Below are 115,343 nucleotides of genomic sequence, written 5' to 3'. Positions count from 1 at the left end.
GCTTGGAAACCAAAATGTATTTGATATTGAAGTACAAGCCAATAAAAGATTTATACAATTAGTTAAGAATTACAAAATTGATGAACAAATATGGACACCTTTAAAAGAACTTTCATTTCCAATAAATTTAGACATAGATACATTAAATGATTTTGTAAATAACAAAAAATTGCCTGAAAATTTAATGATATTGTTTAAATAAAAATATGAGTTTGACAATAGCCCCCGCTGGTGTGAGCGTCTCGCTCGAGCCAATAAATAGAATAAACCACAACTCTTGCATATTTGCAGGGGTTGTTTATAAAGAAGGTTCTATTAATTATTTTCTATCCAGTATAATTATCTAAATTTACCAGGAAAAATTACCCAAAACTCCAAAGTATTATATTTACAGAGCAGATGGAGTAAAAGTAAAAAAGATTTTCGGTACAGAAACAACCGATTATCTGGATGGTTTCCAGTATGAAAACTCTATATTGAAATTCTTCACAACTGCAGAAGGATATTTTAATGTTGAGACTGGAAAATATGTGTACAACTATACGGATCATCTTGGAAATATAAGACTCGAACTGATAATAGGATCAGGAGATTGAGCTCACGAGTTGAAAAGACAGCATCTGATATTTATGCTTCTGGAAGTGCACCATCGGCAGTGGTGGGAGCAGAACTAAATGGACAAACAGTGATTGGAATTAGTGCCGACGCTCCGACTGAAATTGCACCAAAATTACAAGATGTAGTGGAAATGCTAGGTGGGGCTGGAACAAGAAATATCAATAAAACATCAGTAGCATGTTGTGCAGAATTTCATGTTGGGAATGAATTGCTACTAAAAAATCCACAGGCCTTTTCATCGCAAATTAATTTTACAAATGCAATACGACCTAGAACAGGAAAAGTTGTTCAAATGTGTGGTAATTGCAAAGCAACTTTTGGAAAATAAATATTTTTTTTTATGTGTACAGAAATAGAGCAACAAGCATTAGACATCGATTGGTTTTTTACAGATGGTAAATATATTGGTTTTGTTGCATCTGGTGGAGGGAAACTGCCTGAAACGGTTGCCAATTCATCAGTAAACAATGAAAAATTAGTATCATATTTTAGAGGGTTATCCAAAACATCTGATGCTATAGTTAATCCTTCATTAGAAGATTTATTAACTAAGATATTTGGAAGTGGCGTTGATGAAAGATATTTAAGAGACTTTATTTATTTTACTCAAAGAGGTCTCTATTCTTTTGATAAGACTTACTTAAATGATTTCATAGATAATCAGTATCATTTGGTTGCTACTCCGATAAAACCCTTAGAAATAAGTGATTTACCTTCGGATATTTTAGATCTTTTGATACAAATCAAAATTGAAGACACTATACATTTGATAAGCGATTTGGATACTAGTAAAATAATATAACCAAATATTCCCCCGCTGCGCAAAGTCTCTAGACTTTGAGCTTATAAATAAACCTACCAATAAATAAAAACCCTTGCAAATATGTCAAGGGTTGTTTATAAATAAGGTTCTATTAATTATTTTATATCTAATATAATTATCTAAATTTACTAGGAAAAATTACCCAAAACTCCAAAGTAACCGATAATATTTACAGAGCAGGATGGAGTAAAAATGAAAAAGGTCTTTGACACAAAAACTACAGATTATCTGGATGGTTTCCAATATGAAAACTCTACATTGAAATTCTTCCCAACCTCAGAAGGGAATAAGTGTACAATTACACCGATCATCTTGGAAATGTTAGGCTAAGCTATGCTAAAAGTGGAGCAGGAACAGAGATTATTGAAGAGAGTAATTATTATCCTTTTGGATTGAAGCATGAAGGATATAATGTTTTGTCGGGAAATCCGGCATATAACTACAAGTACAATGGTAAGGAGCTTCAGGAAACAGGAATGTATGATTATGGAGCTAGATTCTATATGCCGGATACAGGGCGTTTTGGAACAGTAGATCCAAGAAGTCAATATACTCATGAAGCTTATAGTTATGTTTGGAATAATCCAATAATGTTTACAGACCCAACAGGAGAAAGTGGAGAGATGCTAGACTGGATTAAAGATGGGAATGGTGGCTATAAATGGGATCCAAATGTTACAGGTCCAGGAAATACACCTGATGGTTGGACATATGTAGGAAAAACAGGAAGTTACAGGATAGATGGAGCTACTGTACAACTTTTAGATAACGGATTAAAATTTACAGATCTTGATGATATTGCGGTTAGTGGTTCACAATATAAACCTGTATTAGCAGCAGCAACATATACTGCTTCAGAAGGTATAGGATTGTTCCTCTTCTTAGCAGTTGCTACAAAGATTGTTATTGATGATCTTTTTAGCAGACCTCTTCCAACTCTTCAAGGAATACAGATTGATCCCATGATGCATTCTCCTCAGACACTGAACTCTGATGCTGAATCTGATAAAGATGTTAACGGATAGGATGTTCCAAAAGAACAGAATGAAGATGGAAATAAAAAACCTAGAAAAACGGAAAGAATGCAGGCAAAAAAAAATAAGTCTTCTTCTGATTCGGAATATGGAGGTGGTGCAGAGCATACAAGTAATGCAAGAGGTTCATCAAAGAATGTGCATGAAAAAGGGAGGTCTCGAAATTCAAAAGATAAAGGAGGTGAAAAAGCGGATTCTCGGAGATATAGAACACAGGATTCGAAAAAAAGAAAATAATTATAATCATTAATATGAGAGAGTTTATAAATAGAGTTGTTTCAATTACTTTAAGAAATAAAACATATTTTCAAGGTGTATTAATTAATTTATCTGATGATTGGTGCTATTTAAAATATATTCCTGTTGACTATATAGTAGATGGTTTTGTTTTAATAAATCGAAGATATATAGCAAATATTGAAATGACAGATGATGACATATTCACAGAGAATATACTAAAGTTAAAAGGAATAATTTCTGAAAAAAATGTGAAGTTAGACATTAATAATAATGTGAATCTATTATTAGATTTACGATCTAAAATAGAAATTATTAAAATAGAACTAAAAGATCATCATAAAGCTTACATAGGTAAAATTAATATTATCAGAGAACATTCAGTTAAAATTCATCTATTTAGCCCCAATGCTACTTGGTTAGAGTTAGAGACATTCCTATATAAAGAAATACGGGCAATTTATTTTGACGATGATTATATTAATTCTTTAAAATTAATATTACCTTCTATCATTTAACCCCGCTTGCGCGAGCGTCTCGCTCGTGTCCACAAATAACGAAACCTCCGCAACAGCGGAGGTTTTGATTTATTTTGTCTTAAGAAGCTCTATTGATATATATAATGATCATCAAAAGTTAATAAACAATTGTCTTTGTAAATTGTATAAAATGAACGGGTTATGTTTTTTTTTGTATTCCAAAAATCTGTATATTAGTACTACCAAATTAAAGCGTAATCCGAAAAGCATACAGAGTAGGAGAAAAATCAAAAAAATAGAACTATGAAAAACCTAAGAAAACTTTCAAAAAGAGAATTGAAAAAAGTTCAGGGAGGGATCCCAATGTGTCTTGCAGGGTACTTCTGGTGCTCACTGGAAAGAAAATGTATCCCTATTGGATCACCATGCGGACTTATTATCGATTAACCAATTAAAAAATAGTAAAAACAGGCTGTCTCAGAAATGGACAGCTTTTTTATGTGCTCTCACCAATTGACCTAGGAATTAGCAGCGTTAAGAAAATTTGCATGGAATCCGTTAAAGAATTTCCACTGTCTGAGCATGGGACTTGTTCAGAACCGAAGCAGAACCGGATGATCCATGCGGGTTTGGAAATTTTAGGATTCCAATCAAATTTTTAGCGGATGATTCCCGTCTTGAACTTTTGTATACTTTTGCTTCAAGGTAAAAGTATAAATGAAACTATAAAAATCATCAAAATATAGTTGAAAAATCATCAGAACAGGATTTTCATCTCTCACTGAAAATCCGTATTTTTGTGCATCTAAAAAGTAAAAGAACGAATGAATTCCTACAAAAATCCATTGGAAGAACGCTACTCCAGTGAAGAAATGTTATTTAACTTCTCACACAATAACAAATTCCAGAATTGGAGAAAGCTTTGGATAGCTCTTGCTGAGATTGAAAAAGACCTTGGTCTTGATATCACAGACGAGCAGATTGCAGAATTAAAAGCAAATGCTGAAAATATTGATTATGTAAAAGCAGCAGAGTACGAGAAAAAATTCCGTCATGACGTAATGGCTCACGTTCACGCATATGGTGATGTGGCGCCTTCGGCAAAAGGGATTATCCACCTTGGAGCAACTTCAGCTTTTGTAGGAGACAATACAGATTTAATTCAAATCCGTGACGGACTTTTAATATTAAAGAAAAAGTTGGTAAACGTGATGAAAAATCTTTCGGATTTTGCAATTCAGTATAAAGACCTTCCAACTTTAGGATTCACCCACTTCCAGCCGGCTCAGTTGACAACCGTAGGAAAAAGAGCAACACTTTGGTTACAGAGTCTGGTTCTTGACATCGAAGAATTGGATTTCTTCCTTGAAACCCTTCGTTTCAGAGGAGTAAAAGGAACTACAGGAACTGCTGCCAGCTTCCTTGAGCTTTTCAACGGAGATTATTCTAAAGTAAAACACTTAGATAAGGAACTTTCAAAAAGATTCGGTTTCGAAAAAGTGTTCGGAGTTTCCGGACAGACTTATGATAGAAAAATTGATGCAAAAGTTGTGGCTTTATTAGGAAATATTGCACAATCTGCACACAAATTCACAAACGATTTGCGTTTACTTCAAAACCTTAAGGAAATTGAAGAGCCATTCGAGAAAAACCAGATTGGTTCGTCGGCAATGGCCTACAAGCGTAACCCGATGAGAAGTGAAAGAATCGGAGCATTGGCAAAATATGTAATGTCTCTTACAACAAGTTCCGCAATGGTAGCTTCCACACAATGGTTTGAAAGAACGTTGGATGACTCTGCAAACAAAAGATTAACCATTCCTCAGGCGTTTTTAGCTGTTGATGCTATTCTATTAATCTGGAATAACATTATGAACGGAATCGTTGTTTATCCAAACAGAATCAACAAACATATAATGGAAGAGCTTCCTTTCATGGCTACAGAATATATCATCATGGAAGAAGTGAAAGCTGGTGGTGACCGTCAGGAAATTCACGAAGTAATCAGAGTTCATTCTATGGAAGCTTCCAAGAAAGTGAAAGAAGAAGGAAAAGAAAACGATCTTATCGAAAGAATCTTAAACGATGATTCTTTAAAATTAGACAAATCAAAACTGAAAGAAGTTTTAGATCCTAAGAACTTTATTGGTTTTGCACCTATTCAGACGGAGGAATTCATCAAAAATGAAGTACAGCCGATTATAGACCAAAACAAAGACTTAATAGGATTGGAAGCTGATCTTAAAGTATAAAACAATATGCAGTCTTTTCGGCTGCATATTTTATTTCCCGCTCCATTATATGAAAAAACTACTGGTAACCGCTTTATTGATTCCAATTATTTCTTTTTCTCAGAGTAAGGAGGAGCTGCATTATTTTAAATCCAAAGATTCTTTAGTTGGAGTAAAAGATAAAGCCGGAAAAATAATTGTTCCTGCAGAATTCAAAGTCTTCTCATACCTTAAAGATGGAGATCCGGTAGAAGGAGCAACCATTCTTTTTGATGGCAGTAAAGAAGGTGAAAAAACAGAGAAAAATGCATGGGGATATGTGTATGACAAAAATGGAAAATTTCTGTACCAGCCTTTCCTTTATGACAATGGAGCAGATTACTTCTCCGAAGGTTTAAGAAGACTGGTTAAAAATGGTAAAGTAGGATTTGCAGACCGAAATGGAAAAATTGTCATTGAAGCTGAGCATGATTTTGCATTCCCCTTCAATTACGGTTATGCCGCATTTTGTGATGGCTGCGACTGGGAAAAAACAAATGACGAGCACAGATCCATTGTAGGAGGAAAATGGGGAGTGATGGATGTCAAAGGGCAGACTGTTCAGCCACTCGCAAAACCTAATAAAGAGGATGTTGAAATAAACGGGAAATATTATCCTAACCCATTTCAATATAATGAAAAAGAGAAAAATATCCTTCAGTTTTTTCAAAAGCAGAAGAAAAAACTTTCAGATCTTTATTATGTAAATTTTTATGAAAAATTATCTGAAAAGGAAAAGAATCTGTTTTTTGAAATCGTAGAGAGGCCAAAAGAAAATTTTCCGTATTATCAGGTGAATACTTATAATGACAGAAAGAAAGATTTGGATATGCTTTACCGCTTCAAGTTCCTGGTTTCAGAAGATGGCAAAACATTTTATGCCATTGAGGATTTTAATGAAAAGAAGATTCCTTTTGAACAGTGGCTTCAGGAAGAAATAAAAAATGCAGAAGACTTTCAGAAAGAGCATCCGGATAACCCCAATAAGTTTATAAACAAATAAGATAAAATTGGAAATTTCATTGTTCAATAGTAAAGAAGATAGAACTTATTCCTTTAAATTTGTACAGAATAAAGATAGGAAGTAAATTTCCAAAACATCAGGATTTAAAGAATGAAACTTTAAGTTCAATAAAGTAAAAAGAAAAATAAATCTAATATTAAAAATCTGACATCTAATGTCTAATAACAAAAGAATTTTCGTAGAAAAAAGAGGAATTTTCGATGTTGAAAGTCCAAAAATTTTTGATGAAGTAAAAGCGGTGGTTCCGGCAGTTCAAAGTGTAAAAGTATACAATGTGTACGATATTTTTAACCTGAATGACGGAGAATTTGAAAAAGTAGTAAACAATACTTTCGTAGACCCTGTTACTGATATTTTGCATACAGAAAACCCTGCAAAAACTATTCATTTCGGAATGGAATTTTTACCAGGCCAGTATGATCAGAGAGCAGATTCTGCGCAGCAGTGTATCGCGTTGCTGACTGAAAATGAAAAGTCAAAAGTAAGAAGTGGGAAATTAATTGAATTTGAAGGAGTTTCCGAAACAGATTTGGTGAAAATCAAAGACCTTCTGATCAACAAAGTGGAATCTCAGGAAAAAGACCTGTCAATTCTGGATATTCCAGCTGAAGAAACACCGTCAAAAGTAATCATCCACGAAAATTTTATCAATTTTAATGATACAGAACTTGAAAGTTTTTACAACAATCATGGTTTTGCATTAGGTTTGGATGACCTGAAATTCATTCAGGAATATTTCAAAACTGAAGAAAGAAATCCTACGGAAACAGAACTAAAAGTATTAGACACCTATTGGAGTGACCACTGCCGCCACACCACTTTCGAAACACAGTTGTCAGACATTCAGTTTGAAGGTCAGTTCAAACACACATTGGAAACGATTTTCAATGATTATATCGAAAAAAGAAAATTCTTAGGCCGTGAGCTGAAGCCCATTTCATTAATGGATCTGGCTACAGTGTGCGGAAAATATTTCCACAAAACAGGCAATCTGGATAACCTTGTTATTTCTGATGAAATCAATGCCTGTACCATCCAGATCGAAGCAGAATACGACGGTAAAAAAGAACCCTGGTATTTATTATTCAAAAACGAAACGCACAACCACCCAACAGAAATTGAACCTTTTGGAGGAGCATCCACTTGTTTGGGAGGAGCTATCAGAGACCCATTATCCGGAAGATCTTTCGTTTTTCAGGCGATGAGATTAACGGGTGCTGCAGACGTTTTGGAATCTGTTGACAAAACATTACCAGGCAAATTACCCCAGAAAACCATTACAAAGCAGGCTGCCAACGGATATTCATCTTACGGTAACCAGATTGGTCTTGCCACTACGATGGTTTCTGAAATCTATGATGAAGGCTATAAAGCCAAAAGAATGGAGGTTGGTTTCGTTACCGGAGCTGTTCCTGTAGATTGGGTAAGACGTGAGAAACCGGAAAACGGTGATTCAATCATTATCTTAGGGGGAGCAACAGGCCGGGACGGAGTAGGAGGAGCAAGCGGAAGCTCAAAAGAACAGGACGAAACCTCTATCCACACCATGAGCTCTGAAGTTCAGAAAGGAAATGCCGTAGAAGAACGTAAAATTCAGAGACTGTTCAGAAATCCTGAAGTAACGAAGCTGATCAAAAAATCAAATGACTTCGGAGCAGGCGGAGTTTCTGTAGCCATTGGTGAAATTGCAGACTCTTTGGAAGTAAACCTTGATGTATTACCATTAAAATATGAAGGATTAAACGGAACCGAGCTGGCTATTTCTGAATCGCAGGAAAGAATGGCGGTGGTAGTAGATCCTCAGGATAAAGAAAAATTCATCAGATTCTGTGAAGCTGAAAACATTGTTGCTGTGGAAGTAGCAAAAGTGACAGATTCAGGAAGAATGCAGATGTTCTGGAAAGGAGATAAAATTGTTGACCTTTCAAGAGCTTTCTTAGATACCAACGGATGTTCAAAATCTCAGGAAGTGAAAATCACTCACCTTGAAGAAGTAAAAGAAGAAACAAAAGCGTTCACAGAAGAAAACTTCCTGAACATCTTAAAAGATAAAAATGTAGCTTCCCAGAAAGGATTGCTTGAAATGTTTGACTCTTCAATCGGTGCGACTACGGTTGCAATGCCTTTAGGAGGAAAATATCAGCAGACCCTGATGGAAGGAAGTGTGCAGACCCTGCCAGTTTTAGGAGCAAAAGATATTAAAACAGTTTCTCTGGCAAGCTGGGGATTCGATGCTGAAATTTCAAAACAAAACTCACTATTAGGATCATCGTATGCCGTAGTAGAGAGCGTTGCGAAAATTGTAGCAATGGGAGGTGATTATAAAAATATCAGACTGAGCTTTCAGGAATATTTCGAAAAATTGGGACAGAACCCTGAAAAATGGGGAAAACCTTTGGCTTCACTTTTAGGGGCTTACGACGCTCAGATCAATTTGGGTCTTGCAGCCATCGGTGGGAAAGATTCTATGAGCGGAACGTATCAGGATCTGAACGTCCCTCCAACCCTAATTTCTTTTGCATGTGCTAACGGAGACAAAGAAAATATCATTTCTCCTGAATTGAAAAGCGCCGGAAACAGATTATATTTCTTCAATCATACCGCTCAGGAAAGCGGACTTCCAAACTATAATGCTCTAAAAGAAGTTTTTGAATTCATTTTTGAAAACATCAAAGCAGGAAAAATTGTGTCTGTGAAAACAGTGAAAGAAGGAGGTCTTGCAGTAGCGTTAGCAAAAATGAGCTTCGGAAACAGATTAGGAGCAGAGATCAATGCTGATGAAAATGTATTATTAGCGAAAAATATCGGAAGCTTAGTTATCGAGGCGAAAGAAGAATTAAGCACAGCTGCCCTTCAGTTGATCGGAGAAGTAAAAGACTCTGGAACCTTAAAAATTAACGGTATTGAATCAGACATTACAGACCTTGTAGCGGCCAATACTAATACATTTGAAAATCTTTTCCCGACTGTAGAAAAAGAAAAGATCACGGTTGAAATTGATGCAAAACATAACTCGGTCAACCCAAGAAATATCGTCATTAAAAAACACGGAATCGCACAGCCGAAAGTATTTGCTCCGGTATTCCCGGGAACCAACTGTGAATATGACACGCTGAATGCATTCCAGAAAGAAGGTGCTGTAGTAAGCAGCTTGCCTTTAATCAATATCAATCACCAGTTACTCGATGAAAGCATTGATGCATGGGTGGAAGAGATCAGAACATCTCAGATCCTGGCATTCTCAGGAGGTTTCTCTGCAGGTGATGAGCCGGATGGTTCTGCAAAGTTCATTGTAAACGTTCTGAAAAACGAGAAAATGAAAAATGCAGTTCACGAATTATTAGACAGAGACGGAATGATTATCGGAATCTGCAACGGATTCCAGGCGCTGGTGAAATCGGGACTTTTACCTTACGGAAGAATCAAAGATCTGGATGAGAATTCTCCAACATTAGCTCACAACGCCATCAGAAGACACATCTCCCAAATGGTAACAGTGCAGGTAGTAAATGACGAAAGCCCTTGGTTAAAAGGAATGAAAGGACAGACTTTCACTATTCCGATTTCCCACGGTGAAGGACGTTTCATGGCTTCAGAAGATGAAATCAGGAAATTATATGAAAACGGACAGATTGCCACTCAATACATTGATCTTGATGGAAACATTGCCCACGGAATGCCATTCAACCCGAATAACTCATTATTCGGAATCGAAGGAATTACCAGCCCATGTGGAAAGATCTATGGAAGAATGGGACACCCGGAACGATTTGCTGAAGGTCTCATGAAGAATATACCAACCGCGAATTATCACAACATATTCAAAAACGGTGTTGAATACTTCAAATAACAATACAAGAAAAGTGATCGTCATTCATGGCGGTCATTTTTCGTCTTTAGGAGGTTTCTACGAAGAAGCTTCCAGCGTTCTGATGAAGAATACAGACTGGAAAGTAGGAACATTGGATGGATTTAATGACATTCTTTATGGTGGTTTTGGAATCATTGAAGGAAAAGAAGAATTTGAGATCATCTGGAAAGAATCACAGAAGTCAAAAGAAGACTTAGGTTTTAAAGCTACCCGCGAATTCTACGAAAATAAAATCAGACAGGGAAAACCTTTTAACATAGAATTAATTCAGCAAAAATTAGATGAATTAACCGATGGAAAAGGACAGACACTTTTTGAAATTCTGGTGGAAATTATAGAATCACATCCAAATATTACGCTGAGACTGGAATGATGAGTAAGGAGTAATGTATAATGAGCGGAAATTTTGTAGTGTTGGCATTTCCAGCTAGCTTCATCAAATCAACCTGGTGATTCCTTCTTTGCTTACTTTGATCAATATGCTGCCAATAAGACCTATGCGTTAAAAAAGAGAAAATATTATTAACCATGAATAATATAGATTCTAAGGAAAGTTAAGATCCAAAAAACCTTAATGGTTCAAATAATTTAGGTTATATCCGCTTCATCAAATTAACTTGTTGATTCATCTTAGCTCCCTTAAAAATAGTACAAAAAAATAATAAAACTTTGCGTTAAAACTTTCCATAAATTCAGCTATTTTATATTCCTTAAACAATTTTTTCTTAATACTTTTACTTAATCAAAACAGGAAATAACAAAACTGAATGAAGAAAATTATTTACGGGCTGTTCTTCGGTGACAGCATTACTTACGGAGAATATGACGGCGTTTTCGGCGGTTGGGTAGATATTCTGAAAAGATATGCCCTGCAGAAATTTCATGAAGGAAATGGAGATGAGCTCATTCTGTTCAATCTGGGCATAGGAGGAGAAACTACAGAAGGATTACTGAAAAGAATGCCGCACGAATTAAATGCAAGAAATTCCGCAGACGGAAATATTGTTTTCTTAAGTTACGGAGCCAATGATCTTGCTGTAAAAGATGGAGTACAGATCGTAAATCCTGAGAAATTCAGGAATAATATGAAAGAAGCTGTTAAACAGGCAAAACGGTTTTCCAGCGAGATTTATCTTGTAAGCATTCTTCCTTTCTCTCAAAAGATAGATGGAGTAGTGGTAAGCTCCGGGAAGAAGAGAGTTAATGAAGATGTAGTGAACTATAATGAGATTCTGAAAAATATAGCAGCGGAAGATGCACTGGGATATATTGATTTTTATTCTGCATTTTTAGAAGATAAAGAAGTTTTATTATCTGCAGACGGCGTACATCCCAATGAAAAAGGTTATGGAATGATGGCCGAAATTGCAATCCCAATCATTGAAAAATATGTATAATGCTTAGACTATTTTCTTATGGAACCCTTCAGAAAGAACAGGTTCAAATGGAAACTTTCGGAAGACTTTTACAAGGTGAAAAAGACATTTTATCAGGTTACAAATTAAGTATGCTTGAAATTACAGATCCGGAAGTACTGCGTAAAAGCGGTCAGAAATACCATCCTGTACTGAAATTCTCAGGAAATAATGATGATCAGGTAGAAGGAGTACTTTTTGAAGTAACAGAAGCAGAAATCCTTCAGGCTGACGAATATGAAGTAGATGATTACAAAAGAATTGAAACTGTTTTTAAATCCGGAAAGAAAGGGTTTATCTATGTCGGAAAATAGTCATTGCAAGCCAGGCGAAGCAATCTCACTATCTCAGATAAAATATCAACGGTCTCATTGTCATTTCAGGCAAAGCAAGGAATCTACTATAATTGGTTTATTAAACATACTGAAACTCCTACGAAGTGACAAAATTAGTTGATATTTTCATCGCTGTAAAATAAAAAATAAAATATTTCTAGCCTTCCAAAACTTTTGAACTGAAGACGTGACATTCCCCTCCTCTGGAGGGGTGGCGAAAATTCAAAGAATTTTTGACGGGGTGGTCTGATCCTACAAAAACAAGAGTTTTACGGTCTCCATAAACCTTACCACATATTTCCCATACACCAGAATCCCAACAATTACCGCTGCAATCACCGTCAGCACAACTGCACCTGCAGCAATATCTTTGATAAAGCCAATTCTTTTATCAAAATCAGGCTGTACAATGTCGCAGATCTTTTCAACAGCAGTATTGAAAATTTCCGCACTTAAAACGGCAAAGGAAGCCATAAGAACCAACGCTGCATCGCTGTAATGTAATCTGAAGTAAAAAATAAAGAAGAGATTGATCAAAAATGCAAGAAGCTCAATCTGGAAATTTCTTTCCGCTTTTATCATCATGAAAACACCACGGAAAGCATTGAGAAAACTTTTATGGATAGGAGGTTTCTGCATGATTTACAAACTTTTTTCGCAAATATAGGTTTTGTAATTGATAAAAAAATGAATCTTTGCAGAAATCAAAGCATAATGTCAAGGCTCAAAACAAATTAAGGATATTTGTGAAAAACTCCTCGATATTATTCTTTTCTTTGTTGTATCTATTTATTATATTTGTAGAAACTTATTTTATAAATCTATGAAATTTATTATTTCAAGTGGTGAACTGCAGAAGGCTTTGCAAACTGTAAGTGGCGTAATATCAAGCTCTCAATCGAGACCGATTTTAGAAAACTATCTTTTTGAATTAGACGGAAATAATGTTACCATTACAGCATCTGACGGCGAGACAACTCTTGTTACTTCCCTGGAAGTGAAGTCTGATGACACAGGTAAATTTGCTGTTCCTGCTAAAATTTTTCAGGATTTTATCAAGACCTATGGTGAACAGCCTTTGACATTTGTTGTAAAAGACAATGCCGAGGGTACCGGAAGCCAGCTTGAGATTTTAGATGAAAAAGATAATTTCGCAGTAGCATTAGATAATGCTGATGACTATCCGGAGTTACCGGAATTCGATGCTTCGCAAAGCGTAACGATGCCGGCAGGAGTATTGTCTGAAGCTTTGACAAACACGCTTTTTGCTACAAGTAACGACTCCCTTCGTCCGGTAATGACAGGCGTTCTTTTCCAGTTTGGAGAAAATGAAACCAATTTCGTTTCCACAGACTCCCACAGATTGGTGGTGTACAAAAGAGCAGATCTTATGAATGCTGAACCAATGGAGTTTATCATGCCTAAAAAGCCCCTGAACATTTTTAAAAATATCCTGGCAAGTTCCAATGAAGACGTTACCATCGACTTCAATGAGAATATGGCTAAGTTTACTTTTGGTAAGCATATCTGGATCTGTAGACTGATTGACGGGAAATATCCGAATTATACAGCGGTAATCCCAAAAGAAAATCCAAATGTATTGACAATCAACAGGAATCTGTTATTAGGAGCGATCAAAAGAGCTTCGATCATGTCTAATAAATCGACCAATCAGGTAAGATTTAAGCTTTCCGGAAATATTCTTCACCTTCATGCAGAAGATACTGAATATGCAAACAAAGCAGACATGCAGATCCCTTGTGATTATAACGGAGAAGATATCAATATCGGATTCAGTTCTAAATTCTTAACAGAAATGCTGACAATTCTTGGATCTGACGATATCACTATGAAAATGTCTCAGCCTAACAGACCGGGAATCATTGAACCACTTGACGGTCTTGAAGAAAATGAAAATATCTTAATGTTATCAATGCCGGTTATCGGATTGTAATAGTAAAATAACAAATAATATAAAGCCGGAATTTTCCGGCTTTTTTGTAATTCTACCATCCGACCCACAGTTGTAAATATCTGAAATCGACTTAGGAATCAGGAGCGTTAAGAAAAATTTTAATGTGATCCGTCAAAAAATTTCCGTTGTCTGAGCATGGAGGAAATTTAGAACCGAAGAACAGCCAAATGATCCATGCGAGTTTGGAAATTTTAGGAGTCATTCAAATTTTTAGCGGATGATTCCCGTCTTGAACTTTTGTATACTTTTGCTTCAAGGCAAAAGTATAATAAGAGAAAGGTGTATTCAAAAGAACATTAAATAAATAGTATTATTTGTGATCATTAGCGTCATTCTTGTTTAAAAATAGCTAATCATGAAAATAAAAATCCAGTCTTATCCTACCTCAGGTTTTCCATCAGAATTCACTACAGAAAACTACAGTGTGATTCTTTGGAAAGGGTCTGGTATTTTCTCTGTGGATGATATTAATTATTCTTACAACGGGTATAATATTCTGTTTCTTTCTCCCTGTCAGAAGGCGAAACTGGTTTCGGAAACGGAGGAAAATATGTATGTACTTTTATTTCATGGAGATTATTATTGTATCGAATATCATAAAGAGGAAGTTGCCTGCAACGGACTTCTCTTCAATAATATTTATCTGAATCCGGGAGTTGAGCTTTCGGAAGAGAACTACCACTATATATTGGAGCTCTTTAATCATATTCAAAAAGAAGAATCTGAGAAACATCCGTTCTCGGAATCGATTATCAAAACTTATATCCAGCTTATTCTGGCCATTGGAAGCAAGCAGAAAAGCAGTATTGAAAACAGTGTGGTTTCTCATGAGAAACTTCCCAATAAAAATGCAGCTGAATTTCAGAAACTGCTGGAATCTCATTTTAAAAAAGAAAAAGAACTGTCATTTTACAGCGATAAACTGAGCATCGCTAATAATACATTAAGCAAAGCGGTAAAGAAGGAATTTGCCAAAACACCTACTCAGCTTATCAATGAAAGAATTATCCTGGAAGCGAAAAAGCTGTTGCATTTAACCTACAGATCGGTAAAGGAGATTGCTTCTGAACTTGGATTTGCGGACGAATTTTACTTCAGCAGGTATTTCAAAAAATCCGTTGGTTGCTCTCCTAAAAATTACAGAGAAAAAGTTGGGATATCCGTAGTGGCGAAAATGTCCATGTAATGTCCTTAAATATCTATGTTGGCACTGTAGGCATGTGAATACCTTTGAAAAAAATAAATCACATGAAAAACAACAGACTTTACCAACAGCTCTTACAATTGGATGCTTACTTTTTTAATTTTCTCAGAATTTCAATTTTCATTGTTATGGCCTGGATCGGCGGCTTGAAGGCATTTCAGTATGAAGCCGACGGAATAGTCCCTTTCGTAGCGAACAGCCCGCTGATGAGCTTCTTCTACAAAAATGCTGATCACACAGTACGTAACGAAGATAAAAAGCTGGTCGCGGAATACACGCTGTACAAAAATCCGGAAGGAAAAGTTATTCAGAAAAACATCGGCTGGCAAAAAGAAAACGGGACTTATACCTTTGCCTATGGCCTGGGAGCAATGATTGTTGCAATAGGGCTTTTAACCCTCTCGGGAATCTGGCTTCCTAAAACGGGAGCTTTAGGAGGTGCTTTAACTTTTTTAATGTCACTGGTTACCCTGTCATTTCTGATCACCACTCCGGAAGTATATGTACCCAATCTGGGCGGGGATTATGCCACCCCTCAATATGGGTTTCCCTATTTATCGGGAGCAGGGAGATTAGTCCTGAAAGATATTATCATGATGGCCGGAGGGCTGGTGTTATTTTCGGATAGCCTTAAGAAAGTATTGAGATCATCCGGTCAGTAGATTTTCTGATCTGACGCATAAGATTAACGAAAATTTATTATCTTAAAGTGGCTTCTAAATTTCTCTATTTCTCAAAAAAACACGACATTTGTAGCTCGAAAAACTGCACCGGAATACGGCGTAAGATTTCAAATAAAAGTTTCAAATGAGAGCAGATGAAACCTTTGGACTCATCAGACGAATTAAATAAGTAGATAGATAAACAAATGAAAATATCAAACAACTGGCTGAAAGACTTTGTAAAAACGGAATCAAAAACTGAAAGAATCGGTGAATTCCTTACAGATATTGGTCTTGAGGTTGAAGGGATAGATAAATTTGAAAGTGTAAGAGGCAGCCTGGAAGGAATTGTTGTAGGTAAAGTGCTTACCTGCGAAAAACATCCTAATGCTGACAAACTGAAGAAGACAACTGTAGACGTAGGAAACGGAAAAGTACTGAACATTGTTTGCGGTGCTCCTAATGTAGAAGCAGGACAAACCGTTCCTGTAGCCGTTGTCGGAACTAAAATCTATGACAAAACCGGAAACTTTTTTGAAATCAAAGAAGCAAAAATCAGGGGAGAGGTTTCCCAGGGAATGATCTGTGCTGAAGATGAACTTGGTCTTAGCGATGATCATGGAGGTATTATGGTGCTGGATGAAGCCCAATATGAAGTAGGAAAAAACTTTGCAGATTATTTTGAGCTTACTACTGACGAAGTATTTGAAATAGGGTTAACACCAAACAGAACAGACGCGATGTCTCACTATGGTGTTGCCAGAGATTTACACGCCTATCTTTCTACCAATCAATTGAAGTCACAATTTAATAAAGTGGCTTCTGAGGCATTGAATGGTGAGGGAACTCATGATTTCAAACTGGAAATTGAAGACGCAGAATTGTGTCCGAGATATATCGGAGCTGTGATTGAAAACGTAAAAGTAGCAGAATCACCTTCATGGTTAAAAGACAGATTAAAAGCGATCGGATTAAGCCCGATTAACAACGTTGTAGATATTACCAATTATATTCTTCACGGATACGGACAGCCGCTTCACGCATTTGATGCCGATAAAATTGCAGATAAAAAAGTAAAAGTAGGAGTCGTAAAACCGGGAACGAAATTTACTACCTTAGATGGTGTGGAAAGAACATTGAATGGTTCTGAAATCATGATCAAAGACGGTAAAGATAACCCAATGTGTATTGCCGGAGTATTCGGTGGTGAGAAATCCGGGGTATCTGATACAACTAAAACGATATTCCTTGAAAGTGCTTATTTCAATCCGATTGCGGTAAGAAAAGGAGCTAAAGCGCATAGCCTGAATACTGATGCATCTTTCAGATTTGAGAGGGGAGTAGACCCGAACCTTACCAGAACAGCAATCACCCACGCTATTAAAATGATTCAGGAAATTGCAGAAGGAAAATTAGCAGGAGAGTTACTGGAAGAATATCCTAAAAAAATAGAAGATAACTATGTGATCCTAAGATTCTCTAAAATTGAGCAGATTTTAGGAACAAAAATTCACAGAGAAAAAGTAAAAGAAATCTTAAAAGCACTGGAGATTCAGGTTTTGAATGAAATTCCTAATGGTTTTGAAATTTCAGTTCCTGCCTACAGAGCAGATGTAACAAGAGAAATTGACGTAATTGAAGAGATCTTAAGAATCTACGGATATAATAAGATTGACGCTCCACAAAAGATTTCGTTTACACCTGTTAAGCTAAGCGCCAACGATCAGGATGAGCTGGAAAACAGCTGGGCAAGAACTTTACAGGGACTTGGTTTCAATGAAGTAATGAACAATTCTTTAACTTCTGTAAAAGATGAAACAGATGCCGTAAAACTATTGAACCCTTTAAGCGGTGATCTTGCTTTCATGAGAAAGTCTCTATTGGAAGGACTTCTTCAGAACACCGTATACAATATCAACAGAAAAAACCAGGACATCAAATTCTTCGAACTAGGAAAAATTTATCACAAAAAAGATAAATATGAAGAAAGAAAACAACTGGCATTATTGGTTTCAGGAAGAGATGTCGCAGAAAACTGGCTTCAGCCGAAATCTGCAGTAAGTTTCTATAATCTTAAAGCATATGTAAAAGTTTTATTGGAAAGACTTGCAGTAGATTATAAAGAAGTTGCGCTATCTGACGAAAGATTTTCTGATGCACTGGCATACGAGGCTGAAGGTAAAACTTTAGTAAGAATAGGAAAAGTAGCGCCTGCTTTGTTAAAAGAATTTGATATCGATCAGGAATGCTTCTATGCAGAAATTGAACTGGAATATGCTCAGGAACTGCGTTCTAAAAATGAATTGAAATTCAAGGACATTCCGAAATTCAACAAAATCAGACGAGACTTGGCTTTATTGATTGATAAAACGGTAAACTATCAGGATTTATATCAGACTGCTAAGAAAAACAAATCGCCATTCATTAAGAATATCAATCTGTTTGATGTGTATGAGGGTAAAAATCTTCCTGAAGGTAAAAAGTCTTACGCAATGAGCTTCGAGCTGTTGAATGAAGAAAAGACGCTGGAAGAAAAAGAGATTACAGAAGTAATGGATTCTCTGATTAAATCTTTCCAGAAAGAATTCAACGCAGAGTTGAGATCTTAATAGTTGAAAAATATATTTCACAATAAAAAGGAACGGACTTGAAAAAGTCCGTTTTTTGTTTTTAAAGGTTTTAATAAAAATATATTAATATGTTTCGGCTAAAGCCCAATGAGTTTTTGTTGATAGAAAAAGGGCTCCCTTCGATTAAGCTCAGGATTATAGCCCGTTCCTATTGAATTGCATTATTGATATTAGTGAAAATATTAGTGTCATTAGTGTTTAAAATGGAAAGTTTTGTATACAAACAACCTATCCACTCGTAGGAGTCTCGGCATATTTTATAAGCCAATTAGTGTATAGATTCCTTGCTTTGCCCGGAATAACAAAAACACTGTAAAATTTTATCAAAGATAAAATCTTTGCGCCTAAAGCTTCAGCCTGTTAACAAATTTGCGTCTTTGCGTTTCCCAACCCTAATCAGGACAATCAAAAATGCATTTATTATTAAAAATGCAAACTGAAAAATATTCAAAATATCAAGTGTTAAATAATAATAAAATTCGCTGCAGCCCGTTTAGATAATATAATTTCCGTAAATTTGGGTTAATTCAAAAAGTTAAAAATGAAAAATCTTTTTTTAAGTATATGTGCTGCTGCAGTTTTGGCTTCATGTGGATCCATGACAAGCGCATCCGCGTCTAAAGTAGGAAAAGCTCAGCCTGCACTTGCTAATACAAAGTGGACATTAGCTGAAACAGTAAAAGGTAAAGTTCCAACATTGAATATTGAAGGAGAAAAGATCACTGGAAATGCAGGATGTAACAACTATTTCGGAACGGCTACCATAGACCCGTCTAATGGTGGTTTTATAGCAGGGCAAATGGGATCTACAAAAATGATGTGCAACAACATCAGTGTAGAGCAGAACTTTATGGATATGATGGGAAAAGCAAATAAATATGTGATTACCGGAAATACTTTAGAATTGTACAAAGACAATCTTTTGCTATTGAAATTTACAAAATCAGAATAAAAAACAAAAGGAACTCAATGGAGTTCCTTTTTTATGCTTAGAGTGTTATTAATCTTCCTCTTCTTCGTCGTACTTAGCCAACTCTTCGTCGCACCATTTGAATGCTGCTTCTACTACTTTAGTAGCCTCGTCTGCCATTGTTTCTTCATCATCACCTTCAAGATCATCTAACCACTCAACTTCTTCTTCCTCAACGTTTAAGATAAATCTTGGATATTCTGTGTGAACTACGAATAGATCCTCTGGAAATTCCGAATTATCTGCTAATAAAAACTTTGGTAATTTCATTTTTTTAATGTTTTAACTTTCTCAAAGATAAATAAAATTATTGACTTAAAATTACTTCAAAAACATTTTTGAAACTTTTTCCGCTTTTTTGCTTTCAGAGTAATCATAAAAACCTTCCCCTGATTTTACCCCCAGTTTTCCGGCTGTCACCATATTTACAAGCAATGGGTTCGGAGCGTATTTAGGATTCTTAAAACCGTCATACATTACATTCAGGATCGCAAGACATACATCAAGACCAATAAAGTCTGCCAGCTGAAGAGGACCCATCGGATGAGCCATTCCCAATTTCATGACCGTATCAATTTCTTCTACACCAGCCACTCCGTTATAAAGCGTTTCGATAGATTCGTTGATCATTGGCATCAAAATTCTGTTAGCGACAAATCCCGGATAGTCATTCACTTCTACAGGAACTTTTCCTAAAGTTTTGCTCATTTCATAAATCACATCAAAAGTCTCCTTAGATGTAGAATATCCCTTAATGATTTCTACCAGCTTCATAATAGGAACCGGATTCATGAAGTGCATACCGATCACTTTATCAGCTCTTTTGGTAGCCGCAGCAATTTTGGTGATGGATATAGATGAAGTATTGGTGGCAAGAATACAGTTGGCAGGAGCCAGCTCATCCATCTGACCGAAGATCTTCAGTTTAAGATCCTGATTTTCAGTGGCGGCTTCTACAATAAGGTCTGCAGTACCTACAGCATCGTTCAGTGCAGTAAAAGTAGTGATGTTGCCTAATGTTTCAGCTTTTTGCTCCTCAGTAAGATTTCCTTTTGCAATGATTCTGTCAAGATTGGTAGTAATGGTTTTTAAACCTTTGTCCAAAGCTTCCTGGGATACATCTACAAGATTTACTTTAAAACCGCTCTGCGCGAAAGTATGTGCAATACCATTCCCCATGGTTCCCGCTCCGATAACGACAATGTTTTTGATCATTTTCCTTTATTTTTTATAGATAGTTAGATTTTTTACGTCTGAAAGTTCAGATTGTGTAACAACAGCAGTTGAATCAAAGAAAACGTTGCCTACATTTTGGCTTTTCTTACTGTTGTTCTGATTAGAAACAGTAGCCGTCAGTCCCCTTATAAGTCGTTTTTTTTGATTCTTTGTAAGAAAATCTGTGCCCACATATAAAGTATATTCTCCCTCTCTGCCTCTTCCTTTCTGCATCAGGATTTCCATGCTTTTTATCTGACTTTTATTCTTAAACTCTTTCAGAAAACTCATCACAGGTTTATCCGATGCGGGACCACAGCATACACTTCCATAGCTTATCTGTAAATAATTTTGATTCTTTTGAGAATAAAAGAATGCGAACGCAAATAATGCCGATGTTACTATTAATTTTTTCATATTAAATCGCTTTAAAAATAAGCTTAAAATTTTATTTATTAAAATATTCCCAGACTTCCTTTGAAATATCCGAAATCATTCTGCAGTTCACTGTATCCGTTTCCGTTGAGTTACTGACAAATACAGCTAATGCATAATGTCTGCCATTCGGTAAAGTAACGATTCCGATTTCGTTTTCTGCGCCTGTTAACCCTGCACTATTCTTGCCGGAAGCTCCCGTTTTTCTCGCCACCGGAGTGTTTTCAGGAAGCTGTTCCACCATTTTATTCAATCCCGTTGAAGTAGACTGCATTACTTTCATCAGATAATCGGTAGATTTTTTAGATAATAATTTGCCGTCATAGAATTTTTTGAGAACATCCGCTGCTGATCTTGTGGTGCTGTAATTTTCGTACTGAACATTCCAGTCCTTATGCATGGCTTCCTCATTATATTTAATCTGAAAACCCTTTACGCCTTTAGAGTCCATGAATTTTTGTACCGTCTGGGTGCCTCCCAGTAATCTCAGAAGAATGTCGCATCCATTATTATCACTTTTGGCAACCGTATATTCTATCACCTCACTCAGAGGAATTTCTACCTCTTTTCCGGCGTATTGATCGCGAAGCGGCGACCATGTATTCTCCAGCAGGTTGGAGTGATCCAGTTTTATTTTCTGATCCAGAGAAAGTTTTCCTTTGTCTGCTGCATCAAGAACCGCCGCAGCAATGTGAAATTTAAATACACTTTGCATAGGAAGCTTTTTGTCTGCATTTTTATCATATGTAAAACCATTTTCAAAACCTAAGACAGAAACGGCCACCGTTGCTTTTTTATTCTTAAGAATTGAATTGATTTTCTGTTCCAGTCGGGAAGTCTGCGCCCATGTAAATGCCGAAATCAGAAGAAAAAAGAATGCTGTTTTTTTCATAATAATAAAATTAAAAAAAGCGCTATTCCCAAGACAGGAAGAGCGCTGCAATTTAAGATTATTTTGTTGTATTTTATACGGTTGAAATTTTATGACTCTATATATTTTTTAAGAATTTCTTCATACATAATGCCCTGTATCTTTCCTCCTTTTTCTGAAGCCCAGTCCATAGCCAGTTCTGCCATGACCTGATTGGTACTGGTAAGAATTACGCCTGCCTTTTCCATTCTTCTCAAAGCCGTTTCATCCGCAAGCGTGGTAGGCGAACCGCCTGCGTCCACTACTACCTGTACTTGGTAACCGTCTTCTAATGCGCTCATAGCCGGGTAAACAATACATACGTCATTGGTAAGACCTGCCATGATAAGACGCTTTTTTCCTGTCTTTTCAACAGCTTCTTTGAAAGGCTGATACAGCCAAGCATCTACCACCCCCGGTCTTTTTATTCTTTTCAGATAATCTTCCGGAGCAATTTTTTGCAGATCTTCAAGAAGCAGGCCCTGGAAATGATCTTCCTGGCTGGAAGTCAGTACAAGAGGCATGTTGGTCTCTACAGCTGTACGGGCCAATGCGCGTGTATTTTTAATGATCTCTTCGTGATCAATGTTGCGTGCTAATTTTATGGTGCCTACCTGATGGTCAATAAGTAAAATAGCACTGTCTTCTGTGGAAAATCTTTTATGGTTCATAATTTAAATGTTTGTGAAGCAAAATTGAGCAGAAAAGTTTACTTTTGAAATAAGTTTACTTTTTGTATATTAGTTTACTTTTGTATAGTTATTGATGAATAAAGGAATATCATGAAAAATAAAATACAGATTCAGCCGGTGATGGATGCGTTGGAAATCATCGGGGGAAAATGGAAGTTTCCGATCCTGTACAGTCTTTGTGGAGGAAAGAAAAGATTTAAAGACTTATTGGAGGATATTGGTAAAATCACTCCGAAAATGCTGAGCGCAGAGCTTAAAAGTCTGGAATGCAATGGTCTTGTTTCAAGAAAAGCAATTGCTACTGTTCCTGTTACTGTTGAATATGAAATTACAGAGTACGGAAAAACGCTGGAACCCGTTCTCCGTCATATTCAGAAATGGGGAATGGATCACAGGAAGAAAGTGATTAATAATTTGAAATAATAAAAAACTCCTTTTTATTAGCTAAAAAGGAGTTTTGTGACATATAATGGCTATCTGAGTTCAAGATAATTCAGATTGGCACCACCGTTTTCAAAAACAATTCTGATTTTATTTTCTCCTTTCTGAAGACTGAGATTTTTTACTGAAGCCGTTTTCCAGCTTTCATTTCCGCCGGTAGAAGGCAGTGATGCCGTTGCCAAAACTTTTCCGGAAGCCGTTTCAATTCTTACTTTAGAATCAGCTGCTGCTGAGTATCTGATGTCAAACGTATAATTTTTATCGTTTTTTGACTGAACGGTATACTGAAGCCATTCGCCGGTTTCTGTTTTTCCTACATAATACTGATTGGTAACCTTGTCATTACATTGATAGATATCAACTCCGTCATTTCTCATTTGCTGCCCGGAATTCCATTCTGATCTTTTAGCCGGATCACTTACCCAGAGATTGATAAAATCCTTGTCCAGATACGCAGATCCCATTCTTCCCAAATCATATTCCGAACCAAATATTCTTCCCGGAGCCTGATGATTTCTGAATGGTTTGGTGGAAGCATCTGTAATCTGTCTGAACATCGCATCAATCACATCTCTTTTAATTTCCGTGTTGTTCAGCTTGTAATTGTCAGCAATCTGCATCAATGCTTTTTTTGCATATTCTTTAGAAGGCTTTTCCCCTCCGTTCTTCCAGTATTCTAATAATTTTTCATATTCAGGCGTTATTTTTACATTGGTTATACCTGCAATATTATCAATCTTTTTCATCGGCCAGAATGCATACCCGATATTATGCTTGCCTAAAAGCTGAATCAGCTCAGTAAACCAAACATTGGAATTTTCACCAGTTTCTCCGAGCCAGATCGGCATATTGTGCTTTTCTCTGAGATCCAGTGCAAATTTCAGCGTCTGATCATCATTGTAATTCCAGTATTTATGAAAGCTGAAAGCCATATTGTTATCCCAGATTGTCGGTAATCCGTTATAGTTATTTCCCCAGCCATTTCCTTCAATGAAGATAATATGCTTTTTGTCAACCTCCCTGATGGCAGCTGTTATATCCTTTTGAAGCTTCCAAAGCGGAGCATTAGACATTTCATCCGTACCATTTGGGTTTTGGCCTGTAAAATTGATGTTAGGTTCATTAATCAGGTCATAACCGCCTATCCATGGATTGTCTTTATATCTTTCAGCCAGCTTTTTCCAAAGGGCTACAGTCTTTCTCTGATTCTCTTCGCTCGCCCAAAGCGAAGGTTTGGACTTGTCATTGTCGGAGATGTTGGCATCATTTCCCTGTCCTCCCGGAGCAGCATGAAGATCAAGGATCAGATATATTTTATTGTCTGTACACCATTGAAGAAGATCATCAGTCATTTTGAAACCCTCATCCAGCCAGGTATCTTTTCCTTTTACCGGTTCTTTTTCAATAGGAAGGGTGTAGAGGTTGTAGTGCATCGGAAGCCTTATAGAATTAAAACCTGCTCTCGCCAAAAAGTCGATATCCTGTTTTGTAATTCCGTTTTTTAGATAAGCCTTATAAAATTCATTCATTCCGTCTTCACCAATCACTTCTGCAATTTTCTCCTTAATCTTATATTGAGGACCTGCAAAATCAGCAGTTTTCAGCATGTATCCTTCCTGCAGCATCCAACCGCCAAGGCCAAGACCTTTCAGCTGAATATTTTCACCTTTATCATTAACGATTTTCTGTCCTGAAGTCTTCAGTAATTGTGATGTCCCAAATTGAGACAATAAAACTGCGGATAATAAAATGGCTCTTTTCATAGTACTTTCAATGATTTAAAATAATAGGGAAATATTAGAAATTATAATGAATAGTGACATCAGAACATAAATCTGCATTCAGTTCGCTGATAGTGTCGGATATCCATATATGTAAAACAAAATCTTTCAATATTGTATTGAATTATTCTCCAAATATATTGTTTTTTTAGTTTGAAATTGTTTTTTTATTGATAAATAAGTAATTATTAATGAAAAGTTTTTATTTCATCATAAGATTTAGATATAACCCAGGAACTGGCAGAATATCTGATACCGCTTTAAAAAACCAACATTTAATAGATTCAATCTTTATTCACTTCATATCACGTGTAGTTTAAAATGAAACTTTGCATTTATAAAATAAAAAATGCTGCCTTATAACCATTTTTCTGATTATAAGATAGCATTGTATCTGTTGTTGTTTTAAAAAATTCGGGTATGTCTAGCTAATCAGCTTCATAATTTCTAATGCCACTTTCAAAGCTTCAGTTCCGTCTTCTAGAGAAACCTCTACATTTTTATCACCAGTGATGGCATCTGCAAAAGAATTCAGTTCGTCCAGGATAGCATTGTTAGGCTGAATATTCGGATATTCGAACAAAATCTGATTCTTTTCTCCTTCCGCATTTTCAATAATCATATCGAATGGAGTCGGATTTTCGGGAGCATCTTTCATTCTGATTACCTCAGCTTTTTTCTCCAGGAAATCAACAGAAATGTAAGCGTCTTTCTGGAAGAATCTGCTCTTTCTCATGGCCTTCATAGAAATTCTGGAAGTGGTAAGGTTGGCTACACATCCGTTTTCAAACTCTATTCTTGCATTCGCAATATCCGGAGTTTTACTGACTACACATACACCGCTTGCATGGATGTTTTTTACTTTGGACTTCGCAATACTTAATAAAATATCAAGATCGTGAATCATAAGATCCAAAACTACCGACACATCTGTACCTCTTGGATTAAACTCTGCCAGTCTGTGAATTTCAATAAACATCGGAGTACTGATGTATTCCTTCGTAGCAATAAATGCAGGATTGTATCTTTCAACATGTCCTACCTGTGCTTTGATTCCCTTTTCCTGGCATAAACGAAGAATTTCTTCTGCCTGCTCAAGGGTTTGGGTTACCGGTTTTTCAATAAAGAAATGAAGACCTTTTTCAATCGCTTTCAACGCATAATCATAATGATAAACTGTCGGAGTAACAATGTCAAGCATATCAATCTGCTCAAGCAATTCATCAAAATTTTCAAAATAGGGATACCCGAATTCGGCCTCTAGTTTCTTTCCGTTTTCAACGTCTTTGTCATGGAAACCTACAAAATCATATCGATCAGACTGATTAAGGAGCTTTAAATGTATTTTTCCCAAGTGTCCGGCACCTACCAAACCTGCTTTTAACATAGCTGTATAAAATTTTTGTAAAGATAGTGAATGTACATGTATAAAATACATGACTTTTCACTTGAAGATGCACGAGATGACGGGGATACATAAAATCATGGTTTCATTAAATAAATTGCAGTAAATTCACGCTCTAAAAATATTGATGAAAAGAATAGTTTCAATTATACTCTTTTTTGGACTGATTACCTCCGGATGCTTAGGAGATAGTCCTTATGATCCTCAGGCTAAATGTGGAACACCCACAAATCTGACATTTGAAAAAGGAAGTAACACGTTTTCCTGGAACATGAACACCATGGGCGAAGGGTATTATGAAGTGCAGTACGGAGAACCTGGCTTTTCTTTAGGAAACGGAACCACAGTGGTTACCTACAAAAACTCCTATAGCCTCCCGCTCTATCAGAATAACAAATATGATCTTTACGTAAGAAAGAATTGTGGTACAGCCAATGGACGCAGCAATTGGGCGGGACCTGTTACTGTTTTGGCAAGTAGTACTACAACTTGTGTAGAGCCAGCGTATGCAACGTACACCAAAACAACTTCCTCCGCACTTTCTTCTACCTTTGATGCTGCCGTGTCCTGGGAAAATGATGGAATTTCTGCATATGAAACTGTTTTAACCACAAGCTCTGCGCCGCCGGCAAGCGGAGAATTAACTGTCGCGGGACAGAAAGCGGTCTATATAGGATTAAGTAAAACAGTGAATTACAATTTTTTTGTGAGAAAAAGATGTGCAGACAACACCTATAGCCCGTTTTATGGGCCATATCCTATAAAATGGAATTAAGAAATAAAGCAAAGCAGTCATTTTCAGGATTGCTGTGTTTTTGTGGATAATTCTTTGCCCCGATTTCGGAAATCTAATTTCTATTTTCTTATTTTTGTCAAATGCAGGATTCGTTTGTACATAAAGGAAAAAGAAAGATTTTAGTAGATTACCTTCGAAACAGAATTGGAATTTCAGACGAAAATGTACTTTCGGCGATGAGTGAAGTTCCAAGACACCTTTTTATCGAAAGTATTTTTGAAGATTTTGCCTATGAAGACAGGGCATTCCCGATTCTGGCGCACCAGACTATTTCCCATCCTTCTACCGTAGCAGAACAATCTGAGCTGCTGAAGGTAAAACCAGGAGAAAAAGTATTGGAAATTGGTACCGGATGCGGTTATCAGACCGCTGTTTTATTAGCCATGAAAGCCCATGTATATACAGTGGAAAGACAAAAAGATCTTTTTGATTTTTCAAAAAAGAAACTCAGAGAACTTCATTTGTATCCTAAATTTCAAAGCTTCGGAGATGGGTTTGCCGGGCTTCCTACATTTGCCCCTTTTGATAAAATTATTGTAACCTGCGGAGCATCCACCTTGCCGACAGAACTTTTAAAACAGCTGAATATCGGAGGAATAATGGTGATTCCGCTGGGACCAACAGATGAGCAGGTGCTTTACAGATTTACTAAAGTAGGACCTACAGAATTTGAAAAAGAAGAATTCGGAGCTTATAAATTTGTTCCGATGCTTGGAAATACCAATCAATAGAACGGAATTGCCAGACTAACTGGTCTCAAACACCAGCACCTTGAAAAATTGATCTTATCAATAAGAACAGACTTTAGTCCGTTTTTTTTGAATAAAAATTCATCTGGATATATCCAAAATTTAAAATTTTAACTCCACTTCGGAACGAAAATTGATAGAATTAAAGTCCCTCGATCTTAAAATTTTTCATCAAAAGAAAAACATAATAGATGCTGAAGAAAACATTCAGATGAAAAGAAATAAATTTTTAATATTAAAGTTCAGTAACCTTACTTTTTTCAAGTGAGGTTTTTTTATTTACAATCATCAAATTACAATATAATGAAAGTCTTTATTTCTAAAAGAATTCCCGAAACAGGAATTAAAATGCTGGAAGAAGCAGGTCTGGAACTGATATTTCCGGAAAAAGAAAATCTTTCCTACGAAGATTGGCTGCACTACTGTCAGAATACAGATGCCATTCTGAGTGTAGGCGGAGCGTTCAACTATGATAAAAGTTTTTTTGATGCCTGTCCGAATGTCAAGGCCATTGCCCTGTATTCCGTTGGATTTGATCATGTGGATGTAAAAGAAGCTGTAAAAAGAAACATTCCGGTAGGAAATACGCCTGATGTGTTAAGCAGGGCAACTTCGGATGTAGCATTTTTACTCATGCAGTCGGTGGCAAGAAGAGCAAGCTATAATTTTCAGAAGGTAAAAAATGATGACTGGGGTGCATTTGATCCTTTACATGCTTTAGGACAGGAGCTGTACGGAAAAACGCTGGGGATTTTCGGGCTGGGACGTATCGGTTTTGAAATGGCAGAAAAATCCAAAAAAGCTTTTGGAATGAATATCATTTATCACAACCGTCATCAAAATCCAGAAGCAGAAAAGCAGTTAGAGGCAGCCTATGTTTCTTTCGAGGACCTTATCAAGAACTCAGATGTTTTGAGTGTGCATGCCAACTTTACTCCGGAGCAGAAAGAATTATTCAATAACTCCGTATTTGAAAAGATGAAACCGAACGCCATCTTTATCAATACCGCCAGGGGAGGTTTTCATAATCAGAAAGACCTCTGTCAGGCACTCGTTGACAGGAAAATCTGGGGAGCAGGTCTGGATGTTACCAATCCGGAACCTATGGCTGCAGATGATCCTATTCTTGAGCTTTCCAGTGTTTGTGTTCTTCCGCATATAGGATCAGCAACGGTTGAAGCCCGCAACGGTATGGCGAGAATTGCGGCAGAAAATATCATCGCTTTTTCGAAAAACGAAAAAATGCCGCACTGTGCAAATCCGGAAGTTTATTCTCATCATTCATCCTAAGTTGGAATTATTTTTGTTCTGATCATAGAAACCAAAAATCTTAATAATATGGCACCAGAGAAAAATATTAATGAACAAAATAAGAAGTTAGAACAGATGGATTACAATCCCAGCGAGGATATCTTTAAAAGAGAAAAACACATTTCGCTGGACGGAGACGGAAATCCTATCCTGAATGAAGATCTCGATGATGATAAAATGGATAAAGGCTTAGACATTCCAGGAGCTGATGACGATGATGAAATGGAAGAAATAGGAGCAGAAGATGAAGAAAACAACTACTGGAGTCTCAGCGATAATGAAGATGACCATGAAGAAGAAAACGATGATGTTTTAACGTAAACTTTAACGATACAAAAACCAGCCTTGCTGAATTTCAGTAAGGTTTTTTTATGTTGAATACCCACAGCTAGTCGTAAGAGCAATTCCCCTCTTTTGGAGGGGTGTATTCAAAAATTAAAGAATTTTTGAAGACGGGGTGGTTCCATAGTGCAGCACAATAAAATTCTCCAATTCCTTCATTACAATACTCAGATTATTCTTTAGATCAAAATCACTGATTCTGAAAACCGATAGTCCTAAAGATTCAAGATATTCCTCTCTTATCCCGTCATAAACCTGTTTTTCATCATGGCTTGAACCATCTATTTCTATAATTAATCCCAAGGCTTTCACATAAAAATCAACGATATAATTTCCAATAATCCTTTGTCTGTCAAAATCAATGGTATAGAATTTTTTCGCACGGACTTTCTTCCAGAATATCACTTCCCCCAAAATCCGGGCTTTACGTTTTTCTTTTAATAAGACCTTTAAATAGGGATTGTAGGGTAGGTTCTCAACGAAATTCCTGCGGATCGGAATTCCGTTGATGACGGTAAGGATTTCTTTCATGATTGTGCTATTTTTTAACCACCCCGTCTTCCAAAGTTTTTAACTTTGAAATCCACCCCTCCAAAGGAGGGGAATTCAGGCGTGTCATTTCAAATATAATATTTAATATCAATGGCCGCTGATTTACAGATTTAATAATTTAGCTTGAATCTTAAACCCTCAGTCATTCTTTCCTTTCCCCACTTGCCTATATTTCCTATTTTGAATATCTTTAAGACTTCAAACATTGTTTAAAACATAGACCTTTACATAGCAATATGACATTTCAAGAACAGATACAGCAGGGGATTCCCAGTCAGCTGCCAAAACCTAAACCATACGAGACCAACATCAACCATGCTCCGAAGCGTAAAGAAATTTTAGGGGAAGAAGAGAAAAAACTGGCATTGAAGAATGCTTTACGTTATTTTGAACCCCGGTTTCATGCAGAACTGATCCCTGAATTTAAGCAGGAACTGGAAGAGTACGGAAGAATTTATATGTATCGTTTTCGTCCGGATTATGAAATGAAGGCAAGACCTATCACAGACTATCCCGGAAAATCTGAGCAGGCAAAAGCCATTATGCTGATGATTCAGAATAACCTTGATTATGCAGTGGCACAGCACCCGCATGAGCTGATTACTTATGGTGGAAATGGCGCTGTATTTTCCAACTGGGCACAGTATCTGCTGACGATGAAGTATCTTTCTGAAATGAGCAACGAGCAGACATTGGTGATGTATTCGGGTCATCCGATGGGGCTGTTTCCGTCTCATAAAGATGCACCGAGAGTGGTTGTAACCAACGGAATGATGATCCCGAACTATTCGAAACCGGATGACTGGGAAAAATTCAATGCGTTGGGCGTTACACAATACGGCCAGATGACGGCGGGAAGTTATATGTATATCGGGCCTCAGGGGATTGTTCACGGAACAACGATTACGGTATTAAATGCATTCAGAAAAATAAAAAAAGAACCCAAAGGCGGACTTTTTGTAACATCCGGATTGGGCGGAATGAGCGGAGCTCAGCCCAAAGCAGGAAACATTGCAGGCTGCGTTACCGTATGTGCAGAAGTGAATCCGAAAATTACAAAGATCCGTCATGATCAGAAATGGGTAAATGAAATTCATGAAAATCTTGACGAGCTGGTAAAAAGAGTAAAAGAAGCGCAGGCCCGCAAAGAAACGGTGTCTTTGGCTTACCTTGGGAATATTGTTGAAGTTTGGGAAAAGTTTGATCAGGAAAACTTAAGAATAGATATCGGTTCAGATCAGACATCTCTTCACAATCCGTGGGCGGGAGGTTACTATCCGGCGGGGCAAAGCTTTGAAGAATCTAATACCATGATGGCAGAAAACCCTGAATTATTCAAAGAAAAAGTTCAGGAAACATTAAGAAGACATGCTGCTGCCATCAACAGGCATACAGAAAAAGGAACCTACTTCTTTGATTACGGAAATGCCTTCCTGCTGGAAGCTTCCAGAGCCGGAGCAGATGTAATGGCAGAAAACCCTACATTAGGAAGAGAATTCAAATATCCTAGTTACGTGCAGGATATTATGGGACCTATGTGTTTCGATTATGGCTTCGGGCCGTTCCGTTGGGTATGCTCCAGCGGAAATCCGGAAGATCTTCAGAAAACCGATGATATTGCCTGCGCAGTACTGGAAGAAATGGTGAAAAACTCTCCGGAAGAAATCCAGCAGCAGATGAGAGACAACATCCAGTGGATCAAAGGGGCACAGGAAAACAAGCTGGTAGTAGGATCTCAGGCCAGAATCCTGTATGCAGATGCAGAAGGAAGAATGAAAATTGCAGAAGCCTTCAACAAAGCTATTAAAAATGGAGAAATCGGGCCTGTAGTATTGGGAAGAGATCATCATGATGTGTCGGGGACAGATTCCCCTTACAGAGAAACTTCCAATATCTATGACGGATCAAGATTTACCGCAGATATGGCCATTCATAATGTAATTGGAGACAGTTTCCGCGGAGCTACCTGGGTGTCTATTCACAATGGTGGTGGAGTAGGCTGGGGAGAAGTGATTAACGGAGGTTTCGGAATGCTTCTTGATGGAAGCGATGATGCCGACAGAAGACTGAAATCTATGCTTTTCTGGGACGTGAACAACGGAATCTCAAGAAGAAGCTGGGCAAGAAACGAAGGCGCTGTTTTCGCCATTAAAAGAGCCATGGAAGCAGAACCGAATCTAAAGGTAACCCTTCCCAACCTTGTAGATGAAAATTTATTATAATTCATAAAATTCAGCATTGGCAGCGATCAATAAAAAACTGTTTTCACACCTTAACGTAGAGGATAGTGATCCTGTATGGGAGAAGTTTGCTGAGGTTGAATTTCCTAAGAAAAATATATTTCCGGACAACAAAGCCTATCTTGTAGAAGATGGGCTTGTCCGTAAGTATTATATCAGCAGCACCTCAGATATTGATACCGAAATCTCTGCAGAATTCTACTTCCCCGGTGATATTTTTACCGTAGAAGAAAAAAGCTCAGATGCCGTTTATGAATCCATCTGCAGCGGACTGGCATGGGAAATCACCCTGGATGAGGTGAAAAACCTGTTTGCTGTAAATCCGCACTGCAGGTTCGTGCAAAACTATTATCTCAGCAGAAAGCTGCATGCAGCCATGAAGAGAGAAATGCTCCTGCTGAAAAATACTCCGCAGGATCTCTATGAATACCTGCTGAAGAACAAACCTCATTATATTCAAAATATTCCTCTGAAATATCTTGCCTCTTATATTGGTATCACGCCTATCTCTTTAAGCAGAATCAGAAAAAGAATTTTGTAAGATGTTGGAAATTTGAAGATAATAAAAGAACTTACTAATATTATCTTGCTGAGTTTTTTTAACGCAAAGTTTCAATTTTAAATCCACATTATTAGTGAGTAAAGGATGAATCGATTTTCAATCGATTTGATGAAGCGTGCTCTTGCCATTAGCTTAGACAACGGCTCTGCCGCCTTCTTTGCCCCCTTAGAATCTGCCGTTAATCAATAAAAACTTTGCGTTTATAAAATCCTTACTGTTAATTCAAAGAAAAGGTAATAGAAACTGTAGAGAAATAATCAACTTCCATCTTCACTCTTCACTCTTCCAGCTCCCATCCTCAAAATGGTGTCATTAATTATCTTTTGTTTATTGTCTGGCCTTCCGTAAGTCTATTCCTTTGCTGAAAAAAGAATATGGAAATACAAAAACTCAACTGGGCAGGCATCCGCCTTACTACGCATCACAAAACCATCCTGATAGACGCCGTAGAAGACTTCTCCTACTATAAGCCCGTTTTGGGAGATGCTGTAGATGCTCTCTTAGAATTCTCAGACCATATACAGGCAGATTATATCCTGTTTACCCATCTTCATCTTGATCATTTTGATAAAGGAGTCATCCGTAAATGCTTAAAGAAAGACGGAAAACTAATTGTATACAAAGGATTGGAATCCATTGTAAAAAAACTGATACAGGATATAGAAATCATTGTGCTGGATCTTGATGAAACCTTCACCGAAAACAATATCACCTTCAAACCCGTATTTGCGATGGATGGAGTGGGAGAAATACAGTCTTCCTGGATTGTAGATGATGGAAAGACCAAAATCTTTCATGGGGGAGATACCATCTGGCACAACCAATTCTGGAAGCTTGGAAAAGAAAACCCCAATATAGATTACGCCTTCTTACCCGTAAATGGAGTAGTAGTAAATTTTGAGATCATTGGATTAGAATACAGCCCAGTTCCCGCTTCTCTCAATCTGAAAGAAGCATTTGCTGCAGCCCGTCTTCTGCACGCCAAAAAGCTGGTACCCATCCATTATGGGTTGTTTGCACATTATAAATGCTATATTCCGAAGGTGTTTGATGAGCAGGATCTGAAAAATATTTCAGCAGAAACAGGACAGGCGTATATGATTTTGAAGGATGGAGCGGTGATAGTAGAATCTTAGCATCAATAGAAACGGGCTTTAGCCCGTTTTCTTTTGTGCGTAATATAATTGGCTTTAGCCGAAATTTAAAATTAAGTTTTGGCTAAAGCCTTTGGTATTTTTTCTTTTTTATATCGGGCTAAAGCCCGATGCTATTGATGATGTTGTTTTGCTTGATAATTGATCCTATATTTTATATGCTATTGATTTTTAGCTTAATAAAAGCTCTCATCATAGGATTTGTAAATCTGTAACGTGAATGTAGCCCTTTGCCAATTTTTTGTAAAATATCACCTCTTTCTGGGTTACATAATTGTTTTAGATTATATGAAAGTGAATTTCCATTTACTTTTTTGTGGCTAATAACATTGTATAACTCAACAATTTTTGTTCTCTCGAAACAATTGTATTTATCCAAAGGAGACAGAGCGCAGGCATATAAGATTAACATCCATTTATCTGATGTTGAATTGTTTATGGTGGCAATTCTAAATGATGATTTTAGATTCTCGTTTGTGTTTTCGATTCCTTTTCTAATAGCAATAGTGAGATAGGCTTCTCCAAAATCTTTTTTTTCATTTTCAATAAGTTCTCTTGCTCCGTATTTACATAATAAGTGTATATAATGTGGAAAGCCCGATGAAAATTCAATTATTTTATTTTTTACCGTATCAGATATTGTTAATTCAAGTTTGGTTAATCCCTTTATAATAATTTCAGCAGATTCTTTATCTGACATTCTAGGTATTTTAATTTGTTTTAAACACCTTTCTAAACTGGGGTGACTCCCTATTAGTTCAACAATGTCATCTGCTATTCCAACAATTACGATTGTAGTATTAATATTGTTGTCAGAAAATGCTTTAATTAAATCGGCAAAGTCAGATTTAGTTTTGTAATCTTCAATATTATCAAACTCGTCAAATATAAATAAGAATCTATTTGGAAAGGAATTTAAACATTTTATAATATCATTATTAAAATATGGAGAGTTAATATCCAACGTGTGGCCAAAATTAATAAGTTCTTTTTTTATTTCTGGTTTAAATCCAAGTCCTGTAATTGTTTTAGAAAATTGAATTTCATTAAATGCTTGCTTCCAGAGAGTATGGAAAGTGTCTTTTTTATTGCAAGTAATTTTAATTGGATAAACATTTGTTAATGATTCGGAAATAATATTTGCGAAAGATGTTTTCCCAACACCACGTTCACCATATACAATTGCATGTTGTCCATCCTCATTAATTACATCACATATTTTATCAATTTGTGTTATTCTACCAGAAAAAAAATCAGATTTTTTTATAGGGGAAGAAGGTGAGAATACTTTGTTTAAGAGTGGAAATTTTTCATTCATTTTATATATTTTTTAATATAACTTCCAAATATAATGAACACTAAGTTTAAAACCTTACGGTTTCCCGTAACCCAAAACTTCCCACCCCAAAAACACCTTCGTTTGTAACCTCCCAACCCCTCCGGAAGTCTAAAACAATGGTGAAACAAACCTCCCAAGTCCTCCGATTATTAAAAACAAGCACGTTTGAAACTTCCCAAGAACTTGTGAAGTCTCCTGCAGGTTGGGGGCAAGCTCCCAAGTTGTTGGGAGGTTTGTTGCAAGTATAGTTGTAACCCAACAACTTTTTTCTATATTTGAGCGTTAATTTATTAATCCCAAAAAACACAAAAAAATGAAAATTGCCCTCACACAGCTGAGCACTAAAGATCTTGCGACTTTAGCTCAGAGAATTCTTTCTAATGCCCAATCCGGAAAATATTCTGTTATCGACAATCATCCTCTTGTAGGCGCTTTGGCATCTTCCTATACGGAATACGATAAGGTGTATACAAAGCAGGTCTACAGCGGAAAAGGAAAAGACGTAGCCACTGCCGATCACGAAAGAGATACGGCATATGCCAATCTGAAATCTTTCCTGAACGGCTATCGTAAACTGCCTTCTGCAGTCAACTATCAGCAGGCAGAGGACCTCTACCGAGTATTCAAAACTTTTGGGCTGAACCTGGACAGGCTGAGTTATTCTTCACAAACCGCTCAGATGAAGAAGCTTATAGAAACATTAGAAACTACAGAAAACAAACAGAAGATCACACTTCTTTTTCTAGATGTGGCCTTTGCAGAGATGAAAGCTAAACAGGATGCTTTTGAGATTGTGTTTGCAGAGCAGGCGGGAGCTAATGCCGATCTTCGTCAGATGACAAGTGCCAGTGCTATCCGCAAAGACCTGGAGAAAACATTGAAAAATTATCTTAATCTTCTCACAGCAATGAAGTCGGTTCCCGGCTGGGAGATACTATACAGTGATACCAATGAGATGGTGAAAGCTGCTAAAAACTCTTCGTTGGAAAGAGAAAACGGTGATAATAATATAGCTAAGCAGTAAGAACCTAACTTTTCATAGAGAGTAAGCCACAAGCTTGTCACTCCGTAGAAGTCTCTATTATACTTATAAACCTACTACAAAACTCAGCATATAGCTGAGTTTTATTATTTTGAACGATTACGTTGAAAACTATATTATTTCTTTTTAAGAGCATTGAGTTCCTCCTGTAATCTCTGGTTTTCTTTCTTCAGAATTTCTATATAATCTCTTTGGCTTTCAAGAAGGAACTCAGGGATATTACAATAATAATTTCCACTTACTGTTCCAATTTCATTGTTGCTTAAGGTTCCAATATTATTACTATTGGTGTTATTTTCAAAATTATTGATCTGTTTACCATCTTCTTCTTCATAGATTTCTTCCACAGGAACTTCCAGGAAACGGGCAATTTTTTCCCATTCTTCTTTTCTTATGGCAACATCTCCGCTTTCTTTTCTGCTGTAGTTGGATACATCTGTAGCAATATAATCAGCCACTTGTTGCTGTGTGAAGCCTTTTCTTTTTCTTGCGTTACGTAGTTTTTCTTTTTGCATGACCCGTATTTTCTACAAATATGCAAAATTTTTGTTGGAGAATGACGAAGGTGCAGCTTTTTTTGACGTAAGGGCAAGAATATTTAATGACATTGTTTTTTGAAGCACGCAAAGGCGCAAGTTTTTTTAAGTGACGTATTATTTTTAAGGCGCGAGAAAATCAAAGATTTTCAGCAAGTGAAGAGGCGTTATCAATTTTATCGGAGATAAAATCTTGCGCCTTATAGAGTAGGTTTTTACTATTATTTTGCGCCTTCGCGTTTTCTTAACTACTCAACTACAAAACAAAAACTCAGCTGTATGCTGAGTTTTATTATTTTGAACGATTACGTTGAAAACTAAATTATTTCTTTTTAAGAGCATTGAGTTCCTCCTGTAATCTCTGGTTTTCTTTTTTCAGAATTTCTATATAATCTCTTTGGTTTTCCAGAAGAAACTCTGGTACATTACAGTAGTAATTCCCCTGAATATTATTTCCAAAACCACTACTGGACGTAATATTTTCAAAATTATTGATCTGTTTACCATCTTCTTCTTCATAGATTTCTTCCACAGGAACTTCCAGGAAACGGGCAATTTTTTCCCATTCTTCTTTTCTTATGGCAACATCTCCGCTTTCTTTTCTGCTGTAGTTGGATACATCTGTAGCAATATAATCAGCTACTTGCTGCTGTGTGAAGCCTTTTCTTTTTCTTGCGTTACGTAGTTTTTCTTTTTGCATGACCCGTATTTTCTACAAATATGCAAAATTTTTGTTGGAGAATGACGAAGGTGCAACTTTTTTTGAAGTAAGGGCAAGAATATTTAATGACATTTTTTTTTTTTGAATAACGCAAAGGCGCAAGTTTTTTTTAGGTGACGTATTATTTTTAAGGCGCAAGAAAATCAAAGATTTTCAGCAAGTGAAGCGTTATCAATTTATATTTATTTTATATATATTATATATTCCAACCTTTTTCCAACACTGTGCATCTTTATAAGAAAAGATATCCTATGAAAATAACCATACCCAAACCTTGTCATGAAAACTGGAACGCCATGACACCTGATGAGAAAGGAAGATTTTGCTCGGTCTGTTCCAAAACGGTTAGAGATTTCAGAACAGCTTCGGATGATGAGATTAGAAAGGTTTTTAGTAATTCTTCGCAGGAAATATGTGGAGTTTTTTACCCATCGCAGCTTAATAGGGAGCTGCATTATTCTTATATCAATTCCCTTTTTGTGAAGTTTGCCGTAGGTTTTATGTTGACAACAGGAGGTATCATAAGTATCAATGCACAGGAATGTGCCACCAAAAGTAATGTTATCACTATGGAGAAAGGAATGCCATTGGGAAAGGTAATTAGTTCTCCTCCAGTAATTCAAAACACTGCTGACAACCATACTTACACGATAGGAGGAGCTCCTTCAAGCAAAGCAATGGTATATAAGCCACTCTATGTAATTGATGGAAAAATCAGTGATTATGAAAAAGTAAAAACTCTGGATCCTAATCAGATAAAAACAATAAATGTACTGAAGGGAGCTGCTGCATCTGCAAAATACGGTGAAAAGGCCAGAGATGGAGTAGTTGTGATTACTACTAAAAAGAAAAAAATATGAAATAAATTAAGGTTCTTTATTCTCCCACAGATTTTCACTGATCTCACAGATCTTTATTTTCATCAGTGAGAAAACATTGAGATTGCTTCACCTTCGGTTCGTAATGACAGTGGTATTGTGAAATTTTATCGGAGATAAAATCTTTGCGCCTTATAGAGAATGTTTTTACTATTATTTTGGGCTTTTGCGTTTTCCAACACCAATAAAAAACTCAGCAATTCGCTGAGTTTTATTTTTTAAGCCATTTATTATTTCACAGCGGCAATAGCTGCTTCATAATTCGGTTCCTGAGAAATATCAGGCACCTGCTCTTCATAGATAATCTTTCCTGAAGGGTCTATCACCACAACGGCTCTGCTCAGAAGCCCTTTCATGGCAGAATCTATCAGTTCCACACCATAATTCCATCCGAAATCTGAACGGAAGTCTGAAAGCATCACTACATTTTTGATCCCTTCGGCACCGCAGAATCTTTTCTGTGCAAATGGCAGATCTTTAGAAATACAAAGTACTACCGTATTGGGCAGACTTCCTGCCTCCTCATTAAAATGATGTACAGATGCAGAGCATACTCCGGTATCCACACTTGGGAAGATATTCAGGATCACATATTTTCCTTTATAGGAATCCAGTGTCTGATCATTCATATTCACATCGGTAAGGGTAAATTTGGGAGCCGGTTTATTGAGTGCCGGCAGTTTGGCGTACGTATGAACTTCTTTTCCGCCCATTAAAACAGTATTGATGGCTTTAGATTTTTGAGCAAAGCCCACTGCAGAAAAGAATAGCAGGGTGCTGCAAACTAATTTTGAAAACATGAAATTTATTTTTAAGCTAAATTATTCATTTTTCAGGAGCTGAGATTAATTTTAATTCAAATAGATCAAATCTATTGTCAGAATCTTTTTTTCAAGATATTTTAACTCTACCTTTATCTTACAAAACATGGTTGTTTCAAAGGTGTCATTCTGACGAAAGTCAAATAATTTACATTTTGAAACAATCTCAAACTTATCACATAAAAAAAATAGAAAGATTTATGAGTTCAGAAAATACAGCATCATTTCATCACATTTTTAAGGCAGAAAACGAAATTCCGGAAGAGTATAAAGTTCCGGTCATCCACCAGAGAACGTATCTTCTGAATGGAGAACTGGTAGAGTGGAAGGGAGACGTCACCGAAATTTACTCTCCTGTATGCATCCCTACAGAAAACGGATTGGAAAGAAAGCTTTTGGGCAGCATCCCGAATATTGGTCCGGATGAGGCGATGGAAGTTCTGGAAGCCTGTGTAAAAGCCTATGATAACGGGCTGGGCGAGTGGCCTACCATGTCTGTAGAAGGTAGGATTAAATGCATGCAGAAATTCGTGTATCTGATGATTCAGCAAAGAGACCTGATCATCAAACTGCTGATGTGGGAAATTGGAAAAACGCTGGCAGATTCTACCAAAGAATTTGACCGTACCGTAGATTATATCAACCAGACTATTGATGCACTGAAGGATCTGGACAGGGAGTCTTCCCGCTTTCAGCAGGCAGAGGGAACCATTGCGCAGATCAGAAGAGCTCCGCTTGGCGTGGTTTTAAGTATGGGACCGTTCAATTATCCTCTGAATGAGATTTTTACAACATTGATTCCAGCTTTGATTATGGGAAATACCATTCTGTTTAAACTTCCAAAGCATGGTGTGCTGGCTCATTATCCTTTACTAAATGCCTTTAAAGAAGCATTCCCGAAAGGAACTGTGAATACATTGTACGGAAAAGGATCCGAAATTATCACCCCGATCATGGAAAGCGGAAAAGTGAATGTGCTCGCTTTCATTGGATCCAGCAAGGTAGCCAACGGACTGAAAAAACTGCACCCGAAGGTAAACCGCTTAAGGGCTATTTTGAGTCTGGATGCCAAAAATGCAGCTATTGTTACCAAAAACGCCAATCTGGATGTGGCGGTGAGCGAATGTATTCTGGGAGCTTTGTCTTTCAACGGACAGCGATGTACAGCACTTAAGCTGATATTTGTTCAGAAAGAAGTAGCTTTAGCGTTTACGGAAAAACTAAGTGCTGCAGTGTCTGCGTTAAAAGGCGGACTGCCATGGGAAAAAGATGTAAAAGTAACACCACTTCCGGAAGTGAATAAGCCGGGTTATCTGAAAGAATGCATAGATGATGCCTTACAGAAAGGTGCCGCAGTATTGAATAAGGACGGAGGATATACAGACGCATCATTTGTGTTTCCGGCCGTTGTTTATCCTGTAAACAGTGATATGAAGCTGTATCATGAGGAGCAGTTTGGTCCGGTAATTCCTGTAGTTCCGTTTGAAGATATCGAAGAGCCGATAGAATATCAGGTGAATGCTTCGCATGGGATGCAGGTAAGTATTTTCAGTGAAGATCCTCAGGAGGTAGCCCAGCTGATTGATCCGTTTGTGAATCTTGTAAGCCGTGTAAATATCAACTGCCAGGCGCAGCGAGGTCCGGATGTATTTCCTTTTACAGGCAGAAAAGACAGTGCAGAGGGTACGCTTTCTGTTTTTGATGCACTGCGTTCATTCTCGATCCGTTCTCTGGTGGCTGCAAAGCTTACGGATTCCAACAAAGAACTGCTGAATACCATTGTAAGGGAACATGATTCCAACTTTTTAAGTACTGATTATATTTTTTGATTCAGACTGGTACCGAATTTAACATAAATAAAAATCCTCAATAAACTGCTTGGTTTTTTGAGGATTTTTTTAACTTAATACCGGAAATTATAGTTTGTGTTATAATAGGATGATGTTTTTTATAAAAATCATCTAAGGATCAGTGTGTAAATCATGTCTTCACCGGAAAAAGAATTTTTAGAGAAAATTGAAAAGCACAAAGGGGTGGTTTTCAAGATCTCTAAAATGTATATGGATAATAAGGACGATCAGAATGACCTCTATCAGGAGATCATTTACCAGGCCTGGAAATCATACGGTGATTTTCAAAAGAGAAGTGATTTCTCCACATGGCTGTACAGAACTGCACTGAATACGGCCATTGTATTCCTGAGAAGTGAAAAAAAACGTAGTTTTATACAGAATCAAAATGTAGACAGGCTGAATGCCAGGCAGGAACCTTATAATGATACGGATGATATGAATATGAAGCGGATGTATGAAGCTATTCATCAGTTGAGCCCCATAGACAAAGCTCTTATCTTTTTCTTTTTGGAAGGGTTTTCTGGTAAAGAAATTGCTGTTCAGCTCGGAATTACGGAAGTGAACACGAGGGTGAAGCTGAAAAGGGCAAAGGAAAAACTGAAAGACATCATTACCCGGCTGGAAAAAGATTCGAATTAACTGATACAACAATGGAGCTAAAAAACATTAAGGAACTTTGGAATAAAGATACAGGACAGGAATCCCCTGAAATTTCTCTGGAAAAACAGAAGGAAATACATTCTCCGTTGGAAATGCTGAAAGTGAATATGCAGACTGAATTCTGGCTGATGATCTTTACGCTTCCATTACTTTTAACAGGCTTTCCGTTTGCCTCTCAGGATTCTAATATTAAAACGATTTCGTTATTTGTTACCATTCTTACCGTTGCTATTATTGTTTACTTTTATTCCCGATTTCTGAAATTATACAGGCTTCTCCGTAAGAACAGCATCAATACGAATTATGATCTGTTTACGCTTAAAACGCAGCTTCTGATCTCTAAAGAAATTTATATTTCCTATTATATCTCTTATATTCCTCTTGGGTTTCTTCTTTCTCTGATCCAGATCAATTTTCATTTTGATATGGAATATAATCTGGCAATTTTCGGCGTAAGTGTTCTGATTACGCTGCTGCTGATTGCTTTTATTATCAGGTACTGGATCTATTATATGTACGGCCGGTATATTGATGATGTAGTGCGTGTGGTAGACGAACTGAACGGGCTTGAAGTAAGCCCGGTAATTGAAAAGAGAAAAACATGGTTTGAGCGCTCTCAGAAGTTTTTGATGAATAGAATGGGAATTAAAGGAAACATCCTGAATACGGTTATCTGGTTTGTATCCATGTATTTTGTGATCATTGCATTTCTGTCTGCTGTCCTTCTGATAATCATTGTTGCAGGAGCCAAGCTTGGTTTTCTGGATATCGGATCTTTGCAGAGGGCTTTAAATAAACTGAATTAGCATTATCTTATTTTCTGTAAAATTTCTATCTTTAAAAAATTGAGTTGTAAAAAAATATCAGATGGATGATTTTAAAAACCAGGTGTATTCTATAGAAGAATTCCTGGAGCTTGTAAAGACCAAGCAGGACAGGAAAGCTTCTTTTGACCCGGAATATAATTACGCGGTCTATTCTTCAACCGATGCATTTAAACCTGAAATGAAAATTTTTGTTGGTGATCCGTTGGATATTGGTGAAAGTGATCATGAAGTCTTGCCTGATTTTGTTTTTCACAACAAGCTTAATTATTTGTGCTCTGATGAGAATATTCAGGATGTGGTGGATCTTGCTTTCAGACAGCGCGCTGACGTTACTTCTTCCCAACTTATAGAAGCACTGAACCATTATCTTGAAAAAGATGATTTCTTAGATTTAAATTAATAAAAGAATTTACTACCAATATAAGCCTGATATGAAAAAATATCAGGTTTTTCTATTTTTTGATGTAACATATTTACTTTTTTCCTACTAACTGTTCACATCAGACAAGATAATTTTTGTAAAAGTCTTGAAGATAAGATTCGATATAAATGATTTCGGAAAAAAGACGATTCTGAGAAAATAGTACCATTAAAAACACATAATGAGGCCTGGCAGTGTATTTCTGCCGGGTTTTTTTTATTTCTTTGTAAAAATACTGTAACAATTTTTTTAAACGAAAACTAACTCTATAGAGTAAAATCCTATGATCTCATCAGAACAAGAGTTTATACGTCAAATTGAACAGCATAAAGGAATCATCTTTAAGATTTCTAAAATGTACATGACTGAAAAAGAGGATCGTGATGATCTTTTTCAGGAGATCACCTATCAGCTCTGGAAAGCATTCCCCGGTTTCAGAGGTGAAAGCGAATTTTCTACATGGCTATACAGAATTGCTCTGAATACCGCCATTATTTTCCTGAAGTCCGAAAAGCGCAGAAACTTTATTGCCAATGAAGATTTTTCTAACCAGATTATTGTTCAGGAAGATTATGACTACCGTAAAGAAGAACGCCTTGGAGCAATGTATAACGCAATTCATCTGCTTAATCCTATTGATAAAGCTTTTATCTTCTACTATCTTGAAGATTTTTCTGGAAAACAGATTGCAGAGCAGATGGGAATTTCTGAAGTGAATGCCAGGGTTAAAATGAACCGGGCAAAAAATAAACTTAAAGATATCTTAAGCCAAATAAAAATTAACCAACATTAAAAATCCGCAACCCGATGAATATAGACGAATTCAAAAATACATGGAATGAAGATATTGTGGAGGAAACTCCTGAAATAAGCCTTGAGCAGAGAAATAAACTGAATCTTCCCCTCGAAAAAATACGCAAAAACATGCGGGTGGAATTCTGGTGGATGATAGGAATCTTTGTTTTTGCCTTTCTGGTGTGCTCTGTATGCAGACCTTTCAAGCTTCAACTGTACATAACGGTTTTGATTGCATCCATGCTGATTGTTACCGTTTTCTTTTTCAGCAAATTTTTTAAATTGTATAATGATATCAGTAATCCTGCACCAAAAACCTATGATTCTCTGAAAGATCTGGTGATGCAGCTGAACCTTAATAAACAGTATTATCTTTCTTATTATATCAGTTTTGCCCCCTTTCTGGTTTGCGAAATCCTTATTGTCCTTGAATTTATCCCGTGGCCGCATCCTCTGAGTGAGCTTAAAATTGCAGTCGTTTTAATTGGAACTGTGACCATAGGTTTGTTTTTGCTTTATGTAGTCGGAAAGTTCTGGTACCATCGTTATTACGGAAGATATATACAACATATTGAAGATCTTTTGGAAGAATTAAGAAGATAAAAAAGGTTCGGCGGGCTGAAAGCCCGCCGAACTTATATTCAATACTGTCCCTTATTTTCTTTTTCTTTAGCAATTTCGTTTTTTATCCAAGCCAGCTGGGGATCTTTTTTATCAATAATGTCCTGCATACTTTCAGTAACAGTTACATCGGGAACCACGCCTCTCCGGGAGTCTGAAAAGCTGATATTAGGCTGTACTAAAAGTAATCCGATCGGAAATCTGATTTCAGAATTGGGCAGCTTCTGGTACGAATAGAAACCTGCGACTGTTCCGTCATTGGCACCCCCGGTTTCTTCGCCTACAAGAATTGCTCTTTTGTCATTCTTAAGTTTCGCTGTAATAATAGAAGAAGCTGAGAAGCTTCCGCCATTGATCAGTACAAAAACTTTTCCATGAAACGCTGCTTTATTCGGTTTTGTGGGTTTATCGGCTTTCATTTTATAGAAAACTTTTCCGTCTTTCTTATACGTACTGAAAGTCTGTGCAAAAAAATAGCTCGGGTACGCAATACTTTTTAGTGCATATTCCAAAGGGTTGCTTTTTCTGAAATAATTCGTGCGAAGAGGAGCCGTTCTTGACGTTAACTGCGAAGGTTTAATTAATGTAAAAGGAGCTTCGGCAAGATAGGAATAGAGATTATTGATTTCATACAGTGATCCTCCGTAATTATTTCGGACATCTATGATGAGGTAGGGGGCCTTTGCTTCATTGATCCTGGCAAAAGTCTTTTTATAAAACTCATCAGAATATTCTCTGGAGAAACTTTTTACCTTGATATAGGCAATGGTGCTGTCCTGATCCAGAAATTTAAAGCTTCTGTTGTATGAATTGCTTGCCGCTACATAATCATTCAATTTCTTTTCCTGGGTTTTTTTCTTCATTTCCTTATCCTTTTCCAGGTCAGAATCAGTCTTTATCTCTCTGGTTAAAGTGTAGGTTTTTTTCTCACCCTGATAAAGGGTTTCAAGAGTGGCTTTGCTGCCAAAACCATTTTCTGCGGTATAAAAATTAAAGAACAGATCCTTCAAAAAGTAAGGGTAGAACGTCGTATTGTCTCCGTCACTGCTGATCAGGCTTCTGTATTTCTTTATATACTCTGAAACAGGAACATTGTTGATGGATAAGATTTCAGTTCCGGGTTTAATATGTTCAATAGAATCCCTGTTTTGAATAATATACATCTGATCTCCCTTAATGTAATATTCAAAACGGCTGAACATTCCTTTCTGGTGTTCCAGTCTTTTATACTCTCTTTTGGTAAATTTCTTTCTGGGAATTCTCAATGAAAGGTGCCCTTCACGGATTCCCGCAATTACCGGCTGAAGTTTAAAATAAAACTGAAGAGGAGTTAAAGGCTCGGTAATGGTCTGTTTAAGACTGTCAAATTTATGTTCCAATTCCTTCTTGGGAATATACCAGTATAACTGAGGGTGCATTTGCTGTAGTTTTGAATACGCAAAGTCCACATCTTCTTTAAGCTGCTCCGGTGGAATACATGAAGCCCGCTGTTCGTTGTGTTTTTTTATAGAGGCACATGACGAAAAAATAGCGAGGAGAAATATTACCGAATAATTTTTCAATGTATCTGAGTTTTTTAAGGTGCTAAAATAGACAGTTTAAAATTAATACGTACCTAAATGCCTGATAAATTTTTTTTAATACATGATAAATTTAGTTAAAAAAACGAGTAGAATGGAATATTTTTTAATTTCAGTACAAAAGTCAATACCTTTGATCATTATTTTTTGAAAAATGATTTATTGGATTATCACGAGTGTAGTTATTTTGACAGTTACTTTTTTGATAGTAATGAACATGAAGGCGTTTGGAGGTGTACCGAAAGGAGAGCGACTGAACCGGATCAGAAAGTCGAAGCTTTATAAAAAAAGACAGTTTCAGAATATCAGCCATACACCTTCCATTACGGAAGGCTATTCAATGTCTAAGGTTGCCTATGACTTCTTTTTAGGAAAAAAAGATCCCCTTTTGAAGCCTTTGAAAGAAATTCCGTCCATTCATACGGATTTAAAAAATATAGATAAAAATCAGGACGTATTTATCTGGCTGGGGCATTCATCCTATTATCTGCAGACCGATGGTGTTTCTTTCCTGATTGATCCTGTCTTAAGTTCATATGGATCCCCTTTTAAATACTTCAATAAAGCTTTCAAAGGTTCAGATATTTTTAAGCCTGAAGATATACCGGATATTGACTATCTGGTGATTACCCATGATCATTTTGACCACCTCGATTATCCTACGGTACAATCTATCAGAGACAGAACGGGAATGGCCATCCTACCGCTTGGAGTAGGAGCGCACCTGGAAAGATGGGGATATGCTGAAAGTACACTTATTGAAGAAGAATGGGGAGCAGAAATTGATCTGAAAAATACTATAAAAATTATTTTTACTCCTGCCAGACATTTCTCAGGAAGAAGAATCAGGAAGAATGATACGCTTTGGAGTTCTTACGTTCTGATAACACCCACAAAGAAAATTTTTCTGGGAGGAGACAGCGGCTATGATTCTCATTTTAAAACCATTGGTGAACAGTATGGTCCGTTCGATTATGCTGTTCTGGAGAATGGGCAATATGGGGAAGCATGGAGGTACATTCATACATTGCCTCAAGAGGTTATCCAGGCGGCGGCTGACCTCAAGGCAGAACGGATAATCCCGGTACATGCCGCAAAATTCGCACTGGCGCTTCATCCATGGAATGAACCTTTAGAAAAGATAACTGCGTTCGGAAAAGATAATAAACTCAACGTTCTCACACCGATGATCGGTGAGATCGTAGATCTCAATCAGTCAGAGCAGCAGTTTACAGCCTGGTGGCAAAGCTGATCAGGCATGCCATATTTCTTTATATCTTGCGGGATGATTTTCAAACTGCTGTCTTACAAAATCACATTCGGGATCTACCAGCAGATCTTTTTCTTCTGCGTAGCGTACCAGCTCATCCAGCAATAGTTTGGCATATCCTTTACCTTCACGCTCCTCATCAAGCTTGGTATAATATACAATAAGCAGTCTTCCGTCAACCTCAATGGACATATAACCTGCCTTCTTATCATCTATCAATAACTGCAATTCATCCTGATATGGAGATACCTGAAACTTTATATTTTCCATAGCAATGTAAGATTTGGTTGATTAAAAATAATTGAGAAGAGGTTCTTATAACCCGTTCTCTTCATTAAAATTACGAAATTATATAATATGAATCAAAAATTCTGATGAATCTTAACGAATTTTATAACATCATTGGGAAATAATAGAGAAAGTCTAAAACATGGTGATGCTAAAATGTAATGAAACTTGTTTTTAAAGAATCTGATCATGGCATCAGCTTTAGCAAAAACACATCAACTTCGATGCCTGAGGATGCTAAGTGTTGATTAATAATGGTTTTTAGTGATTCAGAGTATTATATATGTTATACGTGATTTAAATAATTAAGATTCAATAATATTGTAGAAAGTGAGAAAATACTTCAAAGATAATCAGTTGTTTATGATTTTTATTAACAAATTTTGGCATTTGTGATTAAGAATTGGCACTTTAATTGACTCTACCATGATGATTAATTTTAAAGTGGAGTGAAATGAAAAAGTTAATATTAACAGCATTTTTGATCGGGACATTTAGCTTGAGCTATGCCCAATCGGATTATTATAATGATTACAGAAGGAGTATTTCAGATCTTAACTGGCAGCAGGTAGTTGCTGATCTGTTGCTTTCTACTACACAAGCCAATCAGATTTATGTTCTGAATGACAGATATCGGGATTATGATACCTGGAACAGAGTATATGTCGTGGATCCGGGAAGATGGAGAGGCGACCGGTATTCTGAACTGGAAAGAATCATGGGGAGGGAGAAGTATCTGATCTTTAAAAAGAAATATTACCGAGGACAAAATCCGGTTATCGTTTACGGCAGAAACAAGAACGATTATAAAAAATACCGTAAACAGCAGGATAAATATTATAAAAATCAGGAGAAATACTATAAAAAGCAAAATAAACACCGTGGTCACGGACATGACGATGACTGGGATTAACCCAGGGATCGACTCTATATCACTTTTAAATGGCTGGCAGTTTGTCAGCCATTTTGTTTTTTCGTGATGAAATATTATTATTTAATTTGTTTGAATTTTATAACTTTGATCTATGGAATCACACGAATCACTTCAGGGTTTTTATGAAAGAAATGCTCCCAACCTGGCTTCACAATGTATCGGAGTCAATAAAATGGGGCACTTTAATGTATTTTCAAGAGAATATTGCTCACCGCTCACTCCCTACAGCAGAAGAGATTATTATAAAATTTCACTGATCATCGGAAAAGGAAAGCTTCATTATGCCGATAAATGGATCAAAGTAGACCGTCCTGCATTATTGTTTTCCAATCCTATCATTCCTTATTCCTGGGAAGCAGATGATGAAAATCAGAAAGGCTGGTTCTGCTTGTTTACAGATCAGTTTCTGCATAACGGAACCCGCATGGGAAACCTGCAGGATTCTCCGCTTTTCAGGATCGGCGGCACTCCGGTTTTCTTTATAGATGAAGAACAGCAGAATATTCTTTCTGAGATTTATACCAAAATGATGACGGAAATTCAGTCAGAATATATTCACAAATATGATATGCTGAGGGCTTATCTCCATCTGATGATCCATGAAACGATGAGAATGCAGCCGGCAGATACTTTTGAACCTTATCAGAATGCTTCACAAAGAGTTGCTTCCTTATTTATGGAACTGCTGGAGAGACAGTTTCCGATAGACAGTCCTGAAGCTTTTCTGAAATTGAAAACCCCCAATGATTATGCTCAGAGTCTTTCCATCCATGTGAATTCTTTAAACCGTTCCGTAAAAGAGATCACCGGAAAAACAACCAGCCAGCAGATTACTGCAAGAATTATTCAGGAAGCCAATGCTTTACTGAGACATACAGACTGGAATATTGCTGAAATCGCTTATGGATTAGGATTTGAAGAACCCGCTTATTTTACCAATTACTTTAAAAAACAGACCGGAGTTACCCCAAATGCCCTAAGAACGGATATTGTTTGAATTTTATAATTCTTCGTTTGAATTCTATATCGCGGCTGGTTTCCGGATGTTCTAATTTTGTCATATAAAATTAAATCATACCTATCATGAAATTTAAAAAATTAGGAAACACAGAAGAACAGTTATCAGCAATCGGTTTAGGATGTATGGGAATGAGTTTTGCTTATGGCCCTGCTGATGAGCAGGAAAGTATCAATACCCTGCACAGAGCATTAGATTTAGGGGTTAATTTTTGGGATACAGCAGATATGTATGCCAATGGAGAAAATGAAAAACTCATTTCTAAAGTTTTGGTTCCGAACAGAGACAAGATTTTTATTGCTACGAAGTTCGGATTCAGGTTTAAAGATGGTAAAGCAAGCCACAGCGGAGCTCCAGGAACTTATTTTGACGGATCTCCGGAATGGATCAGACAGGCAGTAGATTTAAGCCTTCAAAGATTAAAAATAGATACTATTGACCTGTACTACGCTCACAGAGTAGATCCGAATGTACCTGTAGAAGAAACCGTAGGAGCAATGGCGGAGTTGGTAAAAGCGGGAAAGGTAAAATATATAGGTTTATCTGAAGCCTCCGCAGAATCTATCAGAAAGGCTAATAAAATTCACCCTATTGCCGCATTACAGTCAGAATATTCTATCCTTACGAAAGATGTTGAAAAGGAGATTTTACCTACCATCAGAGAGCTTGGGATATCTTTAGTCCCTTATTCACCTTTGGCAAGAGGACTTTTCACCAATATTTATGAGGTACAGAACCTGGGGGATGACGATTTCAGAAAATCACTGCCCCGCTATCAGCAGGAGTATCTTGAAAATAATACCAAACTGGCTAATGAGATCAATGAATTGGCCGCTTCCAAAGGAGTTAAAGGAACCCAGCTTGCATTAGCATGGGTATTGAATCAGGGAGATGATATTATTCCGATTCCCGGTACCAAGCGAATCAAATATCTGGAAGAGAATATTGCCGCAGTCAATATAGAACTTTCCCAATCAGATCTGGATACCATTGATGCCATTCTGAAGAAATATCCGAACGTAGGTGAAAGATATACCGAAGGATCTATGAAACTGGTTAATAACTAAAGACAATTATACAAAAACTGAGTTCCTGCCTATGACGGGAATTCAGTTTTTTTGATTAATAAAAACATAAATTATGAACAGAAGAGAATTATTAAAAAGTGGTTTGCTGGCAGGAACATTAAGCATGATTCCTTTTTCCGGTTTATGGGCAGGAACACCAAAATCCCACGCGAAAACAGGGGAAGACCTTTCCGGTTTCAAAAAAATAACATTGGGAGAACTGGAACTGTTTATATTGACAGACGGATACATTCATGAAGAAAATCTGAAATCGTTTGCTCCCAGAGGAACCGTTTCAGAATTGAAGTCAATCCTGAAAAACAATTTCAGACCAGACAGTTATATTGATATGGCTATGAATATCATGCTGGTTAAAGCAAAAAATAAACTCATCTTATTGGATACAGGAATGGGTATTTTTGCCGATGAAAGAACCGGATTCCTATTAAAAAGCCTTCAAAAAGCAGGATTTTCTGCCAAAGATATTACCGATGTTTTTATCTCCCACGCCCATCCGGATCACATTGGGGGAGTTGTCGATAAACAGAATCAGCTTATTTTCCCTAATGCAGATATTTTTATCTCGAAAACAGAACACGATTTCTGGATGCAGGCTTCAATGAAAGACTTCAGTAACAGCGCATTGAAAACACAGCCTGAATTTCTTAATCAGATCATCCCTGCAGTCCGAAATATTCTGAAAACCATTCAGCCAAAGCTGAAATTTTATGATCTTACTAATCCGTTATACGATCATTTTACCTTTCAGTTAGCTCCCGGACATACACCTGGCCTTACGGTTACCACAATTTCTTCAGGAAATGAAAAACTGATCTACATTGCAGATCTTATACATTCTGATGTAGTTCTTTTCCCTCATCCGGAATGGGGCTATTTTGGGGATACCGATCTGGATACTGCAATAGCTTCGAGGAAAGAACTTCTGAAGCAGCTGGCTGACTCTAAAATGAGAGCATTTGCCTATCACTTACCATGGCCTGGCCTGGGTTTCACAAAATCAAAAGGAGGAGCATTTGAATGGTTTCCGGAAAGTTTTATGAATTAGAGAAACAGGTAGCAAGGATTATGGAGTAGGGATGTGCCGACCAGGATTTACAAATACGTACGCAAAATAGCCCATAAATAATATCCATTTCTCCGGCTTTAGCCCAAACTGAAAAACAACATACCCCCACGTACCACGTGAGGGTATGTTTCAACATAAGAAAAAAGTAGAGTATTATAAAGATCATGCTTCTCCATAGATCAATTCAGGAGAATACAATTTTCTGAACATTAAATATGTCACTGCAAGCACAGAAAAAGCAATTACAGCATCAGCAGTAGCCGAAAAACCGAGCACAGCAACTTTTGAGAAGAAGGCAAAGAGGATATCAAAAAACATCCCGGCAAATGCCCATTCTTTCAGTCTTAATAATCTATTGGGAACAAGAAGGACTAAAACACCCGTAATTTTAAAAACACCCAATATATAAATGAAATGAGGAGGGTAACCAAGCTTCAGGGTAATATCCCAGACTACAGGGTTTTTTGTCAGTTCAAAGAAACCGCTCGCTCCAAACCATAATGACATAAAAATAGCTCCCGCCCAATAGATGATTTTTGTTGTTTTTGTTTTCATTGCCGTAATTTTTAGTATTGATTGAATTGTTATTATTTTATTTGAATGCAGCCACTGCTGATCCCGATATCTGTCCCGTTTTCGCATTTTGAATAAACGCGATCACCTCCCAGTTGTCTGGTGAAAAACCTTCCGGAAGCTTGAATGTAGTGGTTCCTTCCTGTTGCTTACTCAGGGAAATTGGGTTTTGTTGATGAACAATCTGCCAGTGATGCAGATGACGTCCCTCATTTTCGCCTCTTCCTACCTGGGTGGAAGAATGTTTTTCAACCAGATTGACAAGAAGAATATTCTTAGGATCTGTGGCAGACGTTCTATATGACACATTAATATCCTTTTGAGAAATCGTTGCCGACAATTCTATATTTGTTTTTTTATCAGTAAATAAAGCCTTCTGAACAGCATTTTTAATTGAACTTTCATCAGAACCTACAAATTCCGTTCTCCCATTCACTACCAGCTGTGGAGTATAAACCTGTGAATTTAATATACGGCTGTACTCTTGTTGTCGTCGTGAGTTTTCTGTTGTACTGAATCGGTCTTTCCATCCAAGACGGTTCCAGTAATCAACGTGATAGGACAGAAGATAAACAGGCTGGTCCTTATATTCCTTTTCCATTTTTCCCATCAGCTCATCTGCCGGAGGACAGCTGGAACATCCTTCCGAAGTAAACAGTTCCAACACCGCAAAGCCTTTGTTTTCATCGTTTGAATGCTGTATGCTTTTTTGATCTTTATTTTGATAAATAAATGCTGAAGTAGCAAATAATAACGCGGTAAATGCGCTTACTGTGATTAAATTTTTTAGTATCATGTCCTTTAATTTGATTCAAAAGTAGATACTTGCCGAAAGCAAAAGAAAGCAAAAGAAGGTTAAGCGGACAAATTACGGGGTGAATACGGAAATTATGAGGGGAAGCATGTAAGGCTGGGTGCTGGAAGAGGGAGGAAGGAAGTTTTTGGGGGTCCAAAGGAATTGATGTTTATATTTTTTGATCGTAAAATATGAGCAATCAAGTTTAAAGAATTAAAAGCAAAAGAAAGCCCTGATCATTCCGATCAGGGCTATAATTTATTTAAATAAGACTTTTATAGATTATAGTGCCTTCAAGTACTTCAAGTACGAAGCCTCAAGCTTCCTTACATTATCTATCCTCCAGCCAGGTAAAGAAACTATGCGTTTTTTCTTTATTAATCAAAAGCTTCTCAGGCGTTTCAATCGTTAGTTTGACCAGAATTTTACGCTGGAAATAATGCTCCATCTCCTTAATAGCTTTAAAATTTACAAGATATTGGCGGTTGACTCTGAAGAACTGCCTGTCAGACACCTGTTCCGCCACCTGTCCCAAAGGCTGGGTAAGAGGAAACTGCTCTTTGGCAAACGTAACGAGATGAGTGATCTCATTATGGATATAAAAATAAGCAATATCCTCTGTCTGAATCGTTGTATATTTCTGGTTTTTAAAAACCAAAAAGCTGCTCTTACCCGCAGGCTGATTTATTTTCTGGATAATGGATTCCAAATCCGGAAGTTCATTTTTCTGAAAGAATTTTTTCAGTTCATCAACTTTCCGGAGTGCTTCTGCAATATCTTCTTTTGAAAATGGTTTTAAAACATAATCAACTCCCTTACTTTTAAAGGCATCCAGCATATACTGATCAAAAGCAGTGCAAAAAACCACAGGGCAGGTAATGTCTACCGATTTAAAAATTTCAAAGGAAAGCCCGTCCGAAAGATGGATATCCATAAAAATAAGATCGGGTTTGAGTTCCTTTAAGCCGTCAATACTGCTTTCAATACTGTCGTAAACACCTAGAATTCTGGAGTCCGGTTTTAAATCTGAGATTAAATTCTGAAGGGACTTCGCAGCCCGGAATTCGTCTTCAATAATGATGATATTCATGGATTAATGGGAGTTTTATCTGAAATATTTTTTCGTCTGAATGAATAATAATGTCTTTTTCCAGCAAATGTTTATAGCGCATCCTAATGTTGTCCAGCCCAACGCCTAAAGAGTCTTCCGGGTTTATTTTCCGCTGTATAGGATTTTCCATCACAATATGATCGTCTGCAATATAAATTTTAATAGATAATGGTTTGCTTTGTGAAACGATATTATGTTTGATGCAATTTTCTACCAGCAGCTGAAGTGTAAAGGGAGGAATAAGAGTAGAACCGGTTTCATTTTCAAGCAGGTTGGTAAAGATTATACCTTCACCAAAACGGGCTTTCTGAAGAAAAAGGTAAGCGTCCACTATTTTCATTTCTTCCTGAACGCTGATCAGGTCCAGCTTTCTGCTTTCAAGGGTAAATCTGTAAAAATCAGAAAGTTTTACAACAAAATCTACTGTTTCTTCATCACCTGTTTCCGCCATCAGCTTTAGGGTATTCAGACTGTTAAAGAGAAAGTGTGGGTTAATCTGCTGCTTAAGTAATTCATATTGAGCTCCCAGATTATCACTTTTTACCTTTTCCAGTTCAAGCTGTATCTGCTGACCTGTATAATTATGCTGAAGCAGGTTAAGAAACATATAGCACACCAGATTGATCAGTATTCCTCTTACCTCAACCATCAGCATTACCGGACCGAAATTAATATGAGAGAGAATAAGCTGCTGAATCCATGCCAGTCCAAACATAATCACCATCCCGAAAGCAAGTATTAAAAGCAGTCTTGAATAGGAGATATGCTGTCTTCGTTTTTTCGTGCGGTTCAGCATATAAATATTGATGTACCACATGATCACAGAAAATGCCGCTGTAATTCCCGAATTCACTAAAGCTTCTTTCCAGTCAAACTGATGAGAAGCCAGCTGAGGTACGGAAGATAAGATACCGAGGAAAACAGAGCTTATCCAGATGATGGCTTGTGAGATTTTTATTTTTTGCTGTTGCATGAAATCTGCTGATTTGAGAAGGTTAAATTAATGCTTTTTATCGAAAATATTATGATAAATAACTAAACAGGAATTTTATTTGAACAGCTATTCATCAGCTTTATCAAAGTAAACATTGATAAGAATAATCCCGAGACTGTCTTTTAGGGTCTGCTGAATGGTGTATAACTCATAAAATACCGGATTCTTTCCATTTTATCAGGCAGAGAGGTTCCGGGCTGATTATTTTTAATATCATAAGACGTATTTCCAAGATGGTCAGTCTGAACAGTTTCAATACTCACCAATTCTCCGGTGATGGTTCCGCCGATATACTGAGGATTATCATGATAGCGCCATGTGACCAGTTTCATCACAGTTCCGGCCTCCGGTTTCCGTGTTTCTTGGGATAAAGATTTCAGTGCTTGTTCATTTCCATACAAAGCGGACATGGTTTTTTTCTTAGGATTTAAAGAATTGGAGACCAGTTTTAAATGACCCGGGTTAAAAACAACCCTCACAAGTTCATTATCTTTATCATTATTTTTTTTACTGCAGGCGGTAAAAGCAATAAGGCTTACCATGAAGATCAGGAGTGTACTTTTCATTTTTTCTGTAAATTTTGAATTAATCTCTGGGTATTCACTTTCATAGGAACATCAAACAGGTATCCTGTTTTTTCTGCAAGCTGTCTGTGGCAGGCAATGCACGATTCTTTGGCAAATGATGCGGTTTTTCCGGTAGGATGAAGTTCATCTCCCGAGAATTTTGCAAATCCCCAGCCTTCGGTATCTTGATAGCGCTTGGAATCTTTTACCATAAACTGAGCATTGATAAATTTACCAGGCCTGATTTCTCCATCCGGGAGCTCCTGCTGCTTCCATACGGATTTTACCACGATGCTTCCCTCTGGCCATGGATGGAAATTCTCGGTTTCTACGGCTTTTACAGCGATATCATTTCCGTAGATTACACGAATGGAATGATCAAACAGCGTACTCATGCTGATCACCTTCCAGTTTTTAAAATCAGGAGTATACCGAACTCCATTCGGGGAAACCGGAAATTTTGTTGATGCCGGAATGGATACAGCTTGAGGTGTTTCTATCTTTTTTTGAGTTGAGGAGCTTACTGAAGATAGTGAAAGCGTATATTTTTTTATCGTTTCAATATCTTTCTCCGTAATTTTAGCAGAAGGATGGAGCAGTGTATATTCGTGAAGAGGCATTTTTCCGCTTTTCATCATGTTGAGAATAGCGTACATTTTCCCCTGATGATCAGCGGGAGAATATTTTTCCCATTCTGAAAAATTGAGCACTTCTCTGGCCCTTTTGATATCTTTATTTACAGCCCAAGAAACAGGGGCAATTTTATCATACCAGCTTAGGTTCTGCTGATTGGAATGACAGTTGAAACACGAGTTTTCAAGAATGCTGATCACTTCCTTTGGTGCCTCAATTTGCCGTGTAACCGGCTTTCCTTCCAGCGGCTTGCTGAACAGCTGTAATCCTCCGAAAATACCTAGTATAGCCAGAAATACGATGGCAATGGGATTTCTTTTTTTCTTTACGGTCTCCATAATGTGTATTGCTTTTATTTTTCTGATTCAAAAGTAGGCGGGTAATGCATGCTGTGAAAAAGAAAACAGGCTGAATTGGACAAATTAAAAGGCGAATCCGGAATTTTTCAGCCTGAATATACACATGAAAAATCCCGGTGATTGTGCCGCCGGGATTTGAATAATCTACCTTTTACAGGATCATGCCGCCGTCGATAACAATTTCGGTTCCGGTGACGTAGCTGGAAGATTCATTATCTGATAAATAAGTAACCAGTTTTGCAACTTCCTCAGCGGTTCCCATTTTCTTCAAGGGAATTTGGTCAATAAGATAGCCGGAAAGATTCTTCAACGTTTCTTCATCCAGTCCCGCTTTCTTCATTATTTCTGTTTTTATAGGACCCGGACTTATCATATTCACTCTGATTTTTCTTGGAGCTAATTCTGCGGCGGCTGTTTTGGCGATAGAATTCAACGCGGCTTTGCTTGCCTGATATGCCGAACTGTTAGGTTTATAGGTAGAAGCTACAATAGAAGATAAAAAGATAACAGAAGCTCCTTCATTTAATAGAGGAATGAATTTGCTTAACGTAAAATAAGCTCCCCTGAAATTTATATCCATCACCTGATCAAAATTTTCTACATCCATATTTTCAATCGGTGTCAGAGTTCCTGTAATGCCTGCATTGACGAACAGGATGTCTACTTTTCCAAATTGTTTGCCTATTTCCTTCTTTAATAAATCAATATCATCAAGATTAGCCTGATCTGCAACGAAAGGAACAGCTCCAAGTTCCTGAGCCGCTTTTTCTACAGCTTCTTTTCGTCTTCCGGTGATTATTACCGTTGCGCCTTCTGAAATCAGCTGTTTTGCTGCAGCGAATCCGATACCGCTGTTTCCTCCTGTTACGACAGCTATTTTATTACTTAATTTTTTCATTGTAAAATTTTTTGACAAAGTTATTTGAAATTGGTATACTTTTGTTACCAGTATCACAGAGTATATCAATATAACGAATGATACCACTTAACTTTGCAGTTATGGAAAGAGATCAGACAGAAGAACTTAGAGCATTACAGGATACCCTTTATTTTATTGGAGGAAAATGGCGGATTCCTGTTATCAATTCAATTTGTAACGGTAACAGACGCTTCAGGGAAATTGAACGAAGCATTCCCGGAATTACCACCAGAATGCTTTCCAAAGAACTGAAAGATATGGAACTGAATAAGCTGGTAAAACGCACAGTTTACCCGGAAACTCCCGTTTTAATAGTATATGAGCCTACCGAATACTGCCGAACTTTTGGAAACATCATCCAGGAAATGATCAGCTGGGGGAGAGAACACAGGAGAGTAATTGTGGAGGATAGGTGAGAGTTGTTAGGTTGCAGGGATTAGGGACGCGCCGGCCTTGATGAGTAAGTATGTGCTCAGTATTTCCCTCCTGAGGAAGGGTGTCAAAAATTCTTTGAATTTTTGACGGGGTGGTTTTAAATAGTCTGGTTTTTAAATTCCGGAGTGGTTTACACAAAAAAAGCCCCTTAAAAAGGAGCTTTTTCATTTATATAAAACGGAGCATTAAATTCCGTCAATAATTTCATTCAGCACTGTGCTAGGTCTCATTGCTGCATATGTCTTATAAGTATCAGTTTTGTAATACCCTTCAATGTTTTGAGGCTTACCCTGAGCACCAATTAATTCAGCATTGATTACTTCTTCGTTTTCCTGCATTGCCTGAGCAACAGGTGCGAACTGAGCAGCCAGTTCAGCATCAGCAGTCTGGTTCGCTAACGCTTCAGCCCAGTACATTGCTAAATAGAAGTGAGAACCTCTGTTATCAATCTGACCCACTTTTCTTGCAGGAGATTTATCTGTAGCTAAGAATTTAGCATTCGCTTCATCCAGTGCATCAGCCAGCACCTGAGATTTTGTATTCCCCTGAGTTTGTGCTAAGTGCTCCAGAGAAGCCTGAAGCGCTAAAAACTCTCCCAGAGAATCCCATCTTAAATAACCTTCTTCTAAGAACTGCTCAACGTGTTTCGGAGCAGAACCTCCGGCACCTGTTTCAAATAAACCACCACCATTCATTAATGGAACAATAGAAAGCATTTTTGCAGAAGTACCCAGCTCAAGGATTGGGAAAAGGTCTGTTAAATAATCTCTCAATACGTTTCCTGAAACAGAGATAGTGTCTTTACCTTCTCTTGCTCTTTTAAGAGTTTCAGTCATTGCATCTTTTACATCAAGAATTCTGATGTCAAGACCAGTTGTATCGTGATCAGCAAGATATTTCTCTACTTTTTTGATGATTTCTCTGTCGTGGGCTCTTCCTTTATCAAGCCAGAAAATAGCAGGCGTATCAGATAATCTTGATCTGTTTACGGCTAATTTTACCCAGTCCTGGATAGGAGCATCTTTAGTCTGGCACATTCTGAAGATATCATCTTTTTCTACTTTCTGAGAAAGAAGAACGTTTCCGGCCTCGTCCTGAACCTCTACAGTTCCGTCTGCAGCTAATTGGAAAGTTTTGTCATGAGAACCATATTCTTCAGCTTTCTGAGCCATTAAACCAACGTTTGGAACAGATCCCATAGTGGTAGGGTCCAGTTTTCCGTGCGCTTTCATATCATCAATTACAGACTGATAGAAACCTGCGTAAGAACGGTCCGGGATGATACAAACTGTATCTTCTTCATTTCCGTCTTTGTTCCACATTTTACCTCCACCTCTTACAAGAGCAGCCATAGAAGCATCAACAATAATGTCAGAAGGTACGTGGAAGTTAGTAATTCCTTTATCAGAATTTACCATGGCCACTCTAGGTCCGTTTGCCAAAGCAGCTTCAATATCAGCTTTGATCTCAGCTTCCTGAGCATTTCCTTTGATTTTATCAAAAAGATCAGCAAGACCGTTATTTGGATTGATGTCTAAAGACTTGAAAGTCTCAGCATATTTTGTAAATACTTCTTTGAAGAAAGTCTCAACGATGGCCCCGAAAATAATTGGGTCAGAGATTTTCATCATGGTTGCTTTAAGGTGGGCAGAAAGAAGTACATTTCTTTTCTTAGCCTCCTCAATAGCTTCCTGAACGAACGCTTTTAAAGCTTTTAAGTTCATTACAGAAGAATCAATAACTTCACCAGCCTGAAGACCTGCAAAGTCTTTTAAAACAGATTCAGAACCGTCGTTTCCTTTAAAAACGATTCTGTATTTTGTAGCGTTTTCTAATGTTGTAGAAGTTTCTGTACCGTAGAAATCACCATTGTTCATGTGAGCTACGTCAGTTTTGCTGTCTGATGCCCAGTCACCCATTCTGTGAGGATTAGCCTTTGCATAGTTTTTAACAGCTTTTGGAGCACGTCTGTCAGAGTTTCCTTCTCTTAATACAGGGTTTACAGCACTTCCCAATACTTTAGCATATTTAGCTTTGATGGCTTTTTCTTCATCATTCTTAGGTTCTGCAGGATAGTTGGGAACTGCGAAACCTTTACCTTGCAGTTCAGCAATTGCTGCATCCAATTGAGGTACAGAAGCTGAAATGTTGGGCAACTTAATGATATTGGCATCAGGCTGAGTAGCCAGTTCTCCCAGTTGAGCCAAAGCATCACCAATCTTTTGGTCATCTTTTAAAAACTCAGGGAAGTTAGCTAAAATTCTTCCTGCCAAAGAAATATCCGGAACAGCAATTTCAATATCTGCTGATTTTGTAAAAGCTTTTACGATAGGTAAAAATGAGTGAGTCGCCAACATGGGAGCTTCATCAGTAAGTGTGTAATAGATTTTTGATTTGTCTGACATTATACTGTTGTTTTTTATTTGAAATTTTAAGTTCCACAAATTTAGTAAATATCATTGTTTTATTTAAGATATTTCCATAAAAAATAGAGACCCTTGCTTCTTTAATTATATATCTGCATCATTTATACTCCGTATCTGTTTACATTTATCTGAAAACGATTTTATAATTTTAATAAACAGTATTTTTTTTCGTGGAAATCTTCACTTTCTGAGGGTAATAATCTGCAAAAACCTTTTTTGTGAAAACAGAGTGCCAGCCTAATGATTTTTATTTTCACTTTAAGATTAATTTAACCATAATAAGACTGCGAAAACTTTCTTTTTTGATTAAATTTGAAAAACTTAAAAAATAAATAGTATGTCAACGACAATCACTTTAAAAGGAAACGAAGTACACACAATAGGAACATTGCCATCTGTAGGATCCACTGTAAAAGACTTTGCATTGGTAGACTCTGGTTTAGCGGTAAAAACGCTGGAAACTTTTGCAGGAAAGAAAAAAGTATTCAACATTTTCCCAAGCATTGATACCCCTACCTGTGCTGCTTCTTCAAGAAAATTCAATGAAGAGGCTTCCAAACTTGATAATACAGTGATCATTAATGTTTCAAAAGACCTTCCGTTCGCATTAGGAAGATTCTGTGCAGCAGAAGGTTTGAATAACGTAGAAACACTTTCAGACTTCAGAAGCAGCTTTGGAGACGATTATGAAGTGACCATCGCAGATTCTCCTATGAAAGGACTATTGAGCCGTGCCGTGATCGTTACAGACGAAAACAACAAAGTAATTTACACGGAGCAGGTTCCGGAAATTGCTGATGAGCCTAATTATGATGCTGCTCTTGCTGCACTGAATAACTAATAGAAATAATTTTTGTAAAAAAAGCCTTGGGAAATTTTACGTAATTTCACAAGGCTTTTTAATGGAAATATGTAGACAATGGTAAAAAGAATCGTAGCCAATATTAAAACGGATGATCTTTCCAAAGCCCATCAGTTTTATCAGGATATTCTGGAACTGGATGTTCTGATGGATCACGGTTGGATCAAAACACTGGGAAATCATGAAGAAACCAAAATTCAGATCAGCTTTGCCAGTCAGGGAGGAAATGATACGGAAGTTCCGGATCTTTCCATCGAGGTAGATAATGTAGATGAAGTGTACAGCAAAATGAAAAATGCAGGTTTTGAAGTCACGTATGATCTGACCAATGAAGAGTGGGGCGTGCGCAGATTCTTTGTAAAAGATCCGTTTCAGAAACTGGTCAATATATTGTCTCACCATTAACGTTTATCTCGAAAAAAGCAGAGTTACTCAAACTATGTTTTCTAATATACATCAGGAATTTGAAGTCCCGGAAGATTTAAGAGATGCCATCAGATGCTTTTGGTATAACAGGAGGGACTATGGAGAAGCACTGTCAGAATTTACAGTGCTTCCAGATGGGTATGCAGAAATCATCTTTCATTTCGGAAACGGATGCCGCATTTCTCATCACGGAATTCTACAGGATTTACCTTCTCCTTTTATCATGGGACTGCTTAATCAGCCTGCATTTTTTCACGCGCAAAAACAATTGGAAATTATTGGCATAAGATGTTTTCCATGGGCTGTTTTTGATGTATTGGGGCTCTCATCCGAAAAAACAGAAAACGGAATACATACTTTCGAACATCCATTAGCAAAGCTTCAAACGGTATTGAGCGCTCTTATGATTCAGGGAAAAATACAGGAAGCTGTTGCTGAAGTGAAACACTATTTCCTGAAATTACACACCATTAGCAAAGAAGATACTGTGCTTTCCAAAGCAGGATCCGCTATGAGAAAAAATAACGGAGCCATCCCTGTAAATAAGGTAGCGGATTCAGCACACACCACTGTCAGGACATTGGAACGAAAATTTAAACAATCATCCGGTCATACCGTAAAGGACGTATCTTCAGTTATGCGCTTCGAACAGATCCGTAACCGTCTTTGGCACACTCCGGAGACCTCCATTGCTGAACTTGCGCAGGAATTCGGATACGCGGACCAGTCTCATTTAAGCAGAGAATTTAAGCGGTACAGTGGTACCACACCTGCCGTTTTTGCTCGGGAATCTAAAAAAAGGAAACAAATCTTTAGCAATGATTTTGTCGCATTTGTACAAGCATGATACAACTGCATTCCTGAATTTTGTGCCATAATAAATACATTCAAAGTTATGGTACTCAATCATAAAAAAGTCGCCATTATTGGCGCCGGGCCCGTAGGGTTAACCATGGCAGTTTTACTTCAGCAAAAAGGAGCTATAGTCAATGTCTACGAAAGAGATAGGAATGCCCATACAAGGGTCTTGGGCGGCACATTGGATCTTCATAAGCAAACAGGACAGAAAGCGCTGAAAAAAGCAGGTCTTCTTGATCAATATTACAAAGAGGCACTGCCTATGGGTATTACTGTTGCTGACGAGAAGGGAAATATTCTGTTTACAAAAGAAATTACCCCCGAAAATCAATATGAAAATCCTGAAATCAACAGAAATAATTTGAGAGAAATGCTGCTTGGCAGCCTTGCAGATGATACCGTGATCTGGGATAGGAAATTTATCGCAATGGAAGAAACAGACAGCAAATGGCTGCTGCACTTTAAAGATAAGCCTGATGTCACTGCGGATTTCGTTATTGGCGCCAACGGAGGAATGTCCAGAGTCAGAAAATACGTTACGAATTCTGAAGTGGAGGAAACAGGAACTTTTATCATTCAGGGAGATGTAGTAAATCCTGAAAAAACTTGTCCGGAATTTTTTGAATGGTGTGATGGCAAAAGACCTATGGCTGCTTTTGAAGGTAATTTATTAGTTGCCAATCCATGTAATAACGGTGCTTTGACTTATGGCGTCATATTCAAAAAGCCCGAAGAATGGAAAGAAGGATGCCCATTAGATTTTAAAAATACTGAACAGATCCGTCAGTTTCTTTCAGAAAGATTTTCATCCTGGAGTATGCTTTATCAACAGTTATTTCTTTCAACTTCCTTGTTTGCAGGGCTGCCGGCCAGAAGAATTCCACTAGACAAACCCTGGAAAAATAACCGCCCCCTCCCTGTAACGCTTATTGGTGATGCTGCCCACATAATGCCTCCTTTTGCGGGGCAAGGGGTAAATACCGGCTTGCTGGATGCTTTAATCTTATCTGAAAACCTGACAGACGGAAAACACCCAACGATATCCGGAGCCATTGCTGATTATGAGCAAAAAATGAGAATCTATGCCCGGAAAGCTCAGTTTGAATCCGGTAAAAATGAGCAGGAAATGCGTGAGGTCAGCTTTTCTTTTACAAGATTTATCCGGTAATTCATAATTCAATAATATAATGATCCGGATCATTAAATAATACAGTGAATAAATCCTACCTTTACAGTTTGATAACAGGATGAAAAGATCAGGAACAGCAGATTTACCGCTTCACTATGGCAAAGTACCGCCCTGGCTGTATGAACGCATGTCTGTTCTGGGGCTGTCTATAATTGAAGTCATCCTGATGGATTACGGTAAAGATGAAGTATTGCGCAGATTGGCAGATCCGTTCTGGTTTCAGAGTTTTGGAGCCGTAATGGGAATGGACTGGCATTCTTCAGGAATTACCACCTCCGTTATGGGTGCTTTGAAACGTTCTATTAATCCGAATTCCCAATCTCTTGGACTCTATATCTGTGGCGGAAAAGGAAAATTTTCACGGGAAACTCCATCGGAACTCATCAGAATTGCAGATAAAACCGGATTAAACGGAACAGATCTGGTAAGAGCCAGCAAACTTTCCGCAAAGGTAGATAATACAGCCATTCAGGATGGATACCAGCTGTATCTGCACAACTTCATTCTTTCAGACAATGGAAACTGGAGCGTTATTCAGCAGGGAATGCATGAATCTGACGGCACCGCAAGAAGATACCACTGGCATTCCGGAAACATTACCTCATTTGTAGAAAACCCTCACACAGGAATTAACGGGATTTCAAGAGGAAGAATACTTAACCTTACCGATAGTGAAGCTTCAGAAAACAGAAAAGGAATTCTGGATATTTCCCATACCGATTCTGCAGAAGTGATGAAAGACTTTGCAAGACTTATACTTCCTGCTCACCACGATGTCCAGGCTTCTGATGTTGACCTGAAGCGTCTGGGCGCCCTTTTGTATGTTACAAGAGAACAGCAGCCTCAAAATTTTGAAGATCTGCTGATGCTGGAAGGGGTAGGACCGAGAACGATGCAGTCACTGGCTTTGGTAAGTGAGGTGATCCACGGTGCACCATCAAGATTTGCAGATCCTGCCAGGTTTTCTTTTGCTCATGGAGGTAAAGATGGTCATCCTTTCCCCGTTCCGGTCAATACCTATGATGAGAGTATCAGCATTCTCAGAAAAGGAATTGAGAAATCCAAACTGGGGAATTCTGATAAGCTGAACTCTATCAATAAACTTCATCAGATTGTAGCCACAGCAGAAAAAGACTTTACTCCGGATTTTGATATTCAGCAGGTGATTGAAGAAGAACGTCAAAATTCATGGCGCTTCGGTGGAAAAACGGTATTTGGAGATGCCCAGAAACCTGATCCTCCCAAACCCATACAGCTTTCCCTATTTTAAGCTTCCCGTCTCTTTTAAAAGCTTACGATAACTGGCATCGGCAAACAGCCGTTCCCTTCCTTTGCGGGAGTAACGAAAATCCGTAGAATTCTTAAGAGATCAGAAATAATATGTCTTAAATAACTGTTTAAGAAATATAGAATCTATAAATACCCTTTATTTCAGTATGGTAGGCGATTTCGTGTAAACGGATAATATTCTTTGTTTAATATTTTTTGCTTTTAATTCAATTAAAAATTTTACTTTTAAAGACTTAAAAAAATTGACCAAATGACGAACAAAGCTTTAGAAACCTGCTATGATTTTCCCTTTTTCCTCCATGAAGAACTTGAGGAAATATTTAAAGCTCACGATAAAACATCTTTCCAGAAAGGAGATTTCATTCTGGAAGAAGGAAAAACAGCCAATGAATATTATATTCTTGAAAGCGGATTGGCACGTTCCTACGTTAATGATTTTAATGGAAATGAAGTAACCACTCACTTTTTTACAGAAAATGAAGTCATTATCGAGGTGTTGTCCCTGTTTCAGAGAGTACCCTCTCAGGAAAACATTGTATGTATTACAGACTGCGAATGCTGGAGACTGGATTATGATACGTTTCAGGAACTTTTTCATAAAATCCCTAATCTCAGGGAATGGGGTAGATCATGGATGTCCCAGGAGCTTTTTGCCTACAAGCAAAGATCTGTAGAAATGTTTACTCTTTCAGCAACGAGAAGGTATCTTAATCTGCTGGAACAGAAATCTAAGGTCATACAATTTGCACCGCTCAAGCAAATTGCTTCCTATCTGGGCGTTACAGATACTTCCCTGAGCCGCATTCGTAAAGAAATCGTTTCCCATCCTAAGAAAAATTAAATCTTGCCCTATGACAAGTTGATTTTCATCACACCTTGGTAATTTTGGAATACAGTTTAACACTAAAATTACAAAAAATGAAAGTCAATCAGATTTATGTCAACCTTCCGGTAAAAGATGTACAGAAAACAAAAGAATTCTGGACGAAGATCGGTTTTTCAATTAATGAGCAATTCTCCGATGACAGAGCAGCCTGTGTTGTTTTGAATGATACCATCTATGTGATGTTTCTGCAGGAAGATTATTTTATGACCTTCACCAGTAAGCCCGTTGCCAAAGAAAATACCAGCCAGGTCATTGTTGCAGTAGGCTTAAACAGCCGTGAGGAAGTAGATAAAGTAGTCAATACAGCGGTAGAAAACGGAGCATGGCAGCATGAAGAACCCGAAGATTACGGATGGATGTATCAGAACTCTTTCTGGGATCCGGACGGACATGGCTGGAACATTACTTTTGCCGACATGTCCCAAATGCCGAAAGAATAGTTAATCTAAAAAAATCAACACCAAAATTTACAAAATGAACATTACCGATATCTACGTTAATTTACCCGTAAAAGACGTACAAAAAACCAGAGCATTCTGGACAGAGCTTGGCTTTTCTATCAATGAACAGTTTTCGAATGATAAAGCCATATGTGTAGTGATGAAAAAAGATCATATCTATACCATGTTCCTTAAAGAAGATTTCTTCCAGACCTTTACCAACAGACCTTTTGCAAAAGGAGATACCACCCAGGTGCTTCTTGCCATTGGAGTAAACAGTCGCGAAGAAGTAGATCATTTGGTAAAAACTGCCATTGAAAACGGAGGTTCAAAATACGGAGAACCTGTCGATTACGGATGGATGTATCAGAACAGTTTTGCGGATATCAACGGACACCAGTGGGAAGTAATGCATGGAGATGCCTCACAGATACCTGCAGAATAATCTATTACCATTACAAAAGATCATATGAAAACACACGCAAACGATATAGAAATCATTAAAAATCAGGTAGCCAGTACCTATTACGTGATTACAGCCAATATTGAGGATATCACCCATGAAGAATCTATGATTTTTCCCAATGGTGAAGCCAATTGTATGAACTGGATTCTTGGACATCTGATCTACATCAGAAATCCATTGCTGAATATTCTCGGTGAAGAATCTGTTTGGGATCGTGAGAAATTTTCGTTTTACAACAGAGGGGAAATTGCTCTGGGCCACAAAGATAAGCTGATCAGCTTCGAAGATTTAAAAGCTTATCTCAAACAATCTCAGGACAAGCTGGAAGCAAAGCTCAATACGCTTGAAAGTTTTGAACCTGAAATGATTAAAGATATATCAACCTTAAGTCTTCATGAAATTTACCACAGCGGACAGCTGGGATATCTCCGCAGAATCTTAGGAAAACCGGGAGCCATAAAATAACGTGTTATTTTTAAGTTCGTCGCTATGCCCAGGATGATAAATGAGCAATTAAAGTTTTCGATCCTATTTTAGAACAGTACAATTTTATCGAAGATAAAATCCTCGCGCCTTAGAAACGCATAGTTTGTAAATTCTCAGCGCCTTTGCGTTTTTCCAACAGCTAACCTCTAATCTCTAATTAAAAATGAACACCCCAAAATCAAAAAAAATGGAGCTCGTTATTCCGGCTTACAGAATGCATTCCCAAAGCTTTATAAATGTTCTGGACGGCATTTCGGAAGAAGACGCTTTAAAAAGAATTGAAAATAAAACCAATCATATTGTTTGGATGGCCGGAAATTTTGTCAACATGCGTTATGGCCTGGGCTGGGTACTTGGACTTCGGGAAGAAGATCCTTACAGCGATTTATTTTTTCAGGGAAAAGCACTGGATGAAAGCTTCAAATATCCAACGCTGGCTGAACTGAAAGAAAATTTTCATGCCATTTCCGCTAAAGTATATGAAAAGCTCTATGAAGTAACGGATGAGGAACTGGACGAGATTTTTGAAATAGGAATGAACATTCCCTTCATTAAAGAAACAAAACTCAATTTCGTAGGAATGTGTATAGGCCGTGAAGACTATTTAAGCGGGCAGATAGGTCTGATGCGCAGAATTCTGGACTATCCGGGAATGAAATATGATGTCGACGAAAATCTTAAATATTAATAATGACACCTACAGAAACAGGCTTTAAAAAAGTCAACGGAATCCAATTGTATTATGAGATCTATGGATCAGGAAAACCTGTGGTCCTGATTCATGGAGGCGGTTCTTCTTTCCTTTTCGACTTTAAAGAAGTAATCGCAAGGCTGGAAGGAAAATTTCAGCTTATAGGCATTGACCTTCAAAATCACGGGCGAAGCGAACACCGTGATATCCCGGAAACATTTGAACAGGATGCAGATGATGTGGCCGGACTTCTCGCAGCGCTTAACATTAAAAAAGCTTCTTTCTGGGGATTCAGTAACGGAGCAAGTACCGTAATGCAGATTGGCAGGCGGCATCCCGGGATCGTTGAAAGGCTGGTTGTTGCCTCAGCATTTTATAAAAGAAGCGGTATGATGGATGGTTTCTTTGAGGGAATGCAGGAAGCCACTTTTGAATCCATGCCGGAACCTTTCAAAATCAATTTTTTAAACCTCAATCCGGATTTTTCAAAACTGGAAAACCTCTTTGAGAAAGACTGCGGAAGAATGCAGACGTTTGAAGACTGGGATGATGAGGTCCTGATTTCTCTTACATCTCCCACACTGTTTATCAGCGGAGATCAGGACGTTATCAAGCCAGAGCATACTGCAGCAATGTGGCGATTGGTAAAAGATGCACGCTTACTGATTCTTCCCGCTGCTCACGGCACTTATATGATGCCCGATTTTGACGGAAATACGGATACAGGCCTAATAGACTTTACCGTAAAAGAAGTTGAAAAATTTTTAATCCGTTAAGCGATTTCATTCATATTAAATTAATTAATCCTTAATGGCTCAACAGGAGAAACTACATCTTATAATTATAACTTTAAAATTAAAAATCATGGCTAAATTAAATCCATACCTAAATTTTGACGGAACAGCTGAAGAAGCGTTCAATTTTTACAAAACTGTTTTCGGAGGTGAGTTCGTTGGAGGGATTCACAAAATGGGAAATGCTCCCGGCACAGAAAATCTGTCGGAAGAGGAAAAAAACAGAGTTATGCATATTGCACTGCCTATCGGGAATGACCTTTTGATGGCATCGGATATTGTACCGGGATTTGGGCAGACTCTTACTGTAGGAAATAACAATTATGTGTCTGTTTTTCCGGATTCCAGAAGTGAAGCAGACAGAATTTTTAAAGCGCTTTCTGATGGCGGAAACGTAGAAATGCCTATTGAAGACCAGTTCTGGGGAGACTATTTTGGGTGCTTTCAGGACAAATATGGTGTTCATTGGATGGTGAACTATAATGATGAATATGCAAAATAATCTTATATTTAACTAATGATAATAGAGAGATGCTCATTTTTGGGCAGCTCTTTATTTAACCTTTAAAAATCAGAACTATGGATCCAATTACAATAGATATTACAATTTTAGCACCGGTGGAAAAGGTTTGGGATTACTTCAATGAGCCAAAACACATCACGAAATGGAATTTCGCCCACGAAACCTGGCAGTGTCCTAGTTCTGAAAATAACCTTACTGTAGGAGGAAGATTCAAACACAGAATGGAAGCGAAAGATAAAAGCTTCGGATTCGATTTTGAAGGGGTGTATGACGAAATTATTCCTCATGAGATTATTAAATATCACATGGATGACGGACGGAAAGTAAAAATTATTTTCGATAAAATAGATGATAATACAACCAAAGTCATTGAAATTTTCGATCCGGAAAAACAAAATTCTGTGGAAATGCAGCGGGATGGCTGGTATGCTATTCTGAACAATTTTCATAAGTATGTTGAGAATCATTAACAATATTTTTTTTAGCCATGATCAATTTAGTTATCATGTCAAAGAGTTTAAGCTCTATTTATGCTTTTAATTATGACTGTGCAGAGCAATTCCTTCATGGAGTGATTGCCATACCCGCAAGAAGAGCCTTGGAGAAAGAAAAAATAAATTCTTTGGAAAAATTATCAGATTATTCCGAAAAAGAAATCATGCAGCTTCATGGTTTTGGTAAAAACACAATGATGAAACTGAAGAATTACATGAAAGAAAATCAGGTCTGCTTTAAAGAAGCATAATAAGTATACAGCTGGGAATTTGCAGTGTCATTGTAGCAAAGCGTAAGAAGATCGTTTACCTGCAAAGACACAGGATTCTTTTTTCCCTTCTGTATAGCAAATTAATAATATAAATACATTACCTTAATTAAACGTAAAATTATGAATAACGATATTTTCCCTTGTCTCTGGTATGACGGAGATGCCAAACAGGCTGCAGAATTCTACTGTAAAGTTTTTGGAGGCGAAATTACAGCAGATACTCCTGTTGTGATGAATATTGACTTATTTGGGCAGAAACTGATGCTTCTGAATGGAGGTCCTCAATTCAGGAAAAATGCTTCTATCTCTTTCATGGTAATCTGCGAAACGGAACAAGAAGTTCAAAAATACTGGGATCAGTTATTGGATGGCGGAATAGCTTTAATGGAGCTGGGATCTTACTCATGGAGCCCGAAATACGGATGGATTCAGGACAAATATGGGGTAACCTGGCAGCTTTTCTTAGGAGAAAAAGCAAGTGAGCAAAAAATAATTCCTACGCTGATGTTTATCCATCAGAATAATGGGAAGGCGAAAGAAGCAATGGAACTTTATACCAGGACTTTTCCTAACTCAAATATAGGAAATATACTGACTTACGGAGCAGGAAGTGAAGGTCACGACATTCCGGAACCGGCAGAAAATATTCAGCACGCTCACTTTGTCATTGATAATTATAGTTTGTTCTGTATGGATAATTCTTATGATCATCAGTTTGATTTCAACGAAGGAATATCATTGGTGGTGATGACCGATGATCAGCAGCAGACGGATCACTACTGGAATACTTTCACCGCAGATGGCGGAAGAGAAAGTATGTGCGGCTGGCTGAAAGATAAGTATGGAATGAGCTGGCAGATTGTGCCTAAAAGACTGATCCAGTTAATGAATGATTCTGACCAGGAAAAAGCTTACAAGGTTGTACAGGCAATGATGAAAATGCAGAAAATTATAATACAGGATTTGGAAGACGCTTATCATTCTTAAAATATTTTCGGCGTATTGTTTGATATACTTTTGATAAAAAAGATTTGCCTATGAAAACACAGAACAAATCAGATTCTAAATCAAAAGTTCCTAAAGAAGGGTTATTTCCGGAAATTATCCGGAATGATTATCGCGGAAGCCGTAAACTTGAAGGTAAAAAAGCAGTTATTTCCGGAGGAGATAGCGGAATAGGCCAGGCTGTAGCCGTCCATTTTGCAAGAGAAGGAGCAGATGTCGCCATTATTTATAAAGAAAGTGACGATGATGCCAAAGAGACTAAAAAACTTGTTGAGAAAGAAGGGCAGAAATGCCTTCTGATTAAAGGAGACCTTACCCGGAAAGCTTTCAGAACAAAATGTGCAGACAAGATTAAAGCAACATGGAAAAAGATTGATATTCTTGTCAATAACGCAGGAATTCATACCTCCAAAAGCAGTCTGGAAAAAATCTCTGATGAACAGATCCTGGAAACATTTGATACCAATATTATTTCCATGATTTCATTCACCAGAAATTTTCTTCCACTCATTGACAAAGGAGGAAGGATTATCTGTACAACTTCTGTCACAGCGTATCGGGGAAGTGACCATCTGATTGATTATGCTGCAACAAAAGGTGCCGTATTGTCTTTTATACGTTCGCTGGCTGATAATCTTGCAGAAAAAAAAATTCTGGTCAACGGAATTGCACCCGGCCCTATCTGGACTCCTCTTGTAAAAGAAGCTTTTGATGATCTCTCCAAGTTTGGAAAAGATACACCGCTGAAGCGTGCGGGGCAGCCATCGGAAGTAGCTCCAGCCTATGTTTTTCTTGCTTCCAAAGACGCAAGCTATATCACAGGAGAAATTATTCACATTAACGGAGGTGACTTTGTTGGAGGGTAGAAGAGGAAGATGAAATTTTGTACAGGCAATAATTCTCTTAACCGCTCTTATTCTCCTACTGTCAAACCTTACAGCCCAATCACAATCACTTAATACTTATATAAAATATGGAAAAATTATCGTACGAAATAGAGATCAATGCCGAACCGGAAAAAGTATGGAGTGTACTTTGGTCAGATATTACTTACAGGCAGTGGACAACAGCTTTTACAGAGGGCTCTTTTTATGAAGGAACTCTTGAAGAAAATAATGTTGTCAAGTTTCTTGATCCTAAAAATAACGGCATGTACAGCAGAGTTGAAAAAGTAATTCCCAATGAGGAAATAAAATTTCTGCATCTTGGAGAAATTTATGAAGGTGTTGAAGTTCCTCAGGATTGGGGAGAAGCTACAGAATCCTATTTTCTTGAAGAAAATGAAGAAGGTACTTTGCTTAGAACGGAAGTTCAGACCCCTGCAGAATTCAAACAATTCTTTGAGGAGAAATTTCCAAAAGCCATGTCAATTGTGAAGCATCTTTCCGAAAATCAGCTGTAAATAATTCAGTCTGATTAATAAAAAAGATAAGAATATTTCAGTTCTCAAAGTGACCCCCTTAAAAAATAAAAAAATGGAAACCTTATCATACGAAACAGTAATTGATGCTCCACTACAAAAAGTATGGAACATCCTCTGGAGTCCAGAAACCTACAGCGAATGGACAAAGTATTTCGGAGCAGGATCTGTAATGAAATCTGATTGGAAAGTTGGCGGGAAAACCTATTTTCTGAATGCTGAAGGGGAAGGAATGGTTTCAACGATAGACAGCCTGGACGAGCCACATCAGATTGTGTTCAAACATCTGGGTACTGTAGATAAAGACGGCAATGAAGATACCCGGAGCAAAGAAGTGATGGAGTGGAACGGCAGTTTTGAAAAATATTTTCTGATCGATTTTGACGGAAAAACAAAACTTCATACCGAGGTTCAGGTAGAAAAACAGTGGCAGGACCATATGAATACAGGTTTTACCAAAGGGCTGATGCTGGTAAAAAGCCTGGCAGAAGGGGTGAGCCTGGATTCCGTGTAAAGAAATTCAACGTTTAAAATTTAAGGTGTAAAGCTTACAAATTGATGCTTTGTTCCTACTCTCTTACTCCCTAAAAAATGAAACTACTCGTCATAATTTTTGTAACATTTATTCTGGCTTTACTGGGAACATTTTTGTTTCACGGAAGGCCGGATTTTATATTTTCAGGAAATCTTGGAATGGCTGTTTTTATCGTATTCACAGGATTTTCCCATTTTAAATTTCAGAAAGGAATGGCCATGATGATTCCGGACTTTATACCCGCAAAAATGTTTTGGGTATACTTTACGGGAGTACTGGAAATTGCTGCGGGTATCGGACTAATGATTCCGGCAATCCGTGAGATGACAGCCGTTTTGCTCATTATTTTTTATATGTTGGTTTTTGTAGCCAATATCAATTCTTCCCGGAAAAGGATTAATATTTTTAAAGCCGATTACACCGGACCGGGAATGAAATATCTTTATAATCAAAGAATTCCCATGCAGATGATCCTGATCGCCTGGACATGGTATTTCGGAATTTATTTACACTAGATAAAAGACAGTCTTACGGCTGTCTTTTTTTTATATAACCATTTTTTTTTCCATTAATTGCTCAATTATTGTAACGTTTTAAGAGGATAATGTGTCTTATTATAGAAATGCATGTATTTTTTATCATTATAAAATTTACATGCTTAAATAACTTTAACCTTTAAAACAAAAGTTATGAAACTAAATCACAACATTTTCGGTACAGCCCTTATTGTACTCTCTACCATTATGACCAACGCACAGAGTTCTACAGCCAAATTACCGGGAGATCCTACTTTGCCATCTTCCAAAGCCAGTCTTGAAAAGCTTATTTCTTATGATAAAGGAAACTTTAAATACAAAGTGGAAGATTACTTTGCAAGACCGAAAGCTTCAGCATTTAAAATCTCTCCTGACGGGAAATACCTTTCCTATAAAGAAAAAGATCAGGAAAAAAAGAACCATGTCTATGTAAAAGATCTGGCTACAGGAAAAATTAGCAAAGCCATCGTAGAAAAAGATGACCTCATCAGAAACTACGGCTGGCTGAATAAAAAACGCCTTTTTTATACGCAGGATAGAGGCGGGAACGAGAATATTCATTTGTATGCTACCGACATAGATGGCGGAAACCAGAAGGATTTGACACCATTTGACGGAGTAAAAGTACAGTCTATCATTCCTATAAAAGATACAGACTTCGTGGTAGTTACGCTCAATAAAAACAATAAGCAGATCTTCGAACCCTTCAGGATCAACTACATTACCGGGGAAATGACCCAGCTCTATGAAAATAAAGATGTCAACAGCCCTATTGATGATTATATTTTTGATAAAGACGGAAATTTAAGAGGATACAGTATTCTTGAAAACGGACTGACTACAAAAACCTACTATAAAGATCTGCAGACCGGAAAATTCAACCTGATCAAATCTGCAGACTGGTCAGACACTTTTGGCATTATCGAATTCAATGAAAATTCCAAAAATAAGGATGAAGCCTATGTGGTAACCAATCTGGATAGTGATAAAGCTAGAGTAGTGCTTTATGACCTGAAGAAAAATGCAGTGATTAAAGAAGTATACTCTAATCCTGTGTACGATGTAAGTTCCATTAGTACAGCCGGGAAAAACAGAAACTATGAGCTGGATTTTATCAGCTATGAGGGCGTAAAAGGTGAAACGGTTCCGGTAAGTAAATTTTATAAAGAAATAGATGACCAATTAAAAGCTCAGTTTGGAGATAAAGAATTTGGAATTGTTTCTTCCGATGATAATAATGATAAACTTCTGGTGGTAGTAGGAAGCGACAAACTTTACGGAACATATTATGAATACGATACAAAAACCAAACAGACCAAGCTTCTGTATAATCTGATGCCCCAGCTCAAAGAGGAAGATATGGCTGAGATGAGACCGATCGAATTTAAAAGCAGAGACGGACTGACCATTCATGGATATATCACGTTACCGAAAGCCGCGCTGGAGGGTAAGAAAGTTCCCTTAATAGTCAACCCTCACGGTGGTCCTCAGGGAATCAGAGACCGTTGGGGATTCAATCCGGAAACACAGCTTTTTGCTAGCAGAGGATATGCTACCCTCCAGGTGAACTTCAGAATTTCTGGAGGATATGGAAAATCATTTCAGAAAGCCGGATATAAGCAGATAGGCAGAAAAGCTATGGATGATGTGGAAGATGGTGTAAAATATGCCATAGAACAGGGGTGGGTAGATAAAGATAAAGTTGCCATTTATGGAGGAAGCCATGGCGGGTATGCAACCTTAATGGGACTCATTAAAACTCCCGATCTGTATGCCTGCGGTGTGGATTATGTGGGAGTATCCAATATTTTTACCTTCTTTGAGTCATTCCCAGAATACTGGAAACCCTACAAAGAAATGGTGAAACAAATTTGGTATGACCTTGATAATCCTGAAGAGGCTAAAATTGCTAAAGAAGTTTCTCCGGTATTCCAGATTGACAAGATCAAAAAACCTTTGTTCGTAGTACAGGGAGCAAACGATCCAAGAGTAAACATCAACGAATCCGATCAGATTGTAAAGGCAATGCGCGCCAAAGGTTTCGAAGTTCCTTATCTGGTAAAATATGATGAAGGACATGGCTTTGGAAAAGAACCGAACAGAATAGAACTGTACAAGTCGATGTTAGGATTCTTTGCAGAAAATTTTAACAAATAAACGATTCATCTCATAACAGAGGAAAGCGGAAGGCGGAAGTCTTCCGCTTTTTATTTAACCAAAGCCTGGATAACACTATTTAACAGTACATAACTATTCGATAACCCATCAAAGAAGTTGTTCTGCAGATATTTGCGGTATCAAAAAACATTGTTATGATAATATTATTCAGATTATTTATGGTTGTGATCTTAACGGTCCTTAGTGTTTTCACAAAAGCCCAGGCAGGTATTGCAGAAAATGATAGTACCGGCAGCAAATCTGCAAAGCTTTTGGCACCAGTCAAAAAGTATACTCCTGAACGTATTGAAATACCCTTCACCGTGCATAACGGAATTATTTATGTGCAAGCCTCTCTTAATGGCAAAGAAGGTACCTTTATACTGGACAGCGGTGCTCCGGAACTCATACTGAATTCGGATGCCGAAAATATAGAGTATGATTCATCCTATAAAAGTGAAGCCGGCGGAGTAGGTGGAAAAGTAAAGAAATCAGGTTCTGCCCATATACAATCATTTGACTGGGATGGCATTACCCTTTCTGAAGGAAATATGCTCTCTGTTTCCATGGCTCATTTAACTAGGAAAAAGATTTTAGGCTTAATAGGGTACAGTGTATTTAGTGAGTATGCATTAACGTTTGATTATAAAAATTACAGCATTATCGGACAGTTAAATCCCTCTTTAGCTCAGGAAAAAGCGCTTAACGGTGTGCTCCTTGCCACAATTCCGTTTGAAATGTATAAGCATATTCCTGTTTTTCCAATGGAAATTGATGGCAAAACATACCATATGGGATTAGATTCAGGAGCGGCTTCCAATGTGCTTTATGAAAAATATGTTTCTGAGCTGAAAGAATCCATCATCAGGTTTAAAGAAAGTGATCTTACAGGAATAGGAGGAAAAACCAAAGCGAAGAAAGGACATATTAAAACACTTAAAGTTGGGGACGTTAGTTACAAAAAGCTTGGATTTATTTTTGAGAATGATATGCTTGATAATCTCAACCGGAAAAGCACAGTAAAGATAGACGGTTTGTTAGGATATGAATTCCTGAAGCAGTACATCACTACTGTAGATTTCAAAGCCAGGGAAATACGGATTTATAAAAAATAACATTCACTCCTTGTTTTGCTGCTGCTAAGGATTTCCTTGCAGCAGTTTTTAGCTCACTATTAAACGGTATCCGGTAGCCCTTATGTTGATAATACTGATTCTGGGGTCTTCAGAAAGATATTTCCGGAGCTTTGAAATAAATACATCCAGACTTCTGCCATTAAAAAAATGATCATCTCCCCACAATTCAAGCAGCGTTTCTTTCCTGGGCAGAAAGCCATCTTTATTGGTAGCCAGCCGGTAAAGGATCTCACCTGATCGTGGCGACAGCATAACTTCTTTATCCTGATAAGTCAGTTGATAAGTACTGTGATTATACTCATAATTTCCTACACTAATTGTATTTGCAGAGTGTTTTTCAGAGAAAGAACGTTTAAGAATTCTGTGAATTCTTGCATTCAGCTCTTCTATACTGAAGGGTTTCCTCATATAATCATCTGCCCCCAGAGAAAATCCTTTGAGAACATCTTCTGTTAAAACCCGTGCGGAAATAAGAATCAGTGGGGTATGATCATTCCTGTCTCTTATTTCTTTGAGAAAACTGTATCCATCAAGCTGCGGCATCATGATATCAGCAATAATGATGTCGAACTTTTCATTCTTAACAGCTTTCAGACCGTCAATGCCATTGTTTACCCATTGTACGGAGAAATGCATTCTTGTGAGCATATCCGTAGTGATTTCACCCAGATCATGATCATCTTCTAAATATAATATTTTGGGTTTATTCATGTGAGGGAATTTTAATTTCCATGGTGGTACCTTCTGTTTTCTGTTTTATAAACTGTATATCTGCCCCTTGATTCAACAGCGATTTTTTTACAAAGCTTAAACCCAGCCCAAAGCCTTTGACATCATGTGTATCATCCGTAACAATTCTAAAGTAAGGCGAAAAAATATCCTCAGCATATTTTTCCGGAATTCCTATACCATTATCCTGTATTCTGATCAAAATACTGTTTCCTGATTTTTCAGCAGAGATCAAAACCTGTGGTTTATTGTCAGAGTATTTTAGGGAGTTATCTATTAAATTGCAAAATACCAGCCTTAGCTGTTCATAGTTTCCTTTGATCGTAAAGGTCTGATTGATATTGACAAGAATAATTTCCGCCTGTCTCTTGTCAATCATACCGGATAAGTTATTCTTTACATCTTCCAATAGATCTACAAGATTTATACTCGTTAGCGGCAGCTTTTCGGTATTATGATCGGCTCTTGCATGCTGGAGAATAGATTCTACGAGTTGGGAGAGCTGGCTGCCGGCTCTCCGTATCATACCAGCATATTTTTTTGCGCTTTCAGGTTCTTTTAAAACATCATATTTCTCAAGTCCTTCGGCCGCAATAAGAATAGTGGATATCGGAATTTTAAGTTCATGAGTCATGTTACGGGTGAAGATCTCTTTATTCCTCAGCAGCTTTTGATTAAAAATGAGATTCTTAAAAAGAATAAAGATGGTCACCAGGAAAAGTAAGATGTACAGCACGGAAAAGATAATGGTTTCTTTTATTTCGCTGATTACCAGGCTTGTCATATTTTCGATATAAATCCTGTAAGTGGTATCTTCTCCCAGCAATGCATTAACCGGAGTGGTGGTATTTTCATCTTGAGCTTTTAGATTCTCAGGATACATTCTTTTGATGTTTTTTCCTTCATACAATATGCTGATTTCTGCCTCCTTATTCAGCCCCTTTTTTAAAATACTTTTAATTGAATGATATAAAAAAACATCCAGTTTTTCACCTTTATAAAAGGAAGTGTTTTGTTGTTTAAAGTTTTTATTGACCACATCTTTTTCCTTTTCGCGGATAAAAACCTGAATTTTTTCTCGGCTGCCGGCAGCGTTATTCCTGTAATTGCTGTTCCGGTTCAGTTTTTGTTTCAGAGGAGGATCATTAAGCATATTATCCACTAATAACTGGGTCATTTCAGACCTGGTACGTTCCAGGATCTCCTCTTTTTTATTCTGAAAGCTTACAGCAATCCAGTATCCCTGAAAAGCAAAAACAACCAGTATTGTCAGAACAAACAATAATTTTCCGAAATGGGTAAATAATGTATTCATAAAATGATATAGCACATCGAAATTAAGCATAAAACAGAACATAAAAACGACTTGATAACACTATTTAACACTATTGTATTGAAGTATCTGTTACATTACCATTTTCATCATTCATCTGTTATCTTTTATCAGCGAAAAAATAAAAACATTGATGAATAAAAGAAAAATTGAATTCTGAGAAAAATATTTTAAATTTATTAAAGTAAAACCAAAAGATCAGCCGTCATAGCAGTATGGAGGTTGTCGAAAAAATAACAATGCCACAGAAAGAGAAAGAAAGTATCATCTCGCAGACCGTTTCCAGCTACGGAGGGAAGCTGATGTCTTATATCCGTCCGAAAGTAAAAAATACGGAGGATGCGGAAGATATTCTGCAGGAAGTGTGGTATCAGTTCAGTAGCCTTACGAATATTTCGGAGATCGTAAATGTTGGTGGGTGGCTCTACAGGGTAACAGCGAATAAAATCACAGATCGTTACCGTAAAAAGAAAACAGAAAATCTTGAAGATTTTGTATATGAAGATGAAGACGGCAGTTTTTCTATCAAGGATATTCTATTGATGGATGAGAGCGCTGGTCCTGAAGTGAAGATGTTTCAGGATGAGATCTGGAAAAAACTGTTTGAAGCATTGGATGAACTTCCTGAAAAACAAAGGTTGGTCTACGTAGAAAATGAACTGAACGACAAAACGCTCCAGGAGATCGCCGATGAGCAGGGAGAAAACATCAAAACCATTATCAGCAGGAAAAACTATGCTGTGAAGCATCTGAGAAACAGACTGAGAAAGTTATACGAAGATTTAAAAAGTTAGAAAAAAAAGTTATGAATCATAAACACAAAAAAGGTTGGATTTTTTTATTGTTATGTCCGCCATTAATTTTAGCCGCAGTTACATGGATTGTAATGCTGCTTTGGAATTGCCTTCTTCCGGAAATTTTAGGCGTAAAAACCATTACCTTCTGGCAGGCAATGGGAATACTGATCCTGAGCAAAATTCTTTTCGGAGGCTTCCATTTCGGAAAAGGAATGAAAGACTTTAAAGAAAGAAAAATGAGAGAAAAAATGGCGAGCTGGTCACCAGAAGAAAGAGAGAAATTCAAAGAGGTATGGAGAAATAAATGCTCAGGAGGATTCTTCAACAGAAACAACGAATAATTTGAAATTTTTAAAGAAGTAGTAAAGTAAAATTTAAATTCATTCGTCTATATAAAAAACAAAAAGTAGTAAAATTTAAAATTTTGAAAAAATGAAAAATTCAGCATTAAAAGGAGCTCTTGGAGCATTAGCTGTGGTAGGGGTAGCCTTCATCGCTAAAAAAGCAATACAAAGAAAAAAGTTTATTAAAGGTATTTTTGAAGAGTACGGAATTAAAGAAAAATCACCTTTCGGACTGGCGGATAAGATCAGGGAAATGAATGATGAGCAATATCAGGAACTGAAAGGAAAATTCAAAAAAGAATTCCATTCAAGATGCTGCAGAAAGGATAATACCTGGGAAGCATAAGAAAAGTAAAAACTAAATTGAAATTGTTACATTCCGGCTCGGGAAGCGAAGCTTCCCGAGCCGGAATTTTTACATAAAACAGAGGCGTTAAAAGCTTTTTAAACTATATTTGTTCTTTCTTTATTAAAAAAGCTATTCCGGTTATGATGAGGTTCAAGAATATTTTCGTTGCAGTGTTATCCTTTTTTTCGATGATTGTGTTGGCACAAAAACCACAACAAAAACAGTATATTTTCTTTTTGCATAATAAATTTCTGGAAAATCATTCTTTTGAGGAGAAACATCCCAAATACGGAGTCGCAGAATATGAAACCATACTCAAAAAATTAAGAAATCAAAATACCATTGTTATTTCAGAGAAAAGGAAAGCTGATACAGATCCGGAAGTGTATGCTGAAAAAATCAAAAAACAGATTGACAGCCTCTTAAAAAAAGGAGTTCTGGCCCGAAATATTACGGTGGTGGGCACTTCTCAGGGAGGATATATTGCACAATATGTATCTTTTTATGAGAAAAATCCACAGCTGAAATTCGTTTTCATCGGAGCCAGTTTTAAAGATGATTCTTTGGAGAAAGATAAAAACTTTAAGCTGTACGGAAGAATTCTTTCCATTACGGAGAAATCGGATGAAGGACATGTGCCCATGTCAAAAGAACAGCGACTGGTGAGATCTGACATCAAAGATTTTAAAGAAATAGAACTTAACACAGGCCTGAATCACGGTTTTCTTTTTAAGGCTCTCAATGAATGGATTATACCGGTTAAAGATTGGGTTTCCAGGAAATAAAGTGCTTATATCTTAATTGATGGAGTGTTGAATAGCTTAATTAGGCGCAGTCATCTGCCCGTTTGTGGGGTCTGTGGGGAAAACAGTTTTGTAAAGGAGTTGAAAATCCTTGCTTTGTTCGGAATGACAAGCGCAGTATTGAATTTTATCAAAGATAAAATTTTTGTGCCTTAAAAATATGCAGGTAGCTAAAAAAACATGGCGTCCTTGCGCTTTCCAGCCAATAGATTATGAGCTGAATTGATATTGCTTCACTTTCGGTTTGCAATGACAGCGGGACTGCTGGGGTAACGGTTTCATTTTTTAGAAAAATACAATTTTATCGGAGATAAATCTTTGCGTCTTAAAATATGCGCGTAGTTGAAAAAAACTTGGCGTCCTTGCGTCCCAACCGATAGATTATCAGCTGTATTAAGATTGCTCCACCTTCGGTTCGCAATGATTTTTTGATCTATACTTTCAACAAAATTTTACCGTAAATATCAAACACAAAGAAAAATAAATCCTTATTTTTGTAATGCTCAATGAAAGATTACTACTATTTTCTCGGTATTTCCCAGGATGCTTCTGAAGAAGACGTCAAAAAGGCGTATCGAAAACTGTCCTTAAAATATCATCCTGATAAAAATGACAATGACGACTTTTTTGCAGATCGTTTCCGGGAGATTCAGGAAGCGTATGAAACTTTGAGTGATTCAGTAAGGAGACGTGCGTACGACCAGAATTTGGAAAGCCACCAGCGAAGTTTCAGATATACCATTCCGCCGGCAATTAAAACCTTCACAGCGAATAAAATTCATGCAAAAAAAGGGGAGGAGATTATTATCAACTGGCAGACGAGTAATGCCGATGTGGTGAAAGTGCTGCCTTTCGGATTAGAAAAGCCGTATGGAGAGAGAATATTTAAGATCACAGAATTCAAAGATGGAAAATTTCAGCTTCTGCTTCATGCCACCAATTCTCTTTTGCACAAAACCGTAGTTCAGGGAATCACCATTACTGAGGTTTTTGAAAGTGATTCTGAAAAATTCAAAAATACGGTAGAGGAAATGTTTAAACCACAACCTGCAACAAGAATCAATAGAACAGGTCAGCCTAAAATTATGATGCTGATCTGGGGAATTATTATAATCGCAATTGCTATTTATATGCTGGTCAGAAATTTCAGCTGATTAGGCCATTTTCTTCCTTCCGGGGCACTTTTTACATCTTTTTCCTTTTTTGAATTTTTTGCAGCACGATTTCTTTTCGCAGAACATCTCTTCATTATTGAATGAGTAAGGCGCCAATGGCGGAACTTTAAATGGGACAATCATATTCATGATGCAAATATATTAATTTAGAATAAATATAATTAATAAATTTTCATAAAAAATTGCAGGCCTGAAAATTAGACCTGCAATCGGGGCGTTATTTAAATGAAAATGAAGTCGAAAACTGAAGCCTGAAAGCATCACTTTTCTTTCCTTCAAAATTTTCTGTACTTGCATAATTGCCTTCCACCCCCATTCTCAGATTCTTATACGGCTGATAAATAAGATTGATTGCTGCATTTTGAAAACGTTTCATAAGACCATTCCCGGCTGTAGGGCTGGACCCGACCTGTGAATAGCTATAATAAGCTGCGGAACTCCATTTCGGAGACCACCAATGTTCATAAATTCCTACTATATTGAACAGGCTTAGCGTTTCTGCTGTATTTTTTTGAGGATCAAAAACTGCATCATAGCCTTCTCCGCTCAAAACAATATTATTTCTTGCAATTCCTTTTCCATATGAAGTCTGAAATCTGAAATCATCAAGATTCGTGACATATTTTCTGAAAGAAATTATACCTCCAAATCCTATCTTTGTATACCCATCTTCCTGATTTTCATAATTAACAGGAGAGAGCGTTGCTCCAATTTTAGCATAATCTCTTGCATTTCCATAGCGATACATCCCCGTTGCAACAGGGATCAGGCTTTTTCTTTTCCATTCCGGATGGGTCTTCGGTATGGTCATACTGATTTTACCCGGATCTTCCAGTGAAAAAGACAGAGTCTCTTTATCAGAAAGTTTTTCTGTGTAACGCACTTGTATGGACCGAAGAAGCATCGCTCCGTTAGCTCCGTTAAAATCAAAAATATTCGGGAAGATCTCAGCATCTGTGAAATTACTCCAGGTTTGCCCGATCAGCCATTTTTTCCATTGAAGATAACCATGTCTTAATCTGGGTGTCGTAGTTCCATTGGGGCCGTAAAAATCTATTTCTACATAAGCAGAAACCGGAGAGTCTCCGTTTTTATCTGTCTGCTTTAGACCCAGCCCTATCTGTGATTGCCTTACACTGAAGTAACTTGACATAGAATTGTGCTGTGGAATTACAATAGAAGGAGCCACAATTCCGTCCTTCGCTCCGAATTCCTGAAAATCGAGCATAGCATCTGCCTGTACAAATCCTTTGAGATAAGCTGACCATTTCCTGCCTGAAGAATCCGGTTCTGTATTAGCGATAGCTATCTGGGCATTGGTCTTTACATGCATTAAAATTAATGCAATAGTAGTAAACGCAGGCATAAGAGGCCTGCTTTTTCTTTTTTCCGTCATCTGTGTTTTTTATTTGTGTGTTGTAATTTATCTTCTCATTTGAAATTGAATTTATGGGATATTAATTTTAAAATTTTTCACAATACAACCGATGTTTTTCACTCGGTCGTGATTGTTTTCACGAATGTACAAATGCTTCCGGAAATGGTGTAAGTGAAAAATTTAAGGTTTTTAATAGGTTTGTAGAAGATAAAAACCAGAAAATTGAAGTGATAATAAAACGAATATTCTTAAAAAATTAATTTTTCTAAAATGAAATTCATTAAACAGTGAAATAATAAATTTTATTTTTTAACATTTAAAAAGACTTTATCCTTGGATTTTAAGAATTTTTAAGAAAACGAGGCCTTGTTTTCTGTGTTGTGAAATCACTTAAAAAATCGTAATTTTACGCATCTTTTTTACAAACAAAATCTAATAAATAAAAATGAATACAGAACAGTTTGTGAGCCGTCACATTTCCCTTAATGAAGCCGATAAGCAGGCGATGTTGGAAAAACTTGGCGTTTCTAGTATTGAAGAGTTAATTTCTCAAACCATCCCATCCTCTATCCGTTTAGAGAAAGATCTTGAGATCTCGGAACCACTTTCTGAATACGAAATGTTGAACCATTCAAAAGAATTGGCATCAAAAAATACAGATTATACAAGTTATATCGGTTTTGGATACCACAATACACTTTTGCCTTCAGCAATCCAGAGAAATATTTTTGAAAATCCAAGCTGGTATACTGCTTATACACCTTACCAGGCAGAGATTGCACAGGGAAGACTGGAAGCTCTTCTTAATTTCCAGACTGTAGTATGTGATCTTACAGGTTTTGCATTAGCTAATGCATCTCTTTTGGATGAGTCCACTGCTGCAGCTGAAGCAATGCACATGTTCTTCAACAACAGAACGAAAGACCAGAAAAAATCGGGAGCTAATAAATTCTTCATTTCGGACCTTGTGCTTCCTCAAACAGTTTCTGTATTAAAAACAAAGGCTGAAGGATTAGAAATCGAAATTGTAATAGGAGATCATAAAACACACCCGTTTGATGATTCTTATTATGGAGTTTTATTACAATATCCTGGTAAGAACGGAATTGTTTTGGATTATACAGAAGATATTGTAGGTTACAAAAAACTTGACCTTCAGGTAGCAGTTGCCTGTGATCCGATGGCTTTGGTTAAATTAAAGTCTCCGGCAGAAATGGGTGCCGACTGTGCGGTAGGTACTACCCAAAGATTTGGTATTCCGTTAGGATACGGAGGTCCTCACGCAGCGTTCTTTGCCTGTAGAGAAGATTATAAAAGAGATATCCCGGGAAGAATTATCGGGGTTTCTCAGGATATGTACGGAAGACGTGCATTAAGAATGGCATTACAGACGAGAGAGCAGCACATCAAAAGAGAAAAAGCTACTTCAAATATCTGTACAGCTCAGGTTCTTTTGGCAGTAATGGCGGGAATGTATGCTGTTTATCATGGTCCAAAAGGATTAAACTATATCGCTGATCAGATCCATTTTAAAGCCAATGCTTTGAAAGGAGGTCTTAAAGCGCTGGGATATCAGGTAGTAGAAGAACCTATCTTCGATACGGTAAAGATCACGATGCCTGAAGAGGAAAAAGCAAAATTAGTAAGACTGATGCTTGATCACAGGCTGAATCTTAATTACTTCACAGAAGGAGTGGTAAGCATTGCGATCAACGAAAGTACAACATTAGAGAAATTAAACTATCTGATGGCTTCTTTCGCTCAGTTTAAAGACAAGCAGACTTTCAAACTGGAAATCAAAGAAGGATACAGCATTCCGGAAGAAAACTTGAGAAAAGACGAAATTCTTACAGAATCAGTATTCAACAAATACCATACGGAAACAGAATTGATGCGTTACATCAAACGTCTGGAGAGAAAAGATTTATCATTAACACACTCAATGATTTCTTTAGGATCTTGTACGATGAAGCTGAATGCTGCTACCCAGATGTTGCCGCTTTCGTGGGAAAACTGGGGAGCTATTCACCCATTTGTACCAGTTAACCAAGCTGAAGGATATCAGGAAATGATCCGCGAATTAGAGAAAGACTTAGCAGAAATTACAGGTTTTGCCGGAACTTCTCTTCAGCCTAACTCAGGCGCTCAGGGAGAATATGCAGGATTAATGGTGATCAGAGAATATCACATTTCAAGAGGAGACCACCACAGAAATGTAGTATTGATTCCTCAGTCTGCTCACGGTACCAACCCGGCTTCTGCAGCCATGGCAGGAATGAAAATCGTAGTCGTGAAAAACCTTGAAAACGGGGAAATCGACTTCGAAGATCTTAAAGCTAAAACAGAACTTCATTCAGCCAACTTATCAGCTGTAATGATCACGTATCCTTCAACGTACGGATTCTTTGATGCCAACATTAAAGAAATTACCAACCTTATCCACGAGCACGGAGGACAAGTATATATGGACGGTGCGAACATGAACGCTCAGGTAGGATTCACAAGTCCAGGAAACATCGGAGCAGACGTTTGCCACCTTAACCTTCATAAAACTTTCGCCATTCCTCACGGAGGTGGAGGTCCTGGAGTAGGTCCAATCTGTGTTGCCAAACACTTAGTGCCTTTCCTTCCTTCTAATGCGAACATCAGAATCGGTTCTAAAGAAGCTATTGAAGGTATTTCTGCTGCACCTTACGGTTCAGGATTAATCCTTAATATCTCTTACTCTTACATCAAGATGTTAGGAACTGAAGGTCTTAAAAAGGCTACAGGGCACGCTATTATGAATGCCAACTACCTGAAAGAATTGCTGGCAGAGCATTTCCCGATCTTATATTCAAACGAGAACGGAAGAGTAGCGCATGAATGTATCGTAGATTTCCGTCAGTTCAAATCTTTAGGAATTGAAGTAGCTGATGTGGCGAAGAGATTAATGGATTATGGTTTCCATGCTCCTACGGTTTCTTTTCCGGTTGCAGGTACTTTGATGATCGAGCCTACAGAATCTGAAAGCAAGGCTGAAATTGACCGTTTTGCTGAAGCGTTGATCTCTATCAAAAAAGAAATTGATGAAATTGCCAACGGGGAAGCTGATGCTGTAAACAACGTATTAAAAAATGCTCCTCACACAGAACAATTGGTCATCTCAGATTCATGGGATAAACCATACAGCAGAGAAAAGGCCGCTTATCCGCTAGAGTGGGTAAGAGACCACAAATTCTTCGCTTCTGTATCAAGAGTAGATGAAGCTTACGGAGACAGAAACTTAGTATGTACTTGTGAGCCGATTGAAGCTTATATGTAATCTTAGTTTCTTAACTATAAAAAATCCCTTTCAGTAATGAGAGGGATTTTTGTTTTTTACAGTCATTGCGAGTGTAGCGAAGCAATCTCAATACAGCAATGATTTTTTTATTTCGTTTTGATTAATTCTTCAAGTCTTGTCATCATATCATCTTTTTCCTTCAGCATTCTTTCATAAAGTGCAATTTTTTCTTCGTGAAGCTGTATGATTTTGTCAATAGGATTGTAATTATTGACAATTACACCTGTTGCGTTATCATGAAAGTTGCTTGCAATAATATTGATAGCCTGTTCTTCATCAAAATTTTGAAATGCTTCCACAGGAATTTTTAATACCTCAGAGATTTTTTGAAGAAGCGGATCTTCAATGGTTTCTTTTTGTTCCAGTAAGGAAATTTTCTTCTGATTCCAGTCGTCACCTAAATCCAAAGCTAAGGCTTCCTGTTTGATGCCCAGCATTTCTCTGAATCTTTTTATGTTTCTTCCCTGATGTATCTTTTGTTCCATTTGTGATTTTAAGCTTATTTGAAGGTTTATGATGAGTAAAGATAAAAAATTGTGCTGGATATCTAAGGTGTGAAGGTGAAGATTTGTATTGAAATCTTTTCAATCAAAAAAATCACCTCCCAAAAATTGAGAGGTGCCTTAGTATTTAAATTCCTTTTGCTATCTTCTTTTAACGGTATAAGCCAGCAAAATTGCTAAGCCCATCGTTACGCAGGTAATAATTGAAATGGTTTCAATGGATATTCCACTTTTTATCTGTGGGTTTTCTTTTTCACATGAAAAAAAGAATAACAATGTCATGAATAGACCTACCGATAGTAATTTTTTGTTCATAAATGCATTTGTTTGGTTATGAAATGTTTATATCAAAAAGTATACCGAATTTGTAGACTATTAAAGAGCACTTAGAATTTATTTTAGATGATGATATTCGATAGTGATTTAAGCTTTTCCTTCATCCCAATAATACCTGTCAGGATAGATCCTTGCTCCGAAAACAGCTGTTCCCACCCGTACAATGGTAGCGCCTTCTTCAATGGCTGTTTCCAGATCTCCGCTCATGCCCATGGAAAGCTCCTGCATTTCTACATTGGGAATTTTTTCTTGGAGAATGTCCTGCTGAAGGTTTTTCAGAATTTTAAAGCAAGCTCGTACCTTCTCGGTTTCTGCACTGAATAAACCGATGGTCATCAGACCTTTTATTTTAAGAGTAGAGTAGTGGGAAATCTTTTTGATAAGTTCGATTGCGTCACTGGGATCAACTCCGAATTTGCTTTCTTCACTGGAAGTGTTTACCTGGATTAAAACATCCATCGTTTTGTTTTCTGCGGATAACCGCTGATGGAGTTTCTCCGCCAGCTCCATACGATCCAGAGACTGAATGCAGGAAACGTCATACTTCAGGATATCTTTGATTTTATTGGTCTGAAGATGTCCTATAAAATGATTTTCATGGGGAATATTCTTTAGCTCTTCATATTTCTCTTTCAGCTCCTGAACTTTATTTTCAGCAATTAACGCCTGTCCGCTTTCCAGCGCAATTTTGATACGTTCTGCCGAAACCGTTTTCGTAGCAAGTAATAGCTTAACTTCATGAATGCTTCTTTCAGATTTTTCACAGGCATTCTTTATCCGTTCATGGATCAGATGGAGGTTATGGAGAATATCTTCTTTCATGATGCAGCAGTTTCTTTGGCTTCCAGCTTATTAATTAAAGCGGCCTTCACGGACGTCAAAGCATAATCTTTAGCCTCCGCAAAAGAAACAGAGTATTTTCTTTCCACGTTTCTCATCTCTTCAGGAAATTTGCCCAGCAATTGATCATAATACGCGTCCAGAAATTCTTTGGAAGGCATTTCGTAATTAATTTTTAGCTGAAAACGTCGTAGTAAAGCGGTGTCAATGATCTCAGGATGGTTAGTTGCACAGAGTAGGAGTGAGTGTTCCGGATAATAATCAATCAATTGAATCAAAGTGTTAACCAATCGTCTCATTTCGCCCACATCCTTGTCATCGCTGCCTCTTGCTTTCCCAATCTGGTCCAGCTCATCAAGAAAGAGTACAGATCTCTCACGTCCTGCCTTATCAAAAATCATTTTAATATTCTGAGACGTTTCTCCGATACGGGAGGAGACAATATTGCTCAGGTTCAGAATCATGATATTTTTTCCCAAAGCGTTCGCAACAGCCTTTGCGGTCATTGTTTTTCCGCATCCTGAACTTCCCTGAAGGAGGATCTTGTTATTAACCGGAAGACCATATTCCTGCAGCTCTTTGATATAAGTATGTTCTTTGATGAGCTGTAGAAGCTGATCCCTGTTGTTCGTACCGAGAAACACTTCGTTAAGGTTTACCTGTTCTTTATCCTGAATAATGAGGTTATACAGATTCATAATGACGTTTAAAAGGATTACTGAATGCACAAAGATAAAGCTTTATTGAATTCCGGAATAAACCTGAATAATAATAATCGGCTGGTCCAGAAGGAAAAAATTATGATTGAAAATCAGCATCAGAAAACCAGGTGCAGCCGTATGAAAACACATGATCAAAATAATCTGTGAACAATTCTGTAATAAAAAAAGAAAGCCGGACTTACGACCGGCTTTTCTCATTTGGATATTAAAATTTGTTATGAAACTAAGATCTTTCTGCTTATGTTTTTGGGCCCTTTTACCCGATGGTAAAAGAGCAATCTGATCTCTCAGACTAAAAACATAAAACAATATAATTAGTATAGATATTCTATAGACTCTGTTTGTTTGAAATTAGTTTCTTTCTCTTCTTACTGTCATGAAATAGGAAGCGATTACTACTAAACCTGTTGCGATACCGATATAAGTTACCATTTTGTATTATTTTTAATTATTTGACTTTTTTTTATTAATTTTTCAATTGCAATATTACTACTTTCAAATGATGTGCCAAAGTGAATATTCATGATGTTTATCAGTGTATTACGTAGGTTTAGGTTCATTAATTAGTTAATTTTAGTTTACATTAAATTAATGTATTATTTGAAATTTATTAATACTTTTATTATTCTATCTGTAAAATTATGTGAAAACGTTAATCGTTTATTGACTTCTATGTTGGAGTTGATAAAACAAATAATATGTAATGCCTGGCATAATATTGCTGTAAAGCATATTTATTTATCCGTAATCTTTCACCTGAAATGGATTTTGATGTTAAGAAAACTTATTTTTCAACAGGCTTTTTGGTTCGGAATTTTTGTCAGCTGTCACATTTCATGACACAGAGAACTATTATTCGTATGGCAGCCCCAGAAAGACAAGCTATTACAATGACCGTTTCTCAAACGGAATAGGATGACCAATGCGTTAAAATATAATCTTTAGCTTAACTTATGGGTTGTCAGAGATGGGACGAAATATTTTTTTACAAGCCGAGAGTATCATTCTGCTTCTTTTTGGAAGTCCCGAAGTGCTTCATTACTTTTGTATAAAGAATGAATTTATGGGACGCAGTTATATTTTCCTGGCTTTAGCTATTATATTTGAGATTATTGCTACTACTTTTCTGAAGAAATCTGAAGAATTCTCCAAGCTGGTGCCCTCTGTTGTAACGGTTATAGGATATGCCTGTGCATTTTATTTTCTGAGTCTTACCCTTCGCCAGATTCCGGTAGGAATTACTTATGCTATCTGGTCTGGTATAGGAATTGTTTTTATTACAGCTATAGGGGTGGTAGCATTCAGGCAGGTTCCGGACCTTCCTGCTATTATTGGTATTGCTTTAATTATTATTGGGGTAATTATTATTAATGTTTTTTCAAAAATGGGTACCCACTAAAAAATAATCTCCTGATGCTTTTGCATCTGCTTCCAATGCTGAGACCTTTTTTTGTATAAAAAAAACTTACCAAGTTTATATTTGAACTTTAAGTATCCGCGGAATTCAATGCCGTCAAATAATGTAAACGGAGTGGCCGGATTTTCTTGTAGTGTCTGTCTGATTCCTTCGCTGAATACAGTAGGGCCTGTAGTAGCATGTATATCATGCGGATAGCGGTGAGTGTTTATATTATCAATCATCAGATCCAGTGTTTTCTTGAGAAAAGGGTGATTTTTATTGAAAATAAGGGCCCATTGAACGTACAGGTTTTCGTGTCTTTCTGCACTGATCACAGCTTCATCATTTTCCTTGATCAATTCTTTGAATGGCTTTACAATACTGCTGTCGATATCAAGATATACACCTCCTTTCCTGTATAAAACAGCATATCTGAAAAAATCAGCTTTGGCGGCACCAATCCTTAGTTTACGGTATGTTTCAATATAGAGGGGAGGGAATTCTTCTGTCAGAAATTTTTCTATGTCGTCATCATCATAAAAGTAATATTGATATTCCGGATTCTTTCTTTTCATATTCCAGACATGATAGCGTGTAATGAGAGGAAGTTTTTTAGTTATAAAAGTCTGAAATATCTGTTTTGGTATTGCCATATTCAATTTTTATTCATTACATAAAGGAAAATCCCGAAATCATTTTCATTGACCATTTGCATAAGTGGTAATAAGATTTTTCATGAGAAAATCCTCTGCATTTGTGTTTTTATGAAGTTTTGATTGTATTTTGAGAGAATGGTTAAATACCTCGAGACAGAAATTTTAATTTTTTTTTAATATTCTTGCGAATGTCTCTGATAATGAGTTCAAAAAATGCACATCATTTGTTGATGATAAATGATGCAGAGGCAGGAAATGTAAGATGAATAAATAGTTATCAGATTTTCTCATCTCGATGAAGATGGATATGATCTGCGAAAATCTGTCTAGTTTTTGGAAAAGAAATTTGTTGTGGAAAAGATTTTTAGTCCATTAAAACAGATGAACATTTCAAGGAAAGCAGCCCAAACTTGAAATCTGATCATCAATAAAGCTTCTGGTCTTTTTCACAATAAAAACTCCTTCTTTTTCCGACACCGGTTTGTTTCTTGATGAGTTTCTGTCCGCATATCGGGCATACAGTTCTGGTATGAACCAGCCAGTGCTTTTTCAATACAAATTCTCTTTTCCATTTCAGAAAATCAAAACTGTAATTTCTGGCTTCCGTAATAAGCTCTTTTCTCTTTTTAGGAGGGAGGTTGCCTGATAGACTTTCCGGCTGAACTCCAATTCTGAAAAGAACTTCATTTTTTATAATATTTCCGACACCCGAAAAAATATCCTGATTCATCAAAGCATCACAGACCATCATTTTCGGATTGTCTTTTAGCTTTTTTTCTGCTTTCTTCGGATTCCAATCATCACTCATAATATCAGCTTCCCAATCAATTGCGGAAAGATATTCAAGTTCTACCGGCTTTACAGAGCAGGTGTAAAAATACATGCTTCCGGTAGAAAAGAACAGCGCCAGCCGCAGGCTTTTATCAGGTTTGGTCTGCTCATTAATACTGTAAGAGCCGAACATCAATAAATGAATACGGATGGCAGCTTTTTCAAAAACAAGGTAAGTCTGCTTTCCAAATGTTCTAATTTCAAGCAGAATCTGGCCGGCAAAGGCATCTTTTTCAAATTGGGCATTCCCAGAAATTTCAGTCACTTTCTCACCTGCAAAGGGCTGCAGGTTTTCTTTCATTAATATGATGGAGGGACCTTCAGGCATAGTTTTATTTTGAAATAATAATTCAAATAGTATTCCATTTAAGGAAGACCTGTCCCAAGAAAACCCATGACCATATTTTTATCACCGCTTTTGCCCCACAAAACGAATAACAGAACCTGTCCCATTGTGGAATAAGCCTTCACTCAGCTCAATTTCTGTTTCTTCCAGTTCAATAATATGATAATCGGGAAAATCAGACTTGATCTCTTCAATAGAAAATAATGACTCAATATCCTTTGGACCGCCAACTTTTTCATTCTTTGCAATATATTCAAGGTGATTCTTACTGAAAGCTTCAAAAATAACAAAACCACCTGTACGCAGATATTGATTTAACATCTTATGAATAGAAGACTTAACAGCACCGGGAAAGTGAGCATAAATAAGAGCAACAGCATCAAACTGCTCATTCTGATAATCCAGAGAAGAGAGTTCACCCACCTGATAATCAATAGTTGTTTGTTGCTGCTCTGCGAGCTGTAACGCTTTATTTCTTCCATTGGCGCTGATATCGAAAGCAGAAACCTGCCATCCCATTGTTGCCGCGAAAACCGCATTTCGGCCTTCACCTTCTGCCGGGAAAAGTATTGTGCCCGGTTTTAATTGGCTAAGCTGTTCTTTCAGGTACTTGTTAGGTTCTGTCCCATAAGCAAACGCTTCGCTGCTGTATCTGTCATCCCATCTGCTGAGCCATGTTTTGTCTGTCATGATGAAAAGTATTTAAAATCTAAAAAATTGTATGTATTTTTCTATATATTAGGGTATCAAATGTAAAATATTTATTTAAGCTTTCTGATCTCTAAAAACGTTTCCTATAATAGATTTTTTGAATGAAATTTCCATCTAATAAAAATATAAATACTATTCCATACAATTAAAATTTGGAGTAATTTTGAAAAATGATGAATTTAAACCACATTTTCACCAATCAACGTACAGGAAACAATCCACAGACTAAAGCTTCACGAACTGATTTTCAGAGGGATTTCGACAGAATTATCTTTTCATCTGCCTTCAGAAGGCTGCAGAATAAGACGCAGGTTTTTCCGCTTCCGGGAAGTGTTTTTGTACACAACAGGCTTACGCACTCTTTGGAAGTATCGTCTGTAGGAAGAAGTTTAGGAAGTATTATTGGTGAATTTATTGCTGAAGATTTTAAAAGTGAACTCACTGAAGATTCAAGGAATTTTTATCTCTATAATTTAGGAAATGTAATTGCAGCAGCGTGTTTATGTCATGATGTGGGAAATCCTGCATTCGGGCACTCCGGAGAGGATGCCATTGCAAGCTATTTTGAAAGAAATGAAAAGGATCTGAAAACAAAGTTTAATGAAAAGGAATGGGCAGATCTGGTCAATTTTGAAGGAAATGCCAATGCCATCAGAGTACTGGCACAGCAGCAGCAGGGTAAAGATGCCGGAGGTATTCAGCTAACATTCTCTACACTGGCAAGTATTGCGAAATATCCTTGTGAAGCGGTAGCCAAGAAAAAAGGGATCATTCACAGGAAGAAATTCGGGTTTTTCCAGAATGAAAAAGATATATTTCTGGAAATTGCCAAACGAACTCAGCTTATTTCTGAGAGTGAAGAACCGCATATTTTTAAAAGACATCCTTTTGTATGGCTTGTAGAAGCAGCTGACGATATCTGTTACAATATCATTGATATGGAAGATGCCCACAGGCTTGGAATTGTTTCAACAGCAGACTGTAAAAATCTGTTTTTTGAGCTGGTAAAATCAGAAACTGATGACGTTCAGAGAATTGAGACAAAATTAAGCTCCATTTCCAATGAAAATGAGCAGATTTCTTATTTAAGAGCAAAAGTAATTAATGCATTGATCAACAAATCAATTGAGATGTATAAATCTAACTTTGCTGCAATTCTTGAAGGAAATCTCAGCAATGGCCTGCTTGATATTTATAAAAAAGAAAATAAAGCTTTACAGGACATTGCCAGTTTCTCGGTAGAAAAAATTTACAACCATAAAGCCGTTGTTGAAATTGAAAATGCTGGTTACAACGTAATGTATGAATTGCTGGATCATTTTATTCCTTCCATTCTGAAACCTGAAGGCAATAGAAAATCCTATGACGAAAAAGCTTTGAAATTAATTCCAAAGCAGTTTATTTATAATGATGGCACCGATTATCAGAAAGTATTGGGGGTTATTGATTTTGTTTCCGGAATGACAGATAATTATGCTACCGATTTATACAGAAAAATTAAAGGAATAGACATCGGAATGACCGTGTAAATTCTATTATTACAATAATTCTGAAGCCTCTTCTATTAATGATTTCATTAAAGCGGAGGCTTTTTTATGCTTTAAAAGCGGTGCAATCTGACCGCTCCAGAAGAAAACCAGATCGTTCTTTTGCTGTTCCAAAGCTGCTTTTCTCAATGCTCCCATAAAATGAGTATGCAAAGGAAACGGCAGAGTGCTGTCTGTGGCTGCCAATAGATCTCTTGTTATTTTGGTCGTAATTCCACGCCCTAATCTTCCGGTATAAGCTCTGGAAAGGGTGGTAGATTTTGCTGCATCCGAAAATAGAAAGTCTTTGTGAGCAGGTAAAGCTCCGGATTCTTCTGTTGCCAGAAAAGCGGTTCCGATCTGTACGGCATCAGCTCCCAGTTTGAAAGCACCTGCAATCCCACGGCCGTTAGCAATCCCTCCGGCAGCTACAACAGGAATTTTTACCTTATCCTTGATTAACTGAATCAAAACGAAGGTTCCCGTTGTAGAAAGCTCAGCCTGATCCAGAAACGAAGGCCTGTGGCCGCCACTTTCGAAGCCGGAAGCCACAATAATATCTACTCCCGTTTTTTCGAGGGCAACAGCCTCATCCAGCGTTGTGGCATTTCCCACGACAAGTGTACCGCGCCGGTGAAGATCCTCGATGATATTTTCATCCAATAGCCCAAACATAAAACTGAACACCTTAGGCTGTATAGAAAGCACTGCATCCAGCTGATTCTGAAATCTTGATTCAAAAGAAGATGGAGAAGAAGGAATCTCTATCTGCAAAAGTTCGAAATAAGGTTTGAACTTTTCAACTGCCTTTTTATATTGGAGCTTTGTCTGTTCTTCGTCAATAATATCATGATCGTTTACCCAGAGATTAAGATTGTAAGGTTTATCTGTTTTGGATTGTATCGCCTTGTGAATGTCATATATTTCCTGTGGAGATAAAGTATAAGCTCCGAATCCTCCTAATCCGCCAAGATTACTCACCGCTGTTGTCAGCTCAACAGTGGAAAGACCTCCACCAAAAGGACCTTGCAGAATAGGATATTCAATCCCTAATAACTCCGTAATTCTATTGTGATTCCACATGATTGAATTGGTTTTTAATTAAAAGTATGAATTAAGGTTGTAAGTGAGTCAATGTTTTGTTAACAATCATCCATTTTCCCTCTATCTTATTGAAAGTTATGAAATTATAATAATTAAAATTATACATTTTTACATTTAATTTGACCATGGCAATTGAATTGATGACCTCCAGTGAAATAATTTCAGCGTGAAATAATTTTCCGGACTTTTCCGGGCTAACACGGCTTCCAACTCCTTCAATATATTGCTGCACAGTTTTGAAATAGGGAACTCCACTGACATCTCCGAAAAGCAGGGCTTCTTTAAAAAACGCTTTTTTCAGAAGCTCAGTATTTCCTTCGTAAATCCCTTTGAAATAATAATTCTCTATGACATTTCTTATTTCAGTTTCTGGTGTTTGAGCGGTATTCATTTCTTTTACGTTTTGAGCAAGGCCGTTCAACGGAAAGCTGAACAGCCATGCTATAATTAATGATAGTTTCATAATAAATGATGCCCGGCACCCATACCACCGTCCACATTGATGATGGCTCCGGATATTAACTGATTTTTAGCAATGGCATGAATCATATGGGCAACTTCTTCAGGTTCTCCAATACGGTTGATAAGATGAAGCCCTGAATTCTGATCGAGATCTGACCCATGCATTGGAGTTCGGATCAGCCCGGGAGCCACTGTATTCACCCGTATGTTTTCTTTTCCAAATTCTGCAGCCAGCTGTAAAGTAAGTGCATGAATAGCGCCCTTGCTGGAAATAGGGGCTGTAGAAGGAGATTCTGCAATTGCATGATATACCAGTGGCGTTCCTACATTGATTACCACACCGTTTTTTTGCTTGATCATCGTTGGAATAACAGCCTGCGTGGTAAAGAATGTTCCTTTTAAATTAGTCGTTAAAAAGCGGTCAAGATATGCTTCACTGACTTCCAGAAACGGCTTGTTTTCGTAAATTCCGGCATTGTTGATCAGTACATCAACGGATCCAGATTTTTCCATGGCGGCTTGTACCATTGCCTCTCCTGTTGCTTTTTTCGAAACATCTCCTGCAACCATAGCCAGATTTTTTCCGGCTCCCAATTCATGATATGCCTCTCTCAATTTGGATTCTGTTTGTGAGTTAATAATTACATAATCACCTTTTTCTAAGAAATAACGGGCAGTTTCCAATCCTATTCCTGAAGATGCTCCTGTTATTAATACGGTCTGTTTTTTCATCGCTTATTTTTTTTCTGTGGAAAATCCCTGTTCTTTCAAAGCTGAAACCTGATCGCCGGCATATCCCCAGTTATCATCTTCAATTTCATTGATGATAATATGCGTCAAATGAGGATCCTTATTTAAAACTGAAGTTACAGCTTCACTTATTTTTCTGATTAATTGTTGTTTTTTTTCGCGACTAAGGTTTTCGCGAAGCACATCTACTTTTACGAATGGCATGATGGTAATTTTTTAAGATTATTGCTATTTGAATTGTATTACAATGCATCTGCAACCAGATGAATAGTAAGATCAAAATTGTTGTAGATCAGGGTATCACCGAGGTTAGTGAAGAAATTGGAAGATCTGAATTTAATGTTGAATTTCGTTCGGTCTACAACTATTTTCGTTTGTAGTACAGCATTATCATCTTTTGCGGTAATATGCAAATTTGCATCAACAAGGTTTGTAATGCCTTTTATAGTAAGATTTGCCTGTATATAATAGCAGTTCTCCTCACCCGGTTCAGCATGAATGATTTCGAAATAAGCTTCGGGAAACTGTTCAGAATTAAAGAAATCATCAGAAGCCAGATGATTGGCAAACTGCGTATTGGTTTCTGCATCTTCAATATCAAGAATCCTGATGGAACGGGTATCAATGGTAAATTTTCCAGAAACAGATTTTCCCTTTTCTAATGCAAAATCCCCACTTTTAATACCAATAGATCCGTTATGAGCTCCGGTTACTTTTCTCCCGATCCAGTTGATCGTACTGTTTTTTGTATTGACTTTAAAATTTTGTGTGTCCATTGTATTGGGTTTAAATATTGACACAAAGTTCAGTCGACCGGAAATAAAAATTACGTGATCTACCTCACAAAATAGAGGAGAAGATTAAATGTTCTGATTGTGACGGATTATTGCTGCAGTCTGCTCAGAGTTTCTCTTGTCACCCCAAGATAAGATGCAATCAGATGTTTGGGAACGAGATTGTATAGCTGAGGGTACATTGCTAGCAGCTCTTCATACCGAAATTTAGCGTCGTTATTCATGAAAGAAAGCAGGCGTTTCTGTGCAGCTACGTATCCTTTATTGGTTCTCCACCGGAAAAAATGTTCAATCTCATGGATTTCACTGCAGATTTTTTCCCTGTCATCATTTGAAATAGCCAAAACTGAAGCATCGGTAATGCAGTCTACATTGATGCTTGCTTTTGTTTTGTTGTAAAGCGCATCAAAATCTGTCACCCACCAGCCAGGCATACCAAACTGAAGAATAAACATTTTCATATTATCATTCATATAAAAGGATTTCAGACAACCCTCCAGGACAAAGTATTCATAATGGACCAAGTCACCTTCCGAAATAAGGCGCTGTCCTTTCTTTACACTCATCAGATGAAAATGCTCAAATACGTAATCCAGCTGTTCTTCTGTAAGAGATATCAATTTTGAAATGTGCTCTTTTAATATTTCTTTAGAATTGACCATGATGTTAAATGAATATTCAAAAGTAGTTTTTTTCCCGGTTATTTTATTTAAAAATCCAAATGTTATGTTGATGCAGTGTTTTGTGAGCCCAATGGGGGTGCGCTATATTTTATTTTCCTATATTTAAACCAATACTTGTGCAAAATATTTTTAACAAAACAGTAGTAGTAACGACGTATTAATAAAATTAAAACTATGGGTATATATTTAGCGCCCGTTATTTTCTTCGGGCTTATCATTTTGTTCGCTTCGTTTTTTGTGGTTAAGCAGGAAACAGCTGCTATTATAGAGCGCTTTGGAAAATTTCACGGAGTAAAACATTCAGGGCTTCATCTTAAGCTTCCTGTTATTGATCAGATTGCCAAAAGACTTAATCTCAGAATTCAGCAGCTGGATGTAATGATTGATACAAAGACGCTTGATAACGTTTTTATTAAAATGAAAATTTCAGTGCAGTATCAGGTTATCAGAAATCAGGTAGGAGATGCGTTTTACCGTCTGGAAAATCCTGAAAATCAAATTACCTCTTTCGTATTCGATGTAGTGCGGGCGGAAGTTCCGAAGCTGAAACTGGATGATGTTTTCGTAAGAAAAGACGATATTGCAGTGGCGGTAAAAAGTGAGCTTCAGGAAGCCATGAACAGTTACGGGTACGATATTATCAAAGCATTGGTAACTGATATTGACCCGGATGAGCAGGTAAAGCATGCGATGAACAGAATCAATGCTGCAGAAAGGGAAAAAACAGCTGCAGAATATGAATCTGAAGCACAAAGGATCAGAATTGTAGCGGTAGCAAAAGCTGAAGCAGAATCTAAAAAACTGCAGGGGCAGGGGATTGCCGACCAGAGAAGAGAAATTGCAAAAGGACTTGAAGAATCTGTAAGAATGCTGAATAATGTTGATATCAACTCACATGAAGCATCAGCGCTTATTGTGGTAACACAGCACTATGATACTTTGCATTCTGTGGGAGCCAGCAACAGAAGCAACCTTGTTCTTCTGCCCAATTCACCAACCGCAGCAAGCGGTATGCTGAATGATCTGGTAGTAGCCATGACAACAGCAAACACCGTAGGAGAAGCTACAAAAGGAAAATATCCGGATCCGCCTCAAAAAGAAACCGGATTTTAGCATACAGATGGTTCAGGAAGAGCAAAAGACGAGGTAAATATAAATCATCTGTTTATTTTTATCCGCCAACCAAAAGTACATCGTCTTTATTCTTCCCGCTTTCCTTCTACATAGTAAAAAAGCTCCTGAGATTTCAGGAGCTTTTTCTATTATTTCTTCGTTTTAGAAACTTGTTCGATCAGTGTGTATTTGATGGAAGAAGCATCTGCCGGTGGATTTTCTATTTTTTCTGTTTTTACTTTTAAAACATATTCATATCCCGGTTCATAAGTAAATCCTTCAATGCTGCTGTAGAAATTGGTCCAGTTTTCAGAAGCGTTTTCTTTTACCTGCATGCATTTCATACGGCCAGCTCCTGCAGAACAGTCTACAGTTTGGGGTCCTACAATAATTGTCTTTTCATTGGATGCCATTTCTTTCTTTTTGGTCTTAGAAACCTGCTTTACCAAAGTATATTTTAGGGAAGATCCATCAGCTGGCGGATTGGCAATCTTCTCTGTTTTTACCTTTAAAACATATTCATACCCCGGTTCATAAGTAAATCCTTCGATATTGCTGTAGAAATTCGTCCAGTTTCCGGAACCGTTTTCTTTTACCTGCAGACATTTCATTGGAGCTACACCTGTACAGTCTGCGGTCTGCGGTCCTACGATGAATGTTTTTTCATCAGCTGCGGATGCATGGGCTGTGGTTGTACATTGTGTCATTGCGAATAATGCTAATGCGGGTGCTGCCCCTTTTAGAATTGTTGCTATACTTTTCATAAACTTGATTTTTCCCCCATACCTCGCAATTACCATGCCGAAAAGGTTTTCTTGAATTTGTAGTACTTCTGCTATTGTTTTTTACTTTTTTAATCGTTTAATTTGAAATTCTTAATCACTAACCACAAATTTAAGTCGTAAAGTACATATGGAAAATCAAATGCAAGTTGAAAATTACAGGATCCAAAAACCTGAAATGTGGGCAGGATCTATCGGAGATGAGGAAATAATACTCCGAATCAAAGACTCCGAATTCGCCAAAAAACAAATTGATGAAGGCCGTGACTACTGCTACTTTTTAGATAAAAAATATTACACCAGCAATACAGAAAACAGTGAGTATGTCTGCATGGCCTATACACTGAATGAACCCGGCAACCTGGAAAGGGCCTCTGTTTCTGATGTGATTGTAGAAGAAAATGAAGTATATCAGATTCACAGAATCAGTGTTTTGAGAGACGGTGTACTGATTGATAAGATTCCGGATACCAAGATCAAGGTTCTTGACAGTGAGAATCAAAGCAGCGGAGGCGTTTTAAGCAGTAATAAAAAAATCAATATTACCATCAAGGATCTTAGGCTGTATGATGTTCTTATTCTGGAAGATTCAAGAATCAAAGAATTTACAGACCGTGATTTTCTGAGAAAGGAATTCTCAAAATATGTCTGGGTAAGTCCGGATAATTACTGGGCGTATGGCAGTTTTAAATTTACATTCATCAATGAGCGTGAACAGACTATTGCCTACAAAAAGACATTTTTCAGAGATGAACTCGGCAATGTTCTTGAACCGGAAATAAATCATCTGAAAAAAGGAGACCGATTTGTGATCGAAGAAGAAAATTATATCAATCCTGTAGATTCCGGACGTGAAATTTTTCCTTACATAGATTTTGCTACGGAAAGTAACTGGAAAGATCTTTCCAATTATATCGTACCATTCTATGAAGAGATCTTCAATAAATCTTCTTTACAGGATTTTGCTCCTAATCTCATTGAAAAACTGGATGCTATAGCTGATCAGGATGAAAAGCTGCAGTTTGCGATAGAATATGTTCAGAATCATATCTATTATATTTTCAATGCTGATGAAATGAATGGGCATAAGCCTCAGGAACCGTCAGTAACCTATGAAAACAAGCAGGGAGACTGTAAAGCAAAATCTGTTCTGTTAAAAGTGATCCTTGATTATATCGGGGTGGATGCCTCTGTAGTTCTGGTTAATTTTAATACAGATTATTATATTAAATATTATCTGCCGTCATTGCTGAACTTCAATCATGTGGTAGTAAAAGTGAATTACAAGGGACAGGAATATTTTATAGATGCTACCATCCGTGATGAATTTGGATTGATTGAAAACAGAGGATTTATCTATTTTATGCATTATCTGGAAGTGAAAAAAGATCATGAGCTTCAGGTAAGAAAATCGTATAAATACCCTTATTTCTGTATTGACGAGAAAGTGGATCTGAATGCCCAGGGCAATACAGGTAAACTCACTTTATCAACTACTTACAAAGGAAACAGAGCCAATGCTATGCGCAGGTATTTTAAAAGTACCAACAAAAGAGAAATTATAGACAGCTGGAACAGTTTCCTTTTCTATGCGCTTAATTATTCAGGTGACCGTAATGGTACAGATGTCCGAAATGTATTCAAAGATGCTGCAATTGATGTAGTAAGCGATGATAAAAGACTGAATGAGGTGAAAATTCAATATAGCGCTGTTGTTGAGAATCCTTACTTTGTAGATCCACAGAAAAACCGCTTTCTGATGTACTTCGACCGTAATGTTATAAAGTCCAGCGCCAGAGATTTTATTCATAAAGATTTACCGTTCTGGCATAATTTCGACAGCGAGAAATACGAAATCAACCTGCATACAGATCAGAAAATTGATACTGAAGAAAAATATACGGTTCAGGAATGCACGATAGCAAATCCATATTTTGATTATAAAAGCCGTAAAAAGGTCAACAAAAACGGGGCAAGTGTTTCTATTGAGTACAATCCTCTTGTTAATCTTGAGATTCCGCAAAGTGAATTTGAACAGTTCAGAACAGATCATCATACCGTTGCAGACAGTAATTTCGGGCTGGGAATTGATATCATTGAACCAGGACTGATGAACATGCTTAAATTCAGTTTTAAGAAAAAATTCAAATAAAATCCTGATTTTAAGTTCAGATTTTAAAATGTAAAGGTAAAGTTACGGCGGGCGGCGCAGCCGCCCGCCGTAACTTCTTTATTCTAATTATATTCATTCACAGTTATTTCTGATTGTGAAAAGTAAAATTTTTGATGTATGAATTATGTAACGGCAATCTATCTCCTCAATATTGTGCTGTATGCCATGTATTTCTTTGGGAAGACTGGTGGTGAATCTGACATTTCCGGTGCGGATTTTTTTGTCTCAGGGATCTTATCTCTTTTTCTGCTTTTTGCCGGCTATCTGAATGCAAAAAAAGGAATGATCTACAGAACTGTTTTGTGGGTGTTTTTGGTGAATATGTTTTTATTTGTCTGTTCCGGTTTGTTTGATCAGTTTGGAAGTGATTTCAATATCCTATCTACAAGCAATAGTGACAGCTTTCTTTTTTCGCTCGCACTTATTGTGTATAACGCATATCTCTTTCCTTTAACGATTGTTCTTGAGGGCTCAGGACTGGCATTGATCGTTCCTGTTGTATTGTCATTTATTCTGCCTTCATTGGGCTATATGATAGGGCAGAAACTTCATCCGGACAAGCAAAATTCCACAGAGTTATAGTCATTGGCTAACCCTGATTCTGAGGCTGATTATTGGAGGTAAAGAATTTCTGTTTACCAATAAGCAATTCGAAGAACAGTCTGAAATCAGAAATTAAAGACCATAAAGGATATTTAAAGGTAGCCGGTTTATTCCTTTCAATCACCGCATGACTGAACCATGCAAATCCGTAACCCACAATAGGGATGTACCAAAGAAATCTTTCTTTCCCGGAACTGATGACGTATCCTATCACGAAAAATACAAGAAACGTTCCGATAAAGTGAAATATTCGGGTTCCTGTTTTGCTATGTTCAGTAAGGTAAAATTGGTAAAATTCTCTGTATGTCTTAATTCTTTCTGCCATGGCGGTTAGTTTATGGGTTCTGATGAAGCTATAGCAAGAATTTTGCCGATTTTTAAGATCAGATAAAAAAAGAAAAAGGCAAAACAACAAATCAGTCTCCCTGTAAGTGTAACCTCTTTGCTATTTTGCCTTCTTTCAGCCTTATAATGTAGATTTAGCTGTTCTTTAATTCTTTTCCAAGCTTGCTGTTTTTGTATCCGTAGCAGAAATAAATAACCATACCGATCAGGAACCACATTCCGAACCAGAACCAGTTCTCATGGCTCATTCCGGTAAGAAGGTACAGGCATGAGCTTAATCCCACCAATGGAATTAATGACAGGTTTTTGATAAAAGCGACAACGCATAAGATCAGATTGATGATAATAAAGAAGAAAATAGAAGCTCTGAATTCTCCCTCATTGGGATCTGACCAGTTCATCAGATTATCAAAAAACTCCGGCTGCCATTTGTAGAAAACGAGAAGACTGCCAATGAAAACAACGGGAAAAATGATTTTACCATTCACATACGGAAGGTGAAATCTGCCTTTAATCTTTTCTTTAGCCGGCAACATAAGCACTCCTGCACACACCAATACAAATGCGAAAATAGTTCCGATACTTGTAAAATCAAGGATGAATGTTTTATCTGTAAACAGGATAGGAATTCCTACTACGATCCCCGTAACAATGGTTGCATAAGAAGGTGTTTTGTATTTAGGGTGTACCTTTTGAAACCTTGCAGGCATCAGCCCGTCACGGCTCATGGCATACCAGATTCTCGGCTGTCCCATCTGGAAAACCAATAATACAGTCGTAATGGCAACAATCGCTACGAAAGAAACCACAAGCTCCATCCAGGCTACATTGGCATTTGTTTTTTCGAAGATAAAGGAAAGCGGATCTCCTACACCATCGAATTTTTTATAATCTACCATTCCCGTTAGAACCAATGTTAAAGCGATATAAATCACCGTACATAATACAAGAGAAATGATCATTCCTTTAGGTAAAGTTTTCTGTGGATCTTTAGTTTCTTCAGAAAGTACACTTAATGCATCAAACCCAATATAAGCGAAGAATACTCCCGATACAGCGCTCATTACCCCGGCAAAACCATTCGGCATAAAGGATGGAGTTCCCGTTGCAGGGCTTACAGGGGTCCAGTTTTCAGTGTTGATATATGCAAAACCTACCAGAATAACCAATATAATTACTCCCAGTTTCAGGATAACCAGGGAGTTGTTAAAGTTTTTACTTTCTTTTACTCCTACGTAGCAAAGCCATGTAATCAAACCATTGATCACCAAAGCCGGAATATCTACAATAAATTTTAAACTTCCTATTAAAGGAGCTGTTTTCCAGGCATTCAGTAATTCTTTGTTTTCTGAACCGTATTGAATGGCTTTCCTGGCTTCGGTATAGCTGCAGGTAAGATAATCCGGGATATGCATGCCGAGACGTCCCAGGAAGCTTGTAAAATAATCTGACCACGAAAAGGCTACATAAATATTTCCGAAAGAATATTCCATGATCAGGGCCCAGCCGATGACCCATGCAATTAATTCTCCAAAACTGGCATAAGCATAAGTGTACGCAGAACCTGCGGTAGGAATTCTGCTGGCAAATTCAGCATAGCATAAAGCCGTAAATCCACAGGCAAAGCCACAAATCAAATAGAGTAGTATTACACCGGGACCACCTCTGAAAACGGCTTCTCCCAAACTGCTGAAGCTTCCAGCTCCAATAATGGCCGCAATACCAAAAAATACGATGTCCCACACCCCTAAGACTCTTAGAAGCCCCGTTGATGTATCTGTATCTGAATAGATTTTTCTTCTAAAAAGTTGACTCATTCAATAACTATATTTGATTTGAAAAAAAGCAAATGTAATGATTTTTTATTTTGATGTTAACAGTTGTTAAAAAACATTTGGGTAAAAATGCTCAAACAAAAGAATTTACTCTTTATAAATGGGAATTTCCACATAACTGTCGTTGTACCATTTTATTTCCAAAGGCTCACCTGCATCTTTTATAGTTTCATCACTTACATTTTTTCCTGTGCCATAATTGACCTGCCAGTTCTTATTTCTATTAACTCCTACCAGTAAGACCAGTTTACTTCCTTTTTCTATTTTTTTGCTGATGAAAAATGAGTTTTTGATTGGGATCTTCTCCTTTTTGCCAGGTTTAAGCAGATGACGTTTGGAATTGTTTTTTGCATAGCTGGCTCGGGTAAGATGGGTAGACAGTAAAAATACCTTACCATCAGGCTGTACCTGATATAATAAGGTTTTGGGATCAAAATCCTTTTTGTTGATGGAAACGTTGAATATTCCGGATAAATTTCCGCTTATTGTAATATCCTTTTCCAGAATTTCACTTTCAAAATAAACAGAATTGGTTACATATACACTATCCTGTTTGCTTACTGTATGATAAAGATATTTCGGATTTCTGTCTTTAAAGTCAACGGTCTGTTGGGTAAATTGTTCAGTTGCGGGTTTCTCAAAAACTGAAGAACCGTTTTTAAGATCCTGAAGATAAAATTTAAGAGAAGATGAGTGCATTTTATCAAGAGTAGGAACATGTTTCCATGTATTACTGTTCATGATCTGAAAATTGACTTTATCTTTCAGAAGTTCCGGTTTTTTGCCATCCTTCAGAATATAGTCGAACCATGAAAAAGCAAGCTGATCAATACTTATTCTGGCTACAGGATCTATGAGTAGATTCCCATAACCGAAAACATAAACATAATTATTTCCATAGCTTTGAGCGCCTGCATGATCATAAGGTCCTATTACCAAATAATGGTTAGGATTTCTGTTGTATTTGTAATGTTCTTTATAATAATACAATGCTCCGATCTGATCAGCATCATAATAGCCTGTAGTCGTTAAAACAGGAATGTTTATTTTGGCAAATTCTTTTTTGTAAGGAACCATGCCTTGCCAGTATTTATCATAACCGGGATGATCCAGCCATCTTTGGAATATTGTACTGGGCTTCCCGCTTAAAGAATCAAGGGCTCTGAATGATCTGCCGCTTTTATACCATGCTGTATTGATAGAGTCCCATTTTGTATCATTATTGAAGCTTGCTTCATCGGTCAGCTTATTATTGGTGACATACTGAATCCACTGGAGCATATAGCCCTTGAAGACATTATTCTGAGAAGGATAATCTATTCCGATCCCTACCGAAACCTGAGGCACAATGGTTTTCAAAGCCGGGTGCAGTTTTTTGGCAGCTGCCCATTGGCTGAATCCTAAATAACTTCCGCCTATCATTCCTACTTTACCATTGCTCCACGGTTGCTTGCTTACCCAGTCTATGACTTCATAAAGATCCTGCGCTTCATCTTCAAATGGATGATTGGGGTCATCGCTGTCTCTTTTTCCACGGGTATTAACCACGGCTCCTACATAATTGTAAACAGCTGCTCTTTTCCCCATCCCTGCATCTACAAATTCTCCGGCATAAATATTATTGGTAAGTATAACGGGAAGAGGAGACGTGTTTTCTTTTTTTCGTACAATTGTAATGGTGAGTTTTGTTCCTTTTTTTAAAGTAAGTATTTTGGATTCGATGATGAATTTCTCCTGCTCCTTTACTTTAAAAAGCTGTATAATCTGGGGTTTGATGCTTGAGTAGGTCTTATAATTGACATAGTTTTTACATAAAGCCAGAGCGGAAGCATAGTCTATACTATCCTTATCTTTTTGTTTGTCAAGTGCTGCTTTCAGCCTTTTTTTATGATCCCTTACATCTGAATCAATATCCAGGGTAAGTCCTACTTTGGCAGTCAGCGGCTCGGATAAACTTTCATATCTTGTAGTAAAAGCCGCTTGAAGAGCATCTGGAAACGGAATATTTTTATCCTTTTCAATCAGCCTGGCCATACTATAGATTTCATGACCAAGATGTTTGTTCCCTGCCATGTTATGATCTGCATATTCCATGCGGTAAGCGGTTACACTTGCAATTGAACTTTTGTAATCCTTTGCCGCGAGCTGTAAACGAAACAGGTTATCTAAAAATGTGAGTACATACTTCGGTTTGTTCTTAGGAGACTGATATTCAGTGATCACCTTTAAAGCGAGTTCGGGAATTTGTTTTTCCAAAATCACAGAATCCGTTGTTGCTGCTTTCGGAAAGTAAAACTTCTGGGCCTGCATTATATTGACAAAAAATAATGCTAAGAGTATCTTAAATTTCATTAATGGTATGTTTTGAGCTGGTGATGAAAAAGTATCACATTAAAAAATGTTCTAGATCTTCATATTGCTCAATTGGTTATTTTTTTAGCGGGCTAAATTAAGAATTTTATCAGTAAAGAATGAAATGATCTTATTATTATTGTATTGCATAAAGCCCGCTGAAATGTATTTGGAAAAGGGTTTTAGTCTTTATAAACAGGAATTTCCACATAGCTGTCATTGTACCATTTTATCTCCATGGGTTTACCGGAATCCTTTACTGTTTCATCACTTACATCTTTACCGGAACCATAATTGATCTGCCAGTTAGGACTCTTATTCACTCCGACCAATAAAAGGAGTTTGCTTCCTTTCTCTATCTTTTTACTGATAACATAAGAATTGTTAATGGGAATCTTTTCCATTTTATTAGGTTCAAGAAGCTGGCGCTTTTCATTGTTCTTGGCATAGCTTGCTCTCACGATATGAGTGGATAGGAGTGAGGGCTTCCCATCCGGCTGAATCTGGTACAGATAAGTTTCCGTATCAAAATCTTTTTTATTGATGGATACATTGAAGACTCCTGAAAGACTTCCGCTGATGATGATATCCTTGTCAAGCACCTCACTTTCGAAAGCCAGAGAATTGGTCATTTTTATACTGTCCTTTTTGCCGGCTTTGTAGTAAATATCTTTATTCGCCCTGTTTTTAAAATCAACAATTTGAGTTGTGAAGCCTTTAGTCTCTGGCCTGTTAAATACGGAGGATGTGTTTTTCTTATCCTGAAGATAAAATTTCAGGGTTGAAGTATGCATTTTATCAAGATCTGAAACATGTTTCCATGTGTTGGTATTCATTACCTGAAAATTAATTCTGTCTTTTAATATTTCCGGTTTTTGGCCTCCTTTAAGAATATAATCGAACCACGAGAAGGCAAGATCATCAATACTTATTCTGGCTGCCGGATCAATAGGAGCGCCGTTCACATAAGTAAATCCGAAGCTTTGTGCTCCTCCGTGGTTGTAAGGGCCTATTACCAGATAATGGTTGGCATTTTTATTATACAGATGATGCTGTTTAAAATAATACAATGCACCAATCTGATCATCATCATAATAACCTGTCGTGGTCAGAATAGGAATATTGATGTTAGAGAAATCCTCTTTGTAAGGAACCATTTTCTGCCAGTACTGGTCGTATCCCGGGTGATCCAGCCATCGCTGGAATATTTTGCTTGGTTTTCCGCTTATCGCATCCAAAGATCTGAATGATTTTCCGCTTTTGTACCACTTTGTATAAATCGAATCCCATTTTACCGCATTGGCAAAATCAGCTTCATCTGTAAATTTGTTGTTGGTTACATATTGAATCCACTGCACCATATAGCTCATGAAGATATTGTTCTGGGCAGGATAATCAATTCCGATGCCTACCGCAACCTGAGGAACAATCGTCTTTAATGCCGGATGCAGTTTTTTTACAGCCGCCCACTGGCTGAATCCCAGATAGCTTCCACCGATCATTCCCACTTTCCCGTTGCACCAGGGCTGTTTGCTTACCCAGTCTATCACTTCGTAAATATCCTCCGATTCATGCTCGAAAGGTTCGTTGATATTATTGCTATTTCTTTTACCACGGGTATTGACCACAGCACCTACGTAATTATAGACAGCAGCTCTTTTTCCGAAGAACTCATCAAATGAACCTGCGTAGATATTGTTGGTAAGGATTACCGGAAGTGGCGATGTGTTATCCTTTTTACGAACAATGGTAATGGAAAGGGTATTCCCGTTTTTAAGGGTAAGATCTCTGGTTTCGGTTATGAATCTTTCATTGTCCTTTGATGCTGTAAGCTGCATTACCTGAGGTTTAATTCCCGAATAGGCCTTATAGCTTAGATAACTTTTGCACAGAGCAAGGGCTGTCCGATAATCAATACTGTCTTTACCTTTTTGCCTGTCCAGGATTTTTTTCAGCTGTTTTCTGGATTCTCGTACATCTCCGTCAAGAGCAATCCCGAGCCTGGGAATCAGTTTTTCCGGAAGGCTTTCGTATTTCTGATTAAATACTTTCTGAAGTGCCTGGGAAAAAGAAGTGCCGCTTTCTTTTTGTTCCATTTTCGCAAGGCTGTACAGTTCAAATCCGATAAATCTGTATCCTCCCATATTGTGATCTGCAAACAAATTGCGGTTTTCGGAAAGAGAAGTTAGTGAATTTTTATAATCCTGAGCTGCCATCTGCAAACGGAAAAGATTGTCCATAAGGTCAACCGTATTTTCCGGTTTATACTTGGCAGACTGAAGATGAGGAATTACCTGCTGTGCAAGGCCGGGCATTTGTTTTTCCAATAGAACAGAGTCAGTTACAGCGGTTTTTGGAAAGTAAAATTTTTGTGCCTGCAGAAGGTTTACACAAATTAATGCTAAAAGAATCTTAAATTTCATGGAATGGCGTGTTTATGGTATGTTTTTAGCTGCTGTTGAAAAAGTATCAAATTTAAATACGTTTTTGATAACAGTTAATTAAAATTGTTTACATTTTATCAGACGAAAGTAGTAAATTTTATCATTGCAACGTGAGAAATTTTTCGTGGCTGTGAATAAGTATTAACAACCATTAACTCTGTTAAAACTTGCTTAAACAATAAGTTTTTAATATTTTCGTTAACTTATTTAGACTAATTTTCTTATATCAAGAAGAATGAAATCAAAAAAAATACTTTTAGCGGCTGCGGTCATTTATTTCGGAATCTCCGATGCTCAGCAGTCTCAATATTTTACCCAGAAAGAAAATTACAGGTTTAATCTAGCCGAAAATCTTTATCAGACCAAAATATACAACGCTTCACAATACGAATATGCAAGACAATATTTCTACAATCAGAATTTGTCGCGTTCGAAGAAGGAGGCTGCGCAGTTTTTTGATAATGTCATTGGTGTGATTCTACAGAAAAATCATGCCGAAGAGGGGTTAACGGCTTTCATCAGAGAATATCCTAATTCTGCTTATTTTGCTCAGGCCAATCTTCCTTTGGCAGATTACTATTTGGCAAAAAAAGATTTTGACAAAGCGCTGGAAACTCTGAAAAAAGTGAATCAGTATCAGCTTTCCAAAGAAGAAAATACACAGTATATTCTGAAGCTGGGATATGCAAAATTCATGACGGGTGACTCCAAAGGAGCTATTGATGCTCTGGAAGAAGCTTATAAAACAGCTGATCAGTCCCAGAAAGGAGATATCGCATACATGCTGGGTCATTTATATTACAGCAACAGACAAAATGATAAAGCGTTTCAGTATTTTGATTCTATAAAAGATCAGGATAAATTCTCAAAGCTGGTTCGTCCTTATTATGTACAGATGTATTACAATGATAAGAACTATGATCAGGCAATCACGGAAGGAAATGCTCTGTTAAAAGAAAATATTTCAGATTCTTATAAAGCGGAAGTTCATAAGATCATAGGAGAGAGTTACTTCATGAAGAATGATTACAGTTCTGCCTATCCACATTTGAAAGATTATCTGAGCGTACAGCAGAATCCATCCGAAAACGATTTGTATGAGATGGGATTTGTAGCGGCACAGCTTAAAAAATATGATGAAGCGGTTTCTTACTACAACCAGCTCCTTAACAGTAATTCTGCTTTAGCACAAAATGCTTATTACCAGCTAGGAAATGCTTACTTGGCAGTAGATAAAAAGCAGGAAGCGCTTTCCGCATTCCGTTCTTCTTACCAGATGGATTACGATGCAAAGGTGAAAAAGCTGGCTCATGAGCAGTATGCTAAACTTAGTTACGATATCGGTAACCCGTTTGAAAGTCCATCAGCGGTCATCCAAAGCTATATCAACGAAAATCAGAATGGAGCCAATGCCACAGAAATGAGGTCATTATTGGTGAAATCTTATCTGTATTCCGGAAATTATAAAGAAACGCTGAATGCTATTGACAGGCTGCAGAGTTCTACTCCTGAGATCAACAAAGTAGACCAGGAGGTTTCTTATTTATTGGGGACTGAAGAGTTCAACAAAGGAAATTACGATGAGGCAGAGAAATATTTCTTAAGAAGCCTTGGTTTCAATATCAATAAAGAATTTAACAGCAGAGCCTTATACTGGCTGGCACAGGTGTATTATCAGAAAGGAAATTATCCTTCGGCCATTGTCCGTTATGAAAAGCTTCTGAACGAGAGCTTCCCTGAAAAACAGCAGCTTCCGTATGATTTGGGATATGCCTATTTTAAATCAAAGAAATTTGATCAGGCGGCTACTTATTTCAAACAATATCTTGCCAACCCGAAACCGGAATTTAAAAATGATGCAGAACTTCGTCTTGCTGATATTCATTATGCCAACAATGATCTGAACGAAGCTATCGCCATCTATGATAAAAATGAAGATGCTACGGATTACACGTTGTACCAGAAAGCGATGGCTTTAGGCTTCAAAGGGGATACCCAGGCGAAAATCACCAATCTTAAAAATCTTTTATCTAAATATCCGGATTCCGAATATTATGATGACGCTCAATATGAAATCGGAACAGCTTACGCCGCTCAGGATGATTTTGGGAACTCCAATGATTATTTTGGAAAAGTAATAAAAGGTTCGTCCGACAAAGATCTGATAGCCAACGCATCTATTTACAGAGCTCAGAATTATATTGATCAGAACCAGAATGATAAAGCGCTTGCTGAACTGAAATCTTTGGGTGAGCAGTATAAAAATACGGCCTATGCCCAAAAAGTGGTGCAGGCGGCCAAACCGATCTTCACGAAGAACGGAGATGTTTCCGGATATGAAAACTTCGCAAGAAATGCCGGTGTAAATGTAGACACTGCTGAAATTGATGAGATCAACCTTTCAACCGCTAAGCAGTTCTTTGCGAAGAAAGATTATAAAAGTGCAATTTCTTACTACGAAAAGTATCTGACACAGAACCCAACAGGGGAAGGATTGTACCAGGCTAAATATGAATTGGGAGAAAGTTACTATCAGACTAACAATTCAACCAAAGCTTTACTTGTGCTTCAGGAAGTGGCTGGAATTCAGAATGATTATCAAGATGATGCACAAACTCGTTTAGCTCAAATCTTTATTGCGCAGGGGAATACTACAGAAGCTAAAAAGTACCTTGAAGGCATTAAAAACTCTTCCAACATCAGCATTAAAAACTATGCGAATGTAGAGTTAATGAAACTATACGCAGACGAAAATAATTTCTCAGAAGCTGAAAAATTAGCCAACGCAGTGATTGCGAATTCTAAAAACTCAGCGGCCGTTATTGAAACCGCAAAAGTGATCAAAGCAAGAAGTCTGATGAACTCAGGAAAGGATAAGGATGCACAGGCAGCTTACGTTTCTCTTGAAAAATCATCCAATACTTCGGTAGCTGCGGAAGCTTTATATGCTAAAGCATACTATCAGAACAAAGGAAAAGCATTTAAGTCGTCTAATGAAACGATCTTCAAGCTTGCCAATAACTATGCATCGGAAGAATTCTGGGGAGCAAAAGCATTGGTATTGATGGCGAAAAACTATATCGGTCTGAAAGACAATTATCAGGCAAGTTATACGTGTGATCAGATCATCGCAAACTATAAAGATTTCCCTGAAATTGTAGCAGAAGCTAAAGAAGTTAAAAAGCAGATTAAGAAATAGGGGATGAAAGTATTTAAAATTGCCATATACTCTTTTTTAGTTTCCTGCTCTCTCTGGAGCTGCATTCCATCGTACAGTGCATATCCAAAGGAGTATAACCATGCAACAGCTGATTTTAAAAAGCAGAAAGTTTTTGTAGTGAATAAGGATCTTGAAAGTGAATTTAAAATTTTAAAACATTCTGATATTTATGAAATTGTAGAAGACAGTACCCATGCAGCTAAGATCACCCTGCATCCCATGATGAAGCGTACACCTCCCTGCGGAAACCCAATGATTGGAAGTATGCTCACCGTAGGATTACTGCCTTCCGGATTTCCTTACGATATTGCTTACAGCTATGATCTGGCAGAGAACAGTACAACGAAAAATTATCAATACAAATTACAAGTTTATCAAAGCCTTTGGCTGTTTAATATATTCAGACTCGGGAGAACTTTTTCAAAACAGTCGGGCAAAGCTTTATTAGGCAGTTATATAGCTTCCAATAAATAAAAAACCCGTTATATATTTTTTTCAAATAAAGAAAATATGAACAAGAAGATTCAAATATTATCCATATTATTTTTAGGGGTCTCGTCCGTGGCGTTTTCCCAGATCAAGGAGGAAAAACTGGTCCTTAACAAAAAGAGAGAACCGGAAGTGAAGAAGATCGAAAAGAAGAAAACTTCTGTGGAAACCATTAAAAACTATCCGCCGGAAGAGAAATCGCAGAATCCTGTGAAATATACCATCACCGATGTTCCTGCTGTTTCTGATTTCAAAACTTCAACGATCCAGGGGGAGGACGTAGCTCCAAAATTTGACGGAACGGCTCAGAATAACTATTTCCAGTTCGGAATGGGGAATTACGGAAAAGTGCTGGTAGACGGAAATGTTTCAAAAACTCTTGAAAATAAGCTTGAAGTAGGAGCCGATGTTCACGTTCTTTCCACCAATGGTCTTAAAAAAGAGTATGACTGGAAATCCGGGCAGACTTCAGCCAATGTCGGTGCTTTCTTAAACTCTTATGGAGAAAAAGGGAAATTCAACCTTAATGCCGAATATGGCCTTGACAGCTATAATTACTACGGAATTTACGCCATGCAGCCTACGGGAGAGCTTGATCTGAAGCAAAAAGTCAATCAGTTTAAAGTGAATGGGTACTATGATTTTTACTCCAATGAAATCTTAAATGATGTAAGGGTAAAATCATCATTCCTGAAAGACCATTTTGATGCTCAGGAAAACCAGGTCTCTATCCTTGCCAATTTCTCCAAGCATGCTGTTGAATTAGGAAAGTCAGGAATTAACCTGAATGCTGATCTGGGAGTAGGATTGGATGCGGTGAAGACCGATTTTGCAATCAGGGATAAAAACTCTTCCAATTTCTTCAATACAAGCCTTACTCCGAAAGTGACGTTCAGAAAAGGAGACTCTTATCTGATGTTAGG

At 37.4% G+C, this 115,343-nt stretch carries 119 protein-coding genes (2 of these 119 only partly in view); 75 read left to right on the top strand and 44 right to left on the bottom strand.

Annotated features, from left to right (window positions below; translation table 11 throughout):
- The 13 genes from BLW74_RS11665 to BLW74_RS11610 all read left to right on the top strand — a co-directional run.
- Positions 1-202, top strand: the final stretch of a protein-coding gene (locus tag BLW74_RS11665) for a hypothetical protein (protein WP_089692563.1). Its footprint begins 284 nt before the window's first position; 202 of the gene's 486 nt are visible here — the last part of the coding sequence; its start codon lies off the left edge, out of view; the stop codon is at positions 200-202.
- Between the two features lie 390 nt (positions 203-592).
- Positions 593-946 carry a hypothetical protein gene (locus BLW74_RS11660; protein WP_089692562.1) on the top strand — a complete coding sequence of 118 codons (354 nt, stop codon included), beginning with the start codon at positions 593-595 and terminating at the stop codon, positions 944-946.
- A gap of 12 nt (positions 947-958) precedes the next feature.
- A complete protein-coding gene (locus BLW74_RS11655) occupies positions 959-1,420 on the top strand; it encodes a hypothetical protein (RefSeq protein ID WP_089692561.1) in 462 nt (153 codons plus the stop codon).
- 311 nt (positions 1,421-1,731) lie between these two features.
- Positions 1,732-2,466, top strand: a complete 735-nt coding sequence (locus BLW74_RS22865) for an RHS repeat-associated core domain-containing protein (protein ID WP_394331227.1) — start codon at positions 1,732-1,734, stop codon at positions 2,464-2,466.
- 19 nt (positions 2,467-2,485) lie between these two features.
- Entirely contained in the window at positions 2,486-2,725 is a 240-nt protein-coding gene (locus BLW74_RS11645) for a hypothetical protein (protein ID WP_139265731.1), read from the top strand.
- Between the two features lies 1 nt (position 2,726).
- Positions 2,727-3,230: a hypothetical protein gene (locus tag BLW74_RS11640; protein ID WP_089692559.1), complete on the top strand. Its 504-nt coding sequence runs from the start codon at positions 2,727-2,729 to the stop codon at positions 3,228-3,230.
- A gap of 264 nt (positions 3,231-3,494) precedes the next feature.
- Positions 3,495-3,638, top strand: coding sequence for a bacteriocin-like protein (locus tag BLW74_RS22440; RefSeq protein WP_167358414.1), 144 nt, complete (start codon positions 3,495-3,497; stop codon positions 3,636-3,638).
- A gap of 377 nt (positions 3,639-4,015) precedes the next feature.
- On the top strand, positions 4,016-5,443 hold the full coding sequence (purB, locus tag BLW74_RS11635) for an adenylosuccinate lyase (RefSeq protein WP_076597264.1): 1,428 nt from the start codon (positions 4,016-4,018) through the stop codon (positions 5,441-5,443).
- A 49-nt stretch (positions 5,444-5,492) separates the two neighbouring features.
- Positions 5,493-6,464, top strand: a complete 972-nt coding sequence (locus tag BLW74_RS11630; protein WP_089692558.1) for a WG repeat-containing protein — start codon at positions 5,493-5,495, stop codon at positions 6,462-6,464.
- A gap of 175 nt (positions 6,465-6,639) precedes the next feature.
- Positions 6,640-10,335: a phosphoribosylformylglycinamidine synthase gene (locus BLW74_RS11625; RefSeq protein ID WP_089692557.1), complete on the top strand. Its 3,696-nt coding sequence runs from the start codon at positions 6,640-6,642 to the stop codon at positions 10,333-10,335.
- Entirely contained in the window at positions 10,316-10,729 is a 414-nt protein-coding gene (locus BLW74_RS11620) for a barstar family protein (protein WP_089692556.1), read from the top strand. Before BLW74_RS11625 ends, BLW74_RS11620 begins: the two co-directional genes overlap by 20 nt.
- Before the next feature lie 394 nt (positions 10,730-11,123).
- Positions 11,124-11,753 carry an SGNH/GDSL hydrolase family protein gene (locus BLW74_RS11615; RefSeq protein ID WP_089692555.1) on the top strand — a complete coding sequence of 210 codons (630 nt, stop codon included), beginning with the start codon at positions 11,124-11,126 and terminating at the stop codon, positions 11,751-11,753.
- Positions 11,753-12,085 (top strand): gamma-glutamylcyclotransferase family protein, encoded by a 333-nt coding sequence (locus tag BLW74_RS11610; protein ID WP_089692554.1) that lies wholly within the window; start codon positions 11,753-11,755, stop codon positions 12,083-12,085. The genes BLW74_RS11615 and BLW74_RS11610 overlap by 1 nt, the downstream gene beginning before the upstream one ends.
- Positions 12,086-12,358: 273 nt before the next feature.
- Here BLW74_RS11610 and BLW74_RS11605 read toward each other — a convergent pair whose 3' ends face one another.
- A complete protein-coding gene (locus BLW74_RS11605) occupies positions 12,359-12,745 on the bottom strand; it encodes a diacylglycerol kinase family protein (protein WP_089692553.1) in 387 nt (128 codons plus the stop codon).
- Positions 12,746-12,929: 184 nt separating this feature from the next.
- Between BLW74_RS11605 and dnaN the strand changes: the two genes are divergently transcribed.
- The 5 genes from dnaN (at position 12,930) to BLW74_RS11580 (ending at position 19,529) form a co-directional block, all read left to right on the top strand.
- On the top strand, positions 12,930-14,060 hold the full coding sequence (gene dnaN / locus BLW74_RS11600; protein ID WP_034699704.1) for a DNA polymerase III subunit beta: 1,131 nt from the start codon (positions 12,930-12,932) through the stop codon (positions 14,058-14,060).
- A gap of 376 nt (positions 14,061-14,436) precedes the next feature.
- On the top strand, positions 14,437-15,267 hold the full coding sequence (locus BLW74_RS11595; RefSeq protein WP_089692552.1) for an AraC family transcriptional regulator: 831 nt from the start codon (positions 14,437-14,439) through the stop codon (positions 15,265-15,267).
- A 62-nt stretch (positions 15,268-15,329) separates the two neighbouring features.
- Positions 15,330-15,947: a DUF417 family protein gene (locus tag BLW74_RS11590; protein WP_089692551.1), complete on the top strand. Its 618-nt coding sequence runs from the start codon at positions 15,330-15,332 to the stop codon at positions 15,945-15,947.
- Positions 15,948-16,153: 206 nt separating this feature from the next.
- Positions 16,154-18,556, top strand: coding sequence for a phenylalanine--tRNA ligase subunit beta (pheT, locus tag BLW74_RS11585; RefSeq protein WP_089692550.1), 2,403 nt, complete (start codon positions 16,154-16,156; stop codon positions 18,554-18,556).
- A 562-nt stretch (positions 18,557-19,118) separates the two neighbouring features.
- Positions 19,119-19,529 carry an META domain-containing protein gene (locus BLW74_RS11580; RefSeq protein WP_089692549.1) on the top strand — a complete coding sequence of 137 codons (411 nt, stop codon included), beginning with the start codon at positions 19,119-19,121 and terminating at the stop codon, positions 19,527-19,529.
- Positions 19,530-19,577: 48 nt separating this feature from the next.
- Here BLW74_RS11580 and BLW74_RS11575 read toward each other — a convergent pair whose 3' ends face one another.
- From BLW74_RS11575 to BLW74_RS11555, 5 genes are all read right to left on the bottom strand, one after another.
- Positions 19,578-19,817 carry a hypothetical protein gene (locus BLW74_RS11575; protein WP_002977986.1) on the bottom strand — a complete coding sequence of 80 codons (240 nt, stop codon included), beginning with the start codon at positions 19,815-19,817 and terminating at the stop codon, positions 19,578-19,580.
- A gap of 51 nt (positions 19,818-19,868) precedes the next feature.
- Positions 19,869-20,759, bottom strand: a complete 891-nt coding sequence (locus BLW74_RS11570; protein WP_185116357.1) for a 3-hydroxybutyryl-CoA dehydrogenase — start codon at positions 20,757-20,759, stop codon at positions 19,869-19,871.
- Between the two features lie 9 nt (positions 20,760-20,768).
- The gene (locus BLW74_RS11565; RefSeq protein ID WP_089692547.1) at positions 20,769-21,179 is read right to left on the bottom strand and encodes a hypothetical protein; all 411 of its coding nucleotides are present in this window, start codon (positions 21,177-21,179) and stop codon (positions 20,769-20,771) included.
- Between the two features lie 31 nt (positions 21,180-21,210).
- A complete protein-coding gene (gene bla-A, locus BLW74_RS11560; protein ID WP_089692546.1) occupies positions 21,211-22,089 on the bottom strand; it encodes a CGA/CIA family class A beta-lactamase in 879 nt (292 codons plus the stop codon).
- A gap of 89 nt (positions 22,090-22,178) precedes the next feature.
- Positions 22,179-22,778 carry an isochorismatase family protein gene (locus BLW74_RS11555; protein WP_089692545.1) on the bottom strand — a complete coding sequence of 200 codons (600 nt, stop codon included), beginning with the start codon at positions 22,776-22,778 and terminating at the stop codon, positions 22,179-22,181.
- Positions 22,779-22,889: 111 nt separating this feature from the next.
- On the opposite strand from BLW74_RS11555, the gene BLW74_RS11550 reads away from it, so the two are divergent.
- The gene (locus BLW74_RS11550) at positions 22,890-23,222 is read left to right on the top strand and encodes a winged helix-turn-helix transcriptional regulator (protein WP_089692544.1); all 333 of its coding nucleotides are present in this window, start codon (positions 22,890-22,892) and stop codon (positions 23,220-23,222) included.
- A 50-nt stretch (positions 23,223-23,272) separates the two neighbouring features.
- Here the strand turns inward: BLW74_RS11550 and BLW74_RS11545 are convergent, their stop codons facing one another.
- Both BLW74_RS11545 and BLW74_RS11540 read right to left on the bottom strand, forming a co-directional pair.
- Positions 23,273-25,003, bottom strand: coding sequence for a cellulase family glycosylhydrolase (locus BLW74_RS11545; protein ID WP_089692543.1), 1,731 nt, complete (start codon positions 25,001-25,003; stop codon positions 23,273-23,275).
- A gap of 442 nt (positions 25,004-25,445) precedes the next feature.
- Complete coding sequence (locus tag BLW74_RS11540; protein ID WP_089692542.1) at positions 25,446-26,408, bottom strand: Gfo/Idh/MocA family protein; 963 nt, start codon at positions 26,406-26,408, stop codon at positions 25,446-25,448.
- Positions 26,409-26,553: 145 nt separating this feature from the next.
- On the opposite strand from BLW74_RS11540, the gene BLW74_RS11535 reads away from it, so the two are divergent.
- From BLW74_RS11535 to BLW74_RS11520, 4 genes are all read left to right on the top strand, one after another.
- Positions 26,554-27,201 (top strand): hypothetical protein, encoded by a 648-nt coding sequence (locus tag BLW74_RS11535; protein ID WP_089692541.1) that lies wholly within the window; start codon positions 26,554-26,556, stop codon positions 27,199-27,201.
- Between the two features lie 101 nt (positions 27,202-27,302).
- Positions 27,303-27,953, top strand: a complete 651-nt coding sequence (locus BLW74_RS11530; protein WP_089692540.1) for a protein-L-isoaspartate(D-aspartate) O-methyltransferase — start codon at positions 27,303-27,305, stop codon at positions 27,951-27,953.
- 321 nt (positions 27,954-28,274) lie between these two features.
- Positions 28,275-29,261 (top strand): 2-hydroxyacid dehydrogenase, encoded by a 987-nt coding sequence (locus tag BLW74_RS11525; protein WP_089692539.1) that lies wholly within the window; start codon positions 28,275-28,277, stop codon positions 29,259-29,261.
- A 48-nt stretch (positions 29,262-29,309) separates the two neighbouring features.
- Positions 29,310-29,603: a hypothetical protein gene (locus tag BLW74_RS11520; protein WP_089692538.1), complete on the top strand. Its 294-nt coding sequence runs from the start codon at positions 29,310-29,312 to the stop codon at positions 29,601-29,603.
- A gap of 114 nt (positions 29,604-29,717) precedes the next feature.
- On the opposite strand, the gene BLW74_RS11515 is transcribed toward BLW74_RS11520, so the two are convergent.
- On the bottom strand, positions 29,718-30,155 hold the full coding sequence (locus tag BLW74_RS11515) for an endonuclease domain-containing protein (protein WP_089692537.1): 438 nt from the start codon (positions 30,153-30,155) through the stop codon (positions 29,718-29,720).
- Positions 30,156-30,412: 257 nt separating this feature from the next.
- Here BLW74_RS11515 and BLW74_RS11510 point away from each other — a divergent pair, with 257 nt between their 5' ends.
- The 3 genes from BLW74_RS11510 (at position 30,413) to BLW74_RS11500 (ending at position 34,114) form a co-directional block, all read left to right on the top strand.
- A complete protein-coding gene (locus BLW74_RS11510) occupies positions 30,413-32,398 on the top strand; it encodes a urocanate hydratase (protein WP_089692536.1) in 1,986 nt (661 codons plus the stop codon).
- A 16-nt stretch (positions 32,399-32,414) separates the two neighbouring features.
- Positions 32,415-32,957: a Crp/Fnr family transcriptional regulator gene (locus BLW74_RS11505; protein WP_089692535.1), complete on the top strand. Its 543-nt coding sequence runs from the start codon at positions 32,415-32,417 to the stop codon at positions 32,955-32,957.
- 395 nt (positions 32,958-33,352) lie between these two features.
- The gene (locus tag BLW74_RS11500; protein ID WP_089692534.1) at positions 33,353-34,114 is read left to right on the top strand and encodes an MBL fold metallo-hydrolase; all 762 of its coding nucleotides are present in this window, start codon (positions 33,353-33,355) and stop codon (positions 34,112-34,114) included.
- Positions 34,115-34,286: 172 nt separating this feature from the next.
- On the opposite strand, the gene BLW74_RS11495 is transcribed toward BLW74_RS11500, so the two are convergent.
- A complete protein-coding gene (locus BLW74_RS11495; RefSeq protein WP_089692533.1) occupies positions 34,287-35,450 on the bottom strand; it encodes an nSTAND1 domain-containing NTPase in 1,164 nt (387 codons plus the stop codon).
- Positions 35,451-35,784: 334 nt separating this feature from the next.
- On the opposite strand from BLW74_RS11495, the gene BLW74_RS11490 reads away from it, so the two are divergent.
- Entirely contained in the window at positions 35,785-36,495 is a 711-nt protein-coding gene (locus BLW74_RS11490) for a DUF6261 family protein (protein ID WP_089692532.1), read from the top strand.
- 134 nt (positions 36,496-36,629) lie between these two features.
- On the opposite strand, the gene BLW74_RS11485 is transcribed toward BLW74_RS11490, so the two are convergent.
- Together BLW74_RS11485 and BLW74_RS11480 are read right to left on the bottom strand one after the other, a co-directional pair.
- Positions 36,630-37,028, bottom strand: coding sequence for a helix-turn-helix domain-containing protein (locus BLW74_RS11485; RefSeq protein ID WP_089692531.1), 399 nt, complete (start codon positions 37,026-37,028; stop codon positions 36,630-36,632).
- Between the two features lie 343 nt (positions 37,029-37,371).
- Positions 37,372-37,749, bottom strand: a complete 378-nt coding sequence (locus BLW74_RS11480; protein ID WP_089692530.1) for a helix-turn-helix domain-containing protein — start codon at positions 37,747-37,749, stop codon at positions 37,372-37,374.
- 272 nt (positions 37,750-38,021) lie between these two features.
- Between BLW74_RS11480 and BLW74_RS11475 the strand changes: the two genes are divergently transcribed.
- Positions 38,022-38,630 carry a TonB-dependent receptor plug domain-containing protein gene (locus BLW74_RS11475; protein WP_089692529.1) on the top strand — a complete coding sequence of 203 codons (609 nt, stop codon included), beginning with the start codon at positions 38,022-38,024 and terminating at the stop codon, positions 38,628-38,630.
- Positions 38,631-38,878: 248 nt separating this feature from the next.
- Here BLW74_RS11475 and tpx (BLW74_RS11470) read toward each other — a convergent pair whose 3' ends face one another.
- Positions 38,879-39,448, bottom strand: a complete 570-nt coding sequence (tpx, locus tag BLW74_RS11470; protein ID WP_185116353.1) for a thiol peroxidase — start codon at positions 39,446-39,448, stop codon at positions 38,879-38,881.
- A 221-nt stretch (positions 39,449-39,669) separates the two neighbouring features.
- On the opposite strand from tpx (BLW74_RS11470), the gene BLW74_RS11465 reads away from it, so the two are divergent.
- From BLW74_RS11465 to BLW74_RS11440, 6 genes are all read left to right on the top strand, one after another.
- Positions 39,670-41,298 (top strand): NADP-dependent glyceraldehyde-3-phosphate dehydrogenase, encoded by a 1,629-nt coding sequence (locus BLW74_RS11465; RefSeq protein ID WP_089692528.1) that lies wholly within the window; start codon positions 39,670-39,672, stop codon positions 41,296-41,298.
- A 153-nt stretch (positions 41,299-41,451) separates the two neighbouring features.
- Positions 41,452-41,961: an RNA polymerase sigma factor gene (locus tag BLW74_RS11460; RefSeq protein WP_089692527.1), complete on the top strand. Its 510-nt coding sequence runs from the start codon at positions 41,452-41,454 to the stop codon at positions 41,959-41,961.
- 11 nt (positions 41,962-41,972) lie between these two features.
- On the top strand, positions 41,973-42,788 hold the full coding sequence (locus BLW74_RS11455) for a hypothetical protein (RefSeq protein ID WP_089692526.1): 816 nt from the start codon (positions 41,973-41,975) through the stop codon (positions 42,786-42,788).
- Positions 42,789-42,849: 61 nt separating this feature from the next.
- Complete coding sequence (locus BLW74_RS11450; RefSeq protein WP_089692525.1) at positions 42,850-43,209, top strand: DUF7716 domain-containing protein; 360 nt, start codon at positions 42,850-42,852, stop codon at positions 43,207-43,209.
- 304 nt (positions 43,210-43,513) lie between these two features.
- Positions 43,514-44,023 (top strand): RNA polymerase sigma factor, encoded by a 510-nt coding sequence (locus BLW74_RS11445; protein WP_185116352.1) that lies wholly within the window; start codon positions 43,514-43,516, stop codon positions 44,021-44,023.
- A 14-nt stretch (positions 44,024-44,037) separates the two neighbouring features.
- Positions 44,038-44,628, top strand: a complete 591-nt coding sequence (locus tag BLW74_RS11440; RefSeq protein WP_089692524.1) for a hypothetical protein — start codon at positions 44,038-44,040, stop codon at positions 44,626-44,628.
- Between the two features lie 38 nt (positions 44,629-44,666).
- Here the strand turns inward: BLW74_RS11440 and BLW74_RS11435 are convergent, their stop codons facing one another.
- Positions 44,667-46,208: a S41 family peptidase gene (locus BLW74_RS11435; protein WP_089692523.1), complete on the bottom strand. Its 1,542-nt coding sequence runs from the start codon at positions 46,206-46,208 to the stop codon at positions 44,667-44,669.
- A gap of 235 nt (positions 46,209-46,443) precedes the next feature.
- Here BLW74_RS11435 and BLW74_RS11430 point away from each other — a divergent pair, with 235 nt between their 5' ends.
- Positions 46,444-47,478: an MBL fold metallo-hydrolase gene (locus tag BLW74_RS11430; protein WP_228424874.1), complete on the top strand. Its 1,035-nt coding sequence runs from the start codon at positions 46,444-46,446 to the stop codon at positions 47,476-47,478.
- On the opposite strand, the gene BLW74_RS11425 is transcribed toward BLW74_RS11430, so the two are convergent.
- Positions 47,479-47,766: a GNAT family N-acetyltransferase gene (locus BLW74_RS11425; protein WP_089692521.1), complete on the bottom strand. Its 288-nt coding sequence runs from the start codon at positions 47,764-47,766 to the stop codon at positions 47,479-47,481.
- Positions 47,767-48,238: 472 nt separating this feature from the next.
- Between BLW74_RS11425 and BLW74_RS11420 the strand changes: the two genes are divergently transcribed.
- The 4 genes from BLW74_RS11420 (at position 48,239) to BLW74_RS11405 (ending at position 51,869) form a co-directional block, all read left to right on the top strand.
- The gene (locus BLW74_RS11420; protein WP_089692520.1) at positions 48,239-48,697 is read left to right on the top strand and encodes a hypothetical protein; all 459 of its coding nucleotides are present in this window, start codon (positions 48,239-48,241) and stop codon (positions 48,695-48,697) included.
- A gap of 112 nt (positions 48,698-48,809) precedes the next feature.
- On the top strand, positions 48,810-49,715 hold the full coding sequence (locus tag BLW74_RS11415) for a helix-turn-helix domain-containing protein (RefSeq protein WP_089692519.1): 906 nt from the start codon (positions 48,810-48,812) through the stop codon (positions 49,713-49,715).
- A gap of 86 nt (positions 49,716-49,801) precedes the next feature.
- Positions 49,802-50,803, top strand: a complete 1,002-nt coding sequence (locus tag BLW74_RS11410; protein WP_089692518.1) for an aldo/keto reductase — start codon at positions 49,802-49,804, stop codon at positions 50,801-50,803.
- Positions 50,804-50,876: 73 nt separating this feature from the next.
- Positions 50,877-51,869, top strand: a complete 993-nt coding sequence (locus tag BLW74_RS11405; protein ID WP_089692517.1) for an MBL fold metallo-hydrolase — start codon at positions 50,877-50,879, stop codon at positions 51,867-51,869.
- A 183-nt stretch (positions 51,870-52,052) separates the two neighbouring features.
- Here the strand turns inward: BLW74_RS11405 and BLW74_RS11400 are convergent, their stop codons facing one another.
- From BLW74_RS11400 to BLW74_RS11370, 7 genes are all read right to left on the bottom strand, one after another.
- The gene (locus tag BLW74_RS11400) at positions 52,053-52,445 is read right to left on the bottom strand and encodes a DoxX family protein (protein ID WP_089692516.1); all 393 of its coding nucleotides are present in this window, start codon (positions 52,443-52,445) and stop codon (positions 52,053-52,055) included.
- A 37-nt stretch (positions 52,446-52,482) separates the two neighbouring features.
- Entirely contained in the window at positions 52,483-53,259 is a 777-nt protein-coding gene (locus BLW74_RS11395; protein WP_089692515.1) for a DUF1223 domain-containing protein, read from the bottom strand.
- Positions 53,260-53,590: 331 nt separating this feature from the next.
- Positions 53,591-54,349: a LytR/AlgR family response regulator transcription factor gene (locus tag BLW74_RS11390; RefSeq protein ID WP_089692514.1), complete on the bottom strand. Its 759-nt coding sequence runs from the start codon at positions 54,347-54,349 to the stop codon at positions 53,591-53,593.
- Positions 54,330-55,343 carry a sensor histidine kinase gene (locus BLW74_RS11385; protein ID WP_089692513.1) on the bottom strand — a complete coding sequence of 338 codons (1,014 nt, stop codon included), beginning with the start codon at positions 55,341-55,343 and terminating at the stop codon, positions 54,330-54,332. Before BLW74_RS11385 ends, BLW74_RS11390 begins: the two co-directional genes overlap by 20 nt.
- A gap of 143 nt (positions 55,344-55,486) precedes the next feature.
- Positions 55,487-55,930 (bottom strand): hypothetical protein, encoded by a 444-nt coding sequence (locus tag BLW74_RS11380; RefSeq protein WP_089692512.1) that lies wholly within the window; start codon positions 55,928-55,930, stop codon positions 55,487-55,489.
- A complete protein-coding gene (locus tag BLW74_RS11375; RefSeq protein ID WP_089692511.1) occupies positions 55,927-56,901 on the bottom strand; it encodes a heme-binding domain-containing protein in 975 nt (324 codons plus the stop codon). Before BLW74_RS11375 ends, BLW74_RS11380 begins: the two co-directional genes overlap by 4 nt.
- 172 nt (positions 56,902-57,073) lie before the next feature.
- The gene (locus tag BLW74_RS11370; RefSeq protein WP_167358413.1) at positions 57,074-57,820 is read right to left on the bottom strand and encodes an SDR family oxidoreductase; all 747 of its coding nucleotides are present in this window, start codon (positions 57,818-57,820) and stop codon (positions 57,074-57,076) included.
- 77 nt (positions 57,821-57,897) lie between these two features.
- Here BLW74_RS11370 and BLW74_RS11365 point away from each other — a divergent pair, with 77 nt between their 5' ends.
- Positions 57,898-58,257: a winged helix-turn-helix transcriptional regulator gene (locus BLW74_RS11365; RefSeq protein ID WP_228424872.1), complete on the top strand. Its 360-nt coding sequence runs from the start codon at positions 57,898-57,900 to the stop codon at positions 58,255-58,257.
- A 204-nt stretch (positions 58,258-58,461) separates the two neighbouring features.
- Here the strand turns inward: BLW74_RS11365 and BLW74_RS11360 are convergent, their stop codons facing one another.
- Positions 58,462-60,681 (bottom strand): NADP-dependent isocitrate dehydrogenase, encoded by a 2,220-nt coding sequence (locus BLW74_RS11360; RefSeq protein WP_089692508.1) that lies wholly within the window; start codon positions 60,679-60,681, stop codon positions 58,462-58,464.
- Positions 60,682-61,039: 358 nt separating this feature from the next.
- Between BLW74_RS11360 and tpx (BLW74_RS11355) the strand changes: the two genes are divergently transcribed.
- From tpx (BLW74_RS11355) to BLW74_RS11255, 21 genes are all read left to right on the top strand, one after another.
- The gene (tpx, locus tag BLW74_RS11355; protein ID WP_089692507.1) at positions 61,040-61,543 is read left to right on the top strand and encodes a thiol peroxidase; all 504 of its coding nucleotides are present in this window, start codon (positions 61,040-61,042) and stop codon (positions 61,541-61,543) included.
- A 78-nt stretch (positions 61,544-61,621) separates the two neighbouring features.
- Positions 61,622-61,969, top strand: a complete 348-nt coding sequence (locus BLW74_RS11350) for a VOC family protein (protein WP_089692506.1) — start codon at positions 61,622-61,624, stop codon at positions 61,967-61,969.
- Between the two features lie 34 nt (positions 61,970-62,003).
- The gene (locus BLW74_RS11345; protein WP_089692505.1) at positions 62,004-62,837 is read left to right on the top strand and encodes a helix-turn-helix domain-containing protein; all 834 of its coding nucleotides are present in this window, start codon (positions 62,004-62,006) and stop codon (positions 62,835-62,837) included.
- A 48-nt stretch (positions 62,838-62,885) separates the two neighbouring features.
- Positions 62,886-64,016, top strand: a complete 1,131-nt coding sequence (locus tag BLW74_RS11340) for an FAD-dependent oxidoreductase (protein WP_089692504.1) — start codon at positions 62,886-62,888, stop codon at positions 64,014-64,016.
- Between the two features lie 79 nt (positions 64,017-64,095).
- Positions 64,096-65,307 (top strand): DUF763 domain-containing protein, encoded by a 1,212-nt coding sequence (locus BLW74_RS11335; protein ID WP_089692503.1) that lies wholly within the window; start codon positions 64,096-64,098, stop codon positions 65,305-65,307.
- Between the two features lie 270 nt (positions 65,308-65,577).
- Positions 65,578-66,168 (top strand): Crp/Fnr family transcriptional regulator, encoded by a 591-nt coding sequence (locus BLW74_RS11330; protein WP_089692502.1) that lies wholly within the window; start codon positions 65,578-65,580, stop codon positions 66,166-66,168.
- A 77-nt stretch (positions 66,169-66,245) separates the two neighbouring features.
- The gene (locus BLW74_RS11325; RefSeq protein WP_089692501.1) at positions 66,246-66,653 is read left to right on the top strand and encodes a VOC family protein; all 408 of its coding nucleotides are present in this window, start codon (positions 66,246-66,248) and stop codon (positions 66,651-66,653) included.
- 34 nt (positions 66,654-66,687) lie between these two features.
- Positions 66,688-67,098, top strand: coding sequence for a VOC family protein (locus BLW74_RS11320; protein ID WP_089692500.1), 411 nt, complete (start codon positions 66,688-66,690; stop codon positions 67,096-67,098).
- 24 nt (positions 67,099-67,122) lie between these two features.
- The gene (locus BLW74_RS11315; RefSeq protein ID WP_089692499.1) at positions 67,123-67,584 is read left to right on the top strand and encodes a hypothetical protein; all 462 of its coding nucleotides are present in this window, start codon (positions 67,123-67,125) and stop codon (positions 67,582-67,584) included.
- A 208-nt stretch (positions 67,585-67,792) separates the two neighbouring features.
- Entirely contained in the window at positions 67,793-68,293 is a 501-nt protein-coding gene (locus BLW74_RS11310) for a DinB family protein (RefSeq protein ID WP_228424870.1), read from the top strand.
- A gap of 2 nt (positions 68,294-68,295) precedes the next feature.
- A complete protein-coding gene (locus BLW74_RS11305; RefSeq protein WP_089692497.1) occupies positions 68,296-69,072 on the top strand; it encodes an alpha/beta fold hydrolase in 777 nt (258 codons plus the stop codon).
- An 88-nt stretch (positions 69,073-69,160) separates the two neighbouring features.
- Positions 69,161-69,592 carry a VOC family protein gene (locus BLW74_RS11300; RefSeq protein ID WP_089692628.1) on the top strand — a complete coding sequence of 144 codons (432 nt, stop codon included), beginning with the start codon at positions 69,161-69,163 and terminating at the stop codon, positions 69,590-69,592.
- A 77-nt stretch (positions 69,593-69,669) separates the two neighbouring features.
- Entirely contained in the window at positions 69,670-70,083 is a 414-nt protein-coding gene (locus BLW74_RS11295) for an SRPBCC family protein (protein WP_089692496.1), read from the top strand.
- 35 nt (positions 70,084-70,118) lie between these two features.
- Positions 70,119-70,358 (top strand): helix-hairpin-helix domain-containing protein, encoded by a 240-nt coding sequence (locus tag BLW74_RS11290; protein ID WP_227413198.1) that lies wholly within the window; start codon positions 70,119-70,121, stop codon positions 70,356-70,358.
- A 141-nt stretch (positions 70,359-70,499) separates the two neighbouring features.
- Positions 70,500-71,366 (top strand): VOC family protein, encoded by an 867-nt coding sequence (locus tag BLW74_RS11285; RefSeq protein WP_089692495.1) that lies wholly within the window; start codon positions 70,500-70,502, stop codon positions 71,364-71,366.
- A 50-nt stretch (positions 71,367-71,416) separates the two neighbouring features.
- Positions 71,417-72,250 (top strand): SDR family oxidoreductase, encoded by an 834-nt coding sequence (locus tag BLW74_RS11280; RefSeq protein WP_089692494.1) that lies wholly within the window; start codon positions 71,417-71,419, stop codon positions 72,248-72,250.
- 107 nt (positions 72,251-72,357) lie between these two features.
- Positions 72,358-72,786: an SRPBCC family protein gene (locus BLW74_RS11275; RefSeq protein ID WP_089692493.1), complete on the top strand. Its 429-nt coding sequence runs from the start codon at positions 72,358-72,360 to the stop codon at positions 72,784-72,786.
- 73 nt (positions 72,787-72,859) lie between these two features.
- The gene (locus BLW74_RS11270; RefSeq protein WP_089692492.1) at positions 72,860-73,318 is read left to right on the top strand and encodes an SRPBCC family protein; all 459 of its coding nucleotides are present in this window, start codon (positions 72,860-72,862) and stop codon (positions 73,316-73,318) included.
- Positions 73,319-73,395: 77 nt separating this feature from the next.
- On the top strand, positions 73,396-73,854 hold the full coding sequence (locus tag BLW74_RS11265) for a DoxX family protein (RefSeq protein WP_089692491.1): 459 nt from the start codon (positions 73,396-73,398) through the stop codon (positions 73,852-73,854).
- 174 nt (positions 73,855-74,028) lie between these two features.
- Positions 74,029-76,032, top strand: a complete 2,004-nt coding sequence (locus BLW74_RS11260) for a S9 family peptidase (RefSeq protein ID WP_089692490.1) — start codon at positions 74,029-74,031, stop codon at positions 76,030-76,032.
- Between the two features lie 155 nt (positions 76,033-76,187).
- Positions 76,188-77,147, top strand: coding sequence for a pepsin/retropepsin-like aspartic protease family protein (locus tag BLW74_RS11255; protein WP_089692489.1), 960 nt, complete (start codon positions 76,188-76,190; stop codon positions 77,145-77,147).
- Positions 77,148-77,195: 48 nt separating this feature from the next.
- On the opposite strand, the gene BLW74_RS11250 is transcribed toward BLW74_RS11255, so the two are convergent.
- Both BLW74_RS11250 and BLW74_RS11245 read right to left on the bottom strand, forming a co-directional pair.
- Positions 77,196-77,879 carry a response regulator transcription factor gene (locus tag BLW74_RS11250; protein ID WP_089692488.1) on the bottom strand — a complete coding sequence of 228 codons (684 nt, stop codon included), beginning with the start codon at positions 77,877-77,879 and terminating at the stop codon, positions 77,196-77,198.
- Entirely contained in the window at positions 77,872-79,212 is a 1,341-nt protein-coding gene (locus BLW74_RS11245; RefSeq protein WP_167358412.1) for a sensor histidine kinase, read from the bottom strand. Before BLW74_RS11245 ends, BLW74_RS11250 begins: the two co-directional genes overlap by 8 nt.
- A gap of 257 nt (positions 79,213-79,469) precedes the next feature.
- On the opposite strand from BLW74_RS11245, the gene BLW74_RS11240 reads away from it, so the two are divergent.
- The 5 genes from BLW74_RS11240 to BLW74_RS11220 all read left to right on the top strand — a co-directional run bounded on the left by BLW74_RS11240 (position 79,470) and on the right by BLW74_RS11220 (position 82,677).
- Positions 79,470-80,024: an RNA polymerase sigma factor gene (locus tag BLW74_RS11240; RefSeq protein WP_227413199.1), complete on the top strand. Its 555-nt coding sequence runs from the start codon at positions 79,470-79,472 to the stop codon at positions 80,022-80,024.
- Positions 80,025-80,035: 11 nt separating this feature from the next.
- A complete protein-coding gene (locus tag BLW74_RS11235; RefSeq protein WP_089692485.1) occupies positions 80,036-80,368 on the top strand; it encodes a hypothetical protein in 333 nt (110 codons plus the stop codon).
- A gap of 91 nt (positions 80,369-80,459) precedes the next feature.
- Entirely contained in the window at positions 80,460-80,717 is a 258-nt protein-coding gene (locus BLW74_RS11230; RefSeq protein WP_089692484.1) for a hypothetical protein, read from the top strand.
- A gap of 143 nt (positions 80,718-80,860) precedes the next feature.
- A complete protein-coding gene (locus tag BLW74_RS11225; protein WP_089692483.1) occupies positions 80,861-81,505 on the top strand; it encodes a lipase family protein in 645 nt (214 codons plus the stop codon).
- A gap of 524 nt (positions 81,506-82,029) precedes the next feature.
- Positions 82,030-82,677 (top strand): J domain-containing protein, encoded by a 648-nt coding sequence (locus BLW74_RS11220; protein WP_089692482.1) that lies wholly within the window; start codon positions 82,030-82,032, stop codon positions 82,675-82,677.
- Here the strand turns inward: BLW74_RS11220 and BLW74_RS22435 are convergent, their stop codons facing one another.
- Together BLW74_RS22435 and BLW74_RS11215 are read right to left on the bottom strand one after the other, a co-directional pair.
- Positions 82,678-82,827, bottom strand: coding sequence for a hypothetical protein (locus BLW74_RS22435; protein WP_164723264.1), 150 nt, complete (start codon positions 82,825-82,827; stop codon positions 82,678-82,680).
- 88 nt (positions 82,828-82,915) lie between these two features.
- Positions 82,916-84,094 carry a DcaP family trimeric outer membrane transporter gene (locus tag BLW74_RS11215; protein ID WP_089692481.1) on the bottom strand — a complete coding sequence of 393 codons (1,179 nt, stop codon included), beginning with the start codon at positions 84,092-84,094 and terminating at the stop codon, positions 82,916-82,918.
- 427 nt (positions 84,095-84,521) lie between these two features.
- Here BLW74_RS11215 and gcvP point away from each other — a divergent pair, with 427 nt between their 5' ends.
- On the top strand, positions 84,522-87,380 hold the full coding sequence (gcvP, locus tag BLW74_RS11210) for an aminomethyl-transferring glycine dehydrogenase (RefSeq protein WP_089692480.1): 2,859 nt from the start codon (positions 84,522-84,524) through the stop codon (positions 87,378-87,380).
- 107 nt (positions 87,381-87,487) lie between these two features.
- Here the strand turns inward: gcvP and BLW74_RS11205 are convergent, their stop codons facing one another.
- The 3 genes from BLW74_RS11205 to BLW74_RS11195 form a co-directional block, all read right to left on the bottom strand.
- Positions 87,488-87,886, bottom strand: a complete 399-nt coding sequence (locus BLW74_RS11205) for a helix-turn-helix transcriptional regulator (protein WP_089692479.1) — start codon at positions 87,884-87,886, stop codon at positions 87,488-87,490.
- 441 nt (positions 87,887-88,327) lie between these two features.
- On the bottom strand, positions 88,328-89,062 hold the full coding sequence (locus BLW74_RS11200; protein ID WP_089692478.1) for a YggS family pyridoxal phosphate-dependent enzyme: 735 nt from the start codon (positions 89,060-89,062) through the stop codon (positions 88,328-88,330).
- Complete coding sequence (locus tag BLW74_RS11195) at positions 89,059-89,778, bottom strand: AAA family ATPase (RefSeq protein ID WP_089692477.1); 720 nt, start codon at positions 89,776-89,778, stop codon at positions 89,059-89,061. The genes BLW74_RS11200 and BLW74_RS11195 overlap by 4 nt, the downstream gene beginning before the upstream one ends.
- A 1,087-nt stretch (positions 89,779-90,865) precedes the next feature.
- Between BLW74_RS11195 and BLW74_RS11190 the strand changes: the two genes are divergently transcribed.
- The gene (locus BLW74_RS11190; protein ID WP_089692476.1) at positions 90,866-91,201 is read left to right on the top strand and encodes a DMT family transporter; all 336 of its coding nucleotides are present in this window, start codon (positions 90,866-90,868) and stop codon (positions 91,199-91,201) included.
- On the opposite strand, the gene BLW74_RS11185 is transcribed toward BLW74_RS11190, so the two are convergent.
- The 3 genes from BLW74_RS11185 to BLW74_RS11175 form a co-directional block, all read right to left on the bottom strand.
- Positions 91,198-91,854 carry a glycosyltransferase family 32 protein gene (locus BLW74_RS11185; protein ID WP_089692475.1) on the bottom strand — a complete coding sequence of 219 codons (657 nt, stop codon included), beginning with the start codon at positions 91,852-91,854 and terminating at the stop codon, positions 91,198-91,200. The genes BLW74_RS11190 and BLW74_RS11185 overlap by 4 nt on opposite strands.
- Positions 91,855-92,281: 427 nt before the next feature.
- Positions 92,282-93,016 carry a DNA-formamidopyrimidine glycosylase family protein gene (locus BLW74_RS11180; RefSeq protein WP_089692474.1) on the bottom strand — a complete coding sequence of 245 codons (735 nt, stop codon included), beginning with the start codon at positions 93,014-93,016 and terminating at the stop codon, positions 92,282-92,284.
- Between the two features lie 81 nt (positions 93,017-93,097).
- On the bottom strand, positions 93,098-93,724 hold the full coding sequence (locus BLW74_RS11175) for a class I SAM-dependent methyltransferase (protein WP_089692473.1): 627 nt from the start codon (positions 93,722-93,724) through the stop codon (positions 93,098-93,100).
- A gap of 194 nt (positions 93,725-93,918) precedes the next feature.
- On the opposite strand from BLW74_RS11175, the gene BLW74_RS11170 reads away from it, so the two are divergent.
- Positions 93,919-95,274, top strand: coding sequence for a deoxyguanosinetriphosphate triphosphohydrolase (locus tag BLW74_RS11170; protein WP_089692626.1), 1,356 nt, complete (start codon positions 93,919-93,921; stop codon positions 95,272-95,274).
- A gap of 9 nt (positions 95,275-95,283) precedes the next feature.
- Here BLW74_RS11170 and BLW74_RS11165 read toward each other — a convergent pair whose 3' ends face one another.
- The 6 genes from BLW74_RS11165 to BLW74_RS11140 all read right to left on the bottom strand — a co-directional run bounded on the left by BLW74_RS11165 (position 95,284) and on the right by BLW74_RS11140 (position 99,043).
- Positions 95,284-96,354 carry an NAD(P)H-dependent flavin oxidoreductase gene (locus BLW74_RS11165; protein ID WP_089692472.1) on the bottom strand — a complete coding sequence of 357 codons (1,071 nt, stop codon included), beginning with the start codon at positions 96,352-96,354 and terminating at the stop codon, positions 95,284-95,286.
- A 31-nt stretch (positions 96,355-96,385) separates the two neighbouring features.
- Positions 96,386-96,838, bottom strand: coding sequence for a nuclear transport factor 2 family protein (locus BLW74_RS11160; protein WP_089692471.1), 453 nt, complete (start codon positions 96,836-96,838; stop codon positions 96,386-96,388).
- Positions 96,835-97,569 (bottom strand): SDR family NAD(P)-dependent oxidoreductase, encoded by a 735-nt coding sequence (locus tag BLW74_RS11155; RefSeq protein ID WP_089692470.1) that lies wholly within the window; start codon positions 97,567-97,569, stop codon positions 96,835-96,837. Before BLW74_RS11155 ends, BLW74_RS11160 begins: the two co-directional genes overlap by 4 nt.
- Before the next feature lie 3 nt (positions 97,570-97,572).
- The gene (locus BLW74_RS11150; RefSeq protein WP_089692469.1) at positions 97,573-97,791 is read right to left on the bottom strand and encodes a tautomerase family protein; all 219 of its coding nucleotides are present in this window, start codon (positions 97,789-97,791) and stop codon (positions 97,573-97,575) included.
- A gap of 38 nt (positions 97,792-97,829) precedes the next feature.
- Complete coding sequence (locus BLW74_RS11145; RefSeq protein WP_089692468.1) at positions 97,830-98,363, bottom strand: YceI family protein; 534 nt, start codon at positions 98,361-98,363, stop codon at positions 97,830-97,832.
- 107 nt (positions 98,364-98,470) lie between these two features.
- Complete coding sequence (locus BLW74_RS11140) at positions 98,471-99,043, bottom strand: Crp/Fnr family transcriptional regulator (protein ID WP_089692467.1); 573 nt, start codon at positions 99,041-99,043, stop codon at positions 98,471-98,473.
- A 195-nt stretch (positions 99,044-99,238) separates the two neighbouring features.
- Here BLW74_RS11140 and BLW74_RS11135 point away from each other — a divergent pair, with 195 nt between their 5' ends.
- Positions 99,239-100,177 (top strand): SPFH domain-containing protein, encoded by a 939-nt coding sequence (locus BLW74_RS11135; RefSeq protein ID WP_089692466.1) that lies wholly within the window; start codon positions 99,239-99,241, stop codon positions 100,175-100,177.
- Between the two features lie 149 nt (positions 100,178-100,326).
- On the opposite strand, the gene BLW74_RS22675 is transcribed toward BLW74_RS11135, so the two are convergent.
- A complete protein-coding gene (locus tag BLW74_RS22675; RefSeq protein ID WP_228424867.1) occupies positions 100,327-100,941 on the bottom strand; it encodes a DUF4377 domain-containing protein in 615 nt (204 codons plus the stop codon).
- 148 nt (positions 100,942-101,089) lie between these two features.
- Here BLW74_RS22675 and BLW74_RS11120 point away from each other — a divergent pair, with 148 nt between their 5' ends.
- Together BLW74_RS11120 and BLW74_RS11115 are read left to right on the top strand one after the other, a co-directional pair.
- Positions 101,090-103,111 carry a hypothetical protein gene (locus BLW74_RS11120; protein ID WP_089692465.1) on the top strand — a complete coding sequence of 674 codons (2,022 nt, stop codon included), beginning with the start codon at positions 101,090-101,092 and terminating at the stop codon, positions 103,109-103,111.
- Positions 103,112-103,249: 138 nt separating this feature from the next.
- Positions 103,250-103,714: a hypothetical protein gene (locus tag BLW74_RS11115; RefSeq protein WP_089692464.1), complete on the top strand. Its 465-nt coding sequence runs from the start codon at positions 103,250-103,252 to the stop codon at positions 103,712-103,714.
- A gap of 7 nt (positions 103,715-103,721) precedes the next feature.
- On the opposite strand, the gene BLW74_RS11110 is transcribed toward BLW74_RS11115, so the two are convergent.
- From BLW74_RS11110 to BLW74_RS11095, 4 genes are all read right to left on the bottom strand, one after another.
- Positions 103,722-104,060, bottom strand: a complete 339-nt coding sequence (locus BLW74_RS11110; RefSeq protein ID WP_089692463.1) for an Mpo1-like protein — start codon at positions 104,058-104,060, stop codon at positions 103,722-103,724.
- Between the two features lie 154 nt (positions 104,061-104,214).
- Positions 104,215-105,897 carry an APC family permease gene (locus tag BLW74_RS11105; protein ID WP_089692462.1) on the bottom strand — a complete coding sequence of 561 codons (1,683 nt, stop codon included), beginning with the start codon at positions 105,895-105,897 and terminating at the stop codon, positions 104,215-104,217.
- Positions 105,898-106,002: 105 nt separating this feature from the next.
- Positions 106,003-108,267, bottom strand: a complete 2,265-nt coding sequence (locus BLW74_RS11100; protein WP_185116351.1) for a CocE/NonD family hydrolase — start codon at positions 108,265-108,267, stop codon at positions 106,003-106,005.
- A gap of 182 nt (positions 108,268-108,449) precedes the next feature.
- On the bottom strand, positions 108,450-110,690 hold the full coding sequence (locus tag BLW74_RS11095) for a CocE/NonD family hydrolase (protein ID WP_089692461.1): 2,241 nt from the start codon (positions 110,688-110,690) through the stop codon (positions 108,450-108,452).
- A gap of 256 nt (positions 110,691-110,946) precedes the next feature.
- Here BLW74_RS11095 and BLW74_RS11090 point away from each other — a divergent pair, with 256 nt between their 5' ends.
- The 3 genes in view from BLW74_RS11090 to BLW74_RS11080 are tightly spaced (at most 36 nt apart) and all read left to right on the top strand, a layout consistent with a single transcriptional unit that may run on beyond the window.
- On the top strand, positions 110,947-113,910 hold the full coding sequence (locus tag BLW74_RS11090; protein ID WP_089692460.1) for a tetratricopeptide repeat protein: 2,964 nt from the start codon (positions 110,947-110,949) through the stop codon (positions 113,908-113,910).
- Between the two features lie 3 nt (positions 113,911-113,913).
- The gene (locus tag BLW74_RS11085; RefSeq protein ID WP_089692459.1) at positions 113,914-114,405 is read left to right on the top strand and encodes a hypothetical protein; all 492 of its coding nucleotides are present in this window, start codon (positions 113,914-113,916) and stop codon (positions 114,403-114,405) included.
- Positions 114,406-114,441: 36 nt separating this feature from the next.
- On the top strand, positions 114,442-115,343 hold the 5' portion of the coding sequence (locus BLW74_RS11080) for a TonB-dependent receptor (protein WP_089692458.1). The gene runs 859 nt beyond the window's last position; the window shows 902 of its 1,761 coding nt (coding positions 1-902); it begins with the start codon at positions 114,442-114,444; its stop codon lies off the right edge, out of view.

The sequence above is a fragment of the Chryseobacterium culicis genome, assembly GCF_900108365.1.
Classification (GTDB): domain Bacteria; phylum Bacteroidota; class Bacteroidia; order Flavobacteriales; family Weeksellaceae; genus Chryseobacterium; species Chryseobacterium culicis.
The sequence above is the reverse complement of the archived record's forward strand: the minus strand, read 5'-3'. Positions and strand labels throughout refer to the sequence as shown.

Coding starts and splice junctions, on each gene's coding strand:
- BLW74_RS11380 (WP_089692512.1), bottom strand. CDS start 55,930: ATGAAAAGTACACTCCTGATCTTCATGGTAAGCCTTATTGCTTTTACC.
- BLW74_RS11310 (WP_228424870.1), top strand. CDS start 67,793: ATGGAGCTCGTTATTCCGGCTTACAGAATGCATTCCCAAAGCTTTATA.
- BLW74_RS11465 (WP_089692528.1), top strand. CDS start 39,670: ATGAGTTCAGAAAATACAGCATCATTTCATCACATTTTTAAGGCAGAA.
- BLW74_RS11515 (WP_089692537.1), bottom strand. CDS start 30,155: ATGAAAGAAATCCTTACCGTCATCAACGGAATTCCGATCCGCAGGAAT.
- BLW74_RS11315 (WP_089692499.1), top strand. CDS start 67,123: ATGAAAACACACGCAAACGATATAGAAATCATTAAAAATCAGGTAGCC.
- BLW74_RS11115 (WP_089692464.1), top strand. CDS start 103,250: ATGAATTATGTAACGGCAATCTATCTCCTCAATATTGTGCTGTATGCC.
- BLW74_RS11415 (WP_089692519.1), top strand. CDS start 48,810: ATGGAATCACACGAATCACTTCAGGGTTTTTATGAAAGAAATGCTCCC.
- BLW74_RS11345 (WP_089692505.1), top strand. CDS start 62,004: ATGTTTTCTAATATACATCAGGAATTTGAAGTCCCGGAAGATTTAAGA.
- BLW74_RS11165 (WP_089692472.1), bottom strand. CDS start 96,354: ATGTGGAATCACAATAGAATTACGGAGTTATTAGGGATTGAATATCCT.
- BLW74_RS11185 (WP_089692475.1), bottom strand. CDS start 91,854: ATGGCAATACCAAAACAGATATTTCAGACTTTTATAACTAAAAAACTT.
- BLW74_RS11330 (WP_089692502.1), top strand. CDS start 65,578: ATGACGAACAAAGCTTTAGAAACCTGCTATGATTTTCCCTTTTTCCTC.
- BLW74_RS11580 (WP_089692549.1), top strand. CDS start 19,119: ATGAAAAATCTTTTTTTAAGTATATGTGCTGCTGCAGTTTTGGCTTCA.
- BLW74_RS11455 (WP_089692526.1), top strand. CDS start 41,973: ATGGAGCTAAAAAACATTAAGGAACTTTGGAATAAAGATACAGGACAG.
- pheT (WP_089692550.1), top strand. CDS start 16,154: ATGAAAATATCAAACAACTGGCTGAAAGACTTTGTAAAAACGGAATCA.
- BLW74_RS11420 (WP_089692520.1), top strand. CDS start 48,239: ATGAAAAAGTTAATATTAACAGCATTTTTGATCGGGACATTTAGCTTG.
- BLW74_RS11645 (WP_139265731.1), top strand. CDS start 2,486: ATGAAGATGGAAATAAAAAACCTAGAAAAACGGAAAGAATGCAGGCAA.
- BLW74_RS11340 (WP_089692504.1), top strand. CDS start 62,886: ATGGTACTCAATCATAAAAAAGTCGCCATTATTGGCGCCGGGCCCGTA.
- bla-A (WP_089692546.1), bottom strand. CDS start 22,089: ATGAAAAAAACAGCATTCTTTTTTCTTCTGATTTCGGCATTTACATGG.
- BLW74_RS22675 (WP_228424867.1), bottom strand. CDS start 100,941: ATGAAAAGTATAGCAACAATTCTAAAAGGGGCAGCACCCGCATTAGCA.
- BLW74_RS11305 (WP_089692497.1), top strand. CDS start 68,296: ATGACACCTACAGAAACAGGCTTTAAAAAAGTCAACGGAATCCAATTG.
- BLW74_RS11140 (WP_089692467.1), bottom strand. CDS start 99,043: ATGGTCAATTCTAAAGAAATATTAAAAGAGCACATTTCAAAATTGATA.
- BLW74_RS11445 (WP_185116352.1), top strand. CDS start 43,514: ATGATCTCATCAGAACAAGAGTTTATACGTCAAATTGAACAGCATAAA.
- BLW74_RS11120 (WP_089692465.1), top strand. CDS start 101,090: ATGGAAAATCAAATGCAAGTTGAAAATTACAGGATCCAAAAACCTGAA.
- BLW74_RS11370 (WP_167358413.1), bottom strand. CDS start 57,820: ATGAAAAAATTAAGTAATAAAATAGCTGTCGTAACAGGAGGAAACAGC.
- BLW74_RS11085 (WP_089692459.1), top strand. CDS start 113,914: ATGAAAGTATTTAAAATTGCCATATACTCTTTTTTAGTTTCCTGCTCT.
- BLW74_RS11155 (WP_089692470.1), bottom strand. CDS start 97,569: ATGAAAAAACAGACCGTATTAATAACAGGAGCATCTTCAGGAATAGGA.
- BLW74_RS11485 (WP_089692531.1), bottom strand. CDS start 37,028: ATGCAAAAAGAAAAACTACGTAACGCAAGAAAAAGAAAAGGCTTCACA.
- BLW74_RS11170 (WP_089692626.1), top strand. CDS start 93,919: ATGAATTTAAACCACATTTTCACCAATCAACGTACAGGAAACAATCCA.
- BLW74_RS11565 (WP_089692547.1), bottom strand. CDS start 21,179: ATGAAAAAATTAATAGTAACATCGGCATTATTTGCGTTCGCATTCTTT.
- BLW74_RS11460 (WP_089692527.1), top strand. CDS start 41,452: ATGTCTTCACCGGAAAAAGAATTTTTAGAGAAAATTGAAAAGCACAAA.
- BLW74_RS11320 (WP_089692500.1), top strand. CDS start 66,688: ATGAACATTACCGATATCTACGTTAATTTACCCGTAAAAGACGTACAA.
- BLW74_RS11520 (WP_089692538.1), top strand. CDS start 29,310: ATGGCACCAGAGAAAAATATTAATGAACAAAATAAGAAGTTAGAACAG.
- BLW74_RS11095 (WP_089692461.1), bottom strand. CDS start 110,690: ATGAAATTTAAGATTCTTTTAGCATTAATTTGTGTAAACCTTCTGCAG.
- BLW74_RS11495 (WP_089692533.1), bottom strand. CDS start 35,450: ATGAATGAAAAATTTCCACTCTTAAACAAAGTATTCTCACCTTCTTCC.
- BLW74_RS11395 (WP_089692515.1), bottom strand. CDS start 53,259: ATGATACTAAAAAATTTAATCACAGTAAGCGCATTTACCGCGTTATTA.
- BLW74_RS11375 (WP_089692511.1), bottom strand. CDS start 56,901: ATGGAGACCGTAAAGAAAAAAAGAAATCCCATTGCCATCGTATTTCTG.
- BLW74_RS11160 (WP_089692471.1), bottom strand. CDS start 96,838: ATGAAACTATCATTAATTATAGCATGGCTGTTCAGCTTTCCGTTGAAC.
- BLW74_RS11385 (WP_089692513.1), bottom strand. CDS start 55,343: ATGCAACAGCAAAAAATAAAAATCTCACAAGCCATCATCTGGATAAGC.
- BLW74_RS11200 (WP_089692478.1), bottom strand. CDS start 89,062: ATGAAAGAAGATATTCTCCATAACCTCCATCTGATCCATGAACGGATA.
- BLW74_RS11540 (WP_089692542.1), bottom strand. CDS start 26,408: ATGTTAAAAGCAGGTTTGGTAGGTGCCGGACACTTGGGAAAAATACAT.
- BLW74_RS11135 (WP_089692466.1), top strand. CDS start 99,239: ATGGGTATATATTTAGCGCCCGTTATTTTCTTCGGGCTTATCATTTTG.
- BLW74_RS11610 (WP_089692554.1), top strand. CDS start 11,753: ATGCTTAGACTATTTTCTTATGGAACCCTTCAGAAAGAACAGGTTCAA.
- BLW74_RS11550 (WP_089692544.1), top strand. CDS start 22,890: ATGAAAAATAAAATACAGATTCAGCCGGTGATGGATGCGTTGGAAATC.
- BLW74_RS11335 (WP_089692503.1), top strand. CDS start 64,096: ATGAAAAGATCAGGAACAGCAGATTTACCGCTTCACTATGGCAAAGTA.
- BLW74_RS11365 (WP_228424872.1), top strand. CDS start 57,898: ATGATACCACTTAACTTTGCAGTTATGGAAAGAGATCAGACAGAAGAA.
- BLW74_RS11180 (WP_089692474.1), bottom strand. CDS start 93,016: ATGCCTGAAGGTCCCTCCATCATATTAATGAAAGAAAACCTGCAGCCC.
- BLW74_RS11625 (WP_089692557.1), top strand. CDS start 6,640: ATGTCTAATAACAAAAGAATTTTCGTAGAAAAAAGAGGAATTTTCGAT.
- BLW74_RS11270 (WP_089692492.1), top strand. CDS start 72,860: ATGGAAACCTTATCATACGAAACAGTAATTGATGCTCCACTACAAAAA.
- dnaN (WP_034699704.1), top strand. CDS start 12,930: ATGAAATTTATTATTTCAAGTGGTGAACTGCAGAAGGCTTTGCAAACT.
- BLW74_RS11615 (WP_089692555.1), top strand. CDS start 11,124: ATGAAGAAAATTATTTACGGGCTGTTCTTCGGTGACAGCATTACTTAC.
- BLW74_RS11230 (WP_089692484.1), top strand. CDS start 80,460: ATGAAAAATTCAGCATTAAAAGGAGCTCTTGGAGCATTAGCTGTGGTA.
- BLW74_RS11205 (WP_089692479.1), bottom strand. CDS start 87,886: ATGGAACAAAAGATACATCAGGGAAGAAACATAAAAAGATTCAGAGAA.
- BLW74_RS11500 (WP_089692534.1), top strand. CDS start 33,353: ATGGAAATACAAAAACTCAACTGGGCAGGCATCCGCCTTACTACGCAT.
- BLW74_RS11265 (WP_089692491.1), top strand. CDS start 73,396: ATGAAACTACTCGTCATAATTTTTGTAACATTTATTCTGGCTTTACTG.
- BLW74_RS11400 (WP_089692516.1), bottom strand. CDS start 52,445: ATGAAAACAAAAACAACAAAAATCATCTATTGGGCGGGAGCTATTTTT.
- BLW74_RS11535 (WP_089692541.1), top strand. CDS start 26,554: ATGAAAAGAATAGTTTCAATTATACTCTTTTTTGGACTGATTACCTCC.
- BLW74_RS11440 (WP_089692524.1), top strand. CDS start 44,038: ATGAATATAGACGAATTCAAAAATACATGGAATGAAGATATTGTGGAG.
- BLW74_RS11195 (WP_089692477.1), bottom strand. CDS start 89,778: ATGAATCTGTATAACCTCATTATTCAGGATAAAGAACAGGTAAACCTT.
- BLW74_RS11555 (WP_089692545.1), bottom strand. CDS start 22,778: ATGAACCATAAAAGATTTTCCACAGAAGACAGTGCTATTTTACTTATT.
- BLW74_RS11150 (WP_089692469.1), bottom strand. CDS start 97,791: ATGCCATTCGTAAAAGTAGATGTGCTTCGCGAAAACCTTAGTCGCGAA.
- tpx (WP_185116353.1), bottom strand. CDS start 39,448: ATGTTTTCAAAATTAGTTTGCAGCACCCTGCTATTCTTTTCTGCAGTG.
- gcvP (WP_089692480.1), top strand. CDS start 84,522: ATGAATACAGAACAGTTTGTGAGCCGTCACATTTCCCTTAATGAAGCC.
- BLW74_RS11630 (WP_089692558.1), top strand. CDS start 5,493: ATGAAAAAACTACTGGTAACCGCTTTATTGATTCCAATTATTTCTTTT.
- BLW74_RS11285 (WP_089692495.1), top strand. CDS start 70,500: ATGAATAACGATATTTTCCCTTGTCTCTGGTATGACGGAGATGCCAAA.
- BLW74_RS11290 (WP_227413198.1), top strand. CDS start 70,119: ATGTCAAAGAGTTTAAGCTCTATTTATGCTTTTAATTATGACTGTGCA.
- BLW74_RS11525 (WP_089692539.1), top strand. CDS start 28,275: ATGAAAGTCTTTATTTCTAAAAGAATTCCCGAAACAGGAATTAAAATG.
- BLW74_RS11405 (WP_089692517.1), top strand. CDS start 50,877: ATGAACAGAAGAGAATTATTAAAAAGTGGTTTGCTGGCAGGAACATTA.
- BLW74_RS11545 (WP_089692543.1), bottom strand. CDS start 25,003: ATGAAAAGAGCCATTTTATTATCCGCAGTTTTATTGTCTCAATTTGGG.
- BLW74_RS11605 (WP_089692553.1), bottom strand. CDS start 12,745: ATGCAGAAACCTCCTATCCATAAAAGTTTTCTCAATGCTTTCCGTGGT.
- BLW74_RS11475 (WP_089692529.1), top strand. CDS start 38,022: ATGAAAATAACCATACCCAAACCTTGTCATGAAAACTGGAACGCCATG.
- BLW74_RS11275 (WP_089692493.1), top strand. CDS start 72,358: ATGGAAAAATTATCGTACGAAATAGAGATCAATGCCGAACCGGAAAAA.
- BLW74_RS11655 (WP_089692561.1), top strand. CDS start 959: ATGTGTACAGAAATAGAGCAACAAGCATTAGACATCGATTGGTTTTTT.
- BLW74_RS11090 (WP_089692460.1), top strand. CDS start 110,947: ATGAAATCAAAAAAAATACTTTTAGCGGCTGCGGTCATTTATTTCGGA.
- BLW74_RS11510 (WP_089692536.1), top strand. CDS start 30,413: ATGACATTTCAAGAACAGATACAGCAGGGGATTCCCAGTCAGCTGCCA.
- BLW74_RS11260 (WP_089692490.1), top strand. CDS start 74,029: ATGAAACTAAATCACAACATTTTCGGTACAGCCCTTATTGTACTCTCT.
- BLW74_RS11575 (WP_002977986.1), bottom strand. CDS start 19,817: ATGAAATTACCAAAGTTTTTATTAGCAGATAATTCGGAATTTCCAGAG.
- BLW74_RS11325 (WP_089692501.1), top strand. CDS start 66,246: ATGAAAGTCAATCAGATTTATGTCAACCTTCCGGTAAAAGATGTACAG.
- BLW74_RS11490 (WP_089692532.1), top strand. CDS start 35,785: ATGAAAATTGCCCTCACACAGCTGAGCACTAAAGATCTTGCGACTTTA.
- BLW74_RS22440 (WP_167358414.1), top strand. CDS start 3,495: ATGAAAAACCTAAGAAAACTTTCAAAAAGAGAATTGAAAAAAGTTCAG.
- BLW74_RS11175 (WP_089692473.1), bottom strand. CDS start 93,724: ATGACAGACAAAACATGGCTCAGCAGATGGGATGACAGATACAGCAGC.
- BLW74_RS11450 (WP_089692525.1), top strand. CDS start 42,850: ATGGATGATTTTAAAAACCAGGTGTATTCTATAGAAGAATTCCTGGAG.
- BLW74_RS11235 (WP_089692485.1), top strand. CDS start 80,036: ATGAATCATAAACACAAAAAAGGTTGGATTTTTTTATTGTTATGTCCG.
- BLW74_RS11425 (WP_089692521.1), bottom strand. CDS start 47,766: ATGGAAAATATAAAGTTTCAGGTATCTCCATATCAGGATGAATTGCAG.
- BLW74_RS11640 (WP_089692559.1), top strand. CDS start 2,727: ATGAGAGAGTTTATAAATAGAGTTGTTTCAATTACTTTAAGAAATAAA.
- BLW74_RS11480 (WP_089692530.1), bottom strand. CDS start 37,749: ATGCAAAAAGAAAAACTACGTAACGCAAGAAAAAGAAAAGGCTTCACA.
- BLW74_RS11100 (WP_185116351.1), bottom strand. CDS start 108,267: ATGAAATTTAAGATACTCTTAGCATTATTTTTTGTCAATATAATGCAG.
- BLW74_RS11215 (WP_089692481.1), bottom strand. CDS start 84,094: ATGACGGAAAAAAGAAAAAGCAGGCCTCTTATGCCTGCGTTTACTACT.
- tpx (WP_089692507.1), top strand. CDS start 61,040: ATGTCAACGACAATCACTTTAAAAGGAAACGAAGTACACACAATAGGA.
- BLW74_RS11430 (WP_228424874.1), top strand. CDS start 46,444: ATGAAGGCGTTTGGAGGTGTACCGAAAGGAGAGCGACTGAACCGGATC.
- BLW74_RS11240 (WP_227413199.1), top strand. CDS start 79,470: ATGCCACAGAAAGAGAAAGAAAGTATCATCTCGCAGACCGTTTCCAGC.
- BLW74_RS11595 (WP_089692552.1), top strand. CDS start 14,437: ATGAAAATAAAAATCCAGTCTTATCCTACCTCAGGTTTTCCATCAGAA.
- BLW74_RS11530 (WP_089692540.1), top strand. CDS start 27,303: ATGCAGGATTCGTTTGTACATAAAGGAAAAAGAAAGATTTTAGTAGAT.
- BLW74_RS11250 (WP_089692488.1), bottom strand. CDS start 77,879: ATGAATAAACCCAAAATATTATATTTAGAAGATGATCATGATCTGGGT.
- BLW74_RS11245 (WP_167358412.1), bottom strand. CDS start 79,212: ATGAATACATTATTTACCCATTTCGGAAAATTATTGTTTGTTCTGACA.
- BLW74_RS11255 (WP_089692489.1), top strand. CDS start 76,188: ATGATAATATTATTCAGATTATTTATGGTTGTGATCTTAACGGTCCTT.
- BLW74_RS22435 (WP_164723264.1), bottom strand. CDS start 82,827: ATGAATATGATTGTCCCATTTAAAGTTCCGCCATTGGCGCCTTACTCA.
- BLW74_RS11295 (WP_089692496.1), top strand. CDS start 69,670: ATGGATCCAATTACAATAGATATTACAATTTTAGCACCGGTGGAAAAG.
- purB (WP_076597264.1), top strand. CDS start 4,016: ATGAATTCCTACAAAAATCCATTGGAAGAACGCTACTCCAGTGAAGAA.
- BLW74_RS11220 (WP_089692482.1), top strand. CDS start 82,030: ATGAAAGATTACTACTATTTTCTCGGTATTTCCCAGGATGCTTCTGAA.
- BLW74_RS11190 (WP_089692476.1), top strand. CDS start 90,866: ATGGGACGCAGTTATATTTTCCTGGCTTTAGCTATTATATTTGAGATT.
- BLW74_RS11360 (WP_089692508.1), bottom strand. CDS start 60,681: ATGTCAGACAAATCAAAAATCTATTACACACTTACTGATGAAGCTCCC.
- BLW74_RS11300 (WP_089692628.1), top strand. CDS start 69,161: ATGGCTAAATTAAATCCATACCTAAATTTTGACGGAACAGCTGAAGAA.
- BLW74_RS11590 (WP_089692551.1), top strand. CDS start 15,330: ATGAAAAACAACAGACTTTACCAACAGCTCTTACAATTGGATGCTTAC.
- BLW74_RS11390 (WP_089692514.1), bottom strand. CDS start 54,349: ATGAATATCATCATTATTGAAGACGAATTCCGGGCTGCGAAGTCCCTT.
- BLW74_RS11280 (WP_089692494.1), top strand. CDS start 71,417: ATGAAAACACAGAACAAATCAGATTCTAAATCAAAAGTTCCTAAAGAA.
- BLW74_RS11105 (WP_089692462.1), bottom strand. CDS start 105,897: ATGAGTCAACTTTTTAGAAGAAAAATCTATTCAGATACAGATACATCA.
- BLW74_RS11350 (WP_089692506.1), top strand. CDS start 61,622: ATGGTAAAAAGAATCGTAGCCAATATTAAAACGGATGATCTTTCCAAA.
- BLW74_RS11225 (WP_089692483.1), top strand. CDS start 80,861: ATGATGAGGTTCAAGAATATTTTCGTTGCAGTGTTATCCTTTTTTTCG.
- BLW74_RS11410 (WP_089692518.1), top strand. CDS start 49,802: ATGAAATTTAAAAAATTAGGAAACACAGAAGAACAGTTATCAGCAATC.
- BLW74_RS11145 (WP_089692468.1), bottom strand. CDS start 98,363: ATGGACACACAAAATTTTAAAGTCAATACAAAAAACAGTACGATCAAC.
- BLW74_RS11110 (WP_089692463.1), bottom strand. CDS start 104,060: ATGGCAGAAAGAATTAAGACATACAGAGAATTTTACCAATTTTACCTT.